This window comes from Pseudomonas sp. KCJK9058, assembly GCF_046230975.1.
Classification (GTDB): Bacteria; Pseudomonadota; Gammaproteobacteria; order Pseudomonadales; family Pseudomonadaceae; genus Aquipseudomonas; species Aquipseudomonas alloputida.
Genome location: NZ_JBJJLR010000015.1, coordinates 1 through 110,054, shown reverse-complemented (window position 1 = coordinate 110,054; position 110,054 = coordinate 1). Strand labels below are relative to the sequence as shown.

Below are 110,054 nucleotides of genomic sequence, written 5' to 3'. Positions count from 1 at the left end.
AAGCAAAGACAGCAACCAAAGGTTTTTTCATTTTTGTTCGGCTCCGGAGGCGCGAGTGGGTAGCTAAAGTGCGGGTTGGACCTGACACAGACACCAAAGTTCTCGCATTCCGACAGACTGCCAGGGAAACGCCGATCACGTTTTCCCGAGCGCGTAATGAGCAACATCTCGACCGCGCCAGCCTATTTTTCGGCCGATAGCGCAGCGTTCAACAACTACCGGCGCCCCATCCACAGGTCCGACAGCGCAAACAACGTGGTCCGTTGTGCAGTGTTCTTGACCAAGCCACGAAAGCGAGCCTTCACATAACCGAACTGGCGCTTGAGCGGACGACTGTGTCAGCACAGGTAGTCTGCCCCGTCCTGACGTGTTCGGAGAATCCTCGGCCAACCAAGCAGGGCCGAGCCCGCCAGTGCTAACAGCCCTTGAGGTTCCGCCTTGCTATTGGCGTACCCCGCCTTCAGGATGGATGCTTCATCAGGCTTAAGGAGAGAGCCGTGTTTCCCATGAACGTATGGTTCGCCTATACCGCCGCCTGCGTGCTGTTGGTGCTGGCACCGGGCCCTGACAACGTGTTGGCCATTGGCCGCGGTCTCAGCCAGGGTAAAGTCGCAGCGGCCGTATCCGGCATGGCGTCAGGTGCAGGCATTTTGTTTCACGTTGCAGCCGCTTCGTTAGGCTTGACCCTACTGATGCAAACCTCGGTGCTCGCATTTTGGGTGATCAAGCTCATGGGTGCCGGCTATCTGCTCTGGCTAGGGATCAAGGTTCTGCGCGCTCGTAACCTCATAAGCTTTCAGCCGGCCTCCAGGCAATCGCTGTCCAGCATTTTTCTGACCGGTCTGCTTTCGGCTGCGCTCAACCCCAAGCCAGGTTTGTTCGTGCTGGCGTTCATTCCCCAGTTCGTCGACCCCGCACGCGGGTCGGTCAGCGTGCAGATGATGGTTTACGGCGTGTGGTTCGCTGCACTCACTGCATTGGGGTTTGCCTTGATGGGCATTTTCGCCACGGGACTGTCTCGCTACCTGTACCGGCGGCCACGGCTGGTGAATGGGCTGAACGTGGGCGCAGGCCTCACCTTCGTCGCGTCTGGCGTCTCGATTGCGGCGTTGAGCCAGAGATAGCAAGCAGGAGAAAGCGGCGGGGCTGAGTATGAGCCCCGCGTTTCATCACGATGCTGAAGCCTCATCGGCCAGCTTCGCATGGGTGTTGAGCTCCTCGGCGATGAAGGCCGAAATCATCGCCCGATAGACTTGCTCCACCACCTCAGCCGAGGCACCGGTTTCGTCAGCCATCTCACGAACCTTCTTGATCACTTGCTCGACCCGAGCGGGTGCACGCACATCATCGGTGGTTTTCTTGAAACCCGCTGCTTGCGTCACGAGCCTTCCACGTTTGGCGAGAAGCGAAACGAGGCTGCGGTCGATTTCATCGATCCGTTGACGGACTTCGTCCAGAGAGGTGCAAGGTACATCCATTTGCTTGACTTCCTTTTCATGAGCCTGCGATTGATTGGAGCAGGCTGTCGTGGGTGATCGGGGCGTGCAGTGTAGCTTCTATGTTAGGTTCGCTTCACGCTCCTCAGAGGGGTGTAACGCCGTAGCGAGTGGCCCGTCACGATGACCGGAAACACTGCATGCACGCGGGATATCTCACTCCTTATCGAACAACCAGCTCACGCCTACGTGGCGCATGTCGTGAAAATGAAGATCCTCCACGCCAACCATCTGTCGCCCAGGCTTGGGCAGCTTGCTGGCGGGCGAATGTCTGGGACCTTTGGTAGACTAGGACACCCTTTTTCTTGAGGCGGATCTGGACGGTATAGCTAACCGTTCCATCGGCCTTTTTCCTTGCTCTGATCGTTGCCATGATTTCCGGTGGTACGAGTGTGTTTGGCGGCGGTAGCCCGCACCACTGTCAAACCCAACACGCCCCCGGAAAATGGTACATAAATGCGTAGCCCAGAATGCTCCTAGAAAACGCTTCAAAGCCACAAACCACGCGCCCTGAGCCGTCACGCCGCTTCAGCGTTGCCCCCATGATGGACTGGACCGACAGACATTGCCGGTTCTTCCTACGCCTGCTCTCCCGGCAAACCCTGCTCTACACCGAAATGGTCACCACCGGCGCCCTGCTGCACAACGACGCTCACCGTTTCCTGCGCCACGATGCTTCTGAGCACCCGCTGGCCCTGCAACTGGGCGGCAGTGTGCCGGCCGACCTGGCCGCGTGTGCGCGCCTGGCTGAAGAAGCGGGCTACGATGAGGTCAACCTCAACGTTGGCTGCCCGAGCGACCGGGTGCAGAACAACATGATCGGCGCGTGCCTGATGGCTCACCCGGCGCTGGTGGCCGACTGCGTGAAGGCCATGCGAGATGCCGTATCGACACCTGTCACGGTGAAGCACCGCATTGGTATCAACGGCCGTGACAGCTACGCCGAACTGAGCGACTTCGTCGGCCAGGTGCGTGAGGCCGGCTGCCGGAGTTTTACCGTGCATGCACGCATCGCGATTCTGGAAGGGCTGTCGCCGAAAGAAAACCGCGAGATCCCGCCGCTGCGCTATGACATCGCAGCGCAGTTGAAGAAGGACTTCCCGGACCTGGAAATCGTGCTCAACGGCGGGATCAAGACCCTGGACGAATGCCAGGCACACCTTGAAACCTTCGATGGCGTGATGCTGGGGCGCGAGGCGTATCACAACCCTTATCTGCTGGCCGAGGTGGACCAGCAACTGTTTGGCAGCGATGCGCCGGTGGTCAGCCGTAGCGAGGCATTGGCGCAACTGCGGCCTTACATCGTGGCGCATATGGAAAGTGGCGGTGCGATGCACCACGTTACCCGGCATATTCTGGGGCTGGCCCAAGGATTCAAAGGGGCGCGGCGCTTCCGCCAGTTGCTGTCGGCAGACATTCACAAGGCGGCTGAACCCTTGGCGGTGTTTGACCAGGCCGTGGAGTTGTTGCAGGGGCGGTGACCTCAGAGGGAGGGAACCTCGGGCTTGCTTGCGACTCGAATCTTCACCTTTCGTACAGCCCTGTGCGGGCCAGCGGGTCCGCAGGGTTTCGGCGGCCCTTGAGCGGCTGTCGGGGCTCGGGTAATGTCGAGTAAATGCACAGGACAGAGCACGCCCATGACCTCCAAGCTGGAACAACTCAAGCAGTTCACCACCGTGGTCGCCGACACCGGGGACCTGGACGCCATCACCCGCCTGAAGCCGGTCGATGCCACCACCAACCCGTCGCTGCTGCTCAAGGCTGCTGCCATCCCGGGCTACGCCGATCTGCTCAAGCAGGTGAAGGCCGACGCCAAGGGTAATGTCGACCTGGCCTGCGACAAGTTTGCGGTGGCGGTAGGCTCAGGCATTCTCAAGGTTATCCCGGGGCGTATCTCCACCGAGGTGGATGCACGCCTGTCGTTCGATGAGCCAGCCCTGCTGAACAAGGCCCGTCAGCTGATCGCCCTGTACGAGGCGGCCGGAGTGGCAAAAGAGCGTGTGCTGATCAAGCTGGCCTCCACCTGGGAAGGCATTCGCGCCGCCGAGAAGCTGGAGAAGGAAGGCATTCAGACCAACCTGACCCTGCTGTTCTCCTTCGCCCAGGCCCAGGCTTGCGCCGATGCCGGGGTGTTTTTGATTTCGCCGTTCGTGGGCCGTATCTACGACTGGTACAAGAAGAGCACCGGCCAGGAATACGTGGGCGCCGAGGACCCAGGCGTGCAGTCGGTCACGCGCATCTACAACTACTACAAGGCCAATGGTTACAACACTGTGGTCATGGGCGCCAGCTTCCGCAATATCGGCCAGATCGAACAACTGGCCGGCTGTGACCGCCTGACCATCAGCCCCGAGCTGCTGCAGCAGCTGAGTGATGACCAGGGTGAATTGCCGCAGGTGCTGAAACCGGGCAACGCCGGTGAAGCCAAGCAGCACCTGAACGAAAGCCAGTTCCGCTGGGCGATGAACGAAGACGCCATGGGCACCGAGAAACTGGCCGAAGGTATCCGCCAGTTTGCGCGGGACCAGGAAAAGCTGGAGAAGTTGATGGCTGAAAAGGCCTGATACAGTTCGGGTTTGCCTGACGGGCGGGAAGTGTTCAGTATTTTTCGCCCGTTTTGTTTGCCACGCCTTAGTTGTGTATTGAATTCTCGGGCCTGTTCGCGGGCAAGCCCGCTCCTACACTGATCGATGTAAGGGCGGGCTTGCCCGCGAACAGGCCGCCATAGCCACCCGAGCTGTCGATGACCTCCCCTAACCCGTTGCCCCTCGTTCTCGCCGGCCCGGTACTGCGCCGCCTGGAACCCCAGCGTCTGGCCGTCTGGCTGGTCACTACCCAACCACTGCAGCCCGCGTTCGTCTGCCTGGCAAGCGAGGCCCACGTCGATTGCCAGGTGGTGCCGATTGGCCAGCATGCCTACGTTCACCTGCTGGACATCCAATTCGCCAGCCCCCTGCCCTGCAACCAGCTGCTCGACTACGACCTGCTGATCAACGGCCAGGGTATCGCCGACTGGGCGCCGCACCTGCTCTACCCGGGCGCCCAGCGCCCAAACCTGGTGCTGCGTGAGCGCCTCGACCAGTTGCTGCACGGCTCCTGCCGCAAGCCGCACCACCCTGCTGCCGACGGCCTGCTGTGCGCCGACCGGCTGCTGCAGGGGTGCAAGAAGCCCGAAGACCGCCCCGCCGTGCTGGTGATGACGGGCGACCAGGTTTACGCAGACGATGTCGCTGGCCCCATGCTGCGTGCCATCCATAGCCTGATCTCGCGCCTGGGCTTGTTCGACGAGCAACTGGAGGGTGCGGTGGTAGCCGACAGCCAGGCGCTGTACCAGCACCCGGCCAGCTACTACCACCGCGCCGACCTGCTGCCGGCGCTGGAACGCAACGACACCCTGCGCGAGCGTTTTTTCGGCGGCAAGCGCAAGCCGATCTTCTCGTCCAGCAACGCCGACAACCACCTGGTGACCTTCGCCGAGGTCATGGCCATGTACCTGTTGGTGTGGTCGCCGGTGCCCTGGCAGCTGGTGGACCTGAGCATCCCCAGCGGGCTCAGCGACGAGCATCAAGCCCGATACCGGCAAGAGCTGCCGCTGATCCAGGGGTTTGCCGACAATCTCGGTCAGGTGGCGCGGGTGATGGCTCACCTGCCCTGTCTGATGATCTTCGACGACCACGACATCACCGACGACTGGAACCTCTCGGCGCAGTGGGAGGAAACGGCCTATGGCCACCCATTCTCGCGAAGGATCATTGGCAACGCCTTGCTCGGCTACCTGCTGTGCCAGGCCTGGGGCAACAACCCGGACGGTTGCAATCCGCTGATCGAACAGTGCCAGGTGCTGACCCGCCAGAACCAGGATGAGCTGATTGGCGAGCTGCTGCGCTTCCAGGGTTGGCAGTTCAGCCTGCCGACAGAACCACCGCTGCTGGTACTGGATACCCGCACCCGCCGCTGGCGCAGTGAAAATAACCTGGCCAAGCCGTCCGGCCTGCTGGACTGGGAAGCGCTGAGTGAATTGCAGCAAGCACTGCTCGATCATCCTTCGGCGGTCATCGTGTCGCCTGCGCCGATTTTCGGGGTGAAGCTGATCGAGACGGTGCAGAAGGTGTTCAGCTGGCTGGGCTACCCGCTGCTGGTGGATGCCGAGAACTGGATGGCCCACCGCGGTGCAGCGCAGGTCATCCTCAATATCTTCCGCCACTCGCGCACGCCGGGGCACTACGTGGTGCTGTCGGGAGATGTGCATTACTCGTTCGTGTATGAGGTGCTGATTCGCCACCGCCAGCGCAGCCCGCACTTGTGGCAGGTGACCAGCAGCGGAATCAAGAACGAGTTCCCCCGGCGTTTGCTGGATGTGCTCGACCGGCTCAACCGCTGGTTGTATGCGCCGCGCTCGCCGCTCAACTGGTTTACCAAGCGCCGAGAAATGGAGGTGGTGCCGCGTACGCCCAGCCACAGCAAGGCCGGGGAACGTCTGTGGAATGGTGCCGGGCTGGGACAGGTGTTTTTTGATGAACAGGGGCGGCCGGCACAGGCCAGAGATCAGCCCCGCTCCAGCGCATTGACCAGATCATGGAAGGCTTCGCGGTTGGAGTCATTCAGGCCCATGAGGATCTTGTGCGCCTCCAGCACCTTGGAGCGCACCACCTCTTCATTCTGGTCCTGCGACGGCAAGTCAGTCAGGCAATCGGTGCAGGGTATCGGCCGATCGACAATGTTGAACACCTGATCGAAGCCCATAGACTGCAATAGCCGTGAAATGTCCGGATTGGTAGTCACCACCGTCGGCAGCAGGCCCACCTTCTGCCGCGACAGGATCGACAGCTTCGCCAGCAGGCCCAGCGTGGTGCTGTCGATACTCTCGGTTTCAGTCAGGTCGATGACAATCGCCGAGAAGTTCAGCGCAGTGAAAATCTTCTCGATCGTCGCATCCAGCGCCGAACACAGGGTCAGGCGCACTTCACCAACGAATTTCAGTACGAAGGTACCGCTCTGCTCGGCGAACTGAATTCTACCGGTACTCATTGAAGGTTCCTGCTCAACACCAATAGGGCGATATCATCCGGCATCTCCCCAAGCGTAGCCAATCCAAATCGTTGACGCAGCCCATCCAGACTGCCACCTGCTGCCTTGACGATCTCCGGCAAGGCGGCTTCTTTATCTTTGAGCGTATCACCCGGCAAAAGGTCCAGAATGCCATCGGACATCAGGCTGAGGCTGAACTGCGGGGGCAGCTCCACCACCAGGTCCTGGTAGGTGGCCTCATCGAACAACCCCACCGGCAGGCCGCGGCCTTCCAGGTAGCGGCAATGCTCGGGGGTGTACAGTACCGGCAACGGCAAATGGCCGCCGACAGCGTAGGTCAGCAGGCCGGACTCTTCGTCGATCACCCCGCCGACCATGGTGACGTGCTTGCCCAGCTTGCTGTTGATCAGGCCGCGGTTGATGTGGCTGAGCACTTCAGACGGCTTGAACTCACGCATCCTGCTGCGTTTGAGCTCGAACATGAGGCGCGTGGTCATGAATTTCAACAGCACGGTGACAAAGGCCGACGACGCCCCATGCCCGGATACATCGGCGAGGTAGAAAGCAATGCGCCGCTCGTCCACGCGGAAATAATCGACAAAATCACCCGATAGGTACAACGACGGGATGATCTGGTGCTCGAAGGCGAACTCGCCGGCCACCCAGGGGCTTTCCGGCAACATGTTCATCTGCACCTGGCGACCGGCGGTCTGGTCCTCCTGCAACAGGTGCAGGCTAGCCTCCAGTTCGCGGTTGGCGGCTTCGAGCTTGTCGCGGTAGCGCTGGTTTTCCAGCACAAGGCGCGAGCGGTCGAGGGCGCGGCGCACCGAATGCTCGAGTACGGCCAGGTCTTCCAGCGGCTTGATGAGGTAGTCGGCGGCGCCCAGGCGCAACGCTTCCACCGCATCACTCATGACGCCGGCACCGGACACCACGATCACCGGCAACTGCGGCGCACGCTCGCTGACCTGACGGATCAGTTCGAGGCCGCCCATCTGCGGCATGCGCAGATCGCAGATCACGAGGTCGGGCTGGTGTTCTTCGAAGACCTGAAGCCCCTGCTGGCCATTACTGGCCTGAAGGACGCTGAAACCACTGTCTTCAAGGTAGGCGGCGAGGCTGGCACGGACCACGTCGTCGTCATCGATGATCAGCAGCGTTGCACTGGTTTTCTGCATGTGGGCGAACGGCGCCGATTTAGGTTGGTGCAGCGGTGTCGGCAAGGCAGACGGCCAGCTACGGGAATTCTTTATGGTCACACTCTACTTGAGTTGTAGGACAAGAACACCTGCCCGGCAACTGTCAGAGGTACCTTGTAAGGCGCAGACGGTACTCCCATCCGGCAGGGGTTTCAAGCATGCTGGGGTCGACCTCGCCGCTCTTTACAGGGCAAATCACCGGGAGTTATAAGAAAGTCGACCAGCGCAACCCGAAGGGAAGGATGCAGCATGCCCCACACGCCCTCCAGCCATAGCGAAAAACGCGACTTCATTCGCATGCGCATCGACACCGAGGTCAGCCTTTTGCACGAAGGCCAGGTCATTGCGGCGGTGTGCCTGGACCTGTCCAGCGGCGGCATGCAGGTGCAGGCGCCGCAGCGCTTTCTGGTGGGTGATCTGATCGAGGTACGGATCGACTCCGACCATCCGGCGCTGAAGGGGCTGCATGCCAGCACCGAGGTGGTATGGATTGCCGACCAGCCGGGCGGGCAGCAGAAGTTCGGGCTGCGGATCCTGGCCATGCATTGATCCTGAGGCCGCTTTGCGGCCCCAGGTTCACAGATCAGAAGTCGTCTTCGACCTCGCCATCCTTCACCTTGAACTCGCGGTTTTGCAGGTAGGCATTACGAATGAAGATGTACTTGTCACCCTGAATCAGCTTTTCGGCCGAGAGCAGGCTGGCGCGGGTGTCGATCACGTCCAGCGCAAAGATCGAGTTGCGCGTAGGCACGTGGTCGATATAGCGATAGGGTTTGGTATAGGTGTCCGGGTACTTGGCCACACCGTCACGCACGGTGCTTGGGCCCAGCAGCGGGATGACCACATACGGCCCGCTCGGCACACCCCAGTAGCCCAGGGTCTGGCCAAAGTCCTCGTCGTTGCGCTGCAGGCCCATCTTGGTACCCACATCGAAGAAGCCACCCAGGCCGAAGGTGGTGTTGACGATCAACCGCGCCGTATCCACGCCCGCCGCATGCGGCTTGAGCTGCAGCACGTCGTTGGCCAGATTGGTCACGTCCCCCAGGTTGCGAAAGATGTTGTGGATGCCATCTTCGAGGAACTGTGGAGTGACCGCTTGGTAGCCCTTGGCCAATGGTTTGAGGGCATAGGTGTCGAGGGTATCGTTGAAGCGGAAGATCGGGCGGTTGACCGCTTCCCAGGGATCTTCCTCGGTGGCGGCCTGGGTGGCTGCCACGGGCGCCAGCAGCATGCTGGCACAGACACAGGCCTGGGTGACTCGTTCGATCACACTGGCACCGATCCTACGCATAGATGTTTCTCCATCGAATTTCTCGGCCGCAAGCGCAACAGGTGGCGCTGCTGTTAAGGCGGCAGTATAGAGACTTGCGGGCTGATAAACAGCCTTACACATTTTTGCTGAATATTTTGTGAACAACTGTTGCGCAGCGGCCGATGTCACAAGACGGTAACAATCAACGCATAGCCTTCGAACCATTTGGGGGAAGTTGCCATGGACACTGCGCCCGCCTTCACTGCTGTGCTGTTCGGCTTGCGCGGCTGCCTGGTGCAGGCTACCCATGGCGCGCCATCACCCGCCCCCGGCGCCCTGGCCACGCTTGCCAGCCTGCGTCAGCGCCAAGTGCCATGCATCTGGCTGGATGACCTCAATACCGCGCAAAGCGAGCGCCTGGCCCATGTGCTGCCCGACTGGCTGCCAGGGCATGCGGTCAATGGCGTGCGCTGGCCAGCGCCGAACGCTTGCTGGCAGGCACTGATGGCGCTGGACAGCGAGCGCCTGGATGGCTGCGTATTGGTCAGCGGCGACCCCCGCCTGCTGCAGTCTGGCCTTAACGCCGGCTTGTGGACGGTAGGCCTGGCCGCCTGCAGCCCGTTATGCGACCGCACTTCTGCACAATGGCAAGCCATGAGCCCGCAAGAGCAGGATCTGGCGCGCAGCAAGGCGACACTGGCGCTGTTCAGCCTGGGCGTGCACTCGGTGATCGACCATCTGGAAGCGCTGGACACCTGCCTGGTGGACATCGCCCAGCGCCGGCGCAAGGGTGAAAAACCCTGATACAGCAGCCTTGACGCGGATCATGCAAATCGCCAGCAGGTAGATTACCCTGAAGACAGGCCAGAACCTTTGCCACGCCGCTGAGGTCCATGGCTTGCCAAGCCATTGATGGAGAATAGCCAATGCCTGCCCGCGAATTGCAAGAGCGCCTGAACAGCTTGCGCGAGCAACTGGACCGCAACGTACCGCTTTCGGAAGAAGAGCTGGCCGCCCTGCACGAAGAGGCGCGCCAGATCGAGGCGCAACTGAAACTTGAGGAAGCCACGCCAGACAACAACCTGGTGGACGGCGTGAACCTGGCGATCGAGCGCTTCGAGGCCGACCACCCCGACCTCACTGCCACCCTGCGCAGCATTGCCAACTCACTGCACAGCATGGGGATCTGAAATAGCGGGGGCCGCTAAGCGGCCCCCCTGTATTACTGCCGTACCAGGCGTTTGTTATCCGGGCTGATAGCCCCGGTGCTACGATACGGGTTGATGTCCAGCCCACCCCGGCGCACATAACGTGCATAGACCGTCAGGTGCTCCGGCTGCAGCAGATTCTTCAAGTCCAGGTAAATCCGCTCCACACACTGCTCATGGAAGTCGGCATGCTGGCGGAAGCTGATCAGGTAGGTCAGCAGGCTGGCATGGTCCAGCGCCCTGCCCTTGTACTCAACCACCACGCTGCCCCAATCCGGCTGGCCGGTGACCGGGCAGTTGGACTTCAGCAGATGGCTATGCAGGGTTTCTTCCACCACCCGCGCCGGGTCGCAGCGCAACAGCTCTGGCTGCGGCTGCTCATAGTTGCTGATGGCCACATCCAGTGCATCGATGCACTGCCCCGGTAACGCCACCACACCCTGGGCTTCAACCTCGGCCAAGGTGCGCACCTTCACCCCCACCGGCTTGCCGGCAGCGGCGGACAGGTCTTTTTCCAGGCATGCCTGCAACGCGTCCAGCGAGGCGAACACCGTCTGGTTCAGCGAGTTGAGGTACAGCTTGAATGACTTGGACTCGATGATGTTTGGCGAGTCCGCCGGGATGGCGAACTCGCCGATCGCCACCACCGGCTTGCCCGAAGGCAGCAGCCAGCTCAGCTCGAAGCAGTTCCAGTAATCCACCCCCTGCCAGGGCAAGGTCTGTGCAGTGACGCCCAGCTCGGCCCACTTGGCAGTACGCGGGATCGGGAACAACTGCTCCGGGGAGTAGGTGGCGATGTATTCGCTGGACTTGCCCAGCGGGGAATGTTCGGCAGCGGGATGCATGGAAACTGACCTAGAGGTTCGAAAATGCCCCTAGTCTACCGGTTTTGCACACCGCCTTGCAGGGCCAGTCACTCAATGGTCAATGTCCCGACCATACCCGCCTGGTAATGCCCCGGCACGTTGCAGGCAAACTCGATGGGCGCGGATTGGCGGAAGGTCCAGGTCAGTTCGGCGCGCTGGCCGGGCATGACCATCACAGTGTTGCCACTCCCGTGACCATGGCCGTCACCATGGTCCATCATTTGGCCGTGGTTCATCATCTTGCCGTGATCCATGCCTTCGTGGTTCATCGCCTCGGTGAACATCTTGCCTTGCATGGCGACCATTTCCTTCTGGTGTTCGGCATGCATGGCCTTGTCGCCCAGGTTGAATTCGTGCGGCAGCTTGCCCTCGTTGACCAGCACGAAGCGCACCGTCTCGCCGGCTTTTACCTGCAGGCTTTTTGGCTCGAAGGCGATGTCCTTGAGCACCACGTTGACCGTGCGGGTGGCCTGGGCCGCCGGGGCAGGCTCGCCAAAGGCGAAGCTCTGCGCCTGGCCAGCGAAAGCCGGCAGGCTGCCCAGGATAAGGGTGGCGGCAATGAACAGGTGTTTCATGATGACTCCGGGATTACACAATCGGGATTAAGCCACATTAGCCGGGGGCAACTGGCAGTTACCTGACAGGCACATTACAACTTTGTCAGCTTGGGCGGGCCGGCACATCGTCACGTATCATTTCACCCATCCCATTGCCCCTGTGCTAGCAGTAAAGCGACGCCATAGGCTACGCACAATCTTTCAGAATATGGACAGTGCATGAAACTGCTGATCGTCGAAGACCAGGCCCGCACCGGCCAGTACCTGAGCCAAGGCCTGAGCGAGGCCGGCTTTGCCACCGAATTGGCTACCGATGGCGAGACCGGCCAGTTCCTCGCCCTGACCGGCGACCACGACCTGCTGATCCTCGACGTGATGCTGCCTGGCCGCGACGGCTGGCAGATTCTTCAGGCCGTGCGCCAGGCAGGCCTGGATACGCCAGTGCTGTTCCTGACCGCCCGCGACGCCGTCGAGGATCGCGTGCATGGCCTGGAACTGGGCGCCGACGACTACCTGGTCAAGCCGTTCGCCTTTTCCGAACTGCTGGCCCGGGTACGCAGCCTGCTGCGCCGTGGCACCAGCCCGAGCCAGGACACGACCCTGAGCCTGGCCGACCTGCGCCTGGACCTGATCCGCCGCCGCGCCGAGCGCGCCGGGCTGCGCATCGACCTGACCGCCAAGGAGTTCTCACTCCTTGAGCTGCTGCTGCGCCGCCAGGGTGAGGTGCTGCCAAAATCGCTGATCGCCTCGCAGGTGTGGGACATGAACTTCGACAGCGACACCAATGTGATCGAAGTGGCCATCCGCCGCCTGCGCCTGAAAATCGACGACCCGCACCCCAACAAGCTGATCCACACCGTACGGGGCATGGGTTACGTACTCGAAGAGCGCGCCGAGTGATGCGCCGGATTTCCCTCGGCAGCCGCCTGGCCCTGCTGTTCGCCGCCTGCACGGCCACCGTCTCGCTAGGCGCCGGCCTGCTATTCAGCCGGGCCAGCGAGCAGCACTTCGTCGAACTTGACCAACAACTGCTGGACTCGCGCCTGTCCTTGTTTCGTACGCAACTGGCTGATGTCAGCACGGCTGATGAGCTCCAGGCCCGCCTGCCTGCCCTGCGCGATGAACTGAGTCACCAGGCCGACCTGGCCTTGCGTATCAGCGCCAGCAATGGCGCCACCTGGTTCGAAAGCCGCAGCGGGCTGCCGCAAGCAGCGCTGGCCACCGGGCTGGCCACCCTGCATGCGCAAGGCATCGACTACCGCAGCCTGTCCGTGCCCCTGAAACAGGGCGCCATGCAGTCGCCGCGACTGACCCTGTACCTCGACATCACCCACCACCAGCACTTCCTGCAGGGCATGCAACGGCTGATCTGGCTGACGGTCGGCCTGTCGGCGCTAACCACCGCACTACTGGGTGCCTGGGCCGCCCGCAGCGGCCTGCGCCCATTGCGGCAGATGGGCCAGGTGGCCGCCAGCGTGTCAGCGCGTTCGCTCACCACCCGTCTGCCGGTGGCGCAGATGCCCGAAGAGTTGGCCGAGCTGGCCAGCAGCATGAACGCGATGCTGCAGCGCCTGGACGATGCCTTCCAGCGCCTGTCAGCGTTCTCGGCCGATATCGCCCACGAGTTGCGTACGCCGCTGTCCAACCTGCTGACCCACACCCAGGTCACCCTCACCCGCCCACGCAGCCTCGAAGAATACCGAGAGGCGCTGCATGGCAACCTGGAAGAACTGCAATGGATGGCGCAGATGATCAACGACATGCTGTTTCTGGCCAAGGCCGACCACGGCCTTCTGGTACCGGGGCACGCGCCTTTGGCGCTGCATGACGAGGTGGATGCACTGCTGGAGTACTACGCGCCTCTGGCAGAAGACAGCGACGTGCAGATGCTGCGCGAGGGTGAAGCCGTACTGCACGGTGACCGGCATATGCTGCGCCGGGCGCTGTCCAACCTGCTGGACAACGCCATGCGTTTTACCCCGGCAGGAGGACAGATCAAGGTAACCCTGGGGCCGGGGCCGACGATCAACGTGGCCAATACCGGGCTGGCTATCGACCCGGCGGCGCTACCGCGGCTTTTCGACCGTTTCTACCGGGTGGACCCGGCGCGGCGGGAAGGCAGCAGCGAGCATGCGGGGCTGGGCCTGGCGATTACCCGGTCGATCGTGCAGGCCCATGGCGGGTGCATACGGGCGGAGTGCGAGGGTGGGTGGACCCGATTCGTGATCGAGTTCGCTCAAGATCGGTAACCTTGGGGCGCTTTACGCCCCCAGGATCTCAGGCAAACATCAAACCGCCAGGCCAATCGCCGGCTGCACCTGCGACGCCCGGTAAGCCGGGTAAAGGGTCGCCAGGAAACTCATCACCAGGCCGGCGGTGCAGATGATCGCCACATCCCCCCACTGCAACTGCGACGGCAAGCTGCTGACGAAGTACACATCCGACGTAAAGATGTGCTGCCCGCTCACCCGCTCCAGCCAGCCGACGATCTGGCTGACATTGAACGCCGCAATCACGCCCAGTACGCCACCAATCAGCGTGCCGACAATGCCGATCAGGCTGCCCTGGACCATGAACGTGCCCATGATCTGCGCCGGCGTGGCGCCCAAGGTACGCAGGATGGCAATGTCCGGCCCCTTGTCGTTCACCACCATCACCAGGGTGGCGATGATATTGAACGCCGCTACCGCGATGATCATCATCAGCAACAGGCCGATCATGGTCTTTTCCATCTTCATGGCGCTGAACAGGCTGCCCTGGGTATGCGACCAGTCATCAGCCCGGTAGGCGTCCCCAAGCCCGGCAGCAATCGCCTTGGCCACCTGCGGAGCGGCATACAGGTCGTGCAGCTTAAGGCGCACACCTTGCACCTGGCCCGGCGCCCAGCGCTGCATCTCAGCTGCATCAGCAACATGGATATAGGCCTGCGACCCATCCAGCTCGGCGCCGACCTTGAAGATGCCGACCACGGTGAGGCGCTGCATGCGCGGGGTGATGCCACCCGGTTCCTTGCTGATTTCCGGCACGATCAAGGTCAGCTTGTCGCCGGTGTTCAGGCGGAAGCGGCGTGCGGTCAGCTCGCCGATGACCACACCGAACTCACCGGGCTGCAAGCCCTGCAGGCGGCCCTGGACGATGTGCTGGCCAACGATGGAAACCTTGCCCTCCTCGGCCGGGTCGATACCACCCACCTGGATCGGCTGCATGGCGCCCTTGTACGACAGCATGCCTTCCATCTCGGTAATCGGCGCCACAGCCATCACCGCCGGATTCTTCATGGCGGCGTCGGCCACCTTGTGCCAATCGTCCAGCGGCTGCACGCCCAGGATGGCGGCATGCGGCACCAGGCCGAGAATGCGCGAGCTCATTTCGCGCTGGAAGCCGTTCATCACCGACAGCACCACGATCATCGCCAGCACGCCAAGCGACAGGCCGATCATCGAAGTCATCGAAATGAACGAGATGAAATGGTTGCGACGCTTGGCTCGGGTGTAGCGCGCGCCGATAAAGATGGGCAAGGGTCTGAACATGTACGAAATCACCCAATGGAAACAGGAAAACGGGGCAGCACCTGCCACCCCGGCAGTCGATCAGATGGCCACCAGGTGGCCATCGTCGAGCTTCAGCACACGGTCCATCTGCCGCGCCAGGTTGAGGTCGTGGGTGACCACCAGGAATGCCGTGCGCGAAGCGCTGGACAGCTCCTGCATCAGCTCCTGGATGCCTTGGGCGGTGTGGTGGTCGAGGTTACCGGTCGGCTCGTCGAGCATCACCAGGCCGGGGCGGTTGACCAGCGCCCGGGCAATCGCCACACGCTGGCGCTCGCCGCCGGAAAGCTCGGCCGGCTTGTGGTTCAAGCGGTGGCCCAGGCCTACCCGCTTGAGCAGCGCCTCGGCACGCTCCCGGGCCTCGGGGATGGGCGTTCGACCGATCAGCAGCGGCATGCACACGTTCTCGATGGCGGTGAATTCCGGCAGCAGGTGGTGGAACTGGTAGACAAAGCCCAACTCGCGGTTGCGTAGCAGGCCACGGGCACGCTCGCCCAGTGCCGACAGCTCTTCGCCAGCCAGCCACACGCTACCCTGGGTCGGCCGGTCGAGGCCGCCCAGCAGGTTGAGCAAGGTACTCTTGCCCGAGCCGGAACTGCCAACGATGGCCACCCGCTCACCGGCCTGCAGCTCCAGGTTGAGCCCGGACAGCACCTGCACCGACTCCGGGCCCTCGTCGTAGGACTTGCCCAGGTTGCGGCAACTCAGAACGGCTTTATCACTCATGCGCGACTCACTCATAACGTAGCGCCTCTGCAGGCTGGGTGCGGGCCGCACGCCAGGCCGGATACAGGGTGGCGAAGAAACTCAGGACCAGTGCCGCACCGCAGACCATGTACACGTCCTGGGCCAGGATCTGCGACGGCAGGTAATCGATGAAGTACACGTCGGCGTTGAGGAACTTGTGGCCGATCAGTGTCTCGATGCCGGCGATCGCCGCGCTCACGTTCAGGGCCGCGAAGATCCCGACGACGGCGCCGATCAGGGTACCGATCACCCCGATCACCGTGCCCTGGACCATGAAGATGAGCATGATCTGCCCGGGCGTGGCGCCCAGGGTGCGCAGGATGGCGATGTCGCCGCGCTTGTCGTTGACCACCATCACCAGGGTGGAAATGATGTTGAACGCCGCCACCGCCACGATCAGCAGCAACAGCAGGCCGATCATGGCCTTTTCCATACGGATCGCCTGGTACAGGTTGCCGTGGGTACGGGTCCAGTCACGGCTATAGAACTCCTGCTCGCCCAGCTGCTGGGCGATGCTCCAGGCTACGCGCGGCGCCTGGAACAGGTCGTCGAACTTCAGGCGCAGGCCCTGGACCTGGTCGGGCTTCCAGCGGTGCAGGCGGGACAGGTCACTGATGTTGGTCAGGCCCAGGTAGCCGTCGATCTCCCCCGCGCCAACGTGGAAGGTGCCGACCACGGTGAAGCGCTTCATGCGCGGGAACATGCCAGCGGGGGTCACGCTGACCTCGGGGGCGACGAAGGTGAGCTTGTCGCCGATGGCAACGCCCAGCTTGGCCGCCGCCTTGTCGCCGATCATGATGCCCCACTCGCCCGGCGCCAACTGGTCCAGGCGGCCTTGCAGGACGAAGTTGTCGATGATCGACACCTCGCGCTCGCGAGCAGGGTCGATGCCGTTGAGCAGCACCTTCTGCACCTTGCCATCATGGGTCAGCAGGCCCTGCATCTGGGTGAACGGTGCAACCGCCACCACCTGCGGATTCTGCTTTACTTGTTGGGCAAGGGCCTGCCAGTCGGCAATGGGCTGGCCGCTCTCCAGCGTGGCATGGGGAATCATCCCCAACACGCGGGTGCGCATCTCGTGGTCGAAACCGTTCATCACCGACAGCACCACGATCATTACCACCACGCCCAGGGCGAGGCCGATCATCGAGGTCAGGGAAATGAACGAGACGAAGTGATTGCGACGTTTGGCACGGGTATAACGCGTGCCGATGAATGCGAAAAGAGGTCTGAACATGTCGGGGCTTGTTCGGATGAAAGGGAACGTCCTTGTGGCGAGGCGCCTACGGCGGCTTTACACTCGGACCACCGCCGCTACCTTGGGTTCGCCATGACGACATTAGACGAAGAAGATCGCCGCGAATACTACCGCATCGAAGATCGGATCGCACTTCAAATAAGCCCCCTTAGCGCGGCCGAAGCCCTTGAACCAGATGTGTTGCAAGATGATTCGCCGTTGTTCAACCTGCTCAGCGAGCTGCACCTGTCCGACTTCGAGTCGCAACACCTATTGCGCCAGCTAAGCGACAAGGACCGCACCCTCGCCGCGTTCCTGCGGGCACAGAACAAGCGTCTCGACTTGCTCAGCGCGGTGGTTGCACAAACCCTGCTTGGCGAGGTCGGCGAGCCGCTGCCGGTGGTCATTTCCGAAGGCGGCATCGAATCCGCCCAAGCCACACAGATTGCCCCCGGCACCCGGGTGAAAGTGAAAATGGTGCTGATGCCGCGCGCCCATGGCCTGCTGCTGCGCGGCAAGATCACCCATTGCGACCCTCGCCCGGAGGGCGGCTTCGAAGTCGGCACCGAGTTCATCGACATGACCGATGCCCAACGACAACTGCTGGCGCGTTACATCCTGCAGCGCCAGCAACAGCAACGGCGCCAGCAGCTGGAACTGAACGACCCCGCCTCCTGAGCCAATTTCTCCCTGATTTGAAGGAACGAACGTGACCCTGATCTACGGCCATCGCGGCGCCAAGGGCGAAGCACCCGAGAACACCCTGAAGAGCTTTCAGCAATGCCTGTCCCATGGCGTGACCCGCTGCGAGCTTGACCTGCACTTGTCATCCGACAACGAACTGATGGTCATCCACGACCCCACCCTCAAGCGCACCACGGGCCGGCGCGGCAAAGTGGTCGAGCACCCGGCCGCCGAACTGGTCAAGATCGATGCCCGCAAAGGCGGCCCGGGCCATGTGCAGCCCTGCCCCATCCCGAAACTGGAAGAGCTGTTCGAAAAATGCCCGTTCGAACACTGGCAACTGGAGGTGAAAAGCGCCTCGCGCACCCGCGCGGCCACCACCGTCCTGGCGATCCGTGAACTGGCCCAGCAATATGGCCTGCTGGACAAGGTGACCATCACCTCCAGCTCACGCGAAGTACTGGGCGCCGCCCAGGAACTGGTGCCAGATGTGAAGCGCGGGCTGGTGGCCGAATACGCCTGGCTCGACCCGCTGAAGGTGGCACAGAACTACGGCTGCGAACTGCTGGCATTGAACTGGACGCTGTGCACCCCCGAGCGCCTGCTCAAAGCACAGGGCCAGGGTTTGCATGTGTCCGTGTGGACGGTCAACGAGCCGGCACTGATGCGCCGGCTTGCTGACTTTGGTGTGGACAGCCTGATTACAGACTTTCCCGGTTTGGCCAAGACCACCCTCGGGTAGGGTTGAAATCGGTCTCTCCGACCGGCTCAGGCCACCGGTCGGAGCCGCTCAAAAAAGCCGGTTCAGGCCGTCATAGGCAGCTACCCGATAGGCTTCGGCCATGGTCGGGTAGTTGAACGTGGTGTTGACGAAGTACTTCAGGTTGTTCTGCTCACCCGGCTGGTTCATGATCGCCTGGCCAATGTGGACGATCTCCGAAGCCTGGTAGCCGAAGCAATGCACGCCGAGGATTTCCAGGGTTTCGCGGTGGAACAGGATCTTCAGCATGCCCTGCGGCTCGCCGGCGATCTGCGCACGCGCCATGCTCTTGAAGAAGGCCTTGCCCACTTCGTACGGCACCTTGGCCTGGGTCAGCTCCTGCTCGTTCTTGCCGATCGAGCTGATCTCGGGAATGGTGTAGATACCCGTCGGCACGTCGTTGACGAAGCGCCAGCTGCCGTTATCGACAATGCTGCCAGCGGCCGACCGGCCCTGGTCATGGGCGGCACTGGCCAGGCTTGGCCAGCCGATCACGTCGCCGGCACCGTAGATGTTCGGCACGGTGGTGCGGTAGGCCTCGTCGACCTCGATCTGACCGCGGCTGTTCACCTTGATGCCGATATTTTCCAGGCCCAGCTTGTCGGTGTTGCCGGTACGGCCGTTGCACCACAGCAACGCGTCGGCCTTGATCTTCTTGCCCGACTTGAGGTGCAGGATCACCCCGTTGTCCAGGCCTTCGACACGCTCGTACTCTTCGTTGTGGCGCACGGTGATGTTGTTGTTGCTGAAGTGGTAGCTCAGCGCCTGGGAAATTTCCGAGTCGAGGAAGCTCAGCAGCTGGCCACGGTTGTCGACCAGCTCGACCAATACGCCCAGGCCACTGAAGATCGAAGCGTATTCGCAACCGATCACGCCGGCACCGTACACGATCAGCTTGCGAGGGGTATGGCTGAGGCTGAGGATGGTGTCGCTGTCGTACACGCGCGGGTGGTGGAAGTCGATGTCGGCCGGACGGTAGGGGCGCGAGCCGGTCGCGATGATGATGTGCTTGGCGTTGAGCTTCTCGACCACGCCGTTCGGGCACACCACTTCCACGGTTTGCTCGTCGGCAAAGCTGCCGGTGCCGAAGAACACGTCGACGCGGTTACGGGCATAGTAGCCGGTGCGCGATGCCACCTGCTTGGCGATGACCTTCTCGGCGCTTTTCAGCACGTCCGGGAACGAGAACCAGCGCGGCTCACCGATGGCACGAAACATCGGGTTGGTGTTGAACTGCATGATCTGCCGCACCGAGTGACGCAGTGCCTTGGACGGAATGGTACCCAAGTGGGTGCAGTTGCCACCGACCTGGCGACGGTCATCGACCATCGCTACCTTGCGCCCTGCTTTGGCGGCATTCATTGCCGCGCCTTCACCGGCCGGGCCGGAACCCAGCACCACTACGTCGTAGTTGTAGACAGCCATGCGTACTCCTTCAGAACTGGCCCGCAAGCCACGGTCGCTCGCGGGGCACGATCATGCCGCCGGGGCGCCATGAGAAAATTCGGGTGCAGTCTAATCAACCCTGAACGCCGCGCACATTAACCCTTGGTCGCGTCGTAGGCCAATTTTGCCCGCACTACATATGCTTCACCCATTCCGTGGCGGCAATCATCCCTGCTTGTGCTTTCACTGGCCTTTCACTGCCCGTTCGAACGCGGGCGTAGCTCGGGAGACGAAGCCTCCCTCTGCTCGAGTCACCAAAACCGCAGCCAAGTCATGCGCCACGGCAAAATCCCAGCCTTGCTGTGGGCCCAGGATGAGTAGCAGCGTCGAATAGCCATCGGCCAGCAGTGCTGAGGCGTCCAGCACCGTAACGGCAGCCAGGTCATGTTCGACCGGGCGCCCGAGGCGGGCATCGAAGGTGTGCGAATAGCGCCGGCCATTCTGCTCGAAATAGTGCCGATAGTCACCCGAGGTTGATACTGAAAGGCTATTGACCGGGATGATCTGGCGGGCGATTTGACGGTCTTCGCGGGGCAGTTCCAGGGCAATACGCCAAGGGCTGCCGTCAGGCTTGCGGCCAACCGCCTTCAGCTCGCCAGTGGCCTCGGCGACAAAACTGCTGACACCCATGGCCTGCAGGCGCGCAGCGATCAAGTCGACAGCATGGCCGGCGACGATGCTGTTGAAGTCGAGCTGCACCGGGGCATCCTTGCACAGGGCTCGACCTTTGACGCGCAAGTGCTGGTAACCCACGCGCTGGCGTACCTGGGCCAGTGCCTGTGGTTCGGGCACCTGCTGGTGACGGGCCTGAGGGCCGAAGCCCCACAAGTCGAGCAATGGCTCTACCGTGAGGTCGAAGGCGCCATCGCTCTGCTCGGCAAGGTGCTGGCCCAGGCTGACCAACGCGAGCATGTCAGGCGGCAGGGCCAGGCACTGGCCGGCAGGTAAGCGGTTGAACTGGCTTACGATGGAATCGCCGCGGTAGGTCGAGTAGTGGTGGTCGATGTCGTGCAGGATGGTTTCCACCGCCCTCTGCACCTGGGCCGGCTCCGGGCCACCAGGCTCGCGGACGTACTGGATGCTGTAGCTGCTGCCCATGGTCGGGCCACCCAGGCGCTCCAGGGTGGGGCCCTGGTTGCAGGCGGTGAGGAGCAGCAGTATGAACAGTAGAGCTGTGCGCACAGTAGGGTTTCTCGGTTGCCAGTGCTGGCCTCTTCGCGGGTAAACCCGCTCCTACAGGGGCAGCGATAATCCTGTAGGAGCGGGTTTACCCGCGAAAGGGCCGACACTGACAACACACATTCAGAATAAAAAAAACGGGAACCCGAAGGTTCCCGTTTTTTCATTGCCTTACAAGCGAATCAGCGTGGAAACGCTGGCGGGTTCACACCGGCCATGTCTTCCATCACACGAACCACCTGACAGCTATAACCAAATTCGTTGTCGTACCAGACGTACAGAACAACGCGGTTGTCGTTGGCGATGGTCGCCTCTGCGTCAACCACACCGGCATGGCGCGAGCCGACGAAGTCGGTCGAAACCACTTCCTGCGAAGCCACGTAGTCGATCTGCTTGTGCAGCTCCGAGTGCATGGCGGTCTGGCGCAGGTACTCGTTGATCTCGTCGCGGGTGGTGGCCTTTTCCAGATTCAGGTTCAGGATGGCCATCGAAACGTTCGGCGTCGGAACACGAATCGCGTTGCCGGTCAGCTTGCCCTTCAGCACTGGCAGTGCCTTGGCAGCAGCGGTGGCGGCGCCGGTTTCGGTGATTACCATGTTCAGCGGCGCGGCACGGCCACGGCGGCTGCCCTTGTGGAAGTTGTCGATCAGGTTCTGGTCGTTGGTGAACGAGTGAACGGTTTCGACGTGGCCGTTGACGATGCCGTACTGGTCGTTGATGGCCTTGAGCACCGGCACGATGGCGTTGGTGGTGCAGGAGGCCGCCGAGATGATCTTGTCATCGGCAGTGATGTCACCGTGGTTGATACCGTGCACGATGTTCTTCAGCGCGCCCTTGCCAGGTGCGGTGAGGATCACGCGGGCAGCACCCGGGCAGGCCAGGTGCTGGCCCAGGCCGTCGGCGTCACGCCATACGCCGGTGTTGTCGACGATGAGCGCATTGTCGATGCCGTACTGGGTGTAGTCGACTTCGCTCGGGCTCTTGGCGTAGATAACCTGGATCAGGTTGCCATTGGCGGTGATGGTGTTGTTGGCTTCGTCGATGGTGATGGTGCCATCGAACGGGCCGTGCACCGAATCACGGCGCAGCAGGCTGGCACGCTTGACCAGGTCGTTTTCAGCGCCTTTGCGCACGACGATGGCACGCAGACGCAGGCCGTCACCACCACCGGTCTTCTCGATCAGGATGCGCGCCAGCAGGCGGCCGATGCGACCGAAGCCGTACAGGACAACGTCGGTGCCTTTGCGCGCCGAAGCGTTCTGCTGACCGACCACGTCGGCCAGCTCTTCACGGACGAACTGCTCGGCAGTGCGGCCATTGCCTTCCTGCTTGAACTTGTTGGCCAGCTTGCCCAGGTCGACCGATGCGGCGCCCAGTTTCAGCTCGCTCATGGCCTTGAGCAGGGGGAATGTCTCGTGGACGGACAGTTCGGTTTCGTCGGTTTGGCGGTGGCGCGCAAAGCGGTGCGCCTTGAGGATCGAGATAACCGAACGGTTGATCAGGCTGCGGCCATAAATCGAGCTCACCACATTGTTATTGCGGTAGAGCTGACCGATAAGCGGGATCATCGCTTCAGCCAGGGCTTCACGATCAATCCACTCACCAAGACACTGGTCGGGCTTCTGAGTCACGGGAACCTTCCACATGTAGGGACAGAAAAAAGGGGCTACATTATGACGCCCCAACGCGGAACCGGCAATGAGTGCCTGTCACAGTGACGCAAGCCAGCGTTCATGCCCTTTCGAGCCTGACAGCCGGCACTGTCACCGGTACAATCGGTCTCTTTGCCGCAACGCTTGGAGTGCAATCTCCCGTGTCAGTTCTGCGCCTACCGCAAATGTCGGCCACGGCCGGCAAACAAACCTGGGGCAACCTGCCCGGTGCCGCCCTCAGCCTTGCCATCGCCGAAGCCGCCAGCAGCGCTGGCCGCTTCACCCTGCTGCTGACGGCCGACAGCCAGGCCGCCGACCGTCTGGAGCAGGAGCTGCGCTTCTTTGCCCCAGACCTGCCAGTGCTGCCGTTCCCCGATTGGGAAACCCTGCCCTACGACCTGTTCTCGCCGCACCAGGACATCATCTCCCAGCGCATCGCCAGCCTGTACCGCCTGCCGGAGCTGAGCCACGGCATCCTCGTGGTGCCGATCACCACCGCCCTGCACCGCCTGGCACCCACGCGTTTTCTGCTGGGCAGCAGCCTGGTGCTGGATGTGGGCCAGACCATCGACGTGGAACAGATGCGCCTGCGCCTGGAGGCCAGCGGTTACCGTTGTGTCGACACCGTCTACGAGCATGGCGAGTTCGCCGTGCGCGGCGCGCTGATCGACCTGTTCCCCATGGGCAGCAAGCTGCCCTACCGCATCGACCTGTTCGATAACGAGATCGAAACGCTGCGCACCTTCGACCCCGAGACCCAGCGCTCGATCGACAAGGTGGATTCGGTGCGCCTGCTTCCGGCACGCGAATTCCCGATGCAGAAGGAAGAAGTGACCCGCTTCAAGGCACGCTTTCGCGAGCGCTTCGACGTCGACTTCCGCCGCAGTGCAATCTTCCAGGACCTGGCCAGCGGCATCATCCCCGCCGGTATCGAGTACTACCTGCCGCTGTTCTTCGAAGAAACCTCGACCCTGTTCGACTACCTGCCGACCGACACCCAGGTGTTCTCGCTACCCGGTGTGGAACAGGCCGCCGAGCACTTCTGGAACGACGTGCGCGGGCGCTATGAAGACCGCCGCGGCGACCTCAGCCGGCCGCTGTTGCCGCCGGCCGAGCTGTTCCTGCCGGTGGAAGATTGCTTCGCCCGGCTCAAGCAGTGGCCCCGGGTGGTGGTCAGCAGCGAAGCGCTCGAGCCTGGCGTGGGCCGCGAGCGCTTCCCGGCGCGCGCCCTACCCAACCTGGCCATCGAGGCCAAGGCCAACCAGCCGCTGGCCGAGCTGGCCAACTTCCTCGACCAGTTCCCCGGCCGCGTGCTCTTCACCGCCGAATCAGCGGGTCGCCGGGAAGTGCTGCTGGAACTGCTCGAACGGCTGAAGCTGCGCCCGCATACCGTCGAAGGCTGGGACGATTTCATTACCGGTGCCGAGCGCCTGGCGATCACCATCGCCCCGCTGGACGACGGCCTGCTGCTGGACGATCCAGGGCTGGCGCTGATTGCCGAAAGCCCACTGTTCGGCCAGCGGGTGATGCAGCGCCGGCGCCGTGACAAGCGCGGCGAAACCGCCAACGACGCGGTCATCAAGAACCTCACCGAGCTGCGCGAAGGTGCGCCGGTGGTGCACATCGACCATGGCGTCGGGCGCTACCTGGGCCTGGCCACCCTGGAAATCGACGGCCAGGCTGCCGAATTCCTGACACTGGAATACGCCGAGAACGCCAAGCTGTATGTGCCAGTGGCCAACCTGCACCTGATCGCCCGCTACACCGGCAGCGACGACGCCCTGGCACCGTTGCACCGGCTGGGTTCGGAGGCCTGGCAGAAAGCCAAGCGCAAGGCCGCCGAACAGGTCCGCGACGTGGCCGCCGAACTGCTCGACATCTATGCCCGCCGCGCCGCGCGCAAGGGCTACGCGTTTGCCGACCCGTCCGCCGACTACGCCACCTTCAGCGCCGGCTTCCCGTTCGAGGAAACCCCGGACCAGCAGGCCGCCATCGAGGCCGTGCGCGCCGACATGCTGGCACCCAAGCCAATGGACCGCCTGGTCTGCGGCGACGTGGGCTTCGGCAAGACCGAAGTGGCCATGCGCGCGGCGTTCATCGCCGTGCACAGTGGCCGCCAGGTGGCCGTACTGGTGCCCACCACCCTGCTTGCCCAGCAGCATTACAACAGCTTCCGCGACCGCTTTGCCGACTGGCCCGTGACCGTGGAAGTGATGAGCCGCTTCAAGTCGGCCAAGGAAGTGGCCGCCGCCGCCGCGGACCTTGCCGAAGGCAAGATCGACATCCTCATCGGCACCCACAAGCTGCTGCAGGACGACGTGCGCTTCAAAGACCTGGGCCTGGCCATCATCGATGAAGAGCACCGCTTTGGCGTGCGCCAGAAGGAACAGCTGAAGGCGCTGCGCAGCGAGGTCGATATCCTCACCCTGACCGCCACGCCGATTCCGCGCACGCTGAACATGGCGGTGGCGGGCATGCGCGACCTGTCGATCATCGCCACGCCGCCAGCACGCCGCCTGTCGGTTCGCACCTTCGTCATGGAACAGAACAAGAGCACGGTCAAGGAGGCGCTGCTGCGCGAACTGTTGCGCGGTGGCCAGGTGTATTACCTGCACAACGATGTGAAAACCATCGAAAAATGCGCCGCCGACCTTGCCGAGCTGGTGCCCGAGGCACGCATCGGCATCGGCCACGGGCAAATGCGCGAACGCGAGCTGGAACAGGTGATGAGCGATTTCTACCACAAGCGTTTCAACGTGCTGGTGGCCTCGACCATTATCGAAACCGGTATCGACGTGCCCAGCGCCAACACCATCGTCATCGAGCGCGCCGACAAGTTCGGCCTGGCCCAGCTGCACCAGCTGCGTGGCCGGGTTGGCCGTAGTCACCACCAGGCCTACGCCTACCTGCTCACACCTACCCGTCAGAAGGTGAGCGCCGACGCCGAAAAACGCCTGGAGGCGATCGCCAACACGCAAGACCTTGGCGCAGGCTTTGTGCTGGCCACCAACGACCTGGAAATCCGCGGTGCCGGCGAGCTGCTGGGCGAAGGCCAGAGCGGGCAGATCCAGGCAGTGGGCTTCACCCTGTACATGGAAATGCTCGAACGTGCGGTCAAGGCAATCCGAAAAGGTACCCAGCCGAACCTTGAGCAACCCCTGGGTGGCGGCCCGGAGATCAACCTGCGCCTGCCGGCACTGATCCCCGAGGACTACCTGCCTGACGTGCATGCGCGCCTGATCCTGTACAAACGCATTGCCTCGGCTGCCGACGAAGAAGGCCTCAAGGACTTGCAGGTCGAGATGATCGACCGCTTCGGCTTGCTGCCAGAGCCGACCAAGAACCTGATGCGCCTGACGTCACTCAAGCTGCACGCGGAAAAGCTCGGCATCAAGAAAGTCGATGCGGGGCCCAACGGTGGCAAGCTCGAGTTCGAAGCCGAAACACCGGTCGACCCACTGACCCTGATCAAGCTGATCCAGGGTCAACCCAAACGCTACAAGTTCGAAGGCGCCACCCAGTTCCGCTTCCTGGTACCGATGGAACGACCCGACGAACGTTTCAATACCCTGGAGGCGCTGTTCGAGCGCCTGACCCCACAGCCTGCCTAAGGAAGACTCATGCGTGCTATCCGTTGCCTGACCCTGCTGCTGGCGCTGTTCGCCCCAGCGGCCTTCGCCGAAGGCCTGTATCAGGTAGAAATGATTCTGGTGCGGCAGAACAGCGTGCCCGCCTTCACCAGCCCGTTCGCCCCCGAAGACTGGAGCGCTGGCGCCCCACGCCTGGCGAAAGAGGCCGAGCGCCCCCCAGCACTGGAAGATGAAGCCACCCGCCTGGAAGCCACCGCCGACTACACGGTGCTGATGCACAAGGCCTGGCAACAGCAGGTGGGCAGCGAACCCAGCCGCATCGCCCTGGGCGAAGGCACCGAACAGTTCGGGCACTTCCCTATCGAAGGCAACCTGAGCATCGCTGAAGGCCGCTTCATTACCGTCGAGGCCAACTTCTGGGTCAACCAGCTGGATGGCAACGGCAACGTGCTGCAAAGCGAGCAGTTCAGGCAAAGCAACAGCAACGTCAAGGGCGGCCAGCTGACCTTTCTCGACGGCGGGCACCTGGCGGTGCTGCTGAAGGTGACCCCACCAGGCACGCCGAAAATGCCGGTGATGGACCCGGAGATGATGGAGCAGTAAGCCCATGAAGGACGATGCCGCCGAAATGGTGAACGCCTATCCGAACTGGATTCAATCGTTCAGCAAAGCTGCCCTGCAGCGCGGTGAGCGCTATGCCGAGGAAGGCAGGGCCGAACTGGAAGGCATTCATGGGCCAACCATAACGGCCAGTTGCCAGGGGAGCGGCAACAACCACTACCGGCAACACATCAAGTTGCACGTAGCGGGCGGCCGGTGCCATGTGCGCGGTGACTGCGATTGCCCGGTACGGCAAAACTGCAAGCATTGCGCCGCTGTCCTTTTCTGCGTCAGCGAGCGCTTTTCCAGCAGTAAGGACACGCAAGCCAACCCGGGCGCCTTGTCCGCCGAACTGCAGCACTGGTTGAGCGGCCTGGAGCAGGCCCCACCCAAGACCGACGCGACCGAAGACAAACGCGGGCGCATGGTGTGCTATCAGCTGCAGCTCACCGACGATGCGGGCTGCGCCCTGCTTGTGCGCAAGGGCACGCGAACGGAGGACGGCATCCGCTTCAGCCGCGTCCAGTCCCTTTACGATTTCCTCTACGAGCCACCGCGCTTCGTAACAGACGAAGACATCCGCATTCTGCGCCTGCTCTCGGCCCTGAATCAGGGCGGCGGCCAGGATCGCGGCTACCGACTGAAGGGCCATGAAGGTGGCGAGCTGTTCCAGCGCGCCCTCGAAACCGGGCGGATGTTCTTCGACACCGACCTCCCCCTGCTTCATGAAGGCCCGGTGCGCCACGCCGAGTTTCGCTGGGTACGCCTGGACAACGGAAATTACCGGGGGCGGTGGTACAGCGGCGAAGCGATGCTGCGCTGCGTCATCCCGCTGCTGCCGCTTTACTACCTGGACCTGCCGACCCGTGAAGTGGGCAAGGTCGAGCACAGCCTGGATCCCCACGTCGCCGTACAGCTGACTATTGCACCCGACGTGCCGGAACACCTGGTCGTACCCCTGAGCCACAAGCTCAATGCCCTCAGCCATAAGGTGCCGACCCCGACGCAAGTGCAGGAGCAGTTGCTCGATAACATCCAGCCAAAGCCCCTTCTTGCTCTCGGCAGCCTTGAATACACCGCCTACATGCCGAAAACCGGTCGCATGCAACGGCAAATGCAACACCGCGCCGCATTGGCGTTCGATTATGACGGCTTGCAGGCCAGCGGCACCGACGAAAAGCCGCTGACCCGCCTGGCAGGCAGCACCAGCCAGCGCATTCGCCGCCAGACTCAAGCCGAGCAGGCGCTGCGCAAGGTGCTGCGCGATTTCGGCTTCAAGCCCGCCACACGACAGAGCAAGGCCCTACCCGACAGCGCCGGCGAAATGCACCAGTTGCCTGACGACGAAGCCTGGCTGCGTTTTGCCCGCGAAGGCCTGCCGCGCCTGCGCGAAGCCGGCTGGGACATCGATATTCACCGCGACTTCGCCTTCAACCTGCAGGAGGTGGACGACTGGTATGCAACCATCGACGAAGCGCCTGGCCATGAATGGTTCGACCTGGAACTCGGCATCGTGGTCGATGGCCAGCGCCACAGCCTGCTGCCGATCGTGTTGCACCTGCTGCGCAGCAGCCCGGAGCTGCTACGCCCTAGCGAACTGGCCCGGCGCAGCGATGATGAACACCTGCTGATCGACCTCAATCGCGGCCGTCTCGATGCCCCGGCTTTGCGCGTCGCCCTGCCCTATGGCCGCATCAAGGCAGTCATGGGCACCCTGGGCGAGCTCTACTTGCACGAGGACACGGCAGGCCCGTCCCTGCGCATGGAGCGCGCCGACGCCGCGCGCCTGAACGAAATAGAAGGCCTGCCCCTGCACTGGGAAGGTGGCGAGCACGTACGCGATCTGGGCCGGCGCCTGCGCGATGCCCGGGACCTGCAGGTAGAACCGCCCACAGGGCTGCAGGCCAGCTTGCGCCCCTATCAGCAGCAAGGCTTGAACTGGCTGCAGGCCCTGCGCGAGATGGGTACCGGCGGTATCCTCGGCGACGACATGGGCCTGGGCAAGACCCTGCAGGCCTTGGCCCATCTGCTGCTGGAGAAACAGTCCGGGCGCCTGAATGCACCGGCCCTGGCAGTCATGCCGACCAGCCTCATACCCAACTGGCTGGACGAAGCCCAGCGCTTCGCCCCCGACCTGCGCGTCCTGGCACTGCATGGGCCGGGGCGCAGCAAGCACTTCACCAAACTCCATGAGTACGATCTGGTCCTGACCACTTACGCCTTGATGCCACGCGACCTGGAACAGCTGCGCCCCCAGGCCTGGCACGTGCTGATACTGGACGAGGCGCAAAACATCAAGAGCAGCAGCAGCAAGGCTGCCCTCGCCGTCTGCGAGCTACAGGCCGGGCAGCGCCTATGCCTGACCGGCACGCCAATGGAAAACAACCTGGGCGAACTGTGGTCGATCTTCCACTTCCTGATGCCCGGCTGGCTGGGCGACCTGAAGCGCTTCAACCAGGATTACCGCAACCCGATCGAGCGCCACGGTGACAGCGAGCGCATGGCCCACCTGGCCAGCCGCATCCGGCCGTTCCTGCTGCGCCGCACCAAGGAGCAGGTAGCCACAGAACTGCCGGCCAAGACCGAGATGGTGCACTGGGTCGAGCTCAGTGATGCCCAGCGCGATACGTACGAAGCCGTGCGAGTGGCCATGGACCAGAAAGTCCGCGACGAAATCGCCCGCAATGGCGCCGCACGCAGCCAGATCGTGATCCTCGATGCGTTGCTCAAGCTGCGCCAGGTGTGCTGTGACCTGCGCCTGGTCAAGGGGGTAGAAAGCAAAGGCAACCAGGCCGATAAGGGCAAGCTGGGTGCGCTGCTGGAGATGCTCGAAGAACTGCTCAGCGAAGGGCGCCGGGTGTTGTTGTTCTCACAGTTCACCTCGATGCTGGCGCTGATCGAGCAGGAGCTTGAGAAGCGCAAAATCCGTTACAGCTTGCTGACCGGTGATACTCGCGACCGTCGCGCGCCAGTGCAGCAGTTCCAGCAAGGTGAAAGCGAAGTGTTCCTGATCAGCCTCAAGGCAGGGGGCGTAGGCTTGAACCTGACGGCGGCGGACACCGTGATCCACTTCGACCCCTGGTGGAACCCGGCCAGCGAAAACCAAGCTACCGACCGTGCCTACCGCATCGGCCAGGACAAGCCGGTGTTCGTGTTCAAGCTGATTACCCGGGGTACGGTGGAAGAGAAGATCCAGTTGTTGCAGCAGGAAAAGGCTGCATTGGCGGCCAGCCTGCTGGACGGCGGGCAGGCTGGGCAATGGCGGCTTGGCGATGAAGAAATCGAGGCCCTGTTTGCGCCATTGCCCGGTAAGCGCGGGCGGTAGGCCAAAGGGGGATACAGCGTAGGAGCGGGTTCACCCGCGAATGGGCCGGGCCTGCTGGCCAATCTCCACCTGCCGCTCACCGTTGCCGCCGCTACCGTATTCGCGGGTAAACCCGCTCCTACAACGCAATTGGTGGTGGGCACACATCGGAGGTTGGACGCAGGCCGTCGTAGGAGCGGGTTTACCCGCGAAAGGGCCGGGCCTGCTGGCCAATCTCCACCCGCCGTTCACCGTTGCCGCCGCTACCGTATTCGCAGGTAAACCCGACTTGTGGGAACGAACAGGCCAGCGCAGTCAATCGACCAGCTGAGCTTCCTTCAACGCCCCCAACGCCTCCAGCCAGCGCGGCTGCTGGCGATAATCGGTCCGCGCAAACCCTTGCCCACGCATCCGGGCAATCCGCGGCGATGGCTTGACCTTCATGCGCTGCGCCGCACTCAGCGCCAGCTCCGCCGCCGCCCGGTCATTGCACACCAGGCCCATATCACAACCGGCGCTCAGCGCCGCCTCGATACGGCTGGCCGCGTCGCCCACCACATGCGCACCGGCCATCGACAGGTCATCACTGAAAATCACCCCATCAAAGCCCAGCTCGCCACGCAGGATGTCCTGCAACCAACGCCGCGAGAAGCCAGCGGACTGGTTGTCAACCTGCGGGTAGATGACATGCGCCGGCATCACTGCCGCCAGCTGCCCACTCAGGCGGGTAAACGGCACCAGGTCGGCCTGGCGCAGTTGTTCCAGGCTGCGCTCATCGGTGGGGATGGCCACGTGCGAATCGGCTTCGGCCCAGCCATGCCCCGGGAAATGCTTGCCACACGCGGCCATACCTGCCGCATTCATGCCTCGGATGAACGCGCCGGCCAGTCGCGTTGCACGCAGCGGGTCACCCTCGAAGGCGCGGCTGCCCACCACGGCGCTACGCTGGTGGTCCAGGTCGAGCACCGGAGCGAAGCTGAGGTCCAGGCCAACTGCCAGTACCTCGGTCGCCATCAGCCAGCCGCACTGTTCAGCCAGGTATTCAGCATTGTCGTTATCGGCCAGCGCACGCATGGCCGGCAGGCGCACAAAGCCCTGGCGCAGACGCTGTACGCGACCACCTTCCTGATCCACTGCCAGGATCAGCTCGGGGCGAATGGCGCGGATGGACGCGCACAGTTCGCGCACCTGGCGCGGGCTGTCGATATTGCGGGCGAAGATGATCAGGCCAGCCACTTCCGGCTGGCGAAGCAGTTGACGGTCTTCGGCGGTCAGCCATTTACCGGCGATATCCACCATCAGGGAGCCTTGCAGGCTGACAGTCATGGGTAATCCTTCATTGAAGACAGAGAGAAGCCCACCGGGGGGCAGCAGACACCGGCAGACACGCGCTGTTGGCCACAGGCGAAGCCATAAAGGCGCTGGTCAGCAAGGGAAATGTGAAGTAGATCGAGATAGGGCATGGGCGCTAGCTTAGCGGAAGCGCCCCGCCACGCCCAGCCTTCAGGCCTTGGCGGTAGCCGAACTGGTCTTGGTTCGCGGACGCAGCTGCGCAGTGGCCATCGCCTCGTCGGTCACACCGCTGTCAGCGCGCATGCCTGCCGCCAGGAACGGCACCATCAGGCGCATCACCTGCTCGATCGAGGTATTGATGCCGAAGTCAGTCTCGGCAATCGCCCGCAAGGCCTTGATACCGGACATGCTGAAGGCCGCGGCACCCAGCATGAAGTGCACACGCCAGAACAGTTCCAGTGGCGGAATGCGTGGCGCAGCCTCGTTCACCAGCAGCATGTAGCGGCGGAACACCTTGCCGTACATGTCTTCCAGATAGCGCCGCAGGTGACCCTGGCTCTGGCTGAACGCCAGACCCAGCAGGCGCATGAAGATCGACAGGTCGTTGTTGCTACGCGGCTGCACGGCCAGCGCCTGCTCTACGAGCATTTCCAGCAGTTCTTCAAGGCTGGGCTTTTGCTCCGGCTTGGCCTGACGGCGCTCCAGCTCACGCTCGAGACTGGCGCAGAATGGGCCGAGGAAACGCGAAAAAACAGCCTGGATCAGCGCCTTCTTGGAGCCGAAATGATAGTTGACTGCCGCCAGGTTGACCCCGGCCTTGCTGGTAATCAGCCGCAACGAGGTTTCGGCGAACCCCCTTTCCGCGAACAGCTGCTCGGCAGCATCGAGAATGCGTTCAACGGTTTCCGATTGGGCCATGACTACTCCGACTACTCCGCCAGACAAACAGGTGTTTGAAACATACGTTTCAGCCCTGCTTCTGTCAAGGCTCGGTGACTGGGCGGTCGCCATTTAAAAGCGCCAGCCGGCCCACTGCAAGCGCCACCTCTTCTGTTTATTGCGGCTTTTGGCTTGCAGCGCACTCAGTACTGTATATAATCCCAGTCACTGTACAAAAAGACAGAGCGCTTACCATGTTGAAACTGACGCCACGCCAAGCCGAAATTCTCGCGTTCATCAAGCGCTGCCTGGAAGACAACGGCTTCCCGCCTACCCGCGCCGAGATTGCTCAGGAGCTGGGCTTCAAGTCGCCCAATGCCGCCGAGGAGCACCTCAAGGCCCTTGCCCGCAAGGGCGCGATCGAAATGACGCCGGGCGCTTCCCGCGGCATCCGCATCCCTGGCCTGGAAGCCAAGGCCGAAGAAACCGGCCTGCCCATCATCGGCCGGGTCGCTGCCGGTGCGCCGATTCTTGCCGAACAGCACATCGAGCAATCCTGCAACATCAACCCTGCCTTCTTCCACCCCCAAGCCGACTATTTGCTGCGCGTACACGGCATGAGCATGAAGGACGTCGGCATCTTCGACGGTGACCTGCTGGCGGTGCACACCTGCCGTGAAGCCCGTAACGGCCAGATCGTGGTGGCGCGCATCGGCGACGAAGTTACCGTCAAGCGCTTCAAGCGTGAAGGCAGCAAAGTCTGGCTGCTTGCCGAAAACCCCGAATTCGCCCCCATCGAAGTCGACCTGAAAGAACAGGAGCTGGTGATCGAGGGCTTGAGCGTCGGCGTCATTCGCCGCTGATCCAGGAGGCGTCATGCAGCAGTTCATTCACGCACCCGAGCAAGTCCAGTTGCCCCTGTTCGAAGCATTCCTCGCCCAGCCCGTGCTGCCAGGCCTGAAAGCCAGGGAACCGGCGCGCAAGAGCAGCCAGCCCGAGCTGTTCAGCGAACTGTCGCTGCGCGGCGCCCCTGGCCACTGCCAAAGCCTGCTGGCGCCCGTGCTGCGCGAGCTGAGCGAAGAGGACGAGGCCCGCTGGCTGACCCTGATCGCCCCACCGCCAAGCCTGACCCAGGCCTGGCTGCGCGATGCCGGGCTCAACCGTGAACGTATTCTGCTGCTGCAACCCCGCAGCAATCAAAGCGCGCTGCAGCTGGCCTGTGAGGCTTTGCGCCTGGGCCTCAGCCACACCGTGGTGAGCTGGCTGGGCAACGTCAATGCCACTGCACGCCAGCAACTGCTAGGTGCAGCCAGTGCCGGAAACGCACAAAGCCTGAACATCCGCCTCGGCTGATGTTCAGGCTTTGCCTGTCACTTCAAATAGCCTGATACGCTGCCGCACACTCAGTGCAGCACACGCGGCCCTTCATCACGCTCGAGCTCGCCATCCATCAGGCGACCGGCCATCTGCACGCCCACACTGAGCATGGCCTTGGCCACTTCCACATGCTGACCCTGCAGGAACACCTTGGCGTCTTCCGAGAAATCCAGGGTTACCAGAGAGCCCTCATCCTCGGCGCGACGAAGTTCGATGCGGCCATCAGGCAACTCGACAATTTCCAGAAAAGACGTAGACATAAATGGCAGTTCTCCGCGAAAGGCGATTATTGTACCAGCCGTTGCGGCTATCAGCACTCACTCAACGCGTCGCGGAAACGTCTCACCAAACTTTTGAGGTCGTTGCGCCAGCTTTCCAGCTCGGCACGCGACAGCGCTGGATGCTCAGGCTCATCAAGATTGACGGCTTGAATCAGAGGCTGGGTAACGTCGGTTTTCGGCGCTTTTCTGGCGACCGGTGGTCGGAACAAATCGGCATAAGCACCGAGCATTTGCGCCAGCCAGGTTTCGCGTTGGCGAGCCAGCTCCAGCAACTCGGCCACTTCCGGGATGGCGATACCGTTCAGGGCATCGTCGGCCAGGGCTTGCTCCACCGTTGCGACGACCGGCAGGCGATAGAAGCCCCCGATTTCATGGCACAGCCCCAACAGAGCGCCATACAGGTGGAACAGCGCCGACTCGCGCTCAGCCTGGACCAGGCCTTGGGCATTCATGGCCTGGCTTTGTTCAGCCTTGGCCATGGACTCGAGGGCGAGGCCGGCGAAGAACAGTTTCTGGTTGGTGCGGGTGTAGAGTTCCTGGGCCATTTCAGTGCCCTCCCATAAGGCTACAAGGCGGATATCTGCATCATAAATGATTGGGGCCGCTTTGCGCCCCTTCGCGGGCTTGCCCGCTCCCACCAGTACAGCGCCACATTCAAGGGCGGCGCGATACCTGTGGGAGCGGGCAAGCCCGCGAAGGGGCGCAAAGCGGCCCCAAATCACAGCACCGATGGATCAGCGCTTGTCTTCAACCTTCCAGGCATTGCCGTCGTAAAACGCCTTCCAACCGGTCGGCTTGCCATCGACCTCGGACTGCACGTACTGCTCCTTGGTCTTGCGGCTGTAACGAATCACCGCCGGGCGGCCATCCGGGTCTTTCTGCGGCGCATCGCACAGGAAGTGGTACTTCGGGTCAATCTCATGCTTGTGCGGCACAATCTCCAGCACCAGCGGCGCACGGGTTTCGCGGTTCTTGGGGAACTGGCTGGCAGCCAGGAACAACCCAGAAGCACCGTCGCGCAGCACGTAGGTATCATCAACCTTCTCGCACTTGAGCTCCGGCATGTCCACCTTGTCCATCTTCGGTGGCGCCGCCTCGCCGCTCTTGAGCAGCTTGCGGGTGTTCTTGCATGCCGGGTTGGTGCAGCCGAAGAACTTGCCGAAACGGCCGGTCTTCAATTGCATCTCGCTACCGCACTTGTCGCACTCCAGGCTCGGCCCTTCGTAACCCTTGATACGGTAGTTGCCTTCTTCGATCTCGTAACCGACACAATCCGGGTTGTTACCGCAGATATGCAGCTTGTGCTTCTCGTCCAGCAGGTAGGCGTCCATCGCGGTGGCGCAGATCGGGCAACGGTGCTTGCCCAGCAGTACGCGCGACTCCGACTCGCCCTCGTCGTCAGCGGCAATCTCGTCGCCCGGCACCAGGTTGACGGTAGCCTTGCAGCGCTCTTTCGGCGGCAGGCTGTAGCCAGAGCAGCCCAGGAACACACCCGTAGAAGCGGTGCGAATCATCATCGGCCGACCACATTCCTTGCATGGAATGTTGGTCATGGTCGGCTGGTTGGCGCGCATGCCGTCTTCATTGGACTCGGCAGTCTGCAGCTTTTTGCTGAAATCGCCGTAGAACTCGTCGAGCACGTTCTTCCAGTCACGCTCGCCCTGGGCCACGTCGTCGAGGTTCTCTTCCATGTCGGCGGTAAAGCCGTAATCCATCAGGTTGGAGAAGCTCTCCGACAAGCGCTCGGTGACGATATCGCCCATCTTCTCGGAGTAGAAGCGGCGGTTGTGCAGCGTCACATAGCCACGGTCCTGGATGGTGGAAATGATCGCCGCGTAGGTCGATGGGCGGCCAATGCCGCGCTTTTCCATTTCCTTGACCAGGCTGGCTTCGGTAAAGCGTGCAGGCGGCTTGGTAAAGTGCTGGCTCGGGTCGATCTGGATCAGTTTCAGCGCTTCACCCTGAACCATCTCTGGCAGCACGTCGTCTTCGCCCGGCTTGCTCTGCTGTGGCAGCACACGGGTGTAGCCGTCGAACTTGAGGATGCGGCCCTTGGCACGCAGCTCGAAATCGCCGGCAGCGACGGTAACGCTGGTGGACAGGTACTGCGCTGGCGGCATCTGGCACGCCAGGAACTGGCGCCAGATCAGCTCGTACAGGCGCTCGGCGTCACGCTCCATGCCGCTGAGCTTGGTCGGGTGGGTATTCACGTCAGAAGGCCGAATCGCTTCGTGCGCCTCCTGGGCGCCCTCCTTGCTGCCGTAAACCAGTGGCGCCTCCGGCAGGTACTGCTTGCCGAACTCCCGTTCGATGTAGCTGCGCGCCATATCCAGGGCGTCAGCCGACAGGTTGGTCGAGTCGGTACGCATGTAGGTGATGTAACCGGCTTCGTACAAGCGCTGGGCCATCATCATGGTTTTCTTCACGCCAAAGCCCAGGCGGTTACTGGCCGCTTGCTGCAAGGTGGACGTAATGAACGGTGCCGATGGCTTGCTGCTGGTCGGGCGGTCTTCGCGCTTGACCACGCTGTAGCTGGAAGCCTTGAGCTTTTCCAGTGCAGCCATGGCCTGAGCTTCGTTCAGCGGCTTGAAGGCCTCACCCTTCTCGCGCGCCACCTCGAAACGCACCTTGGCGTTCTTGGCGGTGCCGAGGTCGGCGTGGATCTCCCAGTACTCTTCCGGGATGAAGGCGCGGATCTCACGCTCACGCTCAACCACCAGCTTCACGGCCACCGACTGTACACGGCCAGCGGACAGGCCACGGGCAATCTTGGCCCACAGCAGCGGCGAAACCATGTAACCGACCACGCGGTCGAGGAAACGCCGCGCCTGCTGGGCGTTGACCCGGTCGATGTCCAGCTCGCCTGGCTGCGAGAAGGCTTCCTGAATGGCCTTCTTGGTAATTTCGTTGAACACCACGCGCTTGTAGCGGGTGTCGTCACCCCCGATGGCCTCGCGCAGGTGCCAGGCAATGGCTTCCCCTTCGCGGTCCAAGTCGGTTGCGAGGTAGATGGTGTCGGCATCCTTGGCCAGGCGGCGCAGCTCTTCGATCACCTTTTCCTTGCCAGGCAGGATCTCGTACTTGGCCTTCCAGCCATGGTCGGGGTCGACGCCCATGCGTGCCACCAGCTGGCGGCGGGCCTTCTCTTTCGGCGAAAGCGCCGGCGCCTCACCCGCAGCCTTGCCACGCTTGGCGGCCGGCTCTTTGCTCGCGCTGGCCGAACCGCTGGTGGGGAGGTCTCGGATATGGCCGATACTCGACTTCACCACGTACTGGTTGCCCAGGTACTTGTTGATGGTCTTGGCCTTGGCCGGGGATTCCACAATGACCAGCGATTTGCCCATGGATCGGAGTATTCCTGAATCTGAAGATAAAAAACGCGCCAAGTGCCAGACGCGGCACCGCTATATATAGTGGCAAAAGTGTGAGGTCAAGCTCGGACGATCACGCGTGCGACTTGCCCAGCAACCCGGGCAGCCCCTCTTCGGCCTTGACCAAAGCAAAGCGTGGCACCTGCTCGCCGTCAAATTCGACGGACTCCTGGAACATCGACAGGGGACGTACCCAGAAGCTGTAATCACCATACAGGCATTGGTAGAACACCATCCACTCTTCGGTTTCGGAGTGCCGCGCAACACTGAAGACACGGTACTCAGGCCCTTTGTAATGCCGGTATACGCCTGGTTGTATCTGCATGTTGCTCACCTCCTGAATAAAACCTGAAAAAACAAAACCGGGGCACTAGGCCCCGGCTGCTGTCCCGCTACGCGATCAGACGCGTTCGAAGACAGTGGTGATACCTTGGCCCAGGCCGACGCACATGGTCGCAACACCCAGCGTACCGCCATTTTGCTTCATGACGTTGAGCAGGGTGCCGGAAATCCGCGCCCCGGAGCAACCGAACGGGTGGCCCAAAGCAATGGCGCCGCCGTGCAGGTTAACCTTCTCATCCATCTTGTCGAGCACTTTCAAGTCTTTCAGCACGGGCAGGGCCTGTGCAGCGAAGGCTTCGTTGAGCTCGATGAAGTCGATATCGGCCATGGTCAAGCCCGCACGCTTGAGGGCTTTCTGGGTCGATGGCACCGGGCCGTAGCCCATGATTGCCGGGTCGACACCGGCCACTGCCATCGAACGGATCACCGCCAATGGCTGGATACCGAGGTCCATGGCACGCTGACCGGACATGACGATCATGCACGAGGCGCCGTCGGTGATCTGCGACGAGGTACCGGCCGTGACCGTACCGCCTTTCGGGTTGAACGCAGGCTTGAGCGATGCCAGGCCTTCGAGGGTGGTTTCCGGGCGAATGGTTTCGTCGAAATCGAACACCTTCAGGAAGCCGTTCTCGTCGTAGCCCTGCATCGGGATGATCTCGTCCTTGAACTTGCCTTCGACCGTGGCCTTGTGGGCCAGCTGGTGCGAACGCAAGCCGAACAGGTCCTGCTGCTCACGGGTGATGCCGTGCATCTTGCCGAGCATTTCTGCAGTCAGGCCCATCATCCCGGAAGCCTTGGCGGCATGCAAGGACAGGTGCGGGTTGGGGTCTACGCCATGCATCATGCTGACGTGGCCCATGTGCTCCACGCCACCGACCACGAACACATCACCGTTACCGGTCATGATCGCCTGGGCGGCCGTGTGCAGCGCGCTCATGGACGAGCCGCACAGGCGGCTGACGGTCTGCGCCGCGGAAGTGTGCGGGATCTGGGTCATCAGCGAGGCCATGCGGGCGATGTTCCAGCCCTGCTCCAGGGTCTGGTTGACGCAGCCCCAGATCACGTCCTCGACTTCTTTCGGGTCAACCTTGCCGTTGCGTTCCAGCAGCTTGCTGATCAGGTGCGCCGACATGTCTTCGGCGCGGGTGTTGCGGTGCATGCCACCCTTGGAGCGGCCCATTGGCGTGCGACCGAAGTCGACAATCACCACGTCTCTTGGATTCAGGCTCATATCAAATCTCTCGCTCTAGCTCGTTGACCGCTCAGTTGAAGAAGCGCTGGCCGTTCTTGGCCATTTCACGCAGCTTGGCGGTCGGGTGGTACAGCGGCCCCAGGTCGGCATACTGATCGGCCAGGGCGACGAATTCGGCCACACCGATCGAGTCGATGTAACGCAGCGCACCACCGCGGAAGGGAGGGAAACCAATGCCGTAGACCAGGCCCATGTCGGCTTCGGCAGCGGTTTCGACGATGCCGTCTTCCAGGCAACGCACGGTCTCCAGGCACAGCGGGACCATCATCCAGTTGATGATGTCTTCGTCAGTGACTTCACGCTGCTCGAACACGATCGGTTTGAGCACGTCGAGCACGGTGGCATCGAAGACCTTCTTCGGCTTGCCGCGCTTGTCGGTTTCGTAGGCGTAGAAGCCCTTACCGTTCTTCTGGCCCAGGCGGTTGGCCTCGTACAACGCGTCGACTGCCGAGCGGCGCTCGTCCTTCATGCGATCCGGGAAGCCTTCGGCCATGACGTCACGGCCGTGGTGGCCGGTGTCGATGCCGACCACGTCCATCAAGTAGGCTGGGCCCATCGGCCAGCCGAACTTCTCCATGACCTTGTCGATGCGCACGAAGTCGACACCGGCGCTGACCAGCTTGGCAAAACCGCCAAAGTACGGGAACAGCACGCGGTTGACCAAAAAGCCCGGGCAGTCGTTGACCACGATCGGGTTCTTGCCCATTTTCTTGGCGTAGGCCACGGTGGTGGCGACCGCCACTTCACTGGACTTCTCACCACGGATCACTTCCACCAGCGGCATCATGTGCACCGGGTTGAAGAAGTGCATGCCGACGAAGTTTTCCGGGCGCTTGAGCGCCTTGGCCAGCAGGTTGATAGAGATGGTAGAGGTGTTGGAAGCGAGGATCGCATCGTCCTTCACCTGGCCTTCCACTTCCGCCAGTACCGCTTGCTTGACCTTCGGGTTCTCGACCACTGCCTCGACGACGATGTCGACATTGGCAAAATCGCCATAGGACAGGGTCGGTCGAATGGCGTTGAGGGCCTCGGCCATCTTGGCTGGGGTCAGGCGGCCCTTCTCGACGCGGTTGCCAAGCAACTTGGAGGCCTCGTTCAGACCCAGCTGAATGGCTTCTTCGCGGATGTCTTTCATCAGGATCGGCGTACCTTTGACCGCCGACTGGTAGGCGATACCGCCGCCCATGATGCCGGCGCCGAGCACGGCGGCCTGCTTCACGTCGTGGGCGATCTCGTCATGCGCCTTGGCCTTGCGCTTGAGTTCCTGATCGTTGAGGAACAAGCCGATCAGGCTCTCGGCGACCGAGGTCTTGGCCAGCTTGGCAAAGCCTGCGGCTTCAACTTCCAGGGCCTTGTCGCGACCGAAGTTGGCGGCTTTCTGGATGCTCTTGATCGCTTCGACCGGGGCCGGGTAGTTCGGGCCGGCCTGGCCAGCGACGAAGCCCTTGGCCGTCTCGAAGGCCATCATCTGCTCGATGGCATTGAGCTTGAGCTTTTCCAGCTTCGGCTGGCGCTTGGCCTTGTAGTCCAGCTCGCCACTGATGGCACGCTTGATCAGGTCGAGGGCACCGGCCAGCAGCAGCTCAGGGGCGACCACCGCGTCGACGGCCCCCACTTTCAGGGCGTCTTCGGCACGGTTTTCCTTGCCGGCGGCGATCCACTCGATGGCGTTGTCCGAGCCGATCAGGCGCGGCAGGCGCACGGTACCGCCAAAGCCCGGGTAGATACCCAGCTTGACTTCCGGCAGGCCGATCCTGGCGCTGGTGGACATGACCCGGTAGTCGGCCGCCAGGCACATTTCCAGGCCGCCGCCCAGCGCGATGCCGTTGATGGCGGCAACGGTCGGCACTTCGAGGTCTTCGAAGGCGTTGAAGATACGATTGGCTTCCAGGTTGCCGGCGACCAGTTCGGCCTCAGGCAGCTTGAAGTTGTCGACGAACTCGGTGATGTCGGCGCCGACGATGAACACGTCCTTGCCACTGCTGACGATCACGCCTTTGACCGAGGCATCGGCCTGGATGGCATCGACGGCCTGGCGCAGCTCGTTCAGGGTAAGGCGGTTGAACTTGTTGACGGACTCACCCTTGAGGTCGAACTTGAGCTCGACGATGCCACTTTCAAGAGCCTTAACCGTGATGGCTTTACCTTCGTAAATCATCAACTGATCTCCACGATATGGAAGCTGAACTGTACACGCCGATCACTGCAGCAGAAGCAGGCCTAAGCTGCCTTGCCCCAGGCACACCCGTCAGCGCGCTAGTCGGAAGTATGGCTTGGCGTCATGACATACAAACGCTCAATTCATACGCCCGTTTGATTTGGGTGTGCACACATTCTCCGAAAAGATGGGCGTTGTCAAATGCTCACGAGCACGGCGAAAACGCGACTTTCCAGTCATTTTCTATCGTCCGGGTACAAAACATGATGACAGTGATCGCCGGTCATTCATGTCAGCGATTGACCACAAGCATTGGCTGACGGCTTTGCGCTTGCGCGGCGAGCCAGTGCGACTACACTGGCACTTGCTTGAATGAATAACCCGGCCTGCCTGGCCTTTTCTGCGCAGCAGAACGCAAAGCGGCGACTTGGCACCCCACCCCTTCAGGGTTATGCCGAGCCGCCGCTTTGTCGTTGCAGAACAGATTGACCAGCCTGGATGCCCCCGTAGGAGCGGGTTTACCCGCGAAGCAGGCACCGCGGAGTTTGGCACCGACTCTGCCGGTGTTCGCAAGTGTCTCCTCGCCTACAGGAGTCGCGCATGGGCGGCGCTCAAGCCAAGGTTTCGAGGGCGTAGGCAACATCCTGCAACACAGCAGTATCGCCACGTTCGGTCCAGTACAGGGCAATCATCCGCGCATCGGCCTCGACCTTGTACACACTCGCCGGCAAGCGCGACAACGCGCCCATGAAGCGTGGGTCTTCGCAGGGCTCGCGCCACTGGTTCCACCACACCCCGGGGCTGACCTGCCAGAAACTGAAGCTGTCCTCATGCCCACGGCGCCGGGCTCTGTGATACTGCGGGCAGGGGCTTGGCGGCTCCTTTTCCAGCCAGTGCGGCCACTGCTGCGGCGCCAGTTGCATGGCCAAACCCATGCGCCGCGCCTCCAGGCGCAACTTCATCTGCTCGCTCTGCTTGCGCGAGCTGCGCAGCCAGGAAAGCGGGCTGAGAATCAGCGCAAGGATTGACACCACCAGCAATACCGTCATATCAGTAGTTCCCATAAAGCGTTGCAAATGAGCTGGTTAGCCATTTTTCACGGTAGACCCGCCCTAAAGCGACCATACTTCTTCTATCGCGATTGTCAGGAGTACCGCTCATGCAATACGAACATTTGTTGGTCGCCGTCGACCTGACCGAAGAATGCGACCCGGTGATCAAGCGCGCCATGGCGCTGGCAGAGCCTTCGAATGCCAAGGTATCCCTGGTGCACATCGTCGAGCCGATGGCCATGGCCTTCGGCGGTGACGTACCGATGGACCTGTCGCAGTTGCAACAGCAGCAGTTCGACCAGGCCAAGGAGCGCATGGACCGCCTGTTCAACAAATACCCGGGAATCAACCGCGGCGACTCGCACCTGACCTATGGCCAGCCTCGCCAGGAAATCCACCAGTTGGCCAAGGACCAGAAGTGCGACCTGATTGTGGTCGGCAGCCATGGCCGTCACGGCCTGGCATTGCTGTTGGGCTCCACGGCCAACGATGTGCTGCACGGTGCGCCGTGTGACGTGCTGGCGGTACGCTTGCTGAAGAAGGATTGACTGGACCTGAACCCGTCTCTTCGCGGGCCAGCCCGCGCCTGCAAGGGTATGGCAATCCCTGCAGGTGCGGCTTTACCCGCGAAGAGGCCGGAACAGGCTAACGCCAATCAGCCTTCCAGCTCAGCCCAGCGCTCCACCAATACATCCAGCTCGCCCTGCAGCTTCTCGATCCGTGCCAGCACCGCCGAAGTTTCTGCAATCGGCCGCTGATAGAAGCCCGCCGCATTCACTTCTTCCTGGGCTTCAGCCATACGCTGCTCCAGCTCATCGATCTGCCCCGGCAGCATCTCCAGCTCACGCTGCAGCTTGTAGCTCAGCTTCTTCTTCGAAGCATCTTCCACCACCGGCGCCGCAACAGGCTCAGGCTTGGCCTCGACCTTCTCCACTACCGCGCTGTTGAGCGCAGACTTACCGCCCTTGCTCTCGGTCACACCCAGCAGCTTCGGCGAGCCGCCCTGGCGAATCCAGTCCTCGTAACCGCCCACATACTCACGCACCTTGCCCTCGCCTTCGAACACCAGGGTGCTGGTCACGACGTTGTCGAGGAAGGCCCGGTCGTGGCTGACCATCAGCACGGTGCCCTTGTAGTTGGACAGCACCTCTTCCAGCAGCTCGAGGGTTTCCACGTCCAGGTCGTTGGTCGGTTCGTCGAGTACCAGCAGGTTGGCCGGCTTGCTGAACAGCTTGGCCAGCAGCAACCGTGCACGCTCACCACCCGACAACGCCTTGACCGGCGTACGCGCGCGCTGGGGGCTGAACAGGAAGTCGCCCAGGTAGCTCAGCACGTGGCGGTTCTGGCCATCGATCTCGATGAAATCACGACCTTCGGCCAGGTTGTCGATTACGGTCTTTTCCAGGTCGAGCTGGTGGCGCATCTGGTCGAAATAGGCCACCTCAAGCTTGGTGCCGCGCTCCACTTTGCCCGCAGTGGGCTCAAGGTCGCCCAGCATCATCTTGAGCAACGTGGTCTTGCCAGTGCCGTTTGCGCCCAGCAGACCGATGCGATCCTGCCGCTGCAGGACCATGGAAAAGTCCTTGACCAGCAGGGGGCCGTCCGCATGATGGAAGCTGACATTTTCCAGCACCATCACCTGCTTGCCGGATTTGTCCGCGGCTTCGATCTGGATGTTGGCCTTGCCCTGTCGTTCACGGCGCTCGCCACGCTCCACACGCAGGGCCTTCAGTGCACGCACGCGGCCTTCGTTGCGGGTACGGCGGGCCTTGATACCCTGGCGGATCCACACTTCTTCCTGGGCCAGGCGCTTGTCGAACAGCGCGTTGGCGGTTTCTTCGGCGGCCAGTGCGGCCTCCTTGTGCACCAGGAAGCTGGCGTAGTCACCGTTCCAGTCGATCAGGCCGCCGCGGTCCAGTTCGAGGATACGGGTGGCCAGGTTCTGCAGGAACGAACGGTCGTGGGTGATGAACAATACCGCGCCGTTGAAGCCACGCAGGGCCTCTTCGAGCCAGGCAATGGCACCGATGTCCAGGTGGTTGGTCGGTTCGTCGAGCAGCAGCAGGTCGGGCTCGGACACCAGCGCCTGGGCCAGCAGTACGCGGCGGCGCCAGCCACCGGACAGCTCGGCCAGGGTCTTGTCGGCCGGCAGCTGCAGGCGGCTGAGTGTGCTTTCCACCACCTGTTGCAGGCGCCAGCCGTCGCGGGCCTCCAGCTCGTGCTGGACGTGCATGAGTTTTTCCAGGTCTTCATCGCCCTGGATGTTCATGCTCAGGTGGTGGAACTGCGCCAGCAATTCGCCCACGCCGTCCAGACCAGCGGCTACCACGTCGAACACCGTGCGCTCGTCGGCCACCGGCAGTTCCTGTGGCAACTCACCGATCTTCAGGCCAGGCGCACGCCAGATTTCACCGTCGTCGCCCTTCTGCTCGCCCTTGACCAGGCGCAGCATGCTCGACTTGCCGGTGCCGTTGCGGCCGATGATGCACACCCGCTCGCCACGAGCGATCTGCCAGGACACTTTGTCCAGCAGCGGCATGGCGCCGAATGCGAGGGACACATCGCTGAATTTGAGCAGGGTCATGTTCGTCTCCATAAATCGGGCGCGCATTCTACCTGACTTGGCCTTCGACGGCATCCGCCAGGCCAACCGGTGAGCACCTGGTGACATCTGGTCGAACTTAATATCCCGATACAAGCACAGTGCTTTCACCCACTGCCGGCAAACAGCTAAGCTAAGGCAATAGCTTTCAATAGTGCTGGCTCCGCCGACACTTCCCATGGTTCAACTGCCCGGACGTATCATGCGCAGCCGCCTGTTACATATCGCATCCTGCCTGCTGCTTACCGCTGCCACCTGCGCAGCGCAGGCCACCGACCTGACCCTGCAACGCCAGTACTATGACGAGGCCAAGCGAGCGCTGGCCAAAGGCGACAAAGGCCCGTACCTGCGCTATGCCCAGGCCTTGAGCGACTACCCGCTGACGCCCTACCTGGTCTACGACGAACTCACCGCCCGCCTGAAGAGTGCCAGCAACCAGGAAATCGAAGGTTTCCTTGCCAAGCATGGCGACCTGCCCCAGGCCAACTGGATGAAACTGCGCTGGTTGCGCTGGCTGGCAGAACGCGGCGAGTGGGATACCTTCGTCAAGTACTACGACCCCAAGCTCAACTTCACCGAACTGGACTGCCTCAACGGCCAATACCAGCTCAGCCACGGCCTGCGCGCCGAAGGTTACGCCACCGCCGACAAGCTGTGGAGCGTCGGCAAATCGCAACCTGCCGCCTGCGACACACTGTTCGGCATGTGGGCAGCCGAAGGCCAACTGACCGAGGCCAAGCGCTGGGAACGCACCAAGCTGGCCGCCCAGGCGCGCAACTACGGCCTGGCCAACACCCTGGTCAAGACCCTGACCACCCTCGGCCCGCAGGGGCGCCTGCTGATCGACGTCGCGCAGAAGCCCGAGCTGCTCAACCAGCCGTCGCGCTTTACCCCGGTCAACGAGGCCATGTCCGACGTGGTCAGCCTCGGCCTTCGTCGCCTGGCCCGGCAGGACCCGGAGCGGGCCATGGCGCTGCTCGACGATTACGCCCAGCGCATGCACTTCTCGCGTGACGAAAAGGTGGCCATCGCCCGCGAAATCGGCCTGACCCTCGCACGCCGCTACGACCCACGTGCGCTCGACCTGATGACCCGCTATGACCCCGAGCTGCGTGACAACACTGTCAGCGAATGGCGCCTTCGCCTGCTGCTGCGCCTGGGCCGCTGGGAGGACGCCTACGAGCTGACCAAACGCCTTCCCCAGGACCTGGCCAGCACCAGCCGCTGGAAGTACTGGCAGGCTCGCAGCCTGGAGCTGGCACAGCCAAACAACCCGCAGATCCCGCTGCTTTACAAGACCGCAGCGCGTGAGCGTGACTTCTATGGCTTCCTCGCCGCCGATCGGGCACAGACACCCTACCAGCTGAACAACAAGCCGCTGCTGCTGAGCCCACAACTGGTCAAGAAGGTCCGCAACACGCCCGGCATCCAGCGCGCACTGGAATTCCACGCCCGCGGCCAGATCGTCGACGGCCGCCGTGAGTGGTACCACGTCAGCCGCCACTTCACCCGTGACGAAATGGTTGCGCAGGCACGCCTGGGTTATGAGCTGCGCTGGTACTTCCCAGCCATCCGCACCATCAGCCAGGCCCAGTACTGGGACGACCTGGACATCCGCTTTCCCATGGCCCACCGCGACACGCTGGTGCGTGAAGCCAAGGTTCGCGGCCTGCATTCGAGCTGGGTATTCGCCATCACTCGCCAGGAAAGCGCCTTTATGGAGGACGCACGCTCACCCGTGGGCGCCAGCGGCTTGATGCAACTGATGCCGGCCACGGCCAAAGAAACCGCACGCAAGTTCAGCATCCCGCTGGCCTCACCGGCGCAAGTGCTGAACCCGGACAAGAACATCCAGCTGGGTGCGGCCTACCTGAGCCAGGTACACAGCCAGTTCAACGGCAACCGGGTGCTGGCTTCGGCAGCCTACAACGCCGGCCCCGGGCGCGTGCGACAGTGGCTCAAAGGGGCCAAGCACCTGAGCTTCGATGTGTGGGTGGAGTCGATCCCGTTCGACGAAACACGCCAGTATGTTCAGAACGTGCTGTCGTATTCGGTGATCTACGGGCAGAAGCTGAATTCACCGCAGCCACTGGTGGATTGGCATGAACGGTATTTCGATGACATGTGATTGCTGTTGAGCCTGTACCGGCCTCTTCGCGGGTGAACCCGCGCCTACAAGGGTTACGCGGTCGTTGTAGGAGCGGGTTCACCCGCGAAGAGGCCGGCACAGGCAACACACCTATTCCAGGATTTCTACTTCCATCCCCACCTCCAGCCACCCACTGCCATCCACAGCCAGGTTCTGGCCGAACAGTACGTCGCCTTCTTTTTCGCGGAAAGTCTTCAGCGTAGCCATCGGCTCACGGTCAGCGCTGCGCTCCCCGGTAGCCGGATCGATGGTCGTGAAGATGCACCGCACACTGGGCTTGAGCACGCGAAACACCAAGCTGCCGATACGAATCCGCTTCCAGGCATCCTCGGCAAACGGCTCCGCACCCTGCACCACCAGGTTGGGCCGAAAGCGCCGCATCGACATGGGCCGGCCAATACGCCGGTTAAGCTCGTCCAGCGAGCCCTGCCCAATCAGCAGCAAGGGGAAGCCATCCGGAAACGCCGCACGGTCACTGTTGAAGCCGTAACCATTGGGCAGGTAACGCGCACGCTGCTCCGGGCAATGCACCAGGCGTACGGCTTTGCCCAGCAACTCACTCAACCAGGCCGCTGCGGCATCGCCAGCGTCCGGCACACGCAGGGTATCGCGCCAGATCGTCACGCCGCGAAGGGCGTCATCGGCAGGCGGTACAGGCACCCGCAACGGCGCCTGTCCAGGGGCTTGCAGCAGCAACTGGCCGCTGTCGTCATCGCTCGCGTCGATCTGGCCAAGTTGTGGCCAGGCACGCTGGGTCAGGAAGCGTCCGTTTTCTTCCTCGACCACCATCCAGCGCCGGTCGCCTTGCAACCCCAGCAACCCCACCGGTGATGCCTTCAGGCTTTGCGCCTGCCCCGACTTCACCGGGTATCGATACAACTCACTGAGAAACATCCCTGCTGCCTCGCTTCATGCCAAAAGCCAAGCTTATACCTGGCCGGCACAACGTTCACGCGGCGGTGGTATCCAGCAGCAGGCGCTGCTTGACCACATCGACCAGGCGATCAGGCTGGAACTTGGAAAGGAAGTTGTCACAGCCCACCTTCTTCACCATGGACTCGTTGAAACTGCCCGACAGCGAAGTGTGCAGCACCACATAGAGCTGGCGCAGACGGGCATCGCTGCGGATCTCGGTGGTCAGCCGATAGCCGTCCATTTCCGGCATTTCTGCATCGGTGAACACCATCAGCAGCTTTTCGCACACGTCCTCGCCGGCGTCGGCCCAGCCCTTGAGCATGCGCAGCGCCTTCAGGCCATCACTGGCCACGTGCAGCTTCATGCCCAACTGAGACAGGGTATCGCGCAATTGCGCCAAGGCCACACTGGAGTCGTCCACCAGCAGCACTTCGCGGCCGCGGGCCCGGGCCAGCACTGGGTCGGCGAGCTTGTCGCCAGAAACCCGGGCGTTGTAGGGCACGATTTCGGCCAGCACCTTTTCCACGTCGATCACTTCCACCAGCTTCTCATCAACCTTGGTGATGGCAGTCAGGTAGTGCTGGCGACCGGCACTGGAAGGCGGCGGCATGATCGACTCCCAGTTCATGTTGACGATGCGGTCGACACCGCCCACCAGGAAGGCCTGCACCGAGCGGTTGTATTCGGTGACGATGATGGTGCTGTCCGGCCCCGGCTGTAGCGGGCGCATACCGATCGCCTGAGACAGGTCGATCACCGGCAGGGTCTGCCCACGCAGGTTGACCACACCACAGACATAGGCGTGGCGCTGGGGCATCAGGGTCAGCTTGGGCAGTTGCAGTACTTCCTGCACCTTGAACACGTTGATCGCGAACAGCTGGCGACCGGCCAGACGAAACATCAGAATTTCCAGGCGGTTCTCACCCACCAGTTGCGTGCGTTGGTCTACCGTGTCGAGAATGCCAGCCATTGGAAAGCCCCCAGGCTTGAGTCTTAAAAGGTGAAATCATCTACCCTGTATCGGCGGCTTCACGCACACCTTGACCCCTGCGGGAAAATGCCGCGCAGATAATTGATATCACTTTACCATCATGCTTTACTGCCGACACGCCAGGGCAAATCAGGGGCACGACAAAAGTTCCCTACCCTAGCCCTTGATCAGGGAAACCCTTAGCGGCAATCGGGTGCAACCTGATGTTCGCGATATCCTTTAGCCATTAATGTGACGCCATTCTCATTGCATGAATGGAGTCAGGCTTTTGCTAGCTATCGTTTCGGCGTGCCCGCCCCCTGCGCCTACCCCACGCGCGGGGACTTGATGATGGACACTGCCTTATCGTTCGATGACGCCCTGCAGGGCTTCCTGCTGGATGCCCAGGTACTGCTGACCCAGGCCCAGGAATGCCTGCAGCATCTGGAGCTTATAGACAATGACCCGGATGCCTGCAGTTGCCTGAACAACACCCTCGACACTATCGCCCGTCAAGCTACGCGCCTGGGCCTGCGTGAAGTTGCCCACTACACCACCGCCCTGCAACAGTTGCTCGCCCCGGCCTGTCACGGTGGTTGCCTGCAGCGTGAAGCCCTACCCGCCATAGGGGCATGCCTGACCTTGCTGGCCTGGCAGTTGGAGCTGGTCGATAGCCGTACAGGGCGGCTGAACCTGGACATCGGCGAGCAACTGGTGCTGCTGGGTGAATTGGCCAAAGTCGTACAAGCACCCTTTGCGCCAGCCTGCGCGTCCTGCGATGAAGAAGGCAGCGCGTGCATTCACCCGCACAGTGACGTGGCAACCGGCAACCGCCCCAGCCGCTCTAATCGCATGCATTAACCTGACGCAAAGTGCAACTAAGCAACTTGATTGAAACCCGACCATGGTCGAACTTGGAAAGTTCACCAGGCTTTCGGTGCATGCCGTTGAATCATTGCCGCGCTAGTTACAGCACAAGTGGGTACAGCGCGATTAAAGGGTGGCACTTTGCTACCCGAAAAGGCCCGACCAGTAGGCGTTTCAACGCGTTACACGGCCGCGACCAATGCAATGCAAAGTGATAATATGCGCCCCCACAAACGCTTGCTGCCGGAACAACGGTGGCAAGAATGCGTGTTCGAAAAAACATCGAAAGTACTGCGCCAAAGCCTCTGACCAGCATTGTGCAAGGCCTCCATCAGCAATACTTCAGTGGCCTCCCTACCTATGTTTCCACGCTTGAAGACTTCTTTGCATTGCTGCTCCCGCGCCGCCGTGCTGCGTTGGGCAACGGTCGGGCTTTGCGTGGCCTCACTGGTTGCCAACATGGCGCTGTACCTGGCCAACCAGACAATCCCGGCCACCCTGCTGGTGCTGCAGTTGGTCGCCACGCTGGGTGCTGTTGTACAACTGGGCCTGAGCGCCAGGTCGATCCACCTGCGCCCGGCCGAGCTGGCCGAGCGCATGCTCAAGGTGCAAGAAGACGAGCGTCAGCATCTGAGCCGGGAACTGCACGACGACATCGGCCAACTGCTCACCGCTGCCAAGCTGCAACTGCAGTGGCTGCAACGGCGCATGCCCGAAGACTTGCAGGGGCACTGCGAGGCCCTGCGCAGCACGCTGGATGACACCCTCGGTAACGTGCGCGATGTTTCCGCGCTGCTCAACCCCCGGCAGTTGGCCAGCCTTGGCCTGGAGGCCAGCCTGCGCGCGCACCTGGTACGCACCCTGGCCAGCAGCGGCGTGCACTGGAGCCTGGCGTGCAACCAGCGCCTGGGCGGCATCGACGAAGCCGTGGCCATGGCGGTGTTCCGTATTACCCAGGAGGCAGTGACCAACATGCTGCGCCACGCCCAGGCACACAACCTGGTCATCCGCCTGCAACGCACCCCTGAGGGGCTGGCGTTGTCGATCCACGACGATGGTCGTGGTTTCGCCCCTGCCCGGCACCCGGCCGAGGCCGGTCAGCGCGGCTTGGCCGGCATGCAGGAGCGGGTAATCGCGCTGCAGGGCAGCCTCGACATCACCAGTCAGCCTGGCCGAGGCACACAGATCGAAGCGATGTTCCCGTGGTCCCCGCGCACTCAGCAACGCGCCAGGAGTATTACCAACCATGACCTGTAGACTACTGCTGGTAGATGACCACTCGCTGATCCGCGCCGGGGTGCGTGCACTGGTCTGCGATATCCCCGGCTATGACGTGGTCGGCGAAGCCGACGACGGCAGCCAGCTACTCGACCAGGTACGCACACTGGCGCCCGACATCATCTTGCTGGACATCTCCATGCGTTCGACCAGCGGCCTGGACGCCCTCACCCAACTGCGGGCCAGCGGCAGTACCTGCAAAGTGCTGATCCTGTCCATGCACACCGACCCGGACCTGATCATGCGGGCCTTGGAAAGCGGTGCCCACGGCTACCTGCTCAAGGACACCAGCGCCACCGAGCTGGAACAGGCGCTGGGTGCCGTACGCCACGGTGAGCGCTACCTCAGCCCGGCCATCGCCCACACCGTCATCAACCAGGCGCTGCGGCACACCAAACTAGGCAAGCAAAGCGCTGGCGAACGGCATAATCTGACTTCACGGCAGCTTGAGATCCTCCGCCTGATCGTGCGCGGCAAGTCCACCCGGGAAATCGCGGCAGGCCTGGGCCTGTCGATCAAGACCGTGGAAACTCACCGCTCGCAAATCATGAAGCGCCTGCAGATTCACGACGTGGCCGGCTTGGTGCTGTTCGCCGTACGCGAAAAAATCATCAGCCTGGATGACTGAGCAACGGTGACCCGGCCGGCAGGTGCAGGTGCAACGCCGCCGGCCTTGCCTGAAAGCGCAGGTTGGCAGCTTGCAACGGCTCGCCATCGAGGTTGATGTCCAACCCTTGCGAACTCTTGATCTCGACCCATGGCAGCCTGGCCCGAACGAACAGGCCGTCACCGCCCAACAGGTCCCGCAGAGCCCCCACCACTTCCTGTGGTGCAGGCAGAATAGCGACGTCAAGCAAACCGTCGTTGACCATGGCTTCGGGGCACAGCACCTGCCCACCCCCAGCCTGTCGGCCATTGCCGATACCCAGCGCCAGCAAATCCCCTTGCCAGTGGAAGCCTGGCCCTTGTAGCTCTACCGAAGCCGCCTGTAGCTCACTGAAGCGGGATAACCCGGTGAACAGGTAGGCGGCAGCGCCCAGCACTTTCTTGAGGTCTTCGGAGGTATTGGCGGTGACCTGGCTGCCAAAGCCACCCGTGGCCATGTTGAGGAACAACTGATCGCCAGCCTGCCCCAAGTCTATTGGTTGTGGCGCGATATTCAGCAAGGCCAGCGCCGACGCTGGCTCCAGGGGGATGCCAGCGGCTTTGGCGAAATCGTTGGCCGTCCCCAATGGCAACAAGGTCAGGCTGGCGTTGGTAGCAGCCAAGCCCATGGCCTCGGCCACATCCCGCAACGTGCCGTCCCCGCCACCGGCGACGATATGGCTGTAACCCGCCGCCAGTGCCTCGGCGACCAGCCGTTGGGCGTCGCCCGCCTCCCAGGTAACCCGTACATCCAGCACCCAGCCGCTATCGCGCAGGTCGCGCACGGCGCTGCGCACGTCTTCGTTCATCGCCTGCTTGCCGTGCAGCACCAACATTGCCTTGCGCCCTTGCATGTGCGCGTCTCCGTAAAGTGGACCACCCCCTATCTCGACCACTGGCCCACCCGGATCGTTGCATGCCCTGGAAAAAACAGTGTGCCGGCGCCAGGCCTGCAACTGGTCACGTCGCCGGTCATTTTTTCCACACCTGACAATCCCGGCTATGCTCAGCAAATACCCCTATTGCCATGGACGCGCCCGGCAGTGGCTCCCCCACTGCTGCCAACGGGCGCGTTTTGCTATCTGCAGCCTTTCGCGAGGACTTCGGGTCATGCGCATTCTCTGGACACTGCCCTACCTGCCTTGGCCGACCACCAGCGGCCACAAGACCCGGCAATACCATCTGCTGCGCGCACTGGCCCAGCGCGGTCATCGGATTACCCTGCTGGTGCAGTCGAAGATCCCTCTCTGCGACGCAGCACGTGAGGCCCTTGAGCCCCTACTCGAACGCCTGATCGTGCTACCCCGCAGGCCGCTGCACAGCCCACTCAACCTGCTGGCTTCACCCATCATCGACTACCCCATGCGGGCAATCATCAATGGCCTGGCGCCTTGCCTGCGGCACCGGTTCGAGCAACTGCTGGACGAACCCTGGGACGTGATCCAGATTGAGCACAGTTACAGCTTCCAGCCGTTCGAAAAAGCCCTGCAGGCTCGCAGGCTGCCCTACATGCTTAGTGAGCACACCCTGGAGTCGGTAATGGGCAGCGCCTGCCACGATCGCCTGCCGCTGTGGCTGCGCCCGCTCAACGCCTTCGACCGCTGGCGCTACCGGCGCTGGGAGCACCGTGTGCTGCGCCAGCCCACCGAACTGGTGGCTGTCAGCGCCCATGATGCCGAGCTGATCGCGCAGATCAGTGGGCGCCCGGTGAATGTGGTGGTTAACGGCGTGGACTGTGATTTCTACCAGCAGGTGCAACCTGCGCTGCACAGCCAGCGTCTGTTGTTCGTCGGCAATTTCGAATATGGCGCCAATCTGGAGGCCATCGAATGGGCTCTGGACGACATCATGCCGAAGGTGTGGATGAGCAACCCGGCGGTGCGCCTGGCGATTGCCGGGCACGCCATGCCGGCCAACTGGAAGCTTCACTGGAACGACCCACGCATTGAATGGTTTGGCTACCGCCCCGACCTGCGTGAACTGCAACGACGTTCAGCCCTGTTCTTTGCCCCCCTGCGCTATGCCGGTGGCTCGAAGGTGAAAATCCTCGAAGCGATGGCCGCCGGCTTACCCGTGATCACCACCGACAAGGGCGTTTCAGGCCTGACCGTGAACAACGGCGAACACTACTTGGGCAGTGACGACGGTGATCAACTGGCATTGCTGATCACCCAGCTGCTCAATCAGCCCTGGCGCATGAGCCAGTTGAGCGCCGCCGGGCGCCAGTTTGCCCGCCAGCGCCACGACTGGAGCGTGGCTGCCCAACAACTGGAGAATGTGCACATACGCCTGACCCAGGCGGCACCGGCCGAGGCCGCGCCGCTGGCCAGTGCCTGGCTGGGCCGCTCAGCCAAGTAGCTCGCTGAAGGGGATGAATGGCACGATGTCGCCCTGCTTCGGCGTGCTGCCTTCACGCACTTCCACCAGGCCCTCCGCCCAGGCTGCGCTGCGCAGCACACCCGAGCTCTGGTTCTTGTAGATGCGCACTCGGCCCTGTTCGATGCGCGCGCGCAGGTATTCGCGACGCGTACCCGGCTTGGGCCAGTCAAACCCTGCCGGCATGTCGAACCGCAACGGCGTGACGTCAATCACACCCTGACGACGCAGCAGGTAGGGCCTGGTCAGCAGACCGAAGGTGACCAAGGTCGAGGCGGGGTTGCCCGGCAAGCCAATCACCGGCACGCCCTGGAAGTGGCCGAAGGTCAGCGGCTTGCCCGGTTTGATCGCCAGCTTCCACAACGCCAGTTCGCCGGCCTCGCGCAGGGCGGCACCGAGGTAGTCGGCCTCGCCCACCGAGACGCCTCCGGTGGACAGAATCAGGTCTACGCCACCCAGTTCAGCCAGGCAGGCGCGAGTGCGGGCCAGGTCATCCGGCAGGATGCCGGCATCGACCACTTCGCAACCCAGCCGCTGCAACCAGCTGACCAGCAGCCTGCGGTTGCTGTTGTAGATCTGCCCAGGCCCGAGCGGCAGGCCTGGCTCGACCAGTTCGTCGCCGGTGGACAGCACCGCCACTTTTACCTTGCGCACCACGTCCAGACGGCCATGCCCCAAGGTCGCCGCCAGGCCCAGTTCGATCGGCCCAAGGCGGGTGCCGGCGCTCATCACCTGCTCGCCCTTGCGGGTCTCCTGACCTTGAGGGCGTATGTTCTGCTCGGTGCGCAACGCTTCGAGAAAGCGCACCCGGCCATCTTCGAGTACTTCGGTGTTTTCCTGCATCTCGACGCAGTCGGCCCCCTCCGGCACAGGCGCGCCGGTGAAGATCCGTGCGCAGGTACCCGGTTGCAGCGGCTGGGGCGCATGGCCGGCGAAAATACGCTGGCTGACCGGCAGCGGCTGGCCCTGCCAATCAGCCAGGCGCAAGGCATAACCGTCCATGGCGCTGTTCGGCCAAGGCGGCAGGTCGAGGGAGGCCACCAGGTCAGTGGCCAGCACGCGGCCTTCGGCTTCGGCCAGCGGCAGGTTTTCGGTCTCGCGGATCGGTGCAGCTTCGGCCAGCGCCAGCAGTTGCTCCAGCGCCTGTTCCACCGGCATCAGCGGCCGGGCCTGGCTGACCTCAGCCACGGCTGTCACAGGCCGCTGCCTGCTTCAGGTGCGCCACGAAGTTGCACGGGCGATGACGGGCATCAAGCTGCTCGGCCAGGATGCCATCCCAACCGGTGCGCACAGCGTTGGTCGAGCCCGGCAGGCAGCACACCAGCGTGCCGTTGGCCAGCCCGGCCAAGGCACGCGACTGCACGGTGGAGGTGCCAATGTCGGCCACGGAAATCTGCCGGAACAACTCACCAAAACCGTCTACTTGCTTGTCCAGCAGGCAGGCCACCGCCTCGGGGGTGCTGTCGCGGCCAGTAAACCCGGTACCGCCAGTAATCAGCACCACTTGCACGCTGTCATCGGCGATCCAGGTGGCAACCTGGGCTCGGATCTTGTACAGGTCATCCTTGAGCAGCACGCGCTCGGCAAGGCGGTGACCGGCGGCGCTCAGGCGGTCGACGAACATCTGGCCAGAGGTGTCGGTGTCGAAGGTACGGGTGTCGCTGACCGTGAGTACGGCGATGCTTAGCGCCACGAAGGGGGTATCTGCCTTGGCTTTCATGGGTGTCCGTCACAACAGGATGAGATGGACGCAGTTATATCACAGCGCACCTTTTCCAGCGTTGCCCCCCTCAGCCTTGCCTTGGGTCAAGAGAACGAATTAATCGCTATGCTGCACTTGGAGTGAACTTGCACTAACGTCCTGCGTCATAAAAGTCATCTAGCACCATCGCACTTGGAGAAACACGATGATCAAACGGACCCTACCCGCCTTCCTGCTTGCCTTGGGTTTGGGCGCCCTTGCTGGCTGCTCGACCCCAACCGTCATTACCCTGAACGATGGCCGGGAGATCCAGGCAACCGACAAACCGTCCTACGACGAAGACTCTGGCTTCTATGAATTCGAGCAACTCGACGGCAAGCGCACGCGCCTGAACAAGGACCAGATCCGCACCGTCAAAGAGCTCTGATCAAGGCCCCGTTCAGGCCATGGCCCTTTAAACAACAAGGGCTTGCGGGCAAAAACGGGATGCAGTAGGATTTTGGTCATCGGAGTGTAGCGCAGCCAGGTAGCGCGTCTCGTTCGGGACGAGAAGGCCGCAGGTTCGAATCCTGTCTCTCCGACCAAATCCTTGTCAAAAAGCCCGCCTTGCGCGGGCTTTTTGTTGTGTGCGAAAAATACGTCAGTGCGCCGCTTCAGCCTCCAGGGGCACATGCAACCCCTGCAGACCGAGTCAGGCGGTCAGCCGGGAGGTGACTTCGCCCAACTGCCCTGACAAACCATGCAGGCGCTGCCCCGCCTGCTCGGTATGCTGCACCGCTTCCTGGTTGGCCGTGGCAATCCGGGTAATTTCGATCAGGTTGCGCGAGATATCTTCGGCCACGCTGGTCTGCTCCTCGGCCGCTGTGGCGATCTGTCGGTTCATGTCGCGGATCGCCTCCACCGCCTGGGTGATACGTTGCAGCATCTGCCCGGCCTGCTCGACCTGCTCAGCCCCTTCCTGGCTACGTTGCTGGCCACTTTCGATGGCCTTGACCGCCTCCACAGCCCCCGACTGTACCGCTTCGATGATCTGGTGAATTTCTGCAATCGACGCTGCCGTGCGCTGGGCCAGGCTGCGCACTTCATCGGCGACCACCGCAAAACCACGCCCGGCTTCGCCCGCACGGGCCGCTTCGATGGCCGCGTTAAGCGCCAGCAGGTTGGTCTGCTCAGCAATGCCGCGGATCACTTCCAGCACTTTGCCTATCCGTGTGCTGTCATGCTCCAGGTCGCGAATTACCGACGCCGTGCCGGCAATTTCGCGGTTGACCAACCCGATGATGTCGATGGTCTGCTGCATCACCTGCTCACCCGCCTGGGCGCTGTGGTCGGCGTCATTGGCCGCGCGGGCAGCCTCGGCGGCGTGGCGAGCGACCTCTTGGGCAGTGGCGGACATTTCGTGCATGGCCGTGGCCACCTGGTCGGTACGCTGGAACTGGTCATGAGTACCGCGGGCCATTTCACCGGCAATACTGCGCAACTGGCCGCTGGCACCTTCCAGCTCCTGAGCGTTGTCCTGCAGCCGGCCGACAGTATCGGCAAGGAAGTCACGCAGGGTGTTGGCCGCCCGCGCCAGGCGCCCCAGCTCATCCTCCCGACGGCTGTCGACCCGGGCAGCAAAGCAGCCCTGGCTGAGCTGCGCGACGTACTCGATCAACTGGCGGATCGGCTCGATCAGGCTACGGTTGACCAGCCACAGGCTGAGCAGCCCCACCAGCACCGCAGAAGCCAGCATCACCAGCAGGCCCAACCATACCGTGCGCTCGGCACTGGCATTGATGCTGGCTGCACGCTGGCGGGCATCGGCGCGCAGTTGCTCGACCAGTTCGCTCATTTGCTCACTGGCGGCACGGTCCACGCCTTTGACCGCCCGGTCGCCCGCTACCGGGTCACCGCCTGCCGCCAGGAAGGCCTGACGGCCTTGCGCATAGGCCTGGCCCAACTGGCGATGGCTGTCGCGCAATTGCTGCAGCGACGGCTTGAGCCTGGCATCGCTGTTGTCGATCAATTGCCCGAGCAGTTGTTGAACTTGCTGTTCTCGGGCCTGGAACTGCTGCCAGTACTTGTCCATTTCCGCAGGCTGGCGGCCGCGCAACAGCACGTTCTTCCATTCCTGCACCTGGATCTTGAACTGCAGGTTGGCTTCGTCAATCAATTGCGAGGCCCGCAGCGGCCCGTCGACCAGCTCGGCGTAGCCCCGCACGCTGGACGACAGGAACTGGAAACACACCAGGGCGATCAGCAGCATCGCCAGCACACTGCCGCCGAGCAGCGAGAGAATTTGCACTCTGAGGGATTTACGCAACATCGAGGGTCTCGGAACCAGAGGGAGTAGGCTGAGGCCGCTGTGCAGCCTCATTACTGGCAGGCCAAAAAAAAGCTGCCATCACGCAATGGCAGCCAGGTCGAGCACTTACGCAACAGTTGAAGCAAATCTTCTCAGGCAATTACTACAGAAATGTTACAAAGCCACGACACGCTAGCCCGTTGTGAACTGCAGCGCTGCCAGCCGCGCATACAGCGGGCTGTCCTCGATCAACTGACGGTGGGTGCCCACCGCCACCAGCCGGCCTTGGTCGATGACCGCGATGCGCTCGGCATGCTGTACCGTGGCCAGGCGATGGGCGATCACCAGCGTGGTACGGCCGGCCATCAGGCTGGGCAGCGCTTGCTGGATCAAGTATTCGCTTTGTGCATCCAGGGCACTGGTGGCTTCGTCCAGCAACAGGATCGGCGCATCGACCAGCAAGGCCCGGGCAATCGCCAGGCGCTGGCGTTGCCCGCCGGAAAGGCCGATGCCGCCCTCCCCCAGTTGTGTCTGGTAGCCTTGGGGCAGTTGCCGGATGAATTCGTCGGCATGGGCGCCGCGGGCTGCTGCTTCGACTTCAGCCAAGGTCGCCTCGGGCCGGCCATAACGAATGTTGGCCTCCACCGTGCCACGGAACAGCGAGGGGTTTTGTGCCACCAAAGCGAACTGCCGGCGTAGCTGGTCGGGATCACATGCGGTAACCGGCTGGCCATCGAGCAGGATGCGCCCTTGTTGGGGGTCGTAAAAGCGCAGCAACAGATCGAACAGGGTCGACTTGCCTGCCCCGGAAGGGCCAACCAGGGCGACGGTCTGCCCGGGTTCGATGGTCAGGCTCAGGCCGTCGACAGCTGCCACCGTGGGCCGTGAAGGGTAAGCGAACACGACCTGTTGCAGTTCGATATGCCCGCTGGCCCGCGGCTGCGGCAGCACCTGAGCCACGTCGGGGGGCAGGATGGCACTTCGCGCTGCCAACAGTTCGGCAATGCGCTCGGCGGCACCCGCGGCCCGTTGCAGTTCGCCGATCACCTCACTGAGGGTACCGAAGGCACTGCCGACGATCAGGCTGTAGAACACGAATGCAGCCAGCTCGCCTGCGGATATACGCCCGGCGATCACATCCATGCCGCCGACCCACAGCATCACCCCCACCGCCCCCAACACCAGCACGATCACCAGGGTTATCAGCCAGGCACGCTGTGTAATCCGCTTGCGGGCAACAGTAAACGCTGCTTCGACCGTATCGGCGAACAGTTCGCGGTCGTGCGCCTGGTGGTTGTAGGCCTGCACGGTCTTGATCTGCCCCAGCGTTTCAGCCACGTAGCTGCCCACATCGGCGACCCTGTCCTGGCTCTGCCGCGACAGGCTGCGCACCCGACGGCCGAACAACAGGATCGGTGCCAACACCAGCGGCAGCGTTACCACCACGATGCTGGTGAGCTTGGGGTTGGTGATGAACAGCAATACCACACCGCCAATGACCATCAGCGCGTTGCGCAGGAACATCGACAGCGATGAACCGATCACTGATTGCAGCAAGGTGGTGTCCGCAGTCAGCCGAGACTGGATCTCGGAGCTGCGGTTGTCCTCGAAAAAACCTGGGTGCAGGCCGATCAGGTGATCGAAGACCGCACGACGGATATCGGCCACACAACGCTCGCCAATCCACGACACCAGATAGAAACGGCTGAAGGTACCCACCGCCAGCGCCAGCACCAGCAGCAGGAACAGCCCGATGGTCTGATTGAGCTGGTGCGCGGAGCGGGTCATGAAGCCTTGATCCACCAGCAGGCGGATGCCTTGGCCCATCGACAGGGTGATGCCAGCGGTGACTACCAGCGCCAGCAATGCCAATAGCACCTGACGGCGATAAGGGCGAACAAACTGCCAAGCCAGGCGCAAGGCACGGCGTTGGCGCGGGGAAACCGATTCGGGCATGGCGACGACCACAAAGGGTGGGGAAGCGGCAGCCTACCACTCATCCCGGTCGGGAGACTGCATGAAGGTTGCTATAACGCATCGATCTAACCAGCTTATGGAGCTTTCACAGGGTTTCTGCTGGACTGTTGCTGCCGTGACCCGGAAGCTGTCACAGGCCAGTCACGGCGCAGGGCTACCCTGAGCTTGAACCTGAAGAGGAGACAGTGCATGAGCTTGCAGCATGGCAGTGATAACCAGAAGCCCCAAACCTCCCCGCAACCGCAAGTATGCGGTTCGATCATCGACGCCAAGGGGCGCGAAGTGCCGATCACCGAGCAGATGATCCAGCAGGCCTGCAAGGCCCTGGAAGAAAGCCGTGTCGAGCGCGTACGCAAAGGTTGATCGGCGAATTCTTTGCAACCCGGCGCTTGCGCCGGGTTTTTATTGGCCCAGCCAGTGGGCTTGGCCGCCCCCACAGGTAACCGCACCTACCTGCAAGATCAAGGCAAGGCGTGCTTAGACCAACACCCCACCCAGGGCACTGACCAACTGCGCCAACTGCGGCGCCTCCCCGTGCAAACGCACGGCCAGCCCCTCGATCTCGCGCCTTGGCGGGTATTGCTTGCGCAACTGGTCGAACGCTGCTCGCTGTTGCTGCGGATCATCGCTGAGGCTACGGCGGAAATCGGCATCATCACGGCGCGGGTCATACACGGCGCGACACAGGGTGGCCAAGGCCCAGGACAGGTCGGTGCTGGCATCCAGGTCGATCTGCGCCAGCGGTGGCTTGGGCAGCAGCTCGGCCAGTCGCACCTGCTCGTTCACACCCAGGTAGCGGCAAAGCGCCTGGTAGATCTGCGCCGTGCCACGCTGGCGGCCATCGAGGCTATAGCCGGCAATGTGCGGCGTAGCGAGGGTGCACAGGTCGGCCAACGTCAGGTCGACCTGCGGCTCCCCTTCCCACACATCCAGCACCGCGTGCACGTCTTCACGGTCCAGCAGCAGCTCGCGCAGGGCCACATTGTCTACCACCGGGCCACGGCTGGCGTTTACCAGCCAGGCACCCGGGCGCAACTGTGCCAGCTGCGCCTGCCCCAGCAGGTGCCAGGTCGGGTGCTGGCCGCCGCGTTGCAACGGGGTATGCAAGCTGATCACATCGCACTGCTGCAGGATGGTTTCGAGGCTGACGTAGTCGCCGCCCTCCGCGGCCTGACGCAACGGGTCGCACACCAGCACCTTCCAGCCCAGGCCATGCAGCACCCGCACGAGGCGGCCACCCACTTCACCCGCGCCCACAACGCCATACACGCGCTCAGGCAATGCCACGCCATCCAGTTCGGCCAGGGTCAGCAGGCTGCCCAGCACGTAATCGACCACGCCGCGGGCATTGCAGCCAGGTGCGCTGCTCCAGCGGATGCCAGCTTCTGCAAAGTAGTCCAGGTCCAGGTGATCAGTGCCGATGGTGCACGTGCCGACAAAGCGTACACGGCTGCCTTCGAGCAACTGACGGTCGACCTTGGTCACCGAGCGCACCAGCAGGATATCGGCGTCCTTGACGCTGGCAGCATCGAGGCTTCGGCCGGGGTAGCGGCGAATTTCACCGAAACCCTGGAAGAAGGCATCGAGCAGCGGGATGTTCTCGTCGGCAACTATCAGCATGGCGCTCTCCTGTCTGGGGAGCGCAGTGTAGGCGCAACGCCGGGCGTGTTCCAGAGCGATTCAGTCGGCTTTCTTGCGGATCCAGTACAGGAAAGTGCCGGCGTCCTCTTGTTGCTGCAGCAGCTCGTGGCCGAGGAAGTTGCAGAACTTGGGGATGTCGCGGCGGGTCGACGGGTCGGTGGCGATGACCTTGAGCAGGCCGCCGGCGGCCAGGTTGCGTACGTGCTGGTGCAGCATCATCACGGGTTCCGGGCAGTTCAGGCCGGTGGCATCGAGGATGGCGTCGGGGGTGAAATCGGTCATGGGGGGCTCCGAAAATGATCGCTATTGTCGCGCATCGCGCGACGCGGTCCAAGCACGGCTTTCAAACCCAGCGCTGAGTCAGGACAGACGAATTTGCTTCTTGGATGTCGGCATTTAGATTGAGCAGGTATTCGTTCACGCAGGTGGCGCATAGTCACCTTTCCGCCCTTACGGCGGGTCCCTTTTTGTCGTGGCAAAAAGGAACCAAAAACCGTCGGCTCCCATCATCCGGCCCCTGCGCTTCGCTCCGGGGTCCCCTCGCTCCGGGCTTGCTCCCGGGAGGACCGCGCTGCAGGCCCCATCCTGGGGCCCAGCGCTTGACGGGCATCCATGCCCGTCACCTCCCTTCGCAAGCCCTGCACTCGGCCTCCTGAAGTCGCAATCTGCGTCGCCTGAACTATCGCGCGCTTAGAAGCAACAGCAAAAGCAGACGCAGAAACAGAACGACGTGCTGGCCTCAGCGGGGCTTCAAGTCGAGCCGCCGCAGGTGGCAGGTTACTTCTTCACGGTCGTGGTACAGCTGCTTGCAGGCAATCGACACCTTGATCTTGCGTGCCTTGAATGTTGCCTCCATACGGTCGAGCAGGCGCCGTACTTCGGCATAACGCTGCTTCATCGGCAACTTCAGGTTGACCACCGCCTCGCGGCACAGCCCCTCACCCAGCCAGGTTTCAATCAGCGAGGTGGTACGCGCCGGCTTCTCGACGATATCGCACACCATCCAGTCTACCGGCTGCTTCGGCTGCCAGGTAAAGCCATCGGCCATCAAGTGCTGGACCAGGCCGGTGTCCATCAGGCTTTCGGCCATCGGCCCGTTGTCGATGGCCGTCACCAGCATGCCACGGCGCACCAGCTGGTAGGTCCAGCCACCCGGTGAGGCTCCCAGGTCGACGCCGGTCATGTCATCCCCCAGGCGCTGCTCCCACTGCTCACGCGGAATGAACTGGTGCCAGGCTTCTTCCAGCTTGAGTGTCGAACGGCTAGGTGCCTCGCGAGGGAACTTCAGGCGCGGGATGCCCATGGGCCACAAGGCGCTGTTGCTGGCCGATGCAACGCCGACAAATACCCGGCGGCCGCTGATGAAGGTCAGCAGCAAGCGTGGGCGACCGGGGTCGTCGACCAGGCGGCCGGCCTTCTCCAGGGCCTTGCGCAACGGCACTTCGAACTTTCGGCAAAAAGTGGACAATTCCTTGCCTTCGTTGCTGTCCAGCACCTCCAGCCAAAGGCTACCGAACACCGGGAAGTCAGCCAGCTGCGCCAGCAGTACGCTGATGCGGTCACTTTCCGGCAGTTCAACGTAACCGCCACGTGCCCACTGCCGCGGGAAAATCAGCTGGTTGAAACGCAGTTCCCCCATCAAGCGCTCGGCACCGCCCTCCTCGCTACAGACAAACTCGGCACTGGCACTTTGCGGCTTGCCTTTGGCATAGCCTGCAACACCAAGGCGGGCGGCATGTTCGCTGATTTCGGCGCAAACCTCGCCCTCGAAACCGGGCCGGCAATGCATGAACAGGGTATTCATCTCTCACTCCACGACGGCTGGCGCACCACAGGCGCCGGCAGGGCGGCGATGATAAAGGAAGTTCGGAACCTGCGACACGCCCCGCCGGTCCAGAAAAGGGTCAGGTAGCGTAAACCGGTCTAACCTGACCATTCAGCCAGGTCCGTGCCGTGCGGACCGATACAGAGCGGTGCTGCCGGCAAACCGTGACTATTTGCCGGGCACCGGTGCAGAAGGAGTTGGCAATGCCCTCGCTCGATAGCCTGAACACCCTCAAGCCCCTCAAGGTCGGCGACCAGACCTACCACTACTTCAGCCTCACCGAGGCCGCCCGCCAGCTGGGTGACCTGCAGCGCCTGCCCATGTCGCTTAAAGTGCTGCTGGAAAATCTGCTGCGCTGGGAGGATGGCGCGACCGTCACCGGCGACGACTTGCGCGCCATTGCCCAATGGCTTGGCGAACGCCGCTCGGACCGCGAGATCCAGTACCGCCCGGCGCGGGTGCTGATGCAGGACTTCACCGGCGTACCCGCCGTGGTCGACCTGGCCGCCATGCGCGCCGCCATGGCCAAGGCTGGCGGCGACCCGCAACGGATCAACCCGCTGTCACCGGTCGACCTGGTGATCGATCACTCGGTAATGGTCGACCGCTACGGCACGCCGCAAGCCTTTGCCGAAAACGTCGACATCGAAATGCAGCGCAATGGCGAGCGCTATGCCTTTCTGCGTTGGGGCCAGAGCGCCTTCGACAACTTCCGCGTGGTCCCCCCGGGCACCGGTATATGCCACCAGGTCAACCTGGAATACCTGGGCCGCACGGTGTGGACCCGTGAGGCCGACGGCCGCACCTATGCCTTCCCCGATACCTTGGTAGGCACAGACTCGCACACCACCATGATCAACGGCCTTGGCGTACTCGGCTGGGGTGTCGGCGGCATCGAAGCGGAAGCGGCCATGCTCGGCCAGCCGGTATCGATGCTGATCCCCGAAGTGATCGGCTTCAAGCTGACCGGCAAGCTGCGGGAGGGCATCACTGCCACTGACCTGGTGCTGACCGTGACGCAGATGCTGCGCAAGAAAGGCGTGGTGGGCAAGTTCGTCGAATTCTACGGCGACGGCCTGGCCGAGCTGCCCCTGGCCGACCGCGCAACCATCGCCAACATGGCACCGGAATACGGCGCCACCTGTGGCTTCTTCCCGGTCGACCAGGTCACCTTGGACTATCTGCGCCTTTCGGGTCGCCCCGAAACGACCGTGCAGCTGGTCGAACATTACTGCAAGGCGCAGGGCATGTGGCGCCTGCCCGGCCAGGAGCCGTTATTCAGCGACACGCTGGCGCTGGACATGGACGACGTCGAAGCCAGCCTGGCCGGGCCCAAACGGCCACAGGACCGCGTAGCGCTGGGCCAGGTCAGCCAAGCCTTCGACCACTTCATCGAGCTGCAGCCCAAGCCGCTGGCCAAAGAAGTTGGCCGCCTGGAAAGCGAAGGTGGTGGCGGTGTCGCGGTGGGCAACGCCGACCAGGCCGGTGCAGTCGACTACAGCCATCAGGGCCAGACCCACACCCTGCGCGATGGCGCCGTGGTGATTGCCGCGATCACCTCATGTACCAACACGTCCAACCCCAGCGTGATGATGGCTGCCGGGCTGGTGGCAAAAAAAGCACTGGAAAAAGGCCTGCAACGCAAACCTTGGGTCAAGAGCTCGCTGGCGCCAGGCTCCAAGGTAGTCACCGACTACTTCAAGGCAGCCGGGCTCACGCCTTACCTCGACCAACTGGGTTTTGATCTGGTCGGTTATGGCTGCACCACCTGCATCGGCAACTCCGGCCCGCTGGACGAGGCGATCGAAAACGCCATTGGCAGCGCCGACCTGACCGTGGCTTCGGTGCTATCGGGCAACCGCAACTTCGAGGGCCGAGTGCACCCACTGGTCAAGACCAACTGGCTGGCCTCGCCCCCGCTGGTGGTGGCCTACGCCCTGGCTGGCAGCGTGCGCCTGGACCTGACGCGCGATCCGCTGGGCTCAGGCAAGGACGGCCAACCGGTCTACCTGCGTGATATCTGGCCGACCCAGCAGGAAATTGCCGAGGCCGTGGCCAAGGTCGATACGGCGATGTTCCACAAGGAATACGCCGAAGTGTTCGCCGGTGATGCGCAATGGCAGGCCATCGAGGTGCCACAGGCCGCCACTTACGTGTGGCAGGCTGACTCCACCTACATCCAGCACCCACCGTTCTTCGACGGCATCGGCGGGCCGCCGCCACAGATCGCCAATATTCACGGCGCACGGGTGCTGGCGCTGCTGGGCGACTCAGTGACCACCGACCACATTTCCCCCGCGGGCAACATCAAGACCGACAGCCCGGCCGGGCGCTACCTGCGCGAACAGGGTGTGGAGCCTCGCGACTTCAACTCCTACGGTTCGCGGCGTGGCAACCACGAAGTGATGATGCGCGGCACCTTCGCCAACATCCGTATCCGCAACGAAATGCTGGCAGGTGAAGAAGGCGGCAACACGTTGCATGTGCCCACTGGCGAGAAGCTGTCGATCTACGACGCGGCCATGCGTTACCAGCAGGAAGGTACCCCACTGCTGGTGATTGCCGGCCAGGAGTACGGCACCGGCTCGAGCCGCGACTGGGCAGCCAAGGGTACCAACCTGCTGGGGGTCAAGGCCGTGCTGGCAGAAAGCTTCGAGCGTATTCACCGCTCCAACCTGGTGGGCATGGGCGTGTTGCCACTGCAATTCAAGGCCGGGCACAACCGCAAACAACTAGGGCTGACCGGCAAGGAGCAGATCGACGTACTGGGGCTGGACGGCGCACATATCCGCCCCGGCATGAGCCTGCCCTTGCGCATTACCCGCGAGGATGGCCAGCAGGAACAGATCGAGGTGCTATGCCGGATTGATACCCTGAACGAGGTGGAATACTTCAAGGCCGGGGGGATTCTGCACTATGTGTTGCGCCAGATGATCGCCGGTTGAGACGGAGCGTCTGGCCGAAGATGTGTTCCGCTCTCTAGACCGAGCGCTGCGCGGGCGGCGCTCGGTCTCCTACACGCCAATACCTCAAAGCTATATGCTTTAAAGTCCCACGCGACAGCACTGGCCCTTGGCCATCCATTCGGTCATCATCTGACTTACCCGTCATTGAGTGCAATCAATGAACCAAATATCCATTCAATAAAACCAGCGGCTTGCCGATACCTGTCGAAAGCCCTGCGGACTATCACCCATGCGTAACAACCAGCCGATTACCCAGAGAGAACGGACTTTCCCTGCCCAGCAGCGGTTGATCTCCACTACCAACGCCAAGGGTGTGGTCACCTACTGCAACGATGCCTTTATCGAAATCAGTGGATTCACCCGCGAGGAGCTGACTGGCGCACCGCACAACCTGGTGCGTCACCCCGACGTACCGCCTGCCGTGTTTGCCCATATGTGGCAAACCCTCAAGCAGGGCCAGCCGTGGATGGGCATCGTCAAGAACCGCTGCAAGTCCGGTGACCATTACTGGGTCAACGCCTATGTCACACCCATCTTCGATAACAACCAGGTTGTCGGTTTCGAATCGGTGCGGGTCAAGCCCACCGCCGAGCAGATCCGCCGCGCCGAGGCCCTGTATCAGCGCATCAACCAGGGCAAGCCACCGGTACCGCGCCGCGACAAGTGGCTGCCAGTGCTGCAGGACTGGCTACCGTTCATCCTGATCAGCCAGGTGGGCTTCCTGATCGGCAACTGGCTGGGTCATTCCTGGGGCTTTGCCTTGGCCGCAGGGCTTTCGGTACCACTGGGCCTGCTCGGCCTGAGCTGGCAGCAGCGCGGCCTCAAGCGCCTGCTGCGCCTGGCCGAGCAAACCACTTCCGACCCACTGATCGCGCAGATGTACACCGACAGCCGTGGCGTGCAGGCGCGCCTGGAAATGGCCATGCTCAGCCAGGACGCACGCATGAAAACCTGCCTGACCCGCCTACAAGACAGTGCCGAACTCCTGAGCGACCAGGCACGCCAGTCCGATGCCTTGGCGCACAAGAGCTCTACGGGGCTGGAGCGCCAGCGGGTGGAGACCGAGCAAGTCGCCGCTGCGGTAAACCAGATGGCCGCCACCACTCAGGAAGTGGCCAACCATGTGCAGCGCACCGCCGATGCCACCCAGGAAGCCAACCGCCTGACCAGCCAAGGCCGGCAAATTGCCGGAGAAACCCGCGAGGCCATCGAACGTCTGTCGGCGGCAGTGGGCGAGACCGGTCAGACGGTTACGCAACTGGCCAAGGACAGCGACGAGATTGGTGGCGTGGTCGACGTGATCAAGGGCATCGCCGACCAGACCAACCTGCTGGCACTGAACGCAGCCATTGAAGCGGCGCGCGCCGGTGAAATGGGCCGTGGTTTTGCCGTAGTGGCTGATGAAGTGCGTCAGTTGGCCCAGCGCACCGCCGAATCCACCGGGCAGATCCATGGCCTGATCGCCAAGCTGCAACAGACCGCCAGTAACGCAGTGCAGACCATGGAAACCGGCCACCGCCAGGCACAGGAAGGCGTCGACCGGGTAATGCAGGCTGACGAGGCGTTGGTAGGCATCAGCGAAGCGGTGGCCAATATCACCGACATGGCCACCCAGATTGCAGCTGCAACCGAGGAGCAGACCGCAGTGGCTGACGAGATCAGCCGCAACATCAGCACCATTGCCGAACTGGCCGACCAGACCGCCGAACAGGCGCAGCACTCGGCACTGCTGAGCGAGGAACTGACCAGCACGGCGGGCAGCCAGTATTCGCTGGTGGAGCGCTTCAACCGCTGAAGCTCGCGACTTGGCCCTCCGCCGCGGTGGAGGGCACCGGCTCTGCCGGTGTTCGCGGGCAAGCCCGCCCCTACAACGGAATGTGCCGAACCACCTACGCGTGCGTAGGAGCGGGTTTACCCGCGAATACGGTAGCGGCGGCAACGGTGAACGGCGGGTGGAGATTGGCAAGCAGGGCCGGCCCTTTCGCGGGTGAACCCGCTCCTACGACGGAATGTGCCGAACCACCGATGCGTGCGTAGGAGCGGGTTTACCCGCGAATACGGTAGCAGCGGCAACGGTGAACGGCGGGTGGAGATTGGCCAGCAGGGCCGGCCCTTTCGCGGGTGAACCCGCTCCTACGACGACCTGTGCCGAACCACCGATGCGTGCGTAGGAGCGGGTTTACCCGCGAATACGGTAGCGGCAGCAACGGTGAACGGCGGGTGGAGATTGGCCAGCAGGGCCGGCCCTTTCGCGGGTGAACTCGCTCCTACACGCGGCCTGTGCCGAACCACCGATGCGTGCGTAGGAGCGGGTTTACCCGCGAATACGGTAGCGGCGGCAACGATGAACGGCGTGTGGAAATTGGCAAGCAGGGCCGGCCCTTTCGCGGGTGAACCCGCTCCTACACGCGGCCTGTGCCGAACCACCGATGCGTGTGTAGGAGCGGGTTTACCCGCGAATACGGTGGTGGCGGCAACGGTGAACGGCGGGTGGAGATTGGCCAGCAGGACCGGCCCTTTCGCAGGTGAACCCGCTTGCTGTGTTACCAGTCCAACCGCAACCGGCTCTCGAAGTAGCGCTCTTCGCCACTCAGCGGGTCCTCGAAACGCAGGCTCTGCGCCAACAGTTTCAGCGGCCGCTGGTAGTCATCCTCTTCATTGAGCAACTGCGGATAGAACGGGTCATTGCTGATCCCTGCCCCCAAGGCCGCCATGTGCACACGCAACTGATGGGTCTTGCCGGTCACGGGCGATAGCCCATAGCGCCATCGCTCACCGTTCTTCTCCAGCACCTCGGCCAGGGTTTCACTGTTGGCCTCACCCTCCACCTCATGCATGCGGAAAAATGGCTCGCCATGCACCAGGCGGCTTTTGTGCACCAGCGGAAATGCATGCTGCGGCATGGCAGCGGCAATGGCCTGGTAACGCTTGTCGATACGCCGCTCGGGGAACAGCCGCTGGTAGGCGCTGCGGCTGTGCGGGTTGGCGGAAAACAGCACGAGCCCAGCGGTGTGCCGGTCGATGCGGTGCAACGGCACCAGGTGCGGATTGTCCAGACGACGGATCAGGCGGCGCAACAAGGTCTGCTCGACGTATTCACCAGTCGGCGTCACCGGCAGGAAATGCGGTTTATCGGCCACCACCAGGTGCTCGTCCACATGCAGCACCACCTCCTGCACCGGAATCGGCCGTTCGTTCGGCACTTCGCGGAAGTAATGCAAACGCATGCCACGCTTGTAAGGCAGATCGGCGGCAACTGCGTGCCCGTTGGCATCCAGCACCCGGCCACGGGCAAAGCGGTCAAGCCACTGGGCGCGGTCGATAGCCTTGAAATGGTCACACAAGCAATCGAGCACCGTCACCCAGTTACCAGGTGGCAGGCACACCGTACTGGCTTGCTGGCGGGCGGGGTCGAAAGGCGTGGTCATGGCTGGGCTCGAGACGTTCATGGCCGCGCATTATCGCCCAAGCCCGCCCCCTCAACCAGCCTGGGCCATCGCCTCGCAGCGCTCCTTCAGCCAGCGCAGTACCTGCACCGGCTCCCAGCGGCCAGGGTCGTAGAGTGCATAGAGCAACCCCTCATAACCCACCACATCCAGCCCTCGGTGGTAACCGGCCCGCTGGAACAAGGCCTCGATCTCGGCGAAGCAGGTATTGAAGTGGACTTTGCCGAACGGCGTGCAGTCGCCCGTCACCAGGCCTTCGAGGCGCAGTTCCAGAACGGCGTCAGCCACCCGATCCACGGGCATGCGGTTGACGCTGTACTTGAGTTGCTCGACATTGAGCATGGCTTCACCTCGATACTGTATTTATATACAGCATACGAACATCCCCTCGCTGCCGTCAATGCGCTTCATTGCAGCCCCGCCAGGTAGCCGCTGCCTTTACGCAGGGTCAGCACCTGCCTGCGCGGCGTGCCGCGCGTCACCGACAGGTGCACCCATTTATCGAATTCCAGGATCAGCTGATCGAAGGGCACCTTACTTTCGCTGACTCGCCGAACGGTCTCGCGCGGACTGACCTCGATCACCGTGAAGTCCGCCGCCAGCCCTTGCACGTGCTGGCTATCGGAGGCGCCACCGATCAACCGATTGACCCTTTCACTGCGATACCCGCTGCTGATGATGATGGGCGCGTCGAACAATGCACGTACCTGTTCCAGCGCACAGCACAGCAATTGCAGGTTGGCCCTGGCTTCGAGGGGCGGTGCATTATCGAACCCTTCGCGGGCGGCGAGCTGGGAAACAGTCATTTCATCGAAGGTGAAATGTGGAGTGATGAACATGGCGAGCTATTCCGATGATGGAGAAGGTTACCGGCGACGGTGCGCCTCCACCGGATCATCAGCTCGCTTCACAGATCATGGAGGAGGGTTGCAACTCCTCTGCAGCCATCATTGCCCAAGAAAGGCCACCACTTGCTCGGTATCGAACGGCCAGTGCAGCTCGGCGCCGTTGTCACAGCGCCGCAGCACCGGAATGATCAGGCCATAACGTTCGAACAAAAGCTCGCTCTCGGCGATATCGACCAGCTCTACCAGCAGGCCATGATCGACGAGAGGCATCAACACAGCCTCGGCCACTTCGCAGAGGTGGCAGCCGAGGGTGCCGAACAGTTGACATTCAGGCAGCATGTGGCAGGTCCCGGGTTGGCATACACAGAAGCCTATTCTAGGCGCGCCACGCCCACCCTGCACCTGACCCGGCTCAATCCTGGCTGGTAGCACCGATCCGGTGCAGCGACAGGTCCGCGCCCTGGAACTCCTGCTCATGGCTCAAGCGCAGGCCATGCAACGCACGAATGGCTCCGTACACGGCAAAGCCACCGGCCAACGCCACCAGCACGCCCATCAGGCTGCCCAGCAACTGGCTGACCAGGCTGACACCGCCCATGCCGCCCAGCGCCACCTGGCCGAACACGCCACAGGCGATGCCACCCCACACGCCACACAGGCCATGCAACGGCCACACACCCAGGACATCGTCGATTTTCCAGCGATTTTGCGCGGCGGTGAAGGTCCAGACAAAGAGCGCCCCCGCCACCAGGCCGGTGACCAGCGCTCCAACCGGGTGCATCAGATCGGAACCTGCGCAAATCGCCACCAGCCCGGCCAGCGGGCCGTTATGCAGAAAGCCCGGGTCGTTGCGCCCGGCCAGCAACGCCGACAGGGTGCCACCCACCATCGCCATCAGCGAGTTGATCGCCACCAGGCCGCTGACGCCCTGCAAGGTCTGGGCACTCATGACGTTGAAGCCAAACCAGCCGATGATGAGGATCCACGAGCCCAACGCCAGAAAGGGAATGCTCGACGGCGCAAACGCCACCAATCGGCCCTCGCGGTAGCGCCCACGGCGCGCCCCCAGCAGCAGCACCGCCGCCAGCGCCAGCCAGCCCCCCATGGCGTGTACCACCACAGACCCGGCAAAGTCGTGGAACGGTGCGCCGAAGCGTGCCTGCAGCCAAGCCTGCACGCCCAGGTTGCCGTTCCACACCACGCCCTCGAAGAACGGATAGACGAACGCCACGATCAACGCCGTGGCGCACAACTGCGGCACGAACCGCGCCCGCTCGGCAATGCCCCCGGAGATGATCGCCGGAATCGCCGCCGCAAAGGTCAGCAGGAAGAAGCACTTGACCAGCGCATAGCCATGGTCGACAGCCAGTGTTGTCGCCGGCTGGAAGAAGTTGACTCCGTAGGCGATCCAGTAGCCTATAAAGAAGTAGACCAGCGCCGAGATGGCAAAGTCGCTGAGGATCTTCGACAAGGCGTTGACCTGGTTCTTGTGGCGCACCGTGCCCACTTCAAGGAACGCGAAGCCGGCATGCATGGCCAGCACCAAAATGGCGCCCATGAGAATGAACAGGGTGTTGGAACCGTGGACCAGAGAGTCCATAGCGCTGTGCATGTTTTCCATGAAATAGGCAGACCTGCTGAAAAAGGCACCAGGACAGTTCAAGAACCTGCATCCCTGCACCGAATCGGTGCCAGCCCCTACCCTGTTCAGGTGAGCGGGGTGAAGCCTGCGTGGTTTTTTCTTGGGTTTGTCGTGGATTGGGTTAAGGTTTATCGGTATCCGCTGCGCGGGCGCCCTGAATCGGCGCAAAACCGGTCATAGGCGCTCCGCAACGTGGCAAAAACTTAGCAAGGCCCATACCAGCAGCCGCACTTGAACCTTCCATGCGTGCTGTCACTCGAACTACCAACACTCATCGACAGGGAGAGACCCATGGCCAGCAAATCGGCAAAGAATGCACAAGAGATATTGATGGCTGACTTCCAGGCCTTGGTGCGCGACACCGAGAAGCTGCTGGCCGACACCGCCAACCTGGCCGGCGACCAGGCCGACGAGTTGCGCGAGCAGATTCACGAGCGCCTGACCCAGGCCCGCGAAACCCTGCAACTGACCCAGGACTCGGTCCGTGAACGCGGTCAGGCAGCGCTTGGCAGCGCCGAGCAGTACGTGCAGGAAAACCCGTGGCGGGCAATCGGCATCGCGGCCGGCGTCGGCCTGTTGATCGGTCTGCTGGCCAACCGGCGCTAAGGGGAACCCATGGAGAATGACGCCAACGGCGCCGGCGCTTCGGGTAAGCGCCTGGGCGCGGCCATGCTGGGGCTGCTGCACAGCCACATCGAGCTGTTCGGTATCGAGTTGCAGGAGCAGAAGGGCCGTACCTTGAGCCTGCTGCTGTTCGCCGGCCTGGCGCTGGTGTTCGCCCTGCTGCTGCTGACCGCGCTGTCCGGGCTGCTGCTGGTGCTGCTGTGGGACAGCTATCGACTGGCCGGTATCATTGGCCTGTGCGTGTTCTATGGCATTGCCGCCCTGTACTGCGGCGTGCGCCTGAAGGCGGCGGTGTTCGACGAATCATCGCCCTTCGGCGCCACCCTCGACGAACTTGCCAAGGACAGGGAGCGCCTGTTGCCATGAGCCTGCCAGAACTGCCAAACACGCGTAACCCGCGCGAACTGCGCAAGGCGCTGCTTCGCCTGCGCATGGAGATGCACCGCCAGGAAATCCGTCATGAGTCCGGTCAGTTGCTTGAACCGCTGCGCCGCGTGCGCGGCATGGGCAGCTCGCTACATGAAGGCCTGGGTATCAAGCATGCGCCACTGTGGGGCATCGGCGCTGTGGTGGCGCTGGGCTTTCTCACCGGCAAGGGCGTACGCAGCGGCAACCTGACGCGCCTGGTACGGTTGGGCAGCACCCTGCTGCCGCTGGTACGCCTCTACCTGCAAGGCGGCCGCCGGCCCTGACGCTCGCCCCGGCAGAAGCAGCCTTGTGCTGCGAAGAGGCCCGTACGATCGATACAAATGCATCAAAGGGCCGGCCTTTTCTTCGCAGCACAATGCGCTCCCTGCAGGGTATGCTGCTGCCTTCGAACGACAGGAGACCGCGCCTTGGACTGGCACACCTTGCTTACCCGCGAACGGCTGGGCAAAGCCCTGTACAGCGCCGATGAACTCGGGCGCAGCCCCTTCCACAAAGACCATGACCGCATCATTTTCTCCGGTGCCTTCCGCCGCCTCGGCCGCAAGACCCAGGTGCACCCGGTGTCGAGCAACGACCATATCCATACGCGCCTGACTCATTCGCTGGAAGTCAGCTGCGTCGGCCGCTCGCTGGGGATGCGCGTCGGCGAGACCCTGCGCGACAACCTGCCGGACTGGTGCGCCCCCAGTGACCTGGGGATGATTGTGCAGTCAGCCTGCCTGGCCCACGACATCGGCAACCCGCCATTCGGCCACTCCGGCGAAGACGCCATTCGCCACTGGTTCCAGCAGGCCGCCGGGCGTGGCTGGCTGGACGACATGAGCGATGACGAACGGGCCGACTTTCTCAACTTCGAAGGCAATGCCCAGGGCTTTCGTGTGCTCACCCAACTGGAATACCACCAGTTCGATGGGGGGACCCGACTGACCTATGCCACCCTCGGCACTTACCTCAAGTACCCATGGAGCGCCCGCCATGCCGACGCCCTAGGCTACAAGAAGCACAAGTTCGGCAGCTATCAGAGCGAACTGCCCCTGCTCGAACAGATCGCCCGCAAGCTCGGCCTGCCGCAGCTGGAACACCAGCGCTGGGCGCGCCACCCACTGGTGTATCTGATGGAGGCTGCCGATGACATCTGCTACGCGCTGATCGACCTGGAAGACGGCCTGGAAATGGAGCTGCTGCAATATGCCGAAGTCGAAGCGCTGTTGCTTGACCTGGTCGGCGAAGACCTGCCAGAAACCTACCGCCAGCTCGGCCCACGCGATTCTCGTCGGCGCAAACTGGCCATCCTGCGCGGCAAGGCCATCGAACACCTGACCAACGCCGCCGCCCACGCCTTCGTCGAGCAGCAGCAGGCGTTGCTGGCCGGGCAACTGGCGGGCGACCTGGTGGAACACATGCATGGCCCAGCCAAACGCTGTGTACTGCAAGCCAAGGACATGGCGCGCAACAAAATCTTCCAGGACAAGCGCAAGACCCTGCACGAAATCGGCGCCTACACCACCCTGGAGATTCTGCTGAACACGTTCTGCGGTGCGGCCCTCGAGCAGCACGGTGGACGTACGCCATCGTTCAAGAGTCGCAGGGTGCTGGACCTGATCGGCAACAATGCGCCAGACCCGCATGCCTCGTTGCACAGCGCCTTCCTGCGCATGATCGACTTCATCGCCGGCATGACCGACAGCTATGCAAGCGAAATGGCCCGGGAGATGACCGGGCGCTCCAGCCCGACCTGAAACGCGTCGGTGCAGCGCGGGCTCGGCCAGGCGCTGCACCACGCTTGCAGGAAACTTCCTACACCGAGGTAACCACACTAAACGGCACGAATAAAAACTAATGAAAAGTTACCAAAATCGCTTTGACAGCGAGTTAAGCACACCTATTCCGTAGCCCATTTTGCTTTATCTTGTAAGCCGTTTCCCATATAAGCCTAACAGCCATTCCTCGCACGCCTGACGACTTCCAACTGCGATAAGGTGCCCACTGTCACCCTCAATCGACCGCAGGGAAGTTGAACATGCATTCCATATTTATCGTTGACGACCATCCGGTGATTCGCCTGGCCGTCCGTATGCTGCTGGAAAACCAGAACTACAAGATTGTCGGCGAGTCGGACAACGGCGTAGACGCCATGCAGATGATCCGCGAGAGCAACCCCGACCTGGTCATTCTCGACATCAGCATCCCCAAGCTAGACGGCCTGGAGGTGCTGGCCCGCTTTCAGAGCATGGCCCTGCCCTTGAAGGTTCTGGTACTGACTGCACAGTCCCCGGCATTGTTTGCCGTACGTTGCATGCACTCGGGCGCAGCGGGTTATGTTTGCAAGCAGGAAGACCTGAGCGAACTGCTCAGTGCAATCAAGGCCGTACTGGCCGGTTATAACTACTTCCCCAGCCAGGCAATAAAAAACAACCAGACGACCGACAGTGACCTGCAACTTTTCCGCCAGGTAAATGACCGCGAACTGATGGTGCTTCAACTTTTCGCCCAAGGCCGCAGCAACAAGGAAATTGCCAAGGGCATGTTTCTCAGCAGCAAGACTGTCAGCACCTACAAGAAGCGCCTCATGCACAAACTGCAAGTCAATACGCTGGTCGATCTGATCGAGATGGCCAAGCGCAACGCGCTGGTCTGAACATGGTCATGGCCCGAGCTATCAACTGCCTGCTGCTCGTCCTGCTGCTGCTCAGCGGCGCGACACAGGCTGGCCATCGTGAAGCCGCGTCTTTTACGTTACTGGCGCGCTCATCGGCCCGCCCCGTCCAGCCCGTGCTCACGCCCGAACAACGGCAATGGCTCGAAGGCCAGCAGGAACTGGTACTGGGCACGTCGGCCCCCGACTATCCGCCGTTCGACATCACCGGTGGCGGCAACGACTACCAGGGCCTGACCGCCGAGTATGCAAGCCTGATCGGCAAGGCCTTGCAGTTGCCAGTGAGGGTGCTGCGTTTCTCCAGCCGGCAGGCGGCGGTGGAGGCGCTCCGGCACGGGGATATCGACCTGCTGGGCAGCGCCAATGGCTACGAAGCGGCCAGTGACGGCCTGGCACTGTCGCGCCCCTATGCCGTCGACCAACCTGTACTGGTAACGCGTGAAGACGAAAACCGGGCACTGGACATGGACCTTGCCGGCATGCGCCTGGGTATGCTCTACCACTATTTGCCCAGACAGGAAGTACTCACCGCCTACCCCAAGGCCGAGCTGCTGGCCTTTGGCTCTTCCAGCCAGGCACTGAATGCTGTTGCATTCGGCCAGGCCGACGTGTTCATCGGCGACACCATCTCCACGCACTACCAGCTCAACCGTGGTCATCTGCCCCGCCTGCGCATGGCCAACTTCGGCAAACACGAGGCCATCGGCTTCGGTTTTGCCTTGCGTCAGCAAGATACCGTGCTGCTGGACCTGGTGAACACCATCCTGGACAGGCAAAGCCCGGCCATACGCTCCAGTATCTTCAAACGTTGGAGCGCCGGCAGCGACCTGTTGCTGAGCGATCGCCAACTGCAATTGAGCGCGGCCGAGCAGCAGTGGTTGCAGAAGCATCCCGTGATGCGCGTGGCAGCCGATGACGCGGCTGCACCACTGTCCTATTTCGATGATTCGGGGCATTTCCGAGGCATCACTGCCGACCTGCTGGAACTCATTCGCCTGCGCACCGGGTTGCGTTTCGAAGTGCAGCGCGCCAGTGGCATTGCCGACATGGTCGCCCGCCTCAAGGATGGCCGGGCCGATGTCATCGCCGCACTGGCCAGCGCCGGGAAACCAGGGGACGACCTGCAAATCAGCCGCCCCTACCTCGAAAGCGCCTATGTGCTGGTCAACCACAAGGACAACAACACACTGAGTTCACTGGAGCAGTTGCAGGGGCATCGCATCGCCATTACCCGGGACAGCACCATGAACGCCATGCTGTCCCGGGACTACCCAAAGATAAGCTGGGTCGAGACCGAAAGCGCGTTCTACTCCATGGCGTTGCTCAACAGCGGGGCCGTCGATGCGGTGATCACCACCCTGATCGACGCCAACCACGCCTTGGCCAGCAACCCCGAGCTGGTCATCCGCACCTCGGTCGGCAGCGAACCCGCCAACTTCGCCATGGCCACCATTGCCCCGTCACCGGCGCTGTTGTCTATCCTCGACAAGGCTTTGCTGAGTATCTCACCCGAGGAGCTGGGGGTAATCAACAACCGCTGGCGCGGCTTTGGCAGGCATGAGGATGACAACACCAAAGGCTACAGCCGCCTTGCCCTGCAGGTGGTACTGGCCACGGCCGTGCTTTTGTTGCTGGCCCTGCTCTGGAATGCCCGCCTGCGCCTGCAGATTCGCCAGCGCCAGCGCGCCGAACGCGCGCTGAACGACCAGTTGGCATTCATGCGCGCCCTGCTCAACGGTACGCCCCACCCCATGTATGTGCGCGACCGCGAGGGTTGCCTGAAAAGTTGCAACTACAGCTACCTTGAAGCCGTGCAGGCCCGCTCCGATCAGGTGATCGGCAAAAAACTCAAGGACAGCCTGTTTGCCGATTCCGAGCAGGCTCGGCAGATCCAGGCTGATTACCAGAAGGTCATGGCGGCAGGCTCGCCGCTGATCAAGGACCGCCCACTACGGATCAAGGGCCGGGAATTGACTATCTACCACTGGATCTTGCCGTACCGCGACTCCCTGGGTGAGGTACAGGGGATCATCGGCGGCTGGATCGACATCAGCGAACGCCGCCAACTGGTCATGGAGCTGCGCCAGGCCAAGCAGCAGGCCGACGATGCCAACCGCGCCAAGAGCACGTTCCTGGCGACCATCAGCCACGAAATCCGCACCCCGATGAACGCCGTCATCGGCATGCTGGAGCTGGCGGTCAAGCGCGCCGACCAGGGCCGGGTGGACCGCAGCGCGCTGGAACTGGCACACCATTCGGCCAAAGACCTGCTAGGCCTGATTGGTGACATTCTCGACATCGTGCGCATCGAGTCCGGGCACTTGTCCCTGGCCCCGGAGGTGGTCGACCTGGCGGCGCTGGTCGAATCGGTGGCGCGCATTTTCGATGGCCAGGCGCGGCAGAAAGGCCTGGCCCTGGAGGTGCAGATCGCCCCGGCCGCACGCTGCCCTGTCCTGCTTGACCCGCTGCGCTTCAAGCAGGTGCTGTCCAACCTGGTGAGCAATGCCATCAAGTTCACCGAGCATGGTCAGGTGCGCATCTGCGTCAGCCTGCTGGATGACGGTACCAGCACACCCGCCGTACTGGAGCTGGAGGTGCGCGACAGTGGCATCGGCATCCACCCCGACGACCTGCAGCGCCTGTTCAACCCGTTCATCCAGGCCAACCCGCACAGCCAGGGCGCCCGCGCAGGTACCGGGCTGGGCCTGGCCATCTGCCGTAACCTGTGCGAAATGATGGGCGGCAGCCTGTCCATGAAAAGCCTGGAGGATGTCGGTACCCAGGTGCGCCTGAAGATGCCGCTGCAACGGGTGGATGGCGCAGAGCAGCCGAAACCGCTGCCCGAGCAGCTCGACGTGCCCGACCCACGGCTGAACGTGCTGGTCATTGATGATCACCCGGCCAACCTGCAACTGATGGCGCAACAACTTGGCTACCTGGGCCTGGAGCACGCCAGCGCCCGCGATGGGCGGGAAGGCCTGGCGACCTGGCGGGAAGGCGACTTCGATGTGCTGGTACTCGACTGCAACATGCCGCACATGAACGGTTACCAGCTGGCGACTGCCGTGCGCGCCGAAGAACGCCAGGGCAAGCGCCCTCCCTGCACCATCCTCGGCTATACCGCCAACGCACAGCCGGAAGTACGCCGCCAGTGCCTGACCGCCGGCATGGACGACTGCCTGCTCAAGCCCATCAGCCTGAGCACCCTCAGCCAGCGCCTGGCTGGCATTCGCCCGCGCCGCCAGCAACGCCCCCGACGCAAGCTGTACCAGCTGGACGGCCTGGCCGCCGTGGTCGGGCCTGACCCGGTCGATCGCCAGCGCTTCCTGGAGGCCCTGCACCAGAGCCTTCAGGCCGATCTGGCCAGCCTGATGGCGCTTCACCCGCAACACGACAGCGGCGCCATTGCCGAGCAGGCCCACAAGGTGCTAAGCGCCGCACGCATGCTGGAAGCCCCTGACCTGATGGCGGCCTGTGAAGCCCTCGAGGCCAGCGACTTGCCTACTGCCCAGGTGCGCCTGCGGCGCCAGGCACTGGCACGGCATATGTGCCGAGTGGAACGTGCCCTGGCCAAGGAATTGGCCACAAGCAGAGATACTCAGGCAGGCAACCAGACGTGTTAACTGGTAGACTGCGCGGCGTTATTACCTAAGAGGATTGTTTCATGGCCACAAACCGCTCCCGTCGTCTGCGCAAGAAGCTGTGTGTCGACGAGTTTCAGGAATTGGGCTTCGAGCTGAACCTGGAATTCAAGGAAGATCTGGATGACCAGGCAATCGATGCTTTCCTCGACGCGTTCCTGGAAGAAGCCATGGACGCCAACGGCCTGGATTATGTAGGCGGTGACGATTTCGGCCTGGTGTGCTCGGTCAAACGCGGCTCGGTCAGCGAAGAACAGCGCGCTGCCGTTGAAGCCTGGCTCAAAGGCCGCAGCGAACTGACCAAAATCGAAGTCAGCCCGCTGCTGGATGCCTGGTACCCGGAAAAGCCTATCAACAAGGCTGAGTGATACTTGTCAGCTTCGAGCTGAAAGGTTGATTGCTGAAAAGGCCACCCCATTCGGGTGGCCTTTTTATTGGCGATGCTTTTCCGTCGAACGTGACACATCGCGGCTGCGCTTGGGGCATAATGCGTACTGTTTACGTCGTGGGGCCATCATCTCTTACAGCCCCAAAGCCCTTTTCCCTCGCCGCAGGGTATTCACTCACTATGATCAAAACGCTTCGTCCCCTCGTTCTTGCCGGCCTGCTGTTGCCACTTGCCTTGCCCAGCCACGCCGCCGTCAATACCACCCTGCCTGCCAAAGTGCAGCAGGCGCTCAAGGCCAACAAGCTGCAGGACACAGCGCTGTCGCTGGTGATGCTGCCGCTGGATGGCCCCGGCACCCCGACCGTGTTCAATGCCGATGTGTCGGTGAACCCGGCCTCGACCATGAAATTGGTCACGACCTACGCCGCCCTCGAACTGCTTGGCCCGACCTTCCAGTGGAAAACCGAGTTCTACACCGACGGCACTCTGAGCAACGGTGTGCTTAACGGTAACCTGTACCTTAAAGGTGGCGGTGACCCCAAACTGAACATGGAAAAGCTGTGGCTGCTGATGCGTGACCTGCGCGCCAATGGCGTGCGCACCGTCACCGGTGACCTGGTGCTGGACCGCAGCCATTTCGTGCAACCCAACCTGCCGCAGTTCAACGACGACGGCGGTGATGATAACAAGCCGTTCCTGGTCAAGCCCGACTCGCTGCTGGTCAACCTCAAGGCCCTGCGCTTCGTGGCGCGCAATGATGGTGGCAAAGTCACCGTTGCAGTCGAGCCGCCGATTGCCAGCATCCGTATCGACAACCAGGTCAAGCCGGTAGCCTCAAAGAAATGCACCGGTGATGTGCGCTACAACCCGGTGCCCCAGGCCGACGGCATCAGTGTCACGGTCAGCGGCCAACTGGGTGACGGCTGCAACTCGCAAACCTACTTGTCGCTGCTCGACCATTCCACCTACGCCGCCGGTGCCGTGCGCGCAATCTGGAACGAACTGGGTGGCAACATCCAGGGTGGCGACCGCATCGAGAATGTGCCCAAGAGTGCTCGTCTGCTGGCCCGCGCCTTCTCGCCAGACCTGGTGGAAGTGATCCGCGACATCAACAAGTACAGCAACAACACCATGGCCCAGCAGCTGTTCCTGAGCCTTGGCGCGCAGTTCCGCACCGATGCCGATGGTGACGACGCCCGTGCTGCCCAGCGCGTGGTACGCCAATGGCTGGCGAAAAAGGGTATTACTGCGCCGCATCTGGTGATGGAAAACGGCTCTGGCCTGTCGCGTGCCGAACGGGTCAGTACCCGGGAAATGGCCGAGATGCTGAAAGCCGCCTGGAAGAGCCCTTACGCTGCCGAATTCATGAGCTCGATGCCGCTGGTGGGCATGGACGGCACGATGCGCAAGCGTCTCAAGCGCACCGCGATGACCGGTGAAGGGCACATCAAGACCGGCACACTGAACACTGTGCGGGCGATTGCCGGCTTCAGTCGCGACAGCAACGGCCATACCTGGGCAGTGGCAGCGATTCTCAACGACCCTAAACCGTGGGGTGCCTCGCAGGTGCTGGATCAGGTGTTGCTTGACCTGTATCGCCAGCCGAAGCTGGCGGGCAGTACAGCAGCTAATTGATTGGTTAGACTGTATTGGCCTTTTCGCGGGTGAACCCGCTCCTACAGGGGTGAGCACGGCTTACCAAACCTGTGCAACCTGTAGGAGCGGTTTTCGCCGCGAAAGGCTTGGTACCGGCAACCGACAGCGCTTAGGCCGACTCCCCCTCCACCCGGTCCCGCCCGGCCTGTTTGGCCGCATACACGCCGGCGTCGGCGCGCAACAGCAAGGCATCAGCGCCTTCGCCCGACCGCCAACCCGCCACCCCAAAGCTTGCAGTCACCTGGCCCACGCCTTCCACCGGCACATTGCGCACCCCTTGCCACAACTCCAGCGCCAGCAACCGCGCCTGATCGACATCGCTGCCCGGGCAAAGCACCATGAACTCTTCCCCGCCCAAGCGGCAAAACACATCGGTACGCCGTAAACGCTGACCGATGCGCTGGCACAGGCTACGCAGCACCCGGTCGCCGACGGCATGGCCGAAGCGGTCGTTGATGCGCTTGAAGTGATCGATGTCGAGCATGATCACCGCCAGCGCCAAGCCATCGCGCTGGGCCCGTTCCAGTTCGATCTTGAGCCGCTCCTGGAAGTAGCGACGATTATGGATACCGGTCAGCGAGTCGGTGACCGACAGCGCCCGCAACTCTTCCTCCACGCCCTTCAGGTCGGAGATGTCAGTCAGGTAGCCATGCCACAGCGTGCAGCCCTGCTCGCCCACTTCCGGGGTCGCCTCGCCACGCACCCAGCGCAGTCCGGCCCGGGGCAGGCAGACGCGATACTCCTCGCGCCAGGGTGACAGGTGTTCGGCCGAATAGCGCACCGAGCGGCGCACGCGCTCCAGGTCATCGGGGTGGATACGTTCGAACACCCCCGAGGCATCCTCACGCAATTGCATGAGGTCGACCTCATAAATGTCATACAGGCCCATGCTGGCATATGGAAAACACGAATGGCCGTTGGCATCCAGGCGATATTGGTAGATGCCGCCCGGCACCTCGGCACTGAGCTTTTCCAGCAACCGGTCACGCGCTGCCAACGCCTCATGCACCCGGCGCCGCTCGGTCACGTCAATGCAGATGGCCAGGTAGCCAACCCACAACCCCTGTTCGTCGAGCATGGCAGTCACTAGCATGTTGGCGACCAGCTGGCTGCCATCAGCCCGTAGCAAGGTCCACTCGCCAGGCTCGGCCCCGTGCTCCTGTACCGTTTCAGCGAACATCGCCTGGCCCCCAGCAATGGCGCGGCCAAAACGCAAGCTCAAGGCATGGGCACGCAGGTTCAGCTCCTCCGGCAGCACCAGGTCTTCAAGGCGCAAGCGGCCGATCGCTTCGCTGGCCGCGTAACCGAGCATGCGTTCGGCACCGGCGTTGAACGTGCTGACCACCCCCTTGAGGTTGGTGGCGATGATCGCCACCTGGGTCGCGGCATCCAGCACACCGCGCAGTTGGTTGTGGGTGCCACGCAACGACTGCTCGCTGACCTGCAACTCGGCCGTACGCTGAGCGACCAAGGCCAGGGCGCGCTGACGCTGGCTCAACAGGCTGTAGAGCAGCACGCTGAGCAACAGGCTCAACAGTCCGCCCAACAAACCGACCGCCAGCACTGCCGAGGAGCGGTTCGCCTGCACGAACGCCTGGCTCGGCTGAATGCTCAGCTGGAAATAGTGATCGGCCAGGCGCAACAACTGATTGCTGGCCAGGGCCAAGGGCGCGACCTGATTTTGCGAATCGAACATCACGACGGGGCCTTGTAACCCAGACGGGTCCGTGATGCGCACGACAAGGTTGTCATCAGTCGCTACCGGCCGACCGTCGCTGACCAGCTCGCGCATGCTCAGCAAGGCCACCACATAACCCGCTGCAGCACCGCGGGGGTCGGCATCGGAAAATACCGGCGCGACCATCAACAGGCCGCGCTCTGCCGAGTGGGTATCGAACAGGGCCAATGGCTCGGACACCGCCATGCTGCCCGGCCCCAACGCCCGCGCCAAGGCTGCCTGAGGCTCGCTTCGGCCAGCGAGGTCCAGGCCGTAGGGCAACCCGGGCAGTTCGCCCGATTGGGTATAGAGTACCGGGAAGTAATGATCGCGCTGCGACGCCGGGCGCCACTGGCCTTGCGCGTCCGTGTCCCGGATCACATAGCCTGGGCCGGTATGGTCACTGGCCAGGCGCTCGAATTCGGCGCGTTGCGCAGCCTCGACGCGCGGCGCCCAGGCATAGGCCAGGGTGCGCTGTAGCAGTGGCCGCGCATAGCCGTCAAATTCGCGCGGGCTGATGTCGTTGGAAAAGCTGAAAAACCGCCGCAGCCCGTCCAGGCGCTGCTGCTGTTCGTCAAAGCGCTCGGCAATACGGCTGGCGCGCTCGCTGGCCAGCAGCTCGAAGCGCTGGCGCAGTTGCTGTTTGTAGAAGGTGTGCGCGGCAAATGCCAAGGCGGCGGTCAACAAGCCGCCCGCCACCAGTGCAATCAGCGCCATCGCCCAGGCGGACACCCTCTCTGTGCACAAGCCAAGCAACCGCGCACGCACGCCACACTTTGACATACACCCATCTCGTCACGTCAGCGTCCTGCGGATTATCTTGCCCTGCCCTCAGTTATAGCTATTGGCCATTAGCCGTGCAATGTACCTCGTCGCCTCAACGAAGCTGCAAACGCCAGGCGCGATGGATACGGTTATTACGGGCGAAGTCCGGGTCCAGGGTCTGCGCGCTGATTTCTTCCACCACGTAACGCGCCATCAGGTGCTCGTCCAGCTGGAACTTGCGGAAGTTGTTGGAGAAATACAGCACACCACCCGGCGCCAGACGGGCCATGGCCAGGTCCAACAGCTGAACATGGTCACGCTGCACGTCGAATACACCTTCCATGCGCTTGGAGTTGGAGAAGGTTGGCGGGTCGATGAAGATCAGGTCGTAGCTGTCACGGTTGCCTTCCAGCCAAGCCATTACATCGCTTTGCTCCAGGCGGTTGCGCTCGGAATAGCCATTGAGTGCCAGGTTACGCCGCGCCCAGTCCAGGTAGGTTTTCGACAGGTCGACGCTGGTGGTGCTGCGCGCACCGCCCTTGGCCGCGTGCACGGTGGCCGTGGCGGTGTAGCAGAACAGGTTGAGGAAGCGCTTGCCGGCAGCCTCACGCTGGATGCGCATACGCATCGGGCGGTGGTCGAGGAACAGCCCGGTATCCAGGTAGTCGGTGAGGTTGACCAGCAGCTTGACGCCACCTTCGTTCACTTCCTGGAAGCGGCCCTCGGTAGCCTGACGTTCGTACTGGCGCGTGCCGCTTTGCCGCTCGCGACGTTTGAGCACTACACGCTGCGGCGAAATGCCCAACGCCTGCGGGATGGCCGCCAGTGCATCGAGCAGACGCGCCTGAGCCTTGTCCGGGTCGACCGAACGTGGCGCGGCGTATTCCTGCACGTGTACCCAGTCCTGGTACAGGTCGACCGCCAGGGCATATTCAGGCATGTCGGCATCGTACAGGCGATAGCAGTCGACCTGCTCGCGACGGGCCCACTTGCCCAGTTGCTTGAGGTTCTTCTGCAGGCGGTTGGCAAACATCTGCGCCCCTTCCGACAGCCGCGCGGGCTCGCTGGCCTGTGGTGCCTGCTGACGGGTTTCGGTGCCTTCAGGCTGCGCTTCGCGGCGTTCACCGGTGACGAACTGGTCCGGCTGCACCTTGAACAGCAGCAGCTTGCATGGCAATGCGCCGTTCCAGAACGCGTACTGCTTGTGGCTACGAATGCCCATGCGCTTGCCCAGTTGCGGCGCACCAGTGAATACCGCTGCTTCCCAGCCCATGCAGGCCTGGCGCAGGCGCTCGCCCAGATTCTGGTAGAGGTACAGCAGGCTGGCTTCGTCACCCAGACGCTCACCGTAGGGCGGGTTGCTGATGACCAGGCCTTTCTGGTTCTGGTCCGGGCGCGGCTCGAAGGTACTGACTTCGCCTTGGTAGATCTTCACCCAGTCGCCCAAGCCGGCACGCTCGACGTTGTTGCGGCCCGGCTGGATCAGCCGCGGGTCAGCCTCGTAGCCACGGATCCACAGCGGTGGCTTGGCCAGGCCGGCCTGCGCGCGCGCCTGCGCTTCGTCATGCACCTTGCGCCACAGCGCCGGCACATGGCCGAGCCAGGCACTGAAGCCCCAGCGTTCGCGCTTGAGGTTGGGGGCGATATCGGCGGCGATCATCGCTGCCTCGACCAGGAAGGTACCCACACCGCACATCGGGTCGGCCAGCGCACCACCTTCGGCAGCAATACGCGGCCAGCCAGCACGGATCAGCACCGCTGCCGCCAGGTTTTCCTTCAGCGGTGCGGCGCCTTGCTGCAGGCGGTAGCCACGCTGGTGCAGGCTGTGCCCGGACAGGTCGAGGGACAAAATGGCCTCGCCGCGGTCCAGGCGCAGGTGCACACGCACGTCAGGGTCGATCTTTTCGACTGACGGGCGCAGGCCTTCGCGGTTACGCAGCTTGTCTACGATCGCATCCTTGACCTTCAGCGCACCGAAGTGAGTATTGTCGATGCCTGAGCCATGGCCGCTGAACTCCACAGCCAGGGTGCCGTCGGCTGCCAGGTGGTCAGCCCAGTCGACCGCGTGCACGCCGTCGTAAAGGTCGTCGGCGTTCTTCATCGAGAAGCGCTTGAGCACCAGCAATACGCGGTTGGCCAGACGTGACCAGACACACAGGCGGTAAGCAGTTTCCATGTCGGCGGCGCCGCGAATGGCCGAGGTGTGCTCGCGCACCTCGTCAAGGCCGAGGCCCTTGGCCTCTTCGGCGAGCAGGCTTTCAAGGCCTTTGGGACAGGTGAGGTAAAGTTCGAAACGGTCCGACATGAGTATTCCAGCGCCTTGGGCTATTTGACTGACGGGGCGACGCATCGCCCCGCGATGTTTGCCCGTACACCTTTCCAGCAGGCGTGCGGGTGGCCCTCTGCGGCACACAACGTGCTGCAGAAAAGCCGGGCCGCCTGACCGATCCGTGCTTGGCCCAGTGGCAAAGACAGCTTAGATCATCAGGCAGTACGTGTAATTCTGGCGATCTGCGGGCCAATGTGACCCTTCGTCGCATTTCAAATTATTTCTGTCATCCGCAAACAACGCTGGCGAAATGACGTCAAAGAACGGCAAACCCCGATCATTGCAGGGCTAAACACCAAACAAGGTTGAGTCGCATTTATTTACTTATCCCCTCACCCTTGGAAAGGTTACGTGCTTATGACAAATCGATCATTCACACCGTGACTCGCATTCGATAGAACTGGTCTCAGGCCGCTTCGCAACGAGGCGGCACTTTCAGCTCGCCACGCCGGCAGCGAGCGCAAACCGGCAGAACGACTCTGCCCGGCCTCGGAGAGGCCGACGGGACATTACAGTCAACAAGTGAGGGCAACACCCTATGAGAAGACTTAAGCGTGATCCGTTGGAAAGAGCATATTCACGTGGCTACCAATACGGGGTCACCGGCAAATCCCGCGAACTTTGCCCCTTCAATCTTCCTTCTGTTCGCCAAGCCTGGATCAACGGCTGGCGTGAAGGTCGCGGTGATAACTGGGACGGAATGACTGGCACCGCTGGCATCCATAGACTCAACGAAAATCACGCCGTTGGCTGAACGAGGACACTGAATTCGATTTACCATGCACGCCCCATCCGGGCGGCGGGCGAAGGCCCAGGGGCCCCTTGAAGGGGCCCTTTTTTATGCCTTGGCAAACCTCATAAGCTGTACCCACTATCCCTGCAAGAGCGGGCTTGCCCGCGAACCGGCCCGTCAGGTCACCGCGGCATTGCCGCGATAGCATCCACCGCTTCGCGAATCAGCGCCGGCCCTTTGTAAATGAAGCCCGAGTAGATCTGCACCAGGCTCGCCCCGGCCGCGATCTTCTCGGCAGCATGGCGGCCTTCGGTAATGCCCCCGGCGGCAATGATCGGCAACTTGCCGCCCAGCTCACCTGCCAGCACCTTGACGATATGGGTGCTCTTCTCCAGCACTGGTGCGCCCGACAGGCCGCCCGCCTCGCCACCGTACGGCAATGCTTCGACACCTTCACGGCCCAGCGTGGTGTTGGTGGCGATCACCGCATCCATGCCCGACGCCATCAGCGCAGCGGCCACCAGCGCCGTTTCTTCGTCGCTCATGTCCGGCGCGATCTTGATTGCCAGGGGCACGCGCTTGCCATGTGCACCGGCCAGTTGTTCGCGGCGCTCGGCCAGGGCGTCGAGCAACTGCTTGAGCGAGTCGCCGAACTGCAGGCTGCGCAGGCCCGGGGTGTTGGGCGAGCTGACATTGACCGTGATGTAGCTGGCGGCGGTGTAGACCTTGTCCAGGCAGATCAGATAGTCATCGACGGCACGTTCGACCGGGGTATCGAAGTTCTTGCCGATGTTGATGCCCAGCACCCCCTTGTAGCGCGAGGCGCGTACGCGGTCGAGCAGGTGATCAACGCCCAGGTTGTTGAAGCCCATGCGGTTGATGATGGCCGTGGCTTCCGGCAGGCGGAACAACCGTGGCTTGGGGTTGCCAGGCTGCGGACGCGGGGTGACAGTGCCGATTTCGACAAAGCCGAAGCCCAGCTGGGCGAAGCCGTCGATGGCCGCGCCGTTCTTGTCCAGGCCAGCTGCCAGCCCCACCGGGTTGGCAAAGTTCAAGCCCATGACCGAAACCGGCAATGACGCCGGTTGCTTGCACAGCATGCCATTGAGGCCCATACGGCCACCGGCGCCGATCAGGTCCAGGGACAGGTCGTGGGAAGTTTCCGGGGAAAGCTTGAACAGCAGCTGGCGGGCCAGGGTATACATGGGCGGGCAAGGCTCAGGGTGAGTGAGGGGGCGATTATAGCCAGCGTGGGGCTGGCAGGACAGCAAATCGTGGAGCGCTTGGCACATCGGTTGCACCCGTTCAGCCCACAGCCTTATCAGTAAGGGCGAGGACTCTTGTGAACACTGTACCCCGAGCAACGCCCCTGGCCTGGGTCAACGGCAGCGACGCGCCGGAAAAAACCAGCCTGAACATCGGCTACATGGCCCTGACCGACTGCGCCTCGGTCGTGGTCACCGCCACCCAGGGCTTCGCCCAGCAGCACGGCCTTACCCTCAACCTCAAGCGCCAGGGCTCGTGGGCCGGGCTGCGCGACAAGCTGGTCAGCGGCGAACTGGACGCCGCGCATTGCCTGTATGGCCTGGTCTACGCCGTGCATCTGGGCATTGGCGGCGTACCCGCCAGCGACATGGCGGTGCTCATGGGCCTGAACCAGAACGCCCAGGCTATCAACCTGTCCCCTGCCTTGCAGCGCAAGGGCGTGACCAACCCTGAGGCGCTGGCGCGCCTGGTGCACCAGCATGGCGCACGCCTGACGTTCGCCCAGACCTTCCCCACCGGCACCCACGCCATGTGGTTGTATTACTGGCTGGCCAGCCAGGGCATCCACCCGCTGCGCGACGTCGACAGCGTCGTGGTGCCACCGGCGCAGATGGCTGCACACCTCCAGGCCGGGCGCATTGACGGCTTCTGCGTCGGCGAGCCCTGGGCCGCCGACGCGGTGGCCAAAGGCCAAGGCTTCACCCTAGCCACCAGCCAGTCGATCTGGCCGGATCACCCGGAAAAGGTCCTGGCCTGCGCCCGCGTCTTTGCCGAGCAATACCCCAACAGCGCCCGTGCGCTGATCAAGGCGATCCTCACCGCCAGCCGGTTCATCGAGCAAAGCCCGGAAAACCGCCGCAGCACCGCGCAACTGCTCAGCGCAAGTGCCTATCTGGACACCCCGCTGGACAGCATAGCCCCCCGCCTGCTCGGCCACTATGAGGATGGCCTGGGCAACCAATGGCAAGACCCACATGCCCTGCGCCTGTTCGACCAGGGCCGGGCCAACCTGCCCTATCTGTCCGACGGTATGTGGTTCATGACCCAGTTCCGCCGCTGGGGCCTGCTGCGCGAAGACCCTGACTACTTCGGCGTGGCCCGGCAGGTCCAGCAACTGCAGTTGTACAGCGAGGCCGCACACAGCCTGGGCATCGCTTGCCCAGGCCAAACGATGCGCAGCAGCCTGCTGATCGATGGCTCCCGCTGGGATGGCAGCGACCCCTTCGGCTATGCCCGCAGTTTCAGCTTGCATGCCTTGGGTGACTTGCCCGATGCCCGTGTCGGCGCGTGAGGGGGGCGAACATGCTGCGCATCCTGCTGATCGACGACACCCAGAGCAAGCTCGGCCGCCTCAGGGCGGCGTTGAGTGAGGCCGGCTTCGAGATCATCGAAGCCCCAGACCTGACCATCGACCTGCCCGCCTGCGTCGAAACGGTGCGCCCCGACGTGGTATTGATCGATACCGACTCACCAGACCGCGATGTGATGGAACAGGTAGTGCTGGTGAGCCGTGACCAGCCGCGGCCCATCGTGTTGTTCACCGACGAGCACGACCCCGGGATGATGCGTCAGGCGATCCAGGCCGGGGTCAGCGCCTATATCGTCGAGGGTATCCATGCTGCGCGGCTGCAGCCAATCCTGGACGTGGCCATGGCCCGCTTCGAGAGCGACCAGGCACTGAAGGCGCAGCTGCTGGCGCGCGACCAGCAACTGGCCGAACGCAAGCGCATCGAGCAAGCCAAGGGTTTGCTGATGAAGATGAAGGACTGCAACGAAGAACAGGCCTATACCCTGATGCGTCGCCAGGCCATGAGCCGGCAGCAGAAGCTGATCCAGGTGGCCGAACAGATCATTGCCATGCATGAGATGCTCGGCTGATGCGCTGAAAATCTCAAGCCAGCCCCACCAGAAGTTGGCCCATCTCTTGCTCAACAAAACTCACCGGTAGCCAACGGCGGTTACCCCACTTGAATCCCGACAAAGACGTCGCTCTCCCCTCCACGCCCGTGGAGCGGGTAGCGGCGTTTTTTTCGTTCCGTTGTACTACCGAGTGAGGTGTTCGATGAGTACCAGCTTCTGGAAATCCGGGCATGTGCCCACGCTGTTCGCCGCATTTCTGTATTTCGACCTCAGCTTCATGGTCTGGTACCTGCTGGGCCCGCTGGCGGTGCAGATTGCTGCCGACCTGCAACTGAGCGCACAACAGCGGGGCCTGATGGTGGCCACGCCGATCCTGGCCGGGGCAATCCTGCGCTTTGCCATGGGCATTCTGGTCGACCGCCTGTCGCCCAAGACGGCTGGCCTGATCGGCCAGGTCGTGGTCATCGTCGCCCTCGCCGCAGCCTGGTACCTTGGCGTACACAGCTATGAACAGGCCCTGCTGCTCGGCGTGTTCCTGGGCTTTGCCGGTGCGTCCTTCGCCGTCTCGCTGCCGCTGGCCTCGCAGTGGTACCCGCCACAGCACCAAGGCAAAGCCATGGGCATCGCCGGCGCCGGCAACTCCGGCACGGTGTTCGCGGCCTTGCTGGCACCGGCACTGGCAGCGGGCTTTGGCTGGAACAATGTGTTCGGCTTTGCGCTGATCCCGCTGTCACTGGCGCTGGTGGTGTTCGCCCTGTTGGCGCGCAATGCCCCGCAACGGCCCAAGCCAAAAGCCATGGCCGACTACCTCAAGGCACTGGGCGACCGTGACAGCTGGTGGTTCATGTTTTTCTACAGCGTTACCTTCGGCGGTTTCATCGGCCTGGCCAGTGCCCTGCCCGGCTACTTCAGTGACCAATACGGCCTGAGCCCGGTCACCGCCGGCTACTACACCGCCGCTTGCGTGTTCGCCGGCAGCCTGATGCGCCCGCTTGGCGGCGCCCTGGCTGACCGTTTTGGCGGCATCCGCACCCTGCTGGGCATGTACGGCGTCGCCGCCATCTGCATTGCCGCCGTCGGCTTCAACCTGCCCTCTGCCGCGGCCGCACTGGCGCTGTTCGTCAGCGCCATGCTCGGCCTGGGTGCCGGCAATGGCGCCGTGTTCCAACTGGTGCCCCAACGCTTCCGCCAAGAAATCGGGGTAATGACCGGTCTGATCGGCATGGCCGGTGGCATCGGCGGCTTCCTGCTGGCAGCCGGGCTTGGCACCATCAAGCAGCACACTGGCGACTACCAACTGGGGCTGTGGCTGTTCGCCAGCCTGGGCCTGCTGGCCTGGTTCGGCCTGTACGGGGTGAAACAGCGCTGGCGCACCACCTGGGGCTCGACTGCAGTCACTGCAGCGCGGGTCTGAGGCACGCCGATGAGCCTGCAACTGAGCTTTGCCCAGGCCAGCGCCACCGGGCCGCGCGCGGAAAACCAGGACGCCCTGCGCCTGGTGACACCGGCACCAGAACTGGCCGCCAGCAAAGGCTACCTGTTCGCGCTGGCCGACGGCGTCAGCCAATGTGCCGACGGCGGCCTGGCGGCACGCGCCAGCCTGCAGGCACTGGCCCTGGATTACTACGCCACGCCGGCCACCTGGAGCGTAGCCCAGGCCCTCGACCGTCTGCTGCTGGCGCAAAACCGCTGGTTGCGCGCCCAGGGCAGCGGCCAGCCGTTGTTGACCACGCTTAGCGCGCTGGTGTTGCGCGGCCGACGCTTTACCCTGGCCCATGTAGGCGACTGCCGGGTGTACCGCTGGCACGGGGGGACGCTGCAATGCCTGAGCGAAGACCATGTCTGGGACCAACCGGGCATGCAGCATGTACTGAAACGGGCACTGGGCCTGGACCAGCACCTGCTGGTGGATTACCTGGAAGGCGAGCTGCAACCGGGTGAATGCTTCCTGCTGCTCAGCGACGGGGTCTGGGCCAGCCTGGGCGAACAGCACATCCAGGCCGTGCTGCGCGAGCAAACTGACCTGCAACTGGCCGCCGACACCCTGGTGACCAGTGCGCACCTCAACGGCAGCAAGGACAACGCCAGCGCCTTGCTGGTGCAAGTCGATCAACTGGGCACGGCCAACCTGGGCGATACCCTGGCGCAACTGCAACAATGGCCAGTGCCCGGCCCGCTGCGCGAAGGCCAGGTGATCGACGGCTGGCAGGTCGAAACACTGCATGCGCACAGCCGCCAGTCCTTGCTGTACAAAGTGCGCGATAGCCAGAACCAGCCTTGGCTGCTCAAGACCCTGCCCCCGGCACGCGAACAGGAACCGGGGGCGGCACAAGGGCTGTTGCTGGAAGAGTGGTTTCTGCGCCGCATCGCCGGCCGGCACTTCCCCGAGCTACACACCGCCAGTCAGCGTCAGCACCTGTACTACGTGATGCGCGAATATCCCGGCCGAAACCTGGCGGCGTTGCTGGCCGAACAAGGCCCGCTGCCCTTGCCGCAATGGCTGGAAGTCGCCCGGCAACTGCTGCAGGCAGTCGGTGTGCTGCATCGGCGCAACTTGCTGCACCGCGATATCAAGCCAGACAACCTGCACCTGGGCCGTGATGGCCAGCTGCGCCTGCTGGACTTCGGCCTGGCTTATTGCCCGGGCCTGTCCGAAGACCCGCTGCACGAGCTGCCCGGCACACCCTCGTACATCGCCCCGGAAGCATTCGAAGGCCACCCGCCCAGCCCGCGTCAGGACTTGTATGCAGTGGGCGTGACCCTGTACCACCTGCTGACCGGACACTACCCGTACGGCGAGGTAGAGGCCTTTCAGCGCCCGCGCTTCAGCCAGCCGGTCAACGCCGCGCGCTACCGACCCGACCTGCCGGAATGGCTGCAGCACAACCTGCTGCAGGCCGTGGCGAGCGACCCGGCGCAGCGCTTCGAAACCGCCGAACACTGGTTGCTGCTGCTCGAGCGCGGCGACCGCCAGGAACTGCCCAGCCGACCCCGGCCGCTGCTGGAGCGCGAGCCGCTGAAGGTGTGGCGCACCCTGGCCCTGTTGTCGTTGCTGATCAATCTGATACTGCTGTTCACCCTGCTCAAGGGCTGAACGCACCTTGCCGATGAGGAAACCCTGATGAATGCAAAAGTATGGCTGGTCGGTGCCGGCCCTGGTGACCCTGAACTGCTCACCCTCAAGGCCGTGCGTGCGTTGCAGCAAGCCGCCGTGGTCATGGTCGACGACCTCGTCAACCCGGCAGTGCTCGAGCATTGCCCGCAGGCCCGGGTAATGACCGTGGGCAAGCGCGGCGGCTGCCGCTCTACACCGCAAGCGTTCATTCAGCGCCTGATGCTGCGCCACGCGCGACAGGGCCGTTGCGTGGTGCGGCTCAAGGGCGGCGACCCTTGCATCTTCGGCCGTGGCGGTGAGGAGGCACTGTGGCTGCAGGGCCATGGCATCGAAGTGGAGGTGATCAATGGCATCACTGCCGGCCTGGCCGGGGCCACGCAGTGCGGGATCCCCCTGACTTCACGGGGCGTGAGCCGAGGGGTGACGCTGGTGACGGCGCACACCCAGGACGATAGCGAACTGAACTGGGCGGCCTTGGCTCAGGGCGGGACAACGCTGGTGGTCTACATGGGGGTGGCGCGGCTGGAACAGGTGCGCCAGGGATTGCTGGCGGGGGGCATGGCGCCGGGAATGCCGGTGGCGATGATCGAAAACGCCTCGTTGCCGCAGCAGCGGGAGTGCAGAAGCGATGTGCAGGGAATGGTGGAAGCTGCGCGGGCGTTTGGCTTGCGTAGCCCGGCAATCCTGGTGATTGGAGAGGTGGTGGGAGAGCAACAGGCTGTGGGGCGGATCGCAATCGCAGGCTAACAGCAGGAACAGCCTTCGAGGCCGGTTAAACCCCAGGCAAAGAAAAACCCGGCCGAGGCCGGGTTTTTCATGAAGCTTCAAACCAATTACTTGGCCTGGGCTTCTACCTGAGCTTCAACGCGACGGTTGATAGCACGGCCTTCTTCGGTGGCGTTGTCAGCAACCGGACGGGTTTCGCCGTAGCCAACCGAGTCAACACGGCTGGATTCTACGCCGTACTGCTGGGTCAGCACTTGCTTGACAGCGTTGGCACGACGCTCGGACAGCTTCTGGTTGTAAGCGTCTGGACCCACGGAGTCAGTGTGACCTTCAACCACGGTGGTGGTTTGTGGGTACTGCTTCATGAAGTCAGCCAGGTTTTTGATGTCGCCGTAGCTGTTAGGCTTGACGACCGACTTGTCGAAGTCGAACTTGACGTCCAGCTCAACGCGAACGACTTCGGCAACAGCCGGGCAGCCGTCGGCGTCAACGGTAACGTTGGCCGGGGTGTCTGGGCACTTGTCGACGTTGTCGCACACGCCATCGTTGTCGGAGTCGGAGCAGACTTCAGCAACTGGAGCAGGAGCAGCTTCAGCTTGCTTCGGGCTACCGCCGAAGTTCAGGCCAACACCAACGCTCGGGGCCCACTCGGTGTCGCCCTGGTCGATGTTGTACTGAGCTTCTACGCCGGCACGGGCATAGAACATGTCGGTGATGTACCACTTGGCGCCAGCGCCAACGTTGGCGAAGGTGGAGTGGTCACGACCGCCACGGCCGGTCTGGCCCAGCGACTGGTGCGAGAAACCAGCGGAAACGTACGGACGGATGGCGTCGTACGGGTTGTTGAAGTGGTAAACGGCGTCCAGGGCGGTGTTCGAGCCCTTGATGTTCTTGCCGTCTTCGCCACGAGCGTTGTGCACTTCGTCGTAGCCCAGACGCAGCTCTACGTCGTCGGTCAGGAAGTAACCGATCGAGCCGCCGAACAGGTTGCCGTCGTTCTTGAAGTCGCGCTGGCTGTCGAAGAATTCTTTCTTGTAGAAGATTTCAGTCTCGACGGCGCCTTGACCTTGTGCCATAGCGCCAATCGAAGTGGCGGCTACAAGCGAACCAATGGCCAAGCCCAAGGTGTTTTTCAATTTCATCCGTTAAATCCCCATCTGGTGATAGTTAAGCAGTCCCACCACAAACAAGAGGGACAACTCGACGGCGAGTCTAGCAGAACTCGCCGGTTCGTTAGAGATATTTGCACGCCCCTAAGTTTCATCAAGGCCGGCAAATTTCTCCCGAAGCTTGTCTAGCGCGCGCTTGTAACGCATTTTCGTCGCGCTCAGGCCCATGTGCATGATGTCGGCAATTTCCTGAAATTCCAGCTCTGCGACAAAACGCAGCACCAGAATTTCCCGGTCAATCGGGTTCACATGCACCAGCCACTTGTCCAGCCCGCCTTTTTCTTCCGGCTTTGGAGCCTTGTCCTCGGACGCCTCTTCAACAGGGTCCAGACTCAAGGCATCCATCAACCGACGTTTGCGGCGCTCCTTGCGGTACTGGGTAATGCACTCGTTGTAGGTGATGCTGTAGAGCCAGGTCTTGAACTTCGACTTACCCTCGAAGTTTTTCAGCCCGTACAGCACTTTCAGCATCACTTCCTGACAGACATCGTCCGCGTCACGGTCGTTCCCCAGATAACGCGCACAGACGTTGAACAGGGTCCGTTGGTAGCGCCGCATGAGCTCTTCATAGGCGCGAGTAACGTGGTACAGCTCCTCATGCGAACGCGCCACCAACTCTTCGTCTGTGAGCTCGCGGGGGTCATAGCGCATGGGCGGCGAATGAACTTTATTCAAAACGGATCTGGCCGACAGTCAGGTCAATGTCGCCGCGCGACCCCGTGGGTCGAATTTCGCGGCGGCATACATTAACAGCTTTTGTGCGGTTAGCGGCTATTGACGCGCTGTTCAAGCAGTTCGCGGTTAGACAGCGACACCAGTTCGCCATCATCGGTCAGCAGCGTCGTCTTCACCGTACCGATCTCCTCGATATGCCCTTCGACCTCTCCAATCCGCACCTGCTGGCCCACTTGGTATAGCTCGCGCACGTAGATGCCGGCCAGGATCTGCCCGGCGATTTCGCGACTGCCAAGGCCCATGGCCAAGGCAACGGCCAGACCAACGGTAATCAGCCCGATAACGATGACGTGGTTCAGCAGGTCGGTTTTCACTTCCAGCTGGCTGATGGCCACCGAGATGCTGATGATGATCACAAGGCCTTGGGTGATACGCCCCAGGCCTGCCGAGTATTCCAGGCCGATACCTTCGGCAGCGCCACGCACCAGACCATTGGCCACCTGCGCCAGCAGGACGCCGGCCAGCAGCACCAGGGCCGCGCCGAACACTTTGGGCAAGTACAGGGCGAGCATGTCGAGGGTTGCCGAAACCCGCTCCAGGCCCAGCGATTCGGCGGCCGAGACCAGGAAGATGAGCAGCACGAACCAATAGACGATCTTGCCGATCAGGGTCGAGATTGGCACCTGGATGCCGCCCCGACCGAGCATTTTGGTGAGGCCGGTACCGGCCATCAGGCGGTCCAGGCCAAATTTGGCCAACAGTTTGGACAGCAGCGTGTCGAGCAGCTTGGCCACCACGAAACCGAGCAGCACCACGACCAGCGCGCCGAACAGGTTGGGGATGAAGTTCGCTACCTTGGTCCAAAGGGCAGTCATCGCGGTGACCAGGCTCTGGGTCCAGAGATCGAGTTCCATATTCAATCGGCCTTATCTGCTTTGCTGCCGGTGGCAGCGTTGCGGGAAGAGTGTCGACGCACCGGCGCAACATGCGCCGAGCCATTGTTCACGGCAATCAGCAGCGCCTGGCTCCAACGGCCAAGCAGGCTGAACAGATCACCCGCGCCAACCTGGCGGTTGGCGGTTTTCAGCACGCGACCCAGGCAAGCGGCGTCGTCCCGGTCGTCCCGGTCATTGCCGGAGGGTGACGCCTTGAGCAGGTCGCGCAGGGATTCTTCAAACGGATCGTGCATGGGCACCTCGCGCAGTGTCAGCAAGAGACGAGACGGCCGGGCGACGGGTCACACATCCTGTTGGCACGAAGGTTTCAAATTGCACCGCTATACCCATCGCAACCGCCGGAACAGCCACCACTGCCCTGCGGCCAACCCCAGCACGACAATGCAGGCGAACAGGAAGCCCAAAGGGTTTTCCGCCCCGGGGATGCCGCCGACATTGATGCCCAGCAGCCCGGTGACAAAGCTCATGGGCAGGAAGATGCAGGTGATGATGCCAAAGCGGTACATGGTGCGGTTCATCCGCTCGCTGCGCCGCCGATCCTCGCTTTCCAGCACCAGCGCAGCGCGTTCGCGGGCCAGTTCCAGCTCTTCGAGGTAGCGGATCAGGCTGTTGTTGAGTTCATTCCAGTAATCGGCGTCGGCATTGGCGAACCAGCTCCATTTGCTGCGCGACAACTGCGCGTAGATTTCCCGTTGCGGGGCGAGAAAGCGGCGCAAGCCAGCGGCACGGCGGCGGATCTGCTGCAGGCTGCCCTGCTCCGGGGCATACCGCTCGTCGGATTCGACCTTTTCTTCCTCCAGGTCGACGAGCTCGGCCAGGTCGCTGACCAGGCCCTGGACCTTTTCGGTGAGCAACTCACCCATCAACAACAACAGTTCCGAGGCCGATTTCGGTCCCCTGCCCTGTTCCAGCAACTGGAGAATTTCATCGCTGGCGCGCAACGGCCGCAGGCGCAGCGAGATGACCCGCTGCGCCTCGGCGAAGATGCGTACCGAAACCATGTCTTCGGGCTCGGCACCCGGATTGAGGTTGACCCCCCGCAGGAACAGCAACAGCTGTTCGTCCGCCATGGGCAGCAGGCGCGGCCGGGTGTTTTCTTCCAGCAGCAGCTCGCAGGCGAACTCGCTCAGGCCGCTGTCGTGCAGCAGCCAGGAGCGGGTTTGCGGATGGCTGCGATCCCAGTGCAGCCACAGGCTCTGCTCGGGTTGCAACTGCAGGTCGTCCAGTTCGGTACGGGCAATAGAACGCGCGCCGCCTTTGCCATCGAGCACCAGGGCATGCACCAGCCCCCACTGCGCGTTGTCTTCCTCGAACATCAAAGCTCCATCAGCGCGTGCTGCGCATTACTCCGGCATTTTCAGCGGGCTCGGCGAGACCAGCACGCCATTGTTGTCGGCATACACATACTCACCCGGGCGGAAGGTGACCCCGGCGAAGGTCACCACCACGTTGAGATCGCCAATACCGCGCTTGTCAGTCTTCATTGGGTGGCTGGCCAGGGCCTGCACGCCAACGTCGGTCTGGATCAGCACGTCGACATCACGCACACAGCCGTAGATCACCAAGCCTTCCCAACCGTTTTTTGCGGCTTTTTCGGCGAGCATGTCGCCCAGCAGCGCACGGCGCAGCGACCCCCCGCCATCGACCACCAGCACTTTGCCCTTGCCGTCGAGTTCGACCTGCTCCTTGACCAGCGAATTGTCCTCGAAACACTTGATGGTAACGATCTGGCCACCGAACGAATCGCGGCCACCGAAATTGCTGAACATCGGTTCCAGCACTTGTACCAGGTCCGGGTAGGCGTCACACAGGTCGGGCGTTACGTAATGCTGCATGGGAAGCTCCTGTCAGTCACAACGAAAGCGGTTATCGGCCAAGGCTACACCTTGGAGGCTGTCGCAGTCATCCGGGACCGGGCAGTCATTTGTATTCATCCTGCACCGGGCCTTCCACGCGTGACCCGTTCCGGCACAGGAACGCGCCGTTATCCAGGTGTAGGAGCGGGTTTACCCGCGAATACGGTGGTGGCGGCAACGGTGAACGGCCGGTGGAAATTGGCCAACAGGCCCGGCCCTTTCGCGGGTAAACCCGCCCCTACGACGGCCTGTGTCCAACCCCCGATGTGCGTCCACCACCAATCCGGTGTAGGAGCGGGTTTACCCGCGAATACGGTGGTGGCGGCAACGGTGAACGGCCGGTGGAAATTGGCCAGCAGGCCCGGCCCTTTTGCGGGTAAACCCGCCCCTACGACGGCCTGTGTCCAACCCCCGATGTGTGTCCACCACCAATCCGGTGTAGGAGCGGGTTTACCCGCGAATACGGTGGTGGCGGCAACGGTGAACGGCCGGTGGAAATTGGCCAGCAGGCCCGGCCCTTACGCGAGTAAACCCGCCCCTACGACGGCCTGTGTCCAACCCCCGATGTGCGTCCTCCACCAATCTGTGTAGGAGCGGGTTCACCCGCGAAGAGGCCATGACAGGTACAGCAAACTCAGCTGGCAGGCACAGGTTCCGCAACGACAGTGGACGCATGCACCGGCAGCAGCGGGTTGCGCAGCCAGCGCTCCACCAGCGGCCACACCTGCACCTGCGCGGCCTTGCTCACCAGCATGTCGACATGCCCAAAGGCCTCGAAACCTTCTTCACGACCCAGCCGCAGGAACTGCTTGCGCTCGCCGCCCAACTGCTCGAACAGCTTGCGACAGGCCCACACCGGGTCCTGGAAGTCCCCTGCACCGGCCACTGCCAGCAGCGGTACATCCACTTCAGCCAGCCCTGCCCACCAATCGTTCTGCTTGTCGCCAAAGCGCCCGAACAGGCCGTGCCAGCGCATGCTCTCCAAGGCGAGGCCTATCGGCTCGTCTTCAGGCCCACGCTTGAAACGTGGCCCGGATATCTGTCCCCAACGCTTGAGCACCAGCTTCGCGCCCCAAGCCAGCGGCGGCACTTTCAATGGCCAATAGACACGGCTGATCTGGGTACCGAACAACGCCACACTGGCGACTTGCCCAGGCTCCAGGAAGCCGCCACCCAGTGCTGCCGCCAATGTCGTCCCCCCCAGCGAATGGCCCACCCAGTGCGGCGCCTGGCCCGATTGCTCGCGCACGAAGGCGTTGATCAGCGGCAGGTCATCACGGGCGTAGGCAGCAACACTGTTGTGCTTCCAGGCAAGGTTGCGCGGCGACAAGCCATGGCCTCGCATTTCCGGGATCCAGACATCGAAACCGGCGCGCGCAAGGTAGGCGCCCAGGCCAACCCCTTTGGGCGAATACCAGAAACGCCGATTGGAAAAACTGCCGTGCAGGAGAATGACCGGCACGCCTTGGGCCTGAACCTGGTCGGCCAGCCCCAGACGGGTGATGGCGAGCTCGACGCTGGGGTCCGGGCCATTACCGGCCTTGATCCGATACACGTCTTCGCTGAGATCGCCGCGGCGCTCGGCACTGAGCAGGGCCACGGGGAATAGAGTGCTGCTGCTTTGCATAAGGTTGCTTGGTGCACAAAAAAGGGCGGGGTCCATTGCTGGAGCTCGCCCTGGAAAAAACCAGGCAGGAGGACGCCAGACGTCCCCCCGCGTTTTACTGCATCAGGCCGCGCCTTGGCCTTCGGCCAGGAAGAACCAGGTCTCGAGTACCGAGTCCGGGTTCAGCGAGACGCTTTCGATGCCCTGCTCCATCAGCCACTTGGCCAGGTCCGGGTGGTCCGATGGGCCTTGGCCGCAGATGCCGATGTACTTGCCAGCCTTGTTGCAGGCGGCAATGGCGTTGGCCAGCAGCTTCTTCACCGCAGGGTTACGCTCGTCGAACAGGTGGGCAATGATGCCCGAGTCACGGTCCAGGCCCAGGGTCAGCTGGGTCAGGTCGTTGGAGCCGATCGAGAAGCCGTCGAAGTATTCCAGGAACTCTTCGGCGAGGATGGCGTTGGACGGCAGTTCGCACATCATGATCACGCGCAGGCCGTTGTCGCCACGGGCCAGGCCGTTTTCGGCGAGCAGGTCGACAACCTGGCTGGCTTCGCCCAAGGTGCGCACGAACGGCACCATGATCTCGACGTTGGTCAGGCCCATTTCGTTGCGCACACGCTTCAGTGCACGGCACTCGAGCTCGAAGCAGTCACGGAACGATTCGCTGATGTAGCGCGACGCACCGCGGAAGCCCAGCATCGGGTTTTCTTCTTCTGGCTCGTACAGCTTGCCGCCGATCAAGTTGGCGTACTCGTTGGACTTGAAGTCCGACAGGCGCACGATGACCTTTTTCGGGTAGAAGGCCGCCGCCAGGGTGCTGATACCCTCGACCAGCTTCTCGACATAGAAGCCGACCGGGTCGTTGTAGCCGGCAATGCGCTTGTCGACGCTGTCTTTCAGGTCGGCAGGCAGGCCCGCATAGTTCAGCAGCGCCTTGGGGTGCACGCCGATCATGCGGTTGATGATGAACTCCAGGCGTGCCAGACCGACACCGGCGTTGGGCAGCTGGGCGAAGTCGAAGGCGCGGTCCGGGTTGCCGACGTTCATCATGATCTTGAACGGCAGTTCCGGCATGGCATCGACCGAGTTCTGCTTGATGTCGAAGCCCAGCTCACCTTCGAAGATGAAGCCGGTGTCGCCTTCGGCACAGGAAACGGTCACGCCCTGGCCGTCTTTCAGCACCTGGGTAGCGTTGCCGCAACCGACAACCGCCGGGATGCCCAGCTCACGAGCGATGATCGCCGCGTGGCAGGTACGGCCACCGCGGTTGGTGACGATGGCACTGGCGCGCTTCATCACCGGTTCCCAGTCAGGGTCGGTCATGTCGGAGACCAGTACGTCGCCCGGCTGGACCTTGTCCATTTCCGAGACGTCGTTGATGACGCGAACCTTGCCGGCGCCGATACGCTGGCCAATGGCACGGCCTTCGACCAGCACGGTGCCTTTCTCTTTGAGCAGGTAGCGTTCCATGACGTTGGCGCTGGAACGGCTCTTCACCGTCTCAGGGCGGGCCTGGACAATGTACAGCTTGCCGTCGTCACCGTCCTTGGCCCACTCGATGTCCATCGGGCGCTGGTAGTGCTGCTCGATGATCATGGCCTGCTTGGCCAGCTCGCTGACCTCGGCATCGGTCAGGCAGAAGCGTGCGCGCTCGGCGCGGTCGACTTCGACGGTCTTGACCGAACGACCGGCCTTAGCCTCGTCGCCGTAGATCATCTTGATCGCCTTGCTGCCCAGGTTACGGCGCAGGATGGCCGGGCGGCCGGCCTGCAGGGTGTTCTTGTGCACGTAGAATTCGTCAGGGTTGACTGCACCCTGTACGACGGTTTCGCCCAGGCCATAGGCGCCAGTGATGAACACCACGTCGCGGAAGCCCGACTCGGTATCGAGGGTGAACATCACCCCGGCAGTGCCGGTTTCCGAGCGGACCATGCGCTGCACGCCGGCAGACAGGGCCACCAGCTTGTGGTCGAAGCCCTGGTGCACGCGGTAGGCGATGGCGCGGTCGTTGAACAGCGAAGCGAACACTTCCTTGGCCGCGCGGATCACGTTATCGACGCCGCGGATGTTGAGGAAGGTTTCCTGCTGGCCGGCGAACGAGGCGTCCGGCAGGTCTTCAGCGGTAGCCGAGGAACGCACGGCAACGGCCATGTTGTCGTTGCCGGCGGCCATTTCGGCGAAGGCCGTACGGATTTCCGAATCCAGGCGTGGCGGGAATTCGGCTTCCATGACCCACTGGCGAATCTGCGCGCCGGTCTTGGTCAGGGCATTGATGTCGTCAACGTCCAGCGCGTCGAGCGCGGCGTGAATGCGGTCGTTCAGCCCACTCTGCTCGAGAAAGTCACGGTACGCCTGAGCCGTAGTGGCAAAGCCGCCCGGCACCGACACGCCGGCACCGGCGAGGTTACTGATCATCTCGCCCAGGGATGCGTTCTTGCCCCCCACATGCTCCACATCATGGACGCCGAGCTTATCGAGGGAAACTACGTACTCTACCAAGGTGATCTCTCCACTAACTGTGTTGGAAAAGCTCAAAAGGCGCCCGCCTGTCTTCTATGACTTGGCCGGGCGTTTGTGGCCTGTACCTGGAAAATAGGCGCTGCAAATGTGGCAGAATGTCGACAGCCGCATTCGGCAAACCGAACTTATCATATCCAAGAATCGTCATCAGCTTAAGGCCCAGATCGCAAATGAAACGAACCGCGTTCTTCATCTCCGACGGCACCGGTATCACTGCCGAAACCCTGGGCCAGAGTTTGCTCGCGCAATTTGAGAGCATTCCCTTCAACAAATTCACCCGTCCTTACATCGATTCGCCGGACAAAGCGCGGGCCATGGTCCAGCAAATCAACGCTGCGGCCGAGCGGGATGGGGTCCGCCCGATCATCTTCGACACCATTGTCAACCAGGACATCCGCGAGATCCTGGCGACGTCGAATGGCTTCATGATCGACATCTTTTCTTCGTTTTTATCCCCACTTGAGCAGGAATTGATCGCCCATTCGTCGTATTCCGTGGGCAAATCCCACTCGATTGGTGGCAATTCCAACTACATGGAACGCATCGAGGCGGTGAATTTCGCCCTGGATAACGACGATGGTGCACGCACCCACTACTACGACAAAGCCGACCTGATTCTGGTTGGCGTGTCGCGTTGCGGCAAAACCCCAACCTGCCTGTACATGGCCATGCAGTTCGGCATCCGTGCCGCCAATTACCCGCTGACCGAGGACGACATGGAGCGCCTGCAGCTGCCGGCGGTGCTGAAAAAGCACCACAGCAAGCTGTTCGGCCTGACCATCGACCCCGACCGCCTCACCGCCATCCGCCACGAACGCAAGCCCAACAGCCGTTATTCCAGCTTTGCCCAGTGCGAATTCGAAGTGCGTGAAGTGGAAAGCCTGTTCCGCAGGGAGAACATTCCCAATATCAATTCCACGCATTTTTCGGTGGAAGAGATTTCCGCCAAGATCCTGGTCGAAAAAGGCGTGGAGAGACGGTTCAAGTAACAGCCCCGCCCCCCCTGTAGGAGCGGGTTTACCCGCGAATACGGTAGCGGCGGCAACGGTGAACGGCCGGTGGAAATTGGCCAGCAGGGCCGGCCTCTTCGCGGGTGAACCCGCTCCTACACGACGGGCTGCGTCCAACCCCCGATGTGTGTCCACCACCCATCTGTGTAGGAGCGGGTTCACCCGCGAAAGGGCCAGCCCAGGCATACAAAAAAAGCCCCGGCATCACTGCCGGGGCTTTGTTTTACCTCACCACAAGGCTCAGGACGGCACCACCGCTGCCTGCCCGCTCATGGCCAGGTCGACCAGCTCGCGGTTGGCCACCGCGTACATCGCATAGTCAGTGCCCGTGGCATTGCGCAGGTCGTCGAGCATGGCGCGCCAGCGCTCCACCATTCCCCGATGCTGCTCTGACCACAGCGCCACGCGGGCATCCATGTCTTGCGGTGCATCGGCCATCTGCAGGACCGAAATGGTGATCGCCCGCTGCTGCAAGTCGATATCGTCGCGGAATGCCTCGCGCGCCAGCGCCTGCCAGTTGTTTTCCACCGGCAGGTTGCTGATTTCCTGCAGGTACCAGGTCAGGTCCAGCGCGCTGCCCACGGCGAAGAATGCCTTGGCCACCTGCGCAGGCTCATGGCCGGTAACGTCGGCCGCTTCAATGATCGGCAGCAGGGTGTACAGGTGGCTGGTACCCGCCACCATACGCGCCAGCAACTCCGGCACACCGGCGTCGACAAAGCCTTGGTAGCGCACCATCCAGCGTTCGCGGGTGGGGCCTTCGAGCAGCTCGTCAAGCTTCAGACCCAGCTGCGCAATCTTCGGCCCGAAGTGCGCGGTATCGCGCCCGGCGTCCTGTTCGTTGCGGCGGCTACGCAGGAACCAACGGGTGGCACGACGACCCAGTCGCATCAGCTCGTCCATCAGGGTGAGCTGGATCTCTGCCGGCACCTGATAGTCCAGCGCCTCAATCTGGCGGAACCAGTGCGGCAGGTGGAAGATGTCGCGTACGATCACGTAAGCACCGGCCACGTTGGCCGGGCTCATGCCGGTCGACTCCTTCAGGCGCTGGACGAAGGTGATACCCATGTTGTTGACCAGGTCGTTGGCGATCTGGGTGCTGACAATTTCGCGCTTCAGGCGGTGGCGGCGCATGGCCTCGGCGAACTTGCTGACCAGGGACGGCGGGAAAGCGGTTTCCATGTCACGGGTCAGGTAGTCGTCGTCCGGCACCAGCGATTTGAGCAGTTGCTCCTTGAGGTCGATCTTGCTGTACGAGATCAGCACCGACAGCTCGGCGCGGGTCAGGCCGTGGCCGGCAGCCAGGCGTTCGGCCAACTGCTCTTCGGACGGCAGGAATTCGATGGCACGGTCCAGCTTGCCCCGCGCCTCGAGGTCGGCCATCAGGCGCTTGTACTCGGCAATCCGCTCGCGGGCGCGGCGGGCAGCCAGCGACAATGCCTGGGTCTGCTTGTAGTTGTTGCCCAGTACCAGCCCGGCGACTTCGTCGGTCATGCTGCCCAGCAGCTGGTTGCGCTGCTTCTCGGTCATGTCGCCACCCTGCACCACTTCGTTGAGCAGGATCTTGATGTTGACCTCGTGGTCGGAGCAGTCCACGCCGCCGGCGTTGTCGATGAAGTCGGTGTTGGTGGCGCCGCCGTTCAGGCCGAACTCGACGCGGCCGAGCTGGGTCATGCCCAGGTTGCCGCCCTCGCCCACTACCTTGCAGCGCAGTTCGTTACCGTTGACCCGCAGCGCATCGTTGGCCTTGTCGCCGACATCGGCGTGGCTCTCCGTACTGGCCTTGACATAGGTCCCGATGCCACCGTTCCACAGCAGGTCTACCGGGGCCTTGAGCAGCGCATTGAGCAACTCGGTCGGGGTCAGGCGGTCGGCTTCGATGGCGAAGCGCTCTTTCATCTGCGGGCTGATGGCGATGCTCTTGGCACTGCGCGGGAAGATCCCGCCGCCTTCGGACATGATGCTGGTGTCGTAGTCACTCCAGGCCGAGCGCGGCAGGTCGAACAGGCGCTTGCGTTCAGCGAAGCTGGAAGCGGGCTCCGGGTTGGGGTCGATGAAGATATGCAGGTGGTTGAACGCGGCCACCAGTTGCAGCTTGTCGGACATCAGCAGGCCATTGCCGAACACGTCGCCGGCCATATCGCCCACACCAATGACGGTGATCGGGTCTTCCTGCACGTTGATGCCGCGCTCGCGGAAGTGGCGCTGCACACCCACCCAGGCACCGCGCGCGGTAATGCCCATCTTCTTGTGGTCGTAACCGGCCGAGCCGCCGGAAGCAAAAGCATCGCCCAGCCAGAAACCGTAGTCGATAGCGATGCCGTTGGCGATGTCGGAGAAGGTCGCGGTGCCTTTGTCGGCCGCTACCACCAGGTACGGGTCGTCATCGTCATGGCGCACCACGTTGGCCGGCGGCACCACGCCACCGTCCTTGAGGTTGTCGGTGATGTCGAGCAGGCCGGAAATGAAGATGCGGTAGCACGCCACGCCTTCGGCGGCAATCTCGTCACGGCTGCCGCCCAGCGGCAGGCGACGCGGCAGGAAACCACCCTTGGCGCCGACCGGCACGATGACCGAGTTCTTCACCTGCTGGGCTTTCACCAGCCCCAGCACTTCGGTACGGAAGTCCTCTTCGCGGTCGGACCAGCGCAGGCCACCACGGGCAACGTTGCCAAAGCGCAGGTGCACGCCCTCGACGCGTGGCGAATAGACGAATATCTCGAACTTTGGCACCGGTTTGGGCAGTTCGGGGATCAGCTTGGGGTTGAACTTGAAGCTGAAGTACGACTTGTTCTGGCCGTTTGCGTCGGGCTGGTAGAAGTTGGTACGCAGGGTGGCTTTGATCAAGTCCAGGTAGCGCCGCAGGATGCGGTCTTCGTTGAGCACCTGCACGTCATCCAGGGCGCTCAGGATGGCCTGTTCCAGGCGCTGCTGCTTGTCGTCAAGGTCGTCCTGGGTAAGCTTGCGCGCCAGGTAGAAGCGGGTCTTGAACAACCGGGTCAGCTCACGGGCGATGTCGGTGTGGTTGTTCAGGGTGCTGGCGATATAGCCCAGATCGAAGCCCAGACGGATCTGTTTCAGGTAACGGGCGTAGGCACGCAGCAAGGCCACGTCGCGCCACGGCAAGCCGGCGGTGAGCACCAGGCGGTTGAAAGCGTCGTTCTCGGCATCACCACGGACGATGTGGATGAAGGCGTCCTGCAGGGTGTCGTTGAGCTGCTGGATGTCCAGGCTCAGGCCTTCGCTGTAGGTGAAGGCAAAGTCGTGGATCCAGTATTCGCGGCCATTGGCATGGCGCAGGCGGTACGGGAACTCGCCGAGCACGCGCAGGCCGAGGTTTTCCAGGATCGGCAGCACGTCGGACAGCGCCAGCGGGGTGTCGGCGTGGTACAGCTTGCAGTGCAGGATGCGCTCGCCTACCTGGGTCAACGGCTGGTAGAAGCTCATTGCCAGCGGCTTGCTTTCCGACAGGTTCAGCACATGCTGCAGGTCGACCACCGCCGAGTGCGCGGCGAAGCGCTCGCGGTATCCGGCCGGGAAGCCTTTGGGGAAATCGGCGAGGATGTTGGTGCCTTGGGCTTCGCCGAAGTTCTCCACCACCAGTGCCGAGTAGTCGTCATGCCACGAGCGGCAGGCCTGGATGACTTCGCGTTCCAGCTGCTGCGGGTCGATGTCGATACGGTTCTTGGGGTCGACCCGCAGGATCAGTTGCACACGGGCCAGTACCGATTCGGAGAAGAAGGTCCAGAACTCGCAGTCGCTGGCCTTCAGGCGCTCCATCAGCACCTGCTGGATCTTCTGCCGCACTTCGGTGGAGTAGATTTCCCGCGGGACGTAGGCCAGGCAGTAGCAGAAGCGGCCATACGGGTCTTTGCGCAGGAACACGCGGATCTTGTTGCGCTCCTGGATCTGCACGATTGCCATGACCGTGCTGAACAGCTCGTCGATCGGCGTCTGGAACAGGTCGTCGCGCGGCAGCACTTCCAGCACCTGGGCCAGTTCCTTGCCCAGGTGGGCCTTGGGATCGAAGCCCGAACGGCGCTCGACTTCGGCCACCTTCACGCGGATGTACGGAATGGCATGCACGCTTTCGCCATACACCGACGAGGTGTACAGCCCCATGAAGCGGTGCTCCTTGATGACCTTGCCGTCGGCGTCCAGCTGGCGGATCGACACATAGTCCGGGTAGGCCGGGCGATGCACGCGGCTGGGCAGCGCAGCCTTGGCGAACGACAGCAGCAGCGGCTCGTTGAGGTAGGCCACAGCGTAGTCTTCGATGCGCAGCTCTTCTGCGGTCAGGCCCACACGCAGCCGGCGCGGCAAGCCGAGGAACGACTGCTCGTCGTAGACCATCTGGCCGCCATCGGCGTCGCCCTTGACGGTGAATTCTTCATAGCCCAGGAAGGTGAAGTGGTTATCCAGCAGCCACTCGAGGAAGGCCTTGACTTCGCCCTTCTCGTTTTGGGCAGGACCAAAGCCGGTCTGTTCCACCTGCGCCACCACTTCACGCAGCTTGGCCTTCATCGGCTCGAAGTCGGCCACCACCACCCGTACCTCGGCCAGCACCTGCTCGATCTCGCGGGTCAGCACTGTCAGCTCGGCGGCATTGGCGCAGCGGTCGATCTCCAGGTACATCAGTGACTCGTAGCGCACGCCCTCGCCCTGGGTGCCCTTGGGCAGCAGTTCCAACAGCTCGCCCTTGGCGCCACGGCGCACGCTGAGCACGGTGGTTTGCAGGGTGTGGATGCTGTAGCCACGGCGGTTGAGCTCGGTACGCACCGAGTCGACCAGGAACGGCAAGTCATGGTGCAACACTTCGACCACGGTATGGGTCGACTGCCAGCCATTGCGTTCGTAATCAGGGTTGTACACCCGCACTTGCGGGTATTCGGGGTCGAAACGCTCGATGATGCGCCAGGCTGACAGGGTGCAGCCGGCCAGGTCGGAAAGCCTGCGCTGGGTGAGTTCGTCCAGAGAGATGATGCCGAAGAACTGCTCGGCGAACAGCGCCACTTGTGGCAGGGACTGCTCGCTGATGTGCTGCGCCAGGGCCGCTTGCAGTTGGTGCTGGAAGTCGGCTTTGCTGGCTGCGGTGAAGAACGCCATCTGTGGTACTCCGCTTGGGCTTTGTAATAATTGAAGCGTCGCTGCGTGCGCCGTGTACGGATCAACGATAGCCAACCCGTGGCATGACGGACGGTAAAAACCAGACGTTGAACGTGCGCAGGCACGCCCAGAGCTCGCCGAAGCTTAACGACTGATCGGTCATCTACGCTTGCAGCGCTGCGACAATTTCGGTCAAGGGGCGGTAACTTTACGTTTATGCCTGTACGCAAGACTGTCAGAATTCCCTTCCGTTTCCTTTGACCCGAGCCTGCTCATGCAAATCAACACCGCCCTGCTGTTCGCCACCCCTTGCGATGACGAGGAAGACAACATGGCGACCCTGTGCTGCCACAGCGACAAGGGTCAGATGTTCCTGCTTACCCGTTACCCGGACGAGGACACCGTCGACCTGACGCTGGATGACGAGCCGTCGACGCTGGATGGCCTTAAAGTGACCCTGAGCGCCAAGCGCCTGCTGATCGAAGTGGCGGCCGGCGACCGGGACGCGCTGAAGGGGGATGAAGCACTGGAAATCAACCTGACCAGCGAGCTGAGTGACATGGATGAAGTGAAGGAAACCCTGGAGAACATCCTGGCCGGTACTGGAACCCTGGTCTGCGAGCTTTGAACCCTGCCCCTGCCTAGTGGGAGCGCGGTCCATGTGGGAGCAACTGTCTTGCTCAATTTCTAAAAGCTGGCGCCTTCCCTGTGGGAGCGGGCTTGCCCGCGAACACGGGCGAAGCCCGTGCCATCT

At 62.6% G+C, this 110,054-nt stretch carries 90 protein-coding genes, 1 tRNA gene and 5 pseudogenes; 43 read left to right on the top strand and 53 right to left on the bottom strand.

Features of this window, described 5'->3' with window-relative positions:
• Positions 1 to 215 precede the first annotated feature (215 nt).
• Positions 216 to 332 (bottom strand): annotated as a pseudogene (locus ACK59Z_RS11260) (IS5/IS1182 family transposase); the annotation flags it as partial.
• A 174-nt stretch (positions 333 to 506) separates the two neighbouring features.
• Here ACK59Z_RS11260 and ACK59Z_RS11255 point away from each other — a divergent pair.
• Complete coding sequence (locus ACK59Z_RS11255; RefSeq protein ID WP_108190588.1) at positions 507 to 1,124, top strand: LysE family translocator; 618 nt, start codon at positions 507 to 509, stop codon at positions 1,122 to 1,124.
• A gap of 45 nt (positions 1,125 to 1,169) precedes the next feature.
• Here ACK59Z_RS11255 and ACK59Z_RS11250 read toward each other — a convergent pair whose 3' ends face one another.
• The 3 genes and pseudogenes from ACK59Z_RS11250 to ACK59Z_RS11240 form a co-directional block, all read right to left on the bottom strand.
• Positions 1,170 to 1,478, bottom strand: coding sequence for a chorismate mutase (locus ACK59Z_RS11250; protein WP_012053142.1), 309 nt, complete (start codon positions 1,476 to 1,478; stop codon positions 1,170 to 1,172).
• A gap of 83 nt (positions 1,479 to 1,561) precedes the next feature.
• A pseudogene (locus ACK59Z_RS11245) lies at positions 1,562 to 1,727 on the bottom strand (site-specific integrase); the annotation flags it as partial.
• A gap of 4 nt (positions 1,728 to 1,731) precedes the next feature.
• Positions 1,732 to 1,869, bottom strand: a pseudogene (locus tag ACK59Z_RS11240) (site-specific integrase); the annotation flags it as partial.
• Positions 1,870 to 1,966: 97 nt separating this feature from the next.
• Here ACK59Z_RS11240 and dusA point away from each other — a divergent pair.
• From dusA to ACK59Z_RS11225, 3 genes and pseudogenes are all read left to right on the top strand, one after another.
• Positions 1,967 to 2,977 (top strand): tRNA dihydrouridine(20/20a) synthase DusA, encoded by a 1,011-nt coding sequence (gene dusA / locus ACK59Z_RS11235; protein ID WP_409293000.1) that lies wholly within the window; start codon positions 1,967 to 1,969, stop codon positions 2,975 to 2,977.
• Positions 2,978 to 3,133: 156 nt separating this feature from the next.
• Positions 3,134 to 4,060 (top strand): transaldolase, encoded by a 927-nt coding sequence (gene tal, locus ACK59Z_RS11230; RefSeq protein WP_108190590.1) that lies wholly within the window; start codon positions 3,134 to 3,136, stop codon positions 4,058 to 4,060.
• Between the two features lie 179 nt (positions 4,061 to 4,239).
• Positions 4,240 to 6,033 (top strand): annotated as a pseudogene (locus ACK59Z_RS11225) (alkaline phosphatase D family protein); the annotation flags it as partial.
• An 8-nt stretch (positions 6,034 to 6,041) separates the two neighbouring features.
• On the opposite strand, the gene rssC reads toward ACK59Z_RS11225, so the two are convergent.
• Together rssC and rssB are read right to left on the bottom strand one after the other, a co-directional pair.
• The gene (gene rssC / locus ACK59Z_RS11220; protein ID WP_003248823.1) at positions 6,042 to 6,524 is read right to left on the bottom strand and encodes an anti-sigma factor antagonist RssC; all 483 of its coding nucleotides are present in this window, start codon (positions 6,522 to 6,524) and stop codon (positions 6,042 to 6,044) included.
• On the bottom strand, positions 6,521 to 7,702 hold the full coding sequence (rssB, locus tag ACK59Z_RS11215; protein WP_003248822.1) for a two-component system response regulator RssB: 1,182 nt from the start codon (positions 7,700 to 7,702) through the stop codon (positions 6,521 to 6,523). Before rssB ends, rssC begins: the two co-directional genes overlap by 4 nt.
• A 270-nt stretch (positions 7,703 to 7,972) precedes the next feature.
• On the opposite strand from rssB, the gene ACK59Z_RS11210 reads away from it, so the two are divergent.
• On the top strand, positions 7,973 to 8,272 hold the full coding sequence (locus tag ACK59Z_RS11210; RefSeq protein WP_003248821.1) for a PilZ domain-containing protein: 300 nt from the start codon (positions 7,973 to 7,975) through the stop codon (positions 8,270 to 8,272).
• 34 nt (positions 8,273 to 8,306) lie between these two features.
• On the opposite strand, the gene ACK59Z_RS11205 is transcribed toward ACK59Z_RS11210, so the two are convergent.
• Complete coding sequence (locus tag ACK59Z_RS11205) at positions 8,307 to 9,014, bottom strand: VacJ family lipoprotein (protein ID WP_003248818.1); 708 nt, start codon at positions 9,012 to 9,014, stop codon at positions 8,307 to 8,309.
• A 201-nt stretch (positions 9,015 to 9,215) separates the two neighbouring features.
• Here ACK59Z_RS11205 and ACK59Z_RS11200 point away from each other — a divergent pair, with 201 nt between their 5' ends.
• Together ACK59Z_RS11200 and ACK59Z_RS11195 are read left to right on the top strand one after the other, a co-directional pair.
• Positions 9,216 to 9,779 (top strand): hypothetical protein, encoded by a 564-nt coding sequence (locus tag ACK59Z_RS11200; protein ID WP_012053149.1) that lies wholly within the window; start codon positions 9,216 to 9,218, stop codon positions 9,777 to 9,779.
• Between the two features lie 122 nt (positions 9,780 to 9,901).
• A complete protein-coding gene (locus ACK59Z_RS11195; protein WP_003248815.1) occupies positions 9,902 to 10,165 on the top strand; it encodes a DUF4404 family protein in 264 nt (87 codons plus the stop codon).
• Positions 10,166 to 10,197: 32 nt separating this feature from the next.
• On the opposite strand, the gene queF is transcribed toward ACK59Z_RS11195, so the two are convergent.
• Together queF and ACK59Z_RS11185 are read right to left on the bottom strand one after the other, a co-directional pair.
• The gene (gene queF / locus ACK59Z_RS11190; protein WP_012053150.1) at positions 10,198 to 11,028 is read right to left on the bottom strand and encodes an NADPH-dependent 7-cyano-7-deazaguanine reductase QueF; all 831 of its coding nucleotides are present in this window, start codon (positions 11,026 to 11,028) and stop codon (positions 10,198 to 10,200) included.
• Positions 11,029 to 11,096: 68 nt separating this feature from the next.
• Positions 11,097 to 11,624 carry a plastocyanin/azurin family copper-binding protein gene (locus ACK59Z_RS11185; protein ID WP_108190592.1) on the bottom strand — a complete coding sequence of 176 codons (528 nt, stop codon included), beginning with the start codon at positions 11,622 to 11,624 and terminating at the stop codon, positions 11,097 to 11,099.
• Between the two features lie 201 nt (positions 11,625 to 11,825).
• Between ACK59Z_RS11185 and cinR the strand changes: the two genes are divergently transcribed.
• On the top strand, positions 11,826 to 12,506 hold the full coding sequence (gene cinR, locus ACK59Z_RS11180) for a two-component system response regulator CinR (RefSeq protein ID WP_003248810.1): 681 nt from the start codon (positions 11,826 to 11,828) through the stop codon (positions 12,504 to 12,506).
• Complete coding sequence (gene cinS, locus ACK59Z_RS11175; protein ID WP_108190593.1) at positions 12,503 to 13,855, top strand: two-component system sensor histidine kinase CinS; 1,353 nt, start codon at positions 12,503 to 12,505, stop codon at positions 13,853 to 13,855. Before cinR ends, cinS begins: the two co-directional genes overlap by 4 nt.
• Before the next feature lie 39 nt (positions 13,856 to 13,894).
• On the opposite strand, the gene ACK59Z_RS11170 is transcribed toward cinS, so the two are convergent.
• The 3 genes from ACK59Z_RS11170 to ACK59Z_RS11160 are packed head-to-tail and all read right to left on the bottom strand — an operon-like array spanning position 13,895 to position 17,138.
• Positions 13,895 to 15,136 carry a lipoprotein-releasing ABC transporter permease subunit gene (locus tag ACK59Z_RS11170; protein ID WP_003248806.1) on the bottom strand — a complete coding sequence of 414 codons (1,242 nt, stop codon included), beginning with the start codon at positions 15,134 to 15,136 and terminating at the stop codon, positions 13,895 to 13,897.
• Positions 15,137 to 15,196: 60 nt separating this feature from the next.
• Positions 15,197 to 15,880 (bottom strand): lipoprotein-releasing ABC transporter ATP-binding protein LolD, encoded by a 684-nt coding sequence (gene lolD, locus ACK59Z_RS11165; protein WP_014753922.1) that lies wholly within the window; start codon positions 15,878 to 15,880, stop codon positions 15,197 to 15,199.
• A 7-nt stretch (positions 15,881 to 15,887) separates the two neighbouring features.
• Positions 15,888 to 17,138 (bottom strand): lipoprotein-releasing ABC transporter permease subunit, encoded by a 1,251-nt coding sequence (locus ACK59Z_RS11160; RefSeq protein ID WP_003248802.1) that lies wholly within the window; start codon positions 17,136 to 17,138, stop codon positions 15,888 to 15,890.
• A gap of 93 nt (positions 17,139 to 17,231) precedes the next feature.
• Here ACK59Z_RS11160 and ACK59Z_RS11155 point away from each other — a divergent pair, with 93 nt between their 5' ends.
• Positions 17,232 to 17,816, top strand: a complete 585-nt coding sequence (locus ACK59Z_RS11155) for a PilZ domain-containing protein (RefSeq protein WP_003248801.1) — start codon at positions 17,232 to 17,234, stop codon at positions 17,814 to 17,816.
• Positions 17,817 to 17,847: 31 nt separating this feature from the next.
• Complete coding sequence (locus tag ACK59Z_RS11150) at positions 17,848 to 18,564, top strand: glycerophosphodiester phosphodiesterase (protein WP_004576988.1); 717 nt, start codon at positions 17,848 to 17,850, stop codon at positions 18,562 to 18,564.
• A gap of 48 nt (positions 18,565 to 18,612) precedes the next feature.
• On the opposite strand, the gene sthA is transcribed toward ACK59Z_RS11150, so the two are convergent.
• The 3 genes from sthA to ACK59Z_RS11135 form a co-directional block, all read right to left on the bottom strand.
• Positions 18,613 to 20,007, bottom strand: a complete 1,395-nt coding sequence (gene sthA, locus ACK59Z_RS11145; protein ID WP_003248797.1) for a Si-specific NAD(P)(+) transhydrogenase — start codon at positions 20,005 to 20,007, stop codon at positions 18,613 to 18,615.
• Between the two features lie 204 nt (positions 20,008 to 20,211).
• The gene (locus ACK59Z_RS11140) at positions 20,212 to 21,210 is read right to left on the bottom strand and encodes an FAD:protein FMN transferase (protein WP_012053154.1); all 999 of its coding nucleotides are present in this window, start codon (positions 21,208 to 21,210) and stop codon (positions 20,212 to 20,214) included.
• A 179-nt stretch (positions 21,211 to 21,389) separates the two neighbouring features.
• Positions 21,390 to 22,853: a glyceraldehyde-3-phosphate dehydrogenase gene (locus ACK59Z_RS11135; RefSeq protein WP_010953137.1), complete on the bottom strand. Its 1,464-nt coding sequence runs from the start codon at positions 22,851 to 22,853 to the stop codon at positions 21,390 to 21,392.
• 167 nt (positions 22,854 to 23,020) lie between these two features.
• On the opposite strand from ACK59Z_RS11135, the gene mfd reads away from it, so the two are divergent.
• Genes mfd through ACK59Z_RS11120 form a run of 3 tightly spaced genes read left to right on the top strand, consistent with a single transcriptional unit; the run spans position 23,021 to position 30,374 of the window.
• Entirely contained in the window at positions 23,021 to 26,470 is a 3,450-nt protein-coding gene (gene mfd / locus ACK59Z_RS11130; protein ID WP_012053155.1) for a transcription-repair coupling factor, read from the top strand.
• Positions 26,471 to 26,479: 9 nt separating this feature from the next.
• Entirely contained in the window at positions 26,480 to 27,052 is a 573-nt protein-coding gene (locus tag ACK59Z_RS11125; protein ID WP_003248789.1) for a CsiV family protein, read from the top strand.
• A gap of 4 nt (positions 27,053 to 27,056) precedes the next feature.
• Positions 27,057 to 30,374 (top strand): DEAD/DEAH box helicase, encoded by a 3,318-nt coding sequence (locus tag ACK59Z_RS11120; RefSeq protein ID WP_019752113.1) that lies wholly within the window; start codon positions 27,057 to 27,059, stop codon positions 30,372 to 30,374.
• 294 nt (positions 30,375 to 30,668) lie between these two features.
• Here the strand turns inward: ACK59Z_RS11120 and nagZ are convergent, their stop codons facing one another.
• Positions 30,669 to 31,667, bottom strand: coding sequence for a beta-N-acetylhexosaminidase (gene nagZ, locus ACK59Z_RS11115; protein WP_409293004.1), 999 nt, complete (start codon positions 31,665 to 31,667; stop codon positions 30,669 to 30,671).
• 189 nt (positions 31,668 to 31,856) lie between these two features.
• A complete protein-coding gene (locus tag ACK59Z_RS11110; protein WP_003248784.1) occupies positions 31,857 to 32,564 on the bottom strand; it encodes a TetR/AcrR family transcriptional regulator in 708 nt (235 codons plus the stop codon).
• Positions 32,565 to 32,779: 215 nt separating this feature from the next.
• Between ACK59Z_RS11110 and lexA the strand changes: the two genes are divergently transcribed.
• Together lexA and sulA are read left to right on the top strand one after the other, a co-directional pair.
• Positions 32,780 to 33,388: a transcriptional repressor LexA gene (gene lexA, locus ACK59Z_RS11105; protein ID WP_003248781.1), complete on the top strand. Its 609-nt coding sequence runs from the start codon at positions 32,780 to 32,782 to the stop codon at positions 33,386 to 33,388.
• Between the two features lie 13 nt (positions 33,389 to 33,401).
• On the top strand, positions 33,402 to 33,878 hold the full coding sequence (gene sulA, locus ACK59Z_RS11100; protein WP_108190596.1) for an SOS-induced cell division inhibitor SulA: 477 nt from the start codon (positions 33,402 to 33,404) through the stop codon (positions 33,876 to 33,878).
• 50 nt (positions 33,879 to 33,928) lie between these two features.
• Here the strand turns inward: sulA and ACK59Z_RS11095 are convergent, their stop codons facing one another.
• From ACK59Z_RS11095 to ACK59Z_RS11065, 7 genes are all read right to left on the bottom strand, one after another.
• A complete protein-coding gene (locus tag ACK59Z_RS11095; RefSeq protein WP_003248777.1) occupies positions 33,929 to 34,162 on the bottom strand; it encodes a hypothetical protein in 234 nt (77 codons plus the stop codon).
• A 50-nt stretch (positions 34,163 to 34,212) separates the two neighbouring features.
• Entirely contained in the window at positions 34,213 to 34,728 is a 516-nt protein-coding gene (locus ACK59Z_RS11090; protein ID WP_003248773.1) for a DUF6586 family protein, read from the bottom strand.
• 189 nt (positions 34,729 to 34,917) lie between these two features.
• Positions 34,918 to 37,527, bottom strand: coding sequence for a type I DNA topoisomerase (topA, locus tag ACK59Z_RS11085; RefSeq protein ID WP_108190597.1), 2,610 nt, complete (start codon positions 37,525 to 37,527; stop codon positions 34,918 to 34,920).
• 100 nt (positions 37,528 to 37,627) lie between these two features.
• Positions 37,628 to 37,879, bottom strand: a complete 252-nt coding sequence (locus tag ACK59Z_RS11080) for a DUF1653 domain-containing protein (RefSeq protein WP_003248769.1) — start codon at positions 37,877 to 37,879, stop codon at positions 37,628 to 37,630.
• Between the two features lie 75 nt (positions 37,880 to 37,954).
• Entirely contained in the window at positions 37,955 to 39,130 is a 1,176-nt protein-coding gene (gene fadA, locus ACK59Z_RS11075; RefSeq protein WP_003248768.1) for an acetyl-CoA C-acyltransferase FadA, read from the bottom strand.
• Positions 39,131 to 39,161: 31 nt separating this feature from the next.
• A complete protein-coding gene (gene fadB / locus ACK59Z_RS11070; RefSeq protein WP_003248763.1) occupies positions 39,162 to 41,309 on the bottom strand; it encodes a fatty acid oxidation complex subunit alpha FadB in 2,148 nt (715 codons plus the stop codon).
• A 611-nt stretch (positions 41,310 to 41,920) separates the two neighbouring features.
• Positions 41,921 to 42,358, bottom strand: a complete 438-nt coding sequence (locus ACK59Z_RS11065) for a hypothetical protein (protein ID WP_003248762.1) — start codon at positions 42,356 to 42,358, stop codon at positions 41,921 to 41,923.
• A 110-nt stretch (positions 42,359 to 42,468) separates the two neighbouring features.
• Here ACK59Z_RS11065 and ACK59Z_RS11060 point away from each other — a divergent pair, with 110 nt between their 5' ends.
• On the top strand, positions 42,469 to 42,909 hold the full coding sequence (locus ACK59Z_RS11060) for a universal stress protein (protein WP_319901976.1): 441 nt from the start codon (positions 42,469 to 42,471) through the stop codon (positions 42,907 to 42,909).
• 107 nt (positions 42,910 to 43,016) lie between these two features.
• On the opposite strand, the gene ACK59Z_RS11055 is transcribed toward ACK59Z_RS11060, so the two are convergent.
• The gene (locus tag ACK59Z_RS11055; protein WP_003248759.1) at positions 43,017 to 44,945 is read right to left on the bottom strand and encodes an ATP-binding cassette domain-containing protein; all 1,929 of its coding nucleotides are present in this window, start codon (positions 44,943 to 44,945) and stop codon (positions 43,017 to 43,019) included.
• Positions 44,946 to 45,165: 220 nt separating this feature from the next.
• Here ACK59Z_RS11055 and ACK59Z_RS11050 point away from each other — a divergent pair, with 220 nt between their 5' ends.
• Positions 45,166 to 47,091, top strand: coding sequence for a transglycosylase SLT domain-containing protein (locus tag ACK59Z_RS11050; protein ID WP_003248757.1), 1,926 nt, complete (start codon positions 45,166 to 45,168; stop codon positions 47,089 to 47,091).
• Between the two features lie 111 nt (positions 47,092 to 47,202).
• Here the strand turns inward: ACK59Z_RS11050 and ACK59Z_RS11045 are convergent, their stop codons facing one another.
• Together ACK59Z_RS11045 and ACK59Z_RS11040 are read right to left on the bottom strand one after the other, a co-directional pair.
• Positions 47,203 to 48,006 carry an MOSC domain-containing protein gene (locus tag ACK59Z_RS11045; RefSeq protein ID WP_014859340.1) on the bottom strand — a complete coding sequence of 268 codons (804 nt, stop codon included), beginning with the start codon at positions 48,004 to 48,006 and terminating at the stop codon, positions 47,203 to 47,205.
• A 55-nt stretch (positions 48,007 to 48,061) separates the two neighbouring features.
• Positions 48,062 to 48,997 carry a chemotaxis protein CheV gene (locus ACK59Z_RS11040; RefSeq protein WP_003248753.1) on the bottom strand — a complete coding sequence of 312 codons (936 nt, stop codon included), beginning with the start codon at positions 48,995 to 48,997 and terminating at the stop codon, positions 48,062 to 48,064.
• 351 nt (positions 48,998 to 49,348) lie between these two features.
• Between ACK59Z_RS11040 and ACK59Z_RS11035 the strand changes: the two genes are divergently transcribed.
• The 3 genes from ACK59Z_RS11035 to ACK59Z_RS11025 all read left to right on the top strand — a co-directional run bounded on the left by ACK59Z_RS11035 (position 49,349) and on the right by ACK59Z_RS11025 (position 51,770).
• On the top strand, positions 49,349 to 49,858 hold the full coding sequence (locus ACK59Z_RS11035) for a hypothetical protein (protein ID WP_003248752.1): 510 nt from the start codon (positions 49,349 to 49,351) through the stop codon (positions 49,856 to 49,858).
• Between the two features lie 366 nt (positions 49,859 to 50,224).
• Positions 50,225 to 51,121, top strand: coding sequence for a sensor histidine kinase (locus ACK59Z_RS11030; RefSeq protein WP_014859338.1), 897 nt, complete (start codon positions 50,225 to 50,227; stop codon positions 51,119 to 51,121).
• A complete protein-coding gene (locus ACK59Z_RS11025) occupies positions 51,111 to 51,770 on the top strand; it encodes a response regulator transcription factor (RefSeq protein WP_003248748.1) in 660 nt (219 codons plus the stop codon). Before ACK59Z_RS11030 ends, ACK59Z_RS11025 begins: the two co-directional genes overlap by 11 nt.
• Here ACK59Z_RS11025 and yegS read toward each other — a convergent pair.
• On the bottom strand, positions 51,754 to 52,641 hold the full coding sequence (gene yegS / locus ACK59Z_RS11020) for a lipid kinase YegS (protein WP_003248746.1): 888 nt from the start codon (positions 52,639 to 52,641) through the stop codon (positions 51,754 to 51,756). The genes ACK59Z_RS11025 and yegS overlap by 17 nt on opposite strands.
• A gap of 256 nt (positions 52,642 to 52,897) precedes the next feature.
• On the opposite strand from yegS, the gene ACK59Z_RS11015 reads away from it, so the two are divergent.
• The gene (locus ACK59Z_RS11015; RefSeq protein WP_108079064.1) at positions 52,898 to 54,145 is read left to right on the top strand and encodes a glycosyltransferase family 4 protein; all 1,248 of its coding nucleotides are present in this window, start codon (positions 52,898 to 52,900) and stop codon (positions 54,143 to 54,145) included.
• On the opposite strand, the gene glp is transcribed toward ACK59Z_RS11015, so the two are convergent.
• Together glp and moaB are read right to left on the bottom strand one after the other, a co-directional pair.
• Complete coding sequence (gene glp / locus ACK59Z_RS11010) at positions 54,134 to 55,360, bottom strand: gephyrin-like molybdotransferase Glp (protein ID WP_003248742.1); 1,227 nt, start codon at positions 55,358 to 55,360, stop codon at positions 54,134 to 54,136. The two genes, ACK59Z_RS11015 and glp, sit on opposite strands and share 12 nt — an antisense overlap.
• Positions 55,344 to 55,883, bottom strand: a complete 540-nt coding sequence (moaB, locus tag ACK59Z_RS11005) for a molybdenum cofactor biosynthesis protein B (RefSeq protein ID WP_003248741.1) — start codon at positions 55,881 to 55,883, stop codon at positions 55,344 to 55,346. The genes glp and moaB overlap by 17 nt, the downstream gene beginning before the upstream one ends.
• A 187-nt stretch (positions 55,884 to 56,070) precedes the next feature.
• Between moaB and ACK59Z_RS11000 the strand changes: the two genes are divergently transcribed.
• Complete coding sequence (locus tag ACK59Z_RS11000) at positions 56,071 to 56,292, top strand: YgdI/YgdR family lipoprotein (RefSeq protein ID WP_003248738.1); 222 nt, start codon at positions 56,071 to 56,073, stop codon at positions 56,290 to 56,292.
• Positions 56,293 to 56,372: 80 nt separating this feature from the next.
• Positions 56,373 to 56,449, top strand: a tRNA-Pro gene (locus ACK59Z_RS10995).
• A 107-nt stretch (positions 56,450 to 56,556) separates the two neighbouring features.
• Here ACK59Z_RS10995 and ACK59Z_RS10990 read toward each other — a convergent pair.
• From ACK59Z_RS10990 to ACK59Z_RS10980, 3 genes and pseudogenes are all read right to left on the bottom strand, one after another.
• Positions 56,557 to 57,261 carry a methyl-accepting chemotaxis protein gene (locus ACK59Z_RS10990; RefSeq protein WP_409293002.1) on the bottom strand — a complete coding sequence of 235 codons (705 nt, stop codon included), beginning with the start codon at positions 57,259 to 57,261 and terminating at the stop codon, positions 56,557 to 56,559.
• Between the two features lie 228 nt (positions 57,262 to 57,489).
• Positions 57,490 to 57,600, bottom strand: a pseudogene (locus tag ACK59Z_RS10985) (hypothetical protein); the annotation flags it as partial.
• Positions 57,601 to 58,344: 744 nt separating this feature from the next.
• Entirely contained in the window at positions 58,345 to 60,108 is a 1,764-nt protein-coding gene (locus ACK59Z_RS10980) for an ABC transporter transmembrane domain-containing protein (protein WP_047604622.1), read from the bottom strand.
• A gap of 210 nt (positions 60,109 to 60,318) precedes the next feature.
• On the opposite strand from ACK59Z_RS10980, the gene ACK59Z_RS10975 reads away from it, so the two are divergent.
• Positions 60,319 to 60,492 carry a PA1571 family protein gene (locus tag ACK59Z_RS10975; protein WP_003248731.1) on the top strand — a complete coding sequence of 58 codons (174 nt, stop codon included), beginning with the start codon at positions 60,319 to 60,321 and terminating at the stop codon, positions 60,490 to 60,492.
• Between the two features lie 114 nt (positions 60,493 to 60,606).
• Here ACK59Z_RS10975 and pdxB read toward each other — a convergent pair whose 3' ends face one another.
• The 3 genes from pdxB to rlmM all read right to left on the bottom strand — a co-directional run bounded on the left by pdxB (position 60,607) and on the right by rlmM (position 63,574).
• Positions 60,607 to 61,749 (bottom strand): 4-phosphoerythronate dehydrogenase PdxB, encoded by a 1,143-nt coding sequence (pdxB, locus tag ACK59Z_RS10970; RefSeq protein WP_108190602.1) that lies wholly within the window; start codon positions 61,747 to 61,749, stop codon positions 60,607 to 60,609.
• Positions 61,750 to 61,809: 60 nt separating this feature from the next.
• Positions 61,810 to 62,052, bottom strand: coding sequence for a sulfurtransferase TusA (gene tusA, locus ACK59Z_RS10965; RefSeq protein WP_003248727.1), 243 nt, complete (start codon positions 62,050 to 62,052; stop codon positions 61,810 to 61,812).
• A gap of 457 nt (positions 62,053 to 62,509) precedes the next feature.
• Positions 62,510 to 63,574, bottom strand: a complete 1,065-nt coding sequence (gene rlmM / locus ACK59Z_RS10960; protein ID WP_003248725.1) for a 23S rRNA (cytidine(2498)-2'-O)-methyltransferase RlmM — start codon at positions 63,572 to 63,574, stop codon at positions 62,510 to 62,512.
• Between the two features lie 224 nt (positions 63,575 to 63,798).
• On the opposite strand from rlmM, the gene acnA reads away from it, so the two are divergent.
• A complete protein-coding gene (gene acnA / locus ACK59Z_RS10955) occupies positions 63,799 to 66,540 on the top strand; it encodes an aconitate hydratase AcnA (RefSeq protein ID WP_108191528.1) in 2,742 nt (913 codons plus the stop codon).
• A 250-nt stretch (positions 66,541 to 66,790) separates the two neighbouring features.
• Positions 66,791 to 68,356 carry a PAS domain-containing methyl-accepting chemotaxis protein gene (locus ACK59Z_RS10950; protein WP_003248720.1) on the top strand — a complete coding sequence of 522 codons (1,566 nt, stop codon included), beginning with the start codon at positions 66,791 to 66,793 and terminating at the stop codon, positions 68,354 to 68,356.
• Between the two features lie 748 nt (positions 68,357 to 69,104).
• Here ACK59Z_RS10950 and ACK59Z_RS10945 read toward each other — a convergent pair.
• From ACK59Z_RS10945 to ACK59Z_RS10925, 5 genes are all read right to left on the bottom strand, one after another.
• Positions 69,105 to 69,989 carry a pseudouridine synthase gene (locus ACK59Z_RS10945; protein WP_003248719.1) on the bottom strand — a complete coding sequence of 295 codons (885 nt, stop codon included), beginning with the start codon at positions 69,987 to 69,989 and terminating at the stop codon, positions 69,105 to 69,107.
• Between the two features lie 51 nt (positions 69,990 to 70,040).
• Positions 70,041 to 70,349: a hypothetical protein gene (locus ACK59Z_RS10940; RefSeq protein ID WP_003248718.1), complete on the bottom strand. Its 309-nt coding sequence runs from the start codon at positions 70,347 to 70,349 to the stop codon at positions 70,041 to 70,043.
• A gap of 65 nt (positions 70,350 to 70,414) precedes the next feature.
• Entirely contained in the window at positions 70,415 to 70,846 is a 432-nt protein-coding gene (locus tag ACK59Z_RS10935) for a D-Ala-D-Ala carboxypeptidase family metallohydrolase (protein WP_047604580.1), read from the bottom strand.
• A gap of 108 nt (positions 70,847 to 70,954) precedes the next feature.
• Positions 70,955 to 71,194, bottom strand: coding sequence for a glutaredoxin family protein (locus ACK59Z_RS10930; protein ID WP_003248714.1), 240 nt, complete (start codon positions 71,192 to 71,194; stop codon positions 70,955 to 70,957).
• Between the two features lie 73 nt (positions 71,195 to 71,267).
• Complete coding sequence (locus ACK59Z_RS10925) at positions 71,268 to 72,476, bottom strand: ammonium transporter (RefSeq protein WP_003248712.1); 1,209 nt, start codon at positions 72,474 to 72,476, stop codon at positions 71,268 to 71,270.
• A 312-nt stretch (positions 72,477 to 72,788) separates the two neighbouring features.
• Here ACK59Z_RS10925 and ACK59Z_RS10920 point away from each other — a divergent pair, with 312 nt between their 5' ends.
• The 8 genes from ACK59Z_RS10920 to dacB all read left to right on the top strand — a co-directional run bounded on the left by ACK59Z_RS10920 (position 72,789) and on the right by dacB (position 81,870).
• Entirely contained in the window at positions 72,789 to 73,103 is a 315-nt protein-coding gene (locus ACK59Z_RS10920; protein ID WP_003248709.1) for a YqjD family protein, read from the top strand.
• 9 nt (positions 73,104 to 73,112) lie between these two features.
• The gene (locus ACK59Z_RS10915) at positions 73,113 to 73,487 is read left to right on the top strand and encodes a phage holin family protein (RefSeq protein WP_003248706.1); all 375 of its coding nucleotides are present in this window, start codon (positions 73,113 to 73,115) and stop codon (positions 73,485 to 73,487) included.
• Positions 73,484 to 73,813 carry a hypothetical protein gene (locus ACK59Z_RS10910; RefSeq protein ID WP_003248704.1) on the top strand — a complete coding sequence of 110 codons (330 nt, stop codon included), beginning with the start codon at positions 73,484 to 73,486 and terminating at the stop codon, positions 73,811 to 73,813. The genes ACK59Z_RS10915 and ACK59Z_RS10910 overlap by 4 nt, the downstream gene beginning before the upstream one ends.
• Before the next feature lie 144 nt (positions 73,814 to 73,957).
• Entirely contained in the window at positions 73,958 to 75,289 is a 1,332-nt protein-coding gene (locus ACK59Z_RS10905) for a deoxyguanosinetriphosphate triphosphohydrolase (RefSeq protein WP_003248702.1), read from the top strand.
• Positions 75,290 to 75,570: 281 nt separating this feature from the next.
• Entirely contained in the window at positions 75,571 to 76,188 is a 618-nt protein-coding gene (locus ACK59Z_RS10900; RefSeq protein ID WP_003248700.1) for a response regulator transcription factor, read from the top strand.
• Positions 76,189 to 76,196: 8 nt separating this feature from the next.
• Positions 76,197 to 79,829, top strand: a complete 3,633-nt coding sequence (locus tag ACK59Z_RS10895) for an ATP-binding protein (RefSeq protein WP_108191537.1) — start codon at positions 76,197 to 76,199, stop codon at positions 79,827 to 79,829.
• Positions 79,830 to 79,870: 41 nt separating this feature from the next.
• Positions 79,871 to 80,215: a YggL family protein gene (locus ACK59Z_RS10890; RefSeq protein ID WP_003248695.1), complete on the top strand. Its 345-nt coding sequence runs from the start codon at positions 79,871 to 79,873 to the stop codon at positions 80,213 to 80,215.
• A 200-nt stretch (positions 80,216 to 80,415) separates the two neighbouring features.
• Positions 80,416 to 81,870 (top strand): D-alanyl-D-alanine carboxypeptidase/D-alanyl-D-alanine-endopeptidase, encoded by a 1,455-nt coding sequence (dacB, locus tag ACK59Z_RS10885; RefSeq protein WP_004576444.1) that lies wholly within the window; start codon positions 80,416 to 80,418, stop codon positions 81,868 to 81,870.
• A 130-nt stretch (positions 81,871 to 82,000) separates the two neighbouring features.
• On the opposite strand, the gene ACK59Z_RS10880 is transcribed toward dacB, so the two are convergent.
• Positions 82,001 to 84,391 carry a GGDEF domain-containing protein gene (locus ACK59Z_RS10880; RefSeq protein WP_108191531.1) on the bottom strand — a complete coding sequence of 797 codons (2,391 nt, stop codon included), beginning with the start codon at positions 84,389 to 84,391 and terminating at the stop codon, positions 82,001 to 82,003.
• Between the two features lie 94 nt (positions 84,392 to 84,485).
• Positions 84,486 to 86,678 (bottom strand): bifunctional 23S rRNA (guanine(2069)-N(7))-methyltransferase RlmK/23S rRNA (guanine(2445)-N(2))-methyltransferase RlmL, encoded by a 2,193-nt coding sequence (gene rlmKL, locus ACK59Z_RS10875; RefSeq protein ID WP_102885169.1) that lies wholly within the window; start codon positions 86,676 to 86,678, stop codon positions 84,486 to 84,488.
• A 562-nt stretch (positions 86,679 to 87,240) separates the two neighbouring features.
• Here rlmKL and rmf point away from each other — a divergent pair.
• The gene (gene rmf, locus ACK59Z_RS10870; protein ID WP_003248687.1) at positions 87,241 to 87,456 is read left to right on the top strand and encodes a ribosome modulation factor; all 216 of its coding nucleotides are present in this window, start codon (positions 87,241 to 87,243) and stop codon (positions 87,454 to 87,456) included.
• A 161-nt stretch (positions 87,457 to 87,617) separates the two neighbouring features.
• On the opposite strand, the gene ACK59Z_RS10865 is transcribed toward rmf, so the two are convergent.
• A complete protein-coding gene (locus tag ACK59Z_RS10865; RefSeq protein ID WP_108191532.1) occupies positions 87,618 to 88,640 on the bottom strand; it encodes a quinone-dependent dihydroorotate dehydrogenase in 1,023 nt (340 codons plus the stop codon).
• 137 nt (positions 88,641 to 88,777) lie between these two features.
• Between ACK59Z_RS10865 and ACK59Z_RS10860 the strand changes: the two genes are divergently transcribed.
• The 5 genes from ACK59Z_RS10860 (at position 88,778) to cobA (ending at position 94,423) form a co-directional block, all read left to right on the top strand.
• Positions 88,778 to 89,992, top strand: coding sequence for a CmpA/NrtA family ABC transporter substrate-binding protein (locus ACK59Z_RS10860; protein WP_108191533.1), 1,215 nt, complete (start codon positions 88,778 to 88,780; stop codon positions 89,990 to 89,992).
• A gap of 11 nt (positions 89,993 to 90,003) precedes the next feature.
• Positions 90,004 to 90,579: an ANTAR domain-containing response regulator gene (locus ACK59Z_RS10855; RefSeq protein WP_003248677.1), complete on the top strand. Its 576-nt coding sequence runs from the start codon at positions 90,004 to 90,006 to the stop codon at positions 90,577 to 90,579.
• Positions 90,580 to 90,763: 184 nt separating this feature from the next.
• Positions 90,764 to 91,975, top strand: a complete 1,212-nt coding sequence (locus ACK59Z_RS10850; protein WP_060546419.1) for a NarK/NasA family nitrate transporter — start codon at positions 90,764 to 90,766, stop codon at positions 91,973 to 91,975.
• 9 nt (positions 91,976 to 91,984) lie between these two features.
• Positions 91,985 to 93,655 (top strand): protein kinase domain-containing protein, encoded by a 1,671-nt coding sequence (locus tag ACK59Z_RS10845; RefSeq protein ID WP_409292991.1) that lies wholly within the window; start codon positions 91,985 to 91,987, stop codon positions 93,653 to 93,655.
• A gap of 27 nt (positions 93,656 to 93,682) precedes the next feature.
• The gene (gene cobA / locus ACK59Z_RS10840; protein ID WP_003248669.1) at positions 93,683 to 94,423 is read left to right on the top strand and encodes a uroporphyrinogen-III C-methyltransferase; all 741 of its coding nucleotides are present in this window, start codon (positions 93,683 to 93,685) and stop codon (positions 94,421 to 94,423) included.
• Positions 94,424 to 94,509: 86 nt separating this feature from the next.
• Here cobA and ACK59Z_RS10835 read toward each other — a convergent pair whose 3' ends face one another.
• The 8 genes from ACK59Z_RS10835 to ppsA all read right to left on the bottom strand — a co-directional run bounded on the left by ACK59Z_RS10835 (position 94,510) and on the right by ppsA (position 103,163).
• A complete protein-coding gene (locus tag ACK59Z_RS10835) occupies positions 94,510 to 95,544 on the bottom strand; it encodes an OmpA family protein (RefSeq protein ID WP_003248667.1) in 1,035 nt (344 codons plus the stop codon).
• Positions 95,545 to 95,655: 111 nt separating this feature from the next.
• Positions 95,656 to 96,222 carry an RNA polymerase sigma factor SigX gene (gene sigX, locus ACK59Z_RS10830; protein ID WP_003248665.1) on the bottom strand — a complete coding sequence of 189 codons (567 nt, stop codon included), beginning with the start codon at positions 96,220 to 96,222 and terminating at the stop codon, positions 95,656 to 95,658.
• 113 nt (positions 96,223 to 96,335) lie between these two features.
• Complete coding sequence (locus tag ACK59Z_RS10825) at positions 96,336 to 97,160, bottom strand: mechanosensitive ion channel family protein (RefSeq protein ID WP_003248659.1); 825 nt, start codon at positions 97,158 to 97,160, stop codon at positions 96,336 to 96,338.
• Between the two features lie 2 nt (positions 97,161 to 97,162).
• Positions 97,163 to 97,435, bottom strand: coding sequence for a hypothetical protein (locus ACK59Z_RS10820; RefSeq protein WP_014591816.1), 273 nt, complete (start codon positions 97,433 to 97,435; stop codon positions 97,163 to 97,165).
• Positions 97,436 to 97,522: 87 nt separating this feature from the next.
• On the bottom strand, positions 97,523 to 98,518 hold the full coding sequence (locus tag ACK59Z_RS10815; RefSeq protein WP_108191535.1) for a zinc transporter ZntB: 996 nt from the start codon (positions 98,516 to 98,518) through the stop codon (positions 97,523 to 97,525).
• A gap of 27 nt (positions 98,519 to 98,545) precedes the next feature.
• Positions 98,546 to 99,037: a ribonuclease E activity regulator RraA gene (rraA, locus tag ACK59Z_RS10810; protein ID WP_003248652.1), complete on the bottom strand. Its 492-nt coding sequence runs from the start codon at positions 99,035 to 99,037 to the stop codon at positions 98,546 to 98,548.
• Positions 99,038 to 99,692: 655 nt separating this feature from the next.
• A complete protein-coding gene (locus ACK59Z_RS10805; RefSeq protein WP_014753965.1) occupies positions 99,693 to 100,685 on the bottom strand; it encodes an alpha/beta fold hydrolase in 993 nt (330 codons plus the stop codon).
• 102 nt (positions 100,686 to 100,787) lie between these two features.
• Positions 100,788 to 103,163, bottom strand: coding sequence for a phosphoenolpyruvate synthase (gene ppsA / locus ACK59Z_RS10800; RefSeq protein ID WP_003248638.1), 2,376 nt, complete (start codon positions 103,161 to 103,163; stop codon positions 100,788 to 100,790).
• A gap of 191 nt (positions 103,164 to 103,354) precedes the next feature.
• On the opposite strand from ppsA, the gene ACK59Z_RS10795 reads away from it, so the two are divergent.
• Positions 103,355 to 104,173 (top strand): pyruvate, water dikinase regulatory protein, encoded by an 819-nt coding sequence (locus tag ACK59Z_RS10795; protein WP_003248634.1) that lies wholly within the window; start codon positions 103,355 to 103,357, stop codon positions 104,171 to 104,173.
• A 261-nt stretch (positions 104,174 to 104,434) separates the two neighbouring features.
• On the opposite strand, the gene ACK59Z_RS10790 is transcribed toward ACK59Z_RS10795, so the two are convergent.
• Positions 104,435 to 109,300 (bottom strand): NAD-glutamate dehydrogenase, encoded by a 4,866-nt coding sequence (locus ACK59Z_RS10790; protein WP_004576879.1) that lies wholly within the window; start codon positions 109,298 to 109,300, stop codon positions 104,435 to 104,437.
• A 274-nt stretch (positions 109,301 to 109,574) separates the two neighbouring features.
• On the opposite strand from ACK59Z_RS10790, the gene ACK59Z_RS10785 reads away from it, so the two are divergent.
• Positions 109,575 to 109,928 (top strand): hypothetical protein, encoded by a 354-nt coding sequence (locus tag ACK59Z_RS10785; protein WP_003248629.1) that lies wholly within the window; start codon positions 109,575 to 109,577, stop codon positions 109,926 to 109,928.
• The last annotated feature ends 126 nt before the right edge of the window (positions 109,929 to 110,054 follow it).

Coding starts and splice junctions, on each gene's coding strand:
- ACK59Z_RS11255 (WP_108190588.1), top strand. CDS start 507: ATGAACGTATGGTTCGCCTATACCGCCGCCTGCGTGCTGTTGGTGCTG.
- ACK59Z_RS11250 (WP_012053142.1), bottom strand. CDS start 1,478: ATGGATGTACCTTGCACCTCTCTGGACGAAGTCCGTCAACGGATCGAT.
- dusA (WP_409293000.1), top strand. CDS start 1,967: ATGCTCCTAGAAAACGCTTCAAAGCCACAAACCACGCGCCCTGAGCCG.
- tal (WP_108190590.1), top strand. CDS start 3,134: ATGACCTCCAAGCTGGAACAACTCAAGCAGTTCACCACCGTGGTCGCC.
- rssC (WP_003248823.1), bottom strand. CDS start 6,524: ATGAGTACCGGTAGAATTCAGTTCGCCGAGCAGAGCGGTACCTTCGTA.
- rssB (WP_003248822.1), bottom strand. CDS start 7,702: ATGCAGAAAACCAGTGCAACGCTGCTGATCATCGATGACGACGACGTG.
- ACK59Z_RS11210 (WP_003248821.1), top strand. CDS start 7,973: ATGCCCCACACGCCCTCCAGCCATAGCGAAAAACGCGACTTCATTCGC.
- ACK59Z_RS11205 (WP_003248818.1), bottom strand. CDS start 9,014: ATGCGTAGGATCGGTGCCAGTGTGATCGAACGAGTCACCCAGGCCTGT.
- ACK59Z_RS11200 (WP_012053149.1), top strand. CDS start 9,216: ATGGACACTGCGCCCGCCTTCACTGCTGTGCTGTTCGGCTTGCGCGGC.
- ACK59Z_RS11195 (WP_003248815.1), top strand. CDS start 9,902: ATGCCTGCCCGCGAATTGCAAGAGCGCCTGAACAGCTTGCGCGAGCAA.
- queF (WP_012053150.1), bottom strand. CDS start 11,028: ATGCATCCCGCTGCCGAACATTCCCCGCTGGGCAAGTCCAGCGAATAC.
- ACK59Z_RS11185 (WP_108190592.1), bottom strand. CDS start 11,624: ATGAAACACCTGTTCATTGCCGCCACCCTTATCCTGGGCAGCCTGCCG.
- cinR (WP_003248810.1), top strand. CDS start 11,826: ATGAAACTGCTGATCGTCGAAGACCAGGCCCGCACCGGCCAGTACCTG.
- ACK59Z_RS11170 (WP_003248806.1), bottom strand. CDS start 15,136: ATGTTCAGACCCTTGCCCATCTTTATCGGCGCGCGCTACACCCGAGCC.
- lolD (WP_014753922.1), bottom strand. CDS start 15,880: ATGAGTGATAAAGCCGTTCTGAGTTGCCGCAACCTGGGCAAGTCCTAC.
- ACK59Z_RS11160 (WP_003248802.1), bottom strand. CDS start 17,138: ATGTTCAGACCTCTTTTCGCATTCATCGGCACGCGTTATACCCGTGCC.
- ACK59Z_RS11155 (WP_003248801.1), top strand. CDS start 17,232: ATGACGACATTAGACGAAGAAGATCGCCGCGAATACTACCGCATCGAA.
- sthA (WP_003248797.1), bottom strand. CDS start 20,007: ATGGCTGTCTACAACTACGACGTAGTGGTGCTGGGTTCCGGCCCGGCC.
- ACK59Z_RS11135 (WP_010953137.1), bottom strand. CDS start 22,853: ATGTGGAAGGTTCCCGTGACTCAGAAGCCCGACCAGTGTCTTGGTGAG.
- ACK59Z_RS11125 (WP_003248789.1), top strand. CDS start 26,480: ATGCGTGCTATCCGTTGCCTGACCCTGCTGCTGGCGCTGTTCGCCCCA.
- ACK59Z_RS11120 (WP_019752113.1), top strand. CDS start 27,057: ATGAAGGACGATGCCGCCGAAATGGTGAACGCCTATCCGAACTGGATT.
- ACK59Z_RS11110 (WP_003248784.1), bottom strand. CDS start 32,564: ATGGCCCAATCGGAAACCGTTGAACGCATTCTCGATGCTGCCGAGCAG.
- lexA (WP_003248781.1), top strand. CDS start 32,780: ATGTTGAAACTGACGCCACGCCAAGCCGAAATTCTCGCGTTCATCAAG.
- sulA (WP_108190596.1), top strand. CDS start 33,402: ATGCAGCAGTTCATTCACGCACCCGAGCAAGTCCAGTTGCCCCTGTTC.
- ACK59Z_RS11095 (WP_003248777.1), bottom strand. CDS start 34,162: ATGTCTACGTCTTTTCTGGAAATTGTCGAGTTGCCTGATGGCCGCATC.
- ACK59Z_RS11090 (WP_003248773.1), bottom strand. CDS start 34,728: ATGGCCCAGGAACTCTACACCCGCACCAACCAGAAACTGTTCTTCGCC.
- topA (WP_108190597.1), bottom strand. CDS start 37,527: ATGGGCAAATCGCTGGTCATTGTGGAATCCCCGGCCAAGGCCAAGACC.
- ACK59Z_RS11080 (WP_003248769.1), bottom strand. CDS start 37,879: ATGCAGATACAACCAGGCGTATACCGGCATTACAAAGGGCCTGAGTAC.
- fadA (WP_003248768.1), bottom strand. CDS start 39,130: ATGAGCCTGAATCCAAGAGACGTGGTGATTGTCGACTTCGGTCGCACG.
- fadB (WP_003248763.1), bottom strand. CDS start 41,309: ATGATTTACGAAGGTAAAGCCATCACGGTTAAGGCTCTTGAAAGTGGC.
- ACK59Z_RS11065 (WP_003248762.1), bottom strand. CDS start 42,358: ATGACGGTATTGCTGGTGGTGTCAATCCTTGCGCTGATTCTCAGCCCG.
- ACK59Z_RS11060 (WP_319901976.1), top strand. CDS start 42,469: ATGCAATACGAACATTTGTTGGTCGCCGTCGACCTGACCGAAGAATGC.
- ACK59Z_RS11055 (WP_003248759.1), bottom strand. CDS start 44,945: ATGACCCTGCTCAAATTCAGCGATGTGTCCCTCGCATTCGGCGCCATG.
- ACK59Z_RS11050 (WP_003248757.1), top strand. CDS start 45,166: ATGCGCAGCCGCCTGTTACATATCGCATCCTGCCTGCTGCTTACCGCT.
- ACK59Z_RS11045 (WP_014859340.1), bottom strand. CDS start 48,006: ATGTTTCTCAGTGAGTTGTATCGATACCCGGTGAAGTCGGGGCAGGCG.
- ACK59Z_RS11040 (WP_003248753.1), bottom strand. CDS start 48,997: ATGGCTGGCATTCTCGACACGGTAGACCAACGCACGCAACTGGTGGGT.
- ACK59Z_RS11035 (WP_003248752.1), top strand. CDS start 49,349: ATGGACACTGCCTTATCGTTCGATGACGCCCTGCAGGGCTTCCTGCTG.
- ACK59Z_RS11030 (WP_014859338.1), top strand. CDS start 50,225: ATGTTTCCACGCTTGAAGACTTCTTTGCATTGCTGCTCCCGCGCCGCC.
- ACK59Z_RS11025 (WP_003248748.1), top strand. CDS start 51,111: ATGACCTGTAGACTACTGCTGGTAGATGACCACTCGCTGATCCGCGCC.
- yegS (WP_003248746.1), bottom strand. CDS start 52,641: ATGCAAGGGCGCAAGGCAATGTTGGTGCTGCACGGCAAGCAGGCGATG.
- ACK59Z_RS11015 (WP_108079064.1), top strand. CDS start 52,898: ATGCGCATTCTCTGGACACTGCCCTACCTGCCTTGGCCGACCACCAGC.
- moaB (WP_003248741.1), bottom strand. CDS start 55,883: ATGAAAGCCAAGGCAGATACCCCCTTCGTGGCGCTAAGCATCGCCGTA.
- ACK59Z_RS11000 (WP_003248738.1), top strand. CDS start 56,071: ATGATCAAACGGACCCTACCCGCCTTCCTGCTTGCCTTGGGTTTGGGC.
- ACK59Z_RS10990 (WP_409293002.1), bottom strand. CDS start 57,261: ATGTCCGCCACTGCCCAAGAGGTCGCTCGCCACGCCGCCGAGGCTGCC.
- ACK59Z_RS10980 (WP_047604622.1), bottom strand. CDS start 60,108: ATGCCCGAATCGGTTTCCCCGCGCCAACGCCGTGCCTTGCGCCTGGCT.
- ACK59Z_RS10975 (WP_003248731.1), top strand. CDS start 60,319: ATGAGCTTGCAGCATGGCAGTGATAACCAGAAGCCCCAAACCTCCCCG.
- pdxB (WP_108190602.1), bottom strand. CDS start 61,749: ATGCTGATAGTTGCCGACGAGAACATCCCGCTGCTCGATGCCTTCTTC.
- tusA (WP_003248727.1), bottom strand. CDS start 62,052: ATGACCGATTTCACCCCCGACGCCATCCTCGATGCCACCGGCCTGAAC.
- rlmM (WP_003248725.1), bottom strand. CDS start 63,574: ATGAATACCCTGTTCATGCATTGCCGGCCCGGTTTCGAGGGCGAGGTT.
- acnA (WP_108191528.1), top strand. CDS start 63,799: ATGCCCTCGCTCGATAGCCTGAACACCCTCAAGCCCCTCAAGGTCGGC.
- ACK59Z_RS10950 (WP_003248720.1), top strand. CDS start 66,791: ATGCGTAACAACCAGCCGATTACCCAGAGAGAACGGACTTTCCCTGCC.
- ACK59Z_RS10945 (WP_003248719.1), bottom strand. CDS start 69,989: ATGACCACGCCTTTCGACCCCGCCCGCCAGCAAGCCAGTACGGTGTGC.
- ACK59Z_RS10940 (WP_003248718.1), bottom strand. CDS start 70,349: ATGCTCAATGTCGAGCAACTCAAGTACAGCGTCAACCGCATGCCCGTG.
- ACK59Z_RS10935 (WP_047604580.1), bottom strand. CDS start 70,846: ATGTTCATCACTCCACATTTCACCTTCGATGAAATGACTGTTTCCCAG.
- ACK59Z_RS10930 (WP_003248714.1), bottom strand. CDS start 71,194: ATGCTGCCTGAATGTCAACTGTTCGGCACCCTCGGCTGCCACCTCTGC.
- ACK59Z_RS10925 (WP_003248712.1), bottom strand. CDS start 72,476: ATGGAAAACATGCACAGCGCTATGGACTCTCTGGTCCACGGTTCCAAC.
- ACK59Z_RS10920 (WP_003248709.1), top strand. CDS start 72,789: ATGGCCAGCAAATCGGCAAAGAATGCACAAGAGATATTGATGGCTGAC.
- ACK59Z_RS10915 (WP_003248706.1), top strand. CDS start 73,113: ATGGAGAATGACGCCAACGGCGCCGGCGCTTCGGGTAAGCGCCTGGGC.
- ACK59Z_RS10910 (WP_003248704.1), top strand. CDS start 73,484: ATGAGCCTGCCAGAACTGCCAAACACGCGTAACCCGCGCGAACTGCGC.
- ACK59Z_RS10900 (WP_003248700.1), top strand. CDS start 75,571: ATGCATTCCATATTTATCGTTGACGACCATCCGGTGATTCGCCTGGCC.
- ACK59Z_RS10895 (WP_108191537.1), top strand. CDS start 76,197: ATGGCCCGAGCTATCAACTGCCTGCTGCTCGTCCTGCTGCTGCTCAGC.
- ACK59Z_RS10890 (WP_003248695.1), top strand. CDS start 79,871: ATGGCCACAAACCGCTCCCGTCGTCTGCGCAAGAAGCTGTGTGTCGAC.
- dacB (WP_004576444.1), top strand. CDS start 80,416: ATGATCAAAACGCTTCGTCCCCTCGTTCTTGCCGGCCTGCTGTTGCCA.
- ACK59Z_RS10880 (WP_108191531.1), bottom strand. CDS start 84,391: ATGTCAAAGTGTGGCGTGCGTGCGCGGTTGCTTGGCTTGTGCACAGAG.
- rlmKL (WP_102885169.1), bottom strand. CDS start 86,678: ATGTCGGACCGTTTCGAACTTTACCTCACCTGTCCCAAAGGCCTTGAA.
- rmf (WP_003248687.1), top strand. CDS start 87,241: ATGAGAAGACTTAAGCGTGATCCGTTGGAAAGAGCATATTCACGTGGC.
- ACK59Z_RS10865 (WP_108191532.1), bottom strand. CDS start 88,640: ATGTATACCCTGGCCCGCCAGCTGCTGTTCAAGCTTTCCCCGGAAACT.
- ACK59Z_RS10855 (WP_003248677.1), top strand. CDS start 90,004: ATGCTGCGCATCCTGCTGATCGACGACACCCAGAGCAAGCTCGGCCGC.
- ACK59Z_RS10850 (WP_060546419.1), top strand. CDS start 90,764: ATGAGTACCAGCTTCTGGAAATCCGGGCATGTGCCCACGCTGTTCGCC.
- ACK59Z_RS10845 (WP_409292991.1), top strand. CDS start 91,985: ATGAGCCTGCAACTGAGCTTTGCCCAGGCCAGCGCCACCGGGCCGCGC.
- cobA (WP_003248669.1), top strand. CDS start 93,683: ATGAATGCAAAAGTATGGCTGGTCGGTGCCGGCCCTGGTGACCCTGAA.
- ACK59Z_RS10835 (WP_003248667.1), bottom strand. CDS start 95,544: ATGAAATTGAAAAACACCTTGGGCTTGGCCATTGGTTCGCTTGTAGCC.
- sigX (WP_003248665.1), bottom strand. CDS start 96,222: ATGCGCTATGACCCCCGCGAGCTCACAGACGAAGAGTTGGTGGCGCGT.
- ACK59Z_RS10825 (WP_003248659.1), bottom strand. CDS start 97,160: ATGGAACTCGATCTCTGGACCCAGAGCCTGGTCACCGCGATGACTGCC.
- ACK59Z_RS10820 (WP_014591816.1), bottom strand. CDS start 97,435: ATGCACGATCCGTTTGAAGAATCCCTGCGCGACCTGCTCAAGGCGTCA.
- ACK59Z_RS10815 (WP_108191535.1), bottom strand. CDS start 98,518: ATGTTCGAGGAAGACAACGCGCAGTGGGGGCTGGTGCATGCCCTGGTG.
- rraA (WP_003248652.1), bottom strand. CDS start 99,037: ATGCAGCATTACGTAACGCCCGACCTGTGTGACGCCTACCCGGACCTG.
- ACK59Z_RS10805 (WP_014753965.1), bottom strand. CDS start 100,685: ATGCAAAGCAGCAGCACTCTATTCCCCGTGGCCCTGCTCAGTGCCGAG.
- ACK59Z_RS10795 (WP_003248634.1), top strand. CDS start 103,355: ATGAAACGAACCGCGTTCTTCATCTCCGACGGCACCGGTATCACTGCC.
- ACK59Z_RS10790 (WP_004576879.1), bottom strand. CDS start 109,300: ATGGCGTTCTTCACCGCAGCCAGCAAAGCCGACTTCCAGCACCAACTG.
- ACK59Z_RS10785 (WP_003248629.1), top strand. CDS start 109,575: ATGCAAATCAACACCGCCCTGCTGTTCGCCACCCCTTGCGATGACGAG.